Genomic DNA, 115,343 nt, shown 5'->3' on the forward strand with positions numbered 1-115,343 from the left:
CAGCGCCGAAGAACACCAACGCCGCGTTCCTGTACTACCGCAAGGACCTCGTCGAGAAGGCTCCCACCACGTGGGCCGAGCTCAAGGAAAACTGCCCGAAGGCTGTCGAAGCCGGCATCTCCTGCTACATCGGTCAGTTCAAGAACTACGAGGGCCTGACGGTCAACACCACCGAGATCACCAACGCCTTCGACGGCCCGTGGGTCGGCCCGGACGGACTCACCCCGGCCATCGACGACAAGACGAAGGCAGGCGTTCAGTCGATCGTCGACAACTTCGCCGACAACACCATCCCGCAGGAAGCACTGACCTACTCCGAGGGCGAGTCGCAGACCGCATTCGGCGACGGCAAGGCACTCTTCATGCGCACGTGGTCCGGCTTCTCGGTCGACGGTGAGAAGACCTCGGTTGCCGGCAAGTACGGCTACACCGTTCTTCCGGGTGTCGACGGACCGGGTGCTTCGACGGTCGGCGGCTACAACGTCGGCATCAGCGCGTACTCGGACGCACCGGCAACGGCTCGTGACTTCCTCGAGTTCATGCAGACCAAGAAGTCGCAGACGTACTTCACCGAGGTCGGCGGCGCACCCGTCCTCTCGGCTGTCTACGACGACCCGGCAGTGCTCGCTCAGTTCCCGTACTTCGCGACCCTGAAGGAAGCACTCGCTACCGCTCAGCCGCGTCCCGTCACGCCGTACTACACGCAGGTGTCGAAGTCGATCTCCGACAACACCTACGCTGCTATTCGCGGCGAGAAGACCGTCGAGCAGGCTTTGGCGGACACCAAGGCCGGCATCGAAACCGCCGGTAACTGATCTACCAGGAGCAATAAGCAATGGCAGAACCGCAGGATCCTTCCGCGGCTGTGCCTACCAACCCCACGGTCGGGGCCGGTTCAACCGGTCCCGACCGTTCGGGCGTTGGTGGGAGACACCGTGCACCGGAACCGCTAGAAGAGCCGTCGGCATCCGAGGCAGCAGGGATTTCCCTGACCAAGGTTCTGCCTGACCTTGCAGCTACTCCACCCCCGCCGACCTCGCCCCCGCCTGCGTCGGCCGACAAGCCGAAGAAGCGTCGACGAGTTCCCGTGTGGGCGTTCGTCGCACCGTCGCTGATCGTTCTCGCAGTCATCATTCTGTATCCGCTCGGACGAGCGATCTGGATGTCGATGCACAGCGACGGCAAGAAGCTCGATCCCGAGACCGGCATGTTCGTCACCGGTCAGTTCACGTGGTTCGACAACTACAAGAACTGGATCACCCAGTCCTGCAACACCGCCAACGGCTCGATTCCCTGCCCGCCCGGCACACTCGGATCGCAGTTCTGGCAGTCGATCGGAAATACGTTCGGCTTCACCGTCGTCACCGTCCTGCTCGAGACGGTGATCGGTCTGTCGATGGCGCTGATCATGGCCAAGACGTTCCGCGGACGCGGTTTGCTCCGCGCCTCCGTGCTGATTCCCTGGGCCATCCCCACCGCCGTCACCGCGAAGCTCTGGTTCTTCATCTTCGCCAACGACGGCATCGCCAACAAGATTCTCGGCACCAACATCCTGTGGACGGCTGATCCCTGGCCGGCACGATTCGCGATCGTCGTCGCTGACGTCTGGAAGACGGCGCCGTTCATGGCGTTGCTGATCCTCGCGGGTCTGCAGATGATTCCCGCCGACGTCTACGAGGCCGCCAAGGTCGACGGCGCGACGGCGTGGCAGCGTTTCCGCATGATCACGCTCCCGCTGGTCAAGCCAGCACTCATGGTGGCGGTGCTCTTCCGCACGATGGACGCTCTGCGGATGTACGACCTGCCCGCGATCATGATGGGATCCAACCCGGCCACCTCCACCATCTCGGTGCTGGTGGTCGATCAGATGCGCGTCGGCGCCAATTCAGCGTCGGCACTGTCCACCATCACGTTCCTCATCATCTTCGCTGTGGCCTTCATCCTGGTCCGATTCCTCGGAGCCAATGCGGTCAGCACGCAGGAAAAGCAGCGGAAGGGGGAGCCGGTATGAACAAGGCACTACGCGGCAAGATCGGCACCTACATCGGCGTCGTACTGATCATCGTGTGGGGACTCGCTCCCTGCTACTGGATGATCGTGACGGCGTTGCGCGATCCGGCTGACACGTTCTCGACGTCGCTGTGGCCCACCAATCTCACGCTCTCAAACTTCACCGCGGCGCTCGATCCCGACGCCAAGGTGAACTTCACCCGTGCACTGATGAACAGCCTCGTCATCGCGGGTGCGACCACGCTGATCGCCTTGGTCATCGGCGTGTTCACGGCGTACGCGCTCTCGCGTTTCGATTTCCGTGGCAAATACTTCGTCACCGGAATCATCCTCGGCGCGTCCATGTTTCCGGTCGTCGCCCTCGTGACCCCGCTGTTCCAGTTGTTCACCGACATCGGCTGGATCGGCAGCTACAAAGCGTTGATCATCCCGAACATCTCGTTCGTGCTGCCGCTGACGGTCTACACGCTGACGTCGTTCTTCTCCGAACTTCCGTGGGAACTCGAAGAGGCGGCGCGTATCGACGGCGCAACCCGTGGCCAGGCCTTCCGCCTGATCATGCTGCCGCTCGCCGCGCCGGCGCTGTTCACCACCGCGATCCTGGCCTTCATCGCAACGGTCAACGAGTACCTGCTCTCGCTCCAACTCTCGAGTGACAAAACCGCACCTGTCACCGTGGCGATGGCCAAGTTCTCCGGAACGGACCCATTCGTCACGCCGTACACCTCGATCATGGCCGGCGGCACCCTCGTGATGGTCCCGCTGGTCATCATGGTTCTCATCTTCCAGCGACGCATCATCGCCGGTCTGACCGCAGGCGGCGTCAAGTCGTGATGCGCGCCTGCGCGCGGTTCACGTGAGGCGGGCTTCGCGCGCCCAGCGCATGGAGCTGATCGCCGGCTTCATCTCGGTCTTCGCCCTGATGGCGTTGATCGGAGCTGTGGTGGCGATAGTCAAGGGCGACCCCGGCGTGATGCCGTCTTTGGTGCTGCTCGGTTGCGTCGTCGCTCTCGGGCTGGCGTTCCGCGGATATCGGAACGCGGTCCGAGCAGAACGTCGCGAGTAGCCGGCCCGGTAGGGTGACATTTCGGTATCGCAGTTGCCGGGAGTTATCTGATCGAGATATCACCCTGGTGGAATGGTGCCGGTAAGTCCGGATCCACGACCGGGAGTGTTGAGTGAGTCCATCGAACAGATCGAGTGCGACGGGTGGCGATCAGTCGTCGGATCGGTCGGGCAAGTCGGCTAATTCGCCCCGGTCAAGCAAGTCGGCCCAGCCCGCGAAGAAGCAGCGCTCGAAGTGGCGGTACGTCCGGCGGACCATCTACGTTCTCGTGCTCTTGATGATCATCGTGCCTGCGTCGGTTTTTGCTGTCGCGTACAGCCGGACCGACGTCCCGCGCCCCTCTGACATGCAGACCAATCAGGTGTCCACCATTTACATGGCCGACGGCACGACCGTGCTGGGCAAAGTGGTGCCGGCGGAAGGAAACCGGACCGAGGTCGCGTTGTCGGCCATCCCGATTCACGTCCGCGATTCGGTGCTCTCGGCGGAGGATCGCAATTTCTACACCAACCCCGGGTTCTCGATCTCCGGATTTGCTCGCGCTGCCCGCGACAACGTGATGGGCAAGGAAAGCGCCGGCGGTGGCTCGACGATCACACAGCAATACGTGAAGAACGTGTTGGTGGGCGACAAGCGCAGTATCGACCGGAAGCTGCGTGAGCTCGTCATCTCCGCGAAGATGGCGCGCGAGTGGTCCAAGGACGACATCCTTGCCGCGTATCTCAACACCATCTACTTCGGCCGCGGTGCGTACGGCATCGCCGCCGCGTCAAACGCGTACTTCGACAAGCCGGTCAGTGAGCTGAGCGTCGAGGAAGGCGCTGTTCTTGCCTCCGTCATCCAGAGCCCGTCGTTCCTGGACCCCGAGACCAATCTGTCCGCGCTGCAAGCACGCTGGGACTACGTTCTCAACGGCATGGTCGAACTGGGCAGCCTGACCAAGACGGATCGCGACGCGATGCAGTTCCCGGTTGTCGCCCCTGCCAATCGGCCGACTGATCTGAACCAGGCGCCCGGACCCGAAGGTCACATCAAGACCCAGGTGCTCAAGGAACTGGCCGAGGCCGGTATCAGCGATCAGACGTTGAACACCGCTGGTCTGCAGATCACGACGACCATCGACCCCGTTGCGCAGGAAGCTGCGCTGAACGCGGTCAAGCGGAATCTCGAAGGCGAGCCGGAGGACCTGCGGACCGCTGTTGTGTCGATCGACCCCAAGACCGGTGGCGTCGACGCCTATTACGGCGGTGACGACGGAGCTGGATTCGACTACGCCCAGGCGCCGTTGCAGACCGGTTCAGCGTTCAAGGTCTTCGGCCTGGTCGCGGCGTTGATGGAAGATATTCCGCTGTCCGCACGGTTCGACAGTTCACCGCTCACGATCAACGGTGTGACGATCGGAAACGTCGGCGGCGAATCCTGCGGTCGATGCACCATTGCCGAGGCACTCAAGCGCTCGCTGAACACCAGCTTCTACCGGTTGATGCTCTCGATGGAGAACGGTCCCCAGAAGATCGCCGACGCCGCTCACCTGGCCGGACTACCCGAACACATTCCCGGACTCGACTACCCGACGCTCACGCAAGAGGGTGGTCCGCCGGAGAACGGAATCGTGCTCGGCCAGTATCAGTCTCGCGTCATCGACATGGCGTCCGCGTATGCGACGCTCGCCAACTCAGGCGTGTACCAGCAGCCGCACTTCATCCAGAAGGTCGTGACGGCTGAAGGTGAAGTCCTGCTCGATCGCCCGGTGTCTCCCGGTGAGCGTCGTCTCGATGCGGCCGTCGCGGACAACGTCACGCAGGCGATGATGCCGATTGCGTCGTACTCGAACGGTCACGCGCTTGCCGGTGGACGCCCGTCTGCCGCCAAGACCGGTACCGCGCAGCTCGGTGACACGGGCCAGAACAAGGATGCGTGGATGGTCGGGTACACGCCGTCGCTGTCCACCGCGGTGTGGATCGGAACTTCCGACGCGCAGGCCATCACCAACTCCTACGGTGGTTTGATCTACGGCTCCGGAGTGCCTGCCGATATTTGGAAGAGCACGATGGACGGCGCGCTGAAGGGTTCCGACTGGGAGAGCTTCCCGTGGCCGGACCCCATCGGTGGTCAGGCTGGTGTTCCCGCCAACTCCGGCGTGACCTCGGGTGACGGGACGGGCACGCCCACGACGGGCGCGGCCGCTCCCCCAGCGCCCATCGAGGTGCCCGGCCTACCGCCGATCGAGGTGCCGCAGCTTCCCCAGTTGCCGCGTCAGATCGAGATCCTGCCGGGCATCGTCATCCCGCTACCGGGCTGACAAGCAGCGCCCGATTTCCGGTTCTCAGGCCTGATCGTCGAAGAGACCGAGTTGGGTGGGCGCTGCATCCTTGGCGGGCAGTACGACGACGCGCAGTCCGCGCCTGAGATTGCGGATCGCGTGCGTCCACGCGCGCTTCTCGCCCGCACACAGGTCGGTGTCGTCGTCCTTGCGTCGGATGGACTCGGTCAACGCCTCGTGCCACGCCGTCTCCTGCTCCTGACTGATCCGCAGGTAGTCGAGAATGGTGTCGCGGTCGTGTTCACAGATCACGGCAACTTCTTCGGCGCTGAGCTCGCCCGTTCCGTCCGCGTCGAGTTCGAGGAGCGCCATGAGGGCCGGGGGAAATTCGTGGCACTCGTGTGACTCGTATTCGGCACCGGGATCTTCGTGCTCGGAGGCCATACCGTCGTTGAAGGCGGTGTCTCCGGTAGCGCGGATAGGTTGCCCGCCCAGTTCTTCGGCGAGTTCGTCCGAAGCTTCGGCCAATTCGGCGAACGAGCGTAGAGCCCGCAGCAGATGCTCGGCGACGAAGGGTGCACCGTCCACGCGGACCACGCCGAGCACACTCTGCTCGACGAGAATGAGCTTGATGGTCGGCCACTGCCGATTGAGCTGTGCAAGAACAACAGCAGCGTTGTCGAGGTTCTCGACCGAATGCACGACCCGCGAGAACACCTCCACGTACTCGTCGTCTTCGAGGACGCGCACATAGGTGACCTGCTCACCCCGGACCAATGGGATGTCGCCGTCGTCGTCACGCTTGGGCGGATGACCGAGAAGGCGTTCGACGGCCCCGTCGACGAGGATCCGCAGCATGTCGCCCGAACCCGAGGGTGCGTGCGACGGCGTCGTGGCGAACGCCGGCGTCGACTCGCGTCCGCTGGTGCTGGCACGTAGGAACGACGGGTGCGCAATGCTCCACATCTCGCGGAAGACGCGCAGCACCTTCGTCACCAATTCCTCGGGATGAGCGCGGTCGACGTCGATGTAGAAGGACATGGAACCGTTGCCCTCGGGCTCGTGCTCGCACAGGTCGGGAGCGTTGAAACCCATGTCGAGCAGTGCTGAATGGTCTTCCGGTTCGAGCATCCGCAGGGGATGCAGAAACCTGTTGGACGGAACTTCGCAGCGCACGGAGGTCTGGTTCCATGCGAAGAACTGGATGCACGCGGGTGCGTCGGCCAGTTCGTCCATGCTGTCGTAATGCGACTCCACTACGAGGGTGTCATCGTCCTCCATCACGGAGATGTAGCGAGCGAGATGAGTCTCGAAAGTAGTCCAGGCACTCAGGATTTCCAGATCGAAAGTATTGTCCGACATCGTCGCTCCTCTGGTCCGGGGGCGCATGGGGCCCTACCGACGACTCGCCGAAACCCCTGCTTTTCAAACCCCGCCTGCGACGGTAGTCGTGGGGTCCGACAGTGACCATTGGACGAAGAAGAAGGAGGATCGCGATATCCCTGGCAGTGCAGCGATATCACCTATTGCGGCTCGTAGTGTCGGATTCGGTGGGTGCGTGCGATCGTCTGACGAATCTCCTCCAGCGACGACGGTGCTGCTCCGCGAGAACGAGCTTGTACCAGGATGTTTCCCAGCGCCGTTGCCTCGACGGGCCCAGCAGTGACTGGGAGACCTGATTCGTCGGCGGTGAGCTGGCAGAGCAGCGAATTCTGCGAGCCCCCGCCGACGATTGCAATCGTCTCGACTTTCGCTCCGGCGAGTTCTCCGGCAGTGTGCACGGTGCGTCGGTACGCGCTTGCCAGTGAGTCGAGAATGCAGCGGGTCACCTCGGCCGGCGTTACCGACGTCGACAGCCCCGCGGCGTCGCTGATCCGTGCAGGCATGTCGCCCGGCGCGATGAACTTCACGTCGTCGACGTCGATTCGTTTCGTTGACGGACCCACCCCTCTCGCTTCCTCGAGCAGTTGGTGCAGCTCCAACTGCCTACCCTCTCGAGCCCACGATCGTAGGGACTCCTGAAGCAGCCACAGCCCGCCGACGTTGCGCAGGAATCGCGTTCGCCCGTCCACGCCTCGTTCGTTCGTGAAATTAGCGCGGCGTGCGTCTTCGGTGACTACCGGGCGTGCGAGTTCGAGACCAGCCAACGACCAGGTGCCGCTCGAAATGTACGCGAAACGCGTGCCGGAGGTGGGAACCGCGACCACTGCGGATGCAGTGTCGTGCGAGCCGACGGTCGTCACGACAGTGGACGGTGAAAGTCCGGTGAACCGAGCAACTTCGGGTCGAATCGTGCCTCGTTGCGAACCTGGTTCGTCGAGTGTCGGGAAAAGCGTCTCTGAAATACCGAGGTTCTCGAACAACTCCGTTGCCCACCGGCCGGTGTGCACGTCGAGTAGACCTGTTGTCGATGCGTTCGTCGATTCGGTACGAAGTTCTCCGGTGAGCCAGTACGCCAACAAGTCGGGTATGAGCATGATGTGTGCTGTTCGCCCCCAGTCGGGCGATCGCTGTTCGGCGGCAAGTTGGTAGACGGTGTTGAACGGTAGGAACTGCAGCCCGTTGACGGTGTACATCTCCTGCGGATCGACGCGTGCGTGCACCTCATCGATCACGGCGTCAGTTCGGTTGTCGCGGTAAGAAATCGGTTCGGACAGCAAATTTCCGTCCGCGTCGAGTAGGCCGTAGTCGACAGCCCAGGTGTCGATTCCGATCGACTCGACGCTCGGAAAGGATGCAGCGAGATTACGCAGACCGGCGAGCACCTCACCGTAGAGATCGGTGAGGCTCCAACGTAGGTGCCCGTCGACCGCGCTCGCGCCGTTGGCGAAACGATGAACGACGTGCAGTGTAGTAGTGCCTGCGTCGATCACGCCGGCGATCACTCGACCACTCGAAGCCCCTATGTCGACCGCTGCGAAGATTCTGGCCGGCACCGGTCTACCGGAGAAACGCGGCAGCGACGCCGGCATCGACCGGGATGTGCAATCCGGTGGTGTGACTGAACTCGTCTGATGTGATCATCGCGGCGGCGTTGGCGACGTGTTCCGGAAGGACTTCACGCTTGAGAAGGGTTCGCTGCGCGTAGAACTCACCCAGCTTCTCCTCGTCGACTCCGTAGACAGCAGCTCGCTTGGCGCCCCAGCCGCCGGCGAAGATTCCGGATCCACGCACAACTCCGTCGGGATTGATGCCATTGACTTTGATGCCGTGCTCGCCGAGCTCGGCAGCGAGCAAGCGAACCTGGTGGGCCTGATCGGCTTTGACCGCGCTGTACGCGATGTTGTTCGGCCCGGCGAACACCGAGTTCTTCGACGAGATATAGACGATGTCGCCGCCGAGGCCCTGATCGATCATCGCCTTCGCCCCGGCCTGCGCCACGAGGAAGCTGCCTTTGGCCATCACGTCGTGCTGCAGATCCCAATCCTGCTCGGTGGTGTCGAGAAGTGGTTTCGAAATCGACAGTCCGGCATTGTTCACCAGTAGATCCAGGCCACCGAAGGCCAGGAGTGCAGCGTCCACGGCAGCGTGGACTTGGGCGCTGTCTGTGACGTCGGCCTGCACGCCGATCGCGACGTCCGTGTTGCCGATAGCCTCCGCAGCAGCTCTGGCCTTCTCGCCGTCGAGATCGGCGATCACCACGCACGCGCCTTGGGCTGCCAGACGAGTCGCAATCGCTCGTCCGATTCCACTCGCAGCACCTGTCACCAACGCGATGCGGGAGGCATGCGAACGTGGTGCCGGCATCCGTTGAAGCTTCGCCTCTTCCAACGCCCAGTATTCGATCCGGAACTTCTCGCTCTCGTCGATAGGCGCGTAGGTGGACACGGACTCGGCACCCCGCATGACGTTGACGGCGTTGGTGTAGAACTCACCGGCGACGCGTGCAGTTTGTTTGTCCTTGCCGTAGGAGAACATTCCGACGCCGGGAACGAGAATGATCGCCGGGTCGGCTCCGCGGACGGGAGGAGTATCCGCGGTCGCATGGCGGTTGTAGTAGGCCAGATAATCCTTGCGATATGCCTCGTGGAGCTCGGTCAGACGGGCGATGTACTGATCGATCGTCGCCGAAGTCGGGAGCTCGAGAACGAGCGGCTTGACCTTGGTCCGCAGGAAGTGATCAGGGCATGAGGTTCCCAATTCTGCAAGTGGTGCAAGCTTTTCGGAGGCAATGAATTCGAGTACGACGTCGGCATCACTGAAGTGCCCGACCATGGGCCGGTCGCGGGACGCGATCCTTCTCAGATGCGGGGCGAGAGCTGCGGCCCGCGCGCGCCTTTCGTCGACGGGCAGCGGTGTGAAACCATCGACCGTTTCGCCGAACGGTGTGGCTGATCCGTTCTCGTCCAGATACCGCTGAGCGGTCTCGATGATCCACCGAGAATTGGCTTCGGCTTCATCGCTGGATGCACCCCACGCGGTGATTCCGTGACCGCCGAGGATGGTGCCTACCGCCTCCGGATGCGTCTTGTGTACCTCGGCGATGTCGAGGCCCAATTGAAAGCCCGGTCGGCGCCACGGAATCCACACGACTTTCTCTCCGAAGACGTTCTTGGTCAGTTGTTCCCCGTCGGCGGCGGTGGCAATGGCGATTCCGGAATCCGGATGTAGATGATCGACGTGGGCGGCACCGACGAGACCGTGCATCGCGGTGTCGATCGACGGAGCGGCGCCGCCCTTCCCGTGCAAGCAGTAGTCGAAGGCGGCGACCATCTCGTCTTCGTGGTCGACGCCGCGATATACGTCGACAAGAGACCGCATCCGGTCCAACCGGAGTGTTGCCAAACCGTTTTCGGTCAGTGTACCGAGATCTCCACCGGACCCTTTTACCCACAGGAGTTCGACAGTATCGCCGGTGACGGGATCCGTGACGTGGCCCTTGGCCGAGGTGTTTCCACCTGCGTAGTTCGTGTTCCTCGGATCCGATCCGAGCCTGTTCGAACGGGCAAGCAGTTGCGCGACAGTGGTGTTCGTCGATTCAGTCATAGCGAGATTCAGGCTCCCCAACCGGCTTGGATTCCACCCGTCCGGGTGGAGTTGATGTGGTCTGCATATCCGCTTTCGCGGTATGCCTGCATGGGTTCGGCGGGAAGACCGCGAGATACGCGCCAATCTGCCAGGTCCGAACGGACGTCGGTGTAGAAGGCATCCATGAAGATCTCGTGTGCGCCGAGCACGTCACCGAGTTTCTCCGCCTCGGTGAGGGCGGCACGGTCGACGAGTAAGGCCCGGGTGGTCATCTCCTGGACGTTGAGGACCGAGCGTATCTGTCCGGGGATCTTTTCCTCGACGTTGTGGCACTGATCTAGCATGAATGCGACTTCGCTGTCGGGCCCGTATCCACCACCACGAGTGACCTCGAACATGATGCGGAACAACTGAAATGGATCTGCAGCGCCGACGATCAGGTCGTCGTCCGCATAGAATCGCGAATTGAAATCGAAGGAGCCGAGACGGCCGAGGCGCAGTAACTGAGCAACAATGAATTCGATGTTGGTACCAGGTGCATGGTGTCCGGTGTCGAGGCAGACGAAAGCGCGCTCGCCGAGGGCGACGCTGTGAGCGTACGAGGTGCCCCAGTCCGGGACGTCGGTGGCGTAGAAGGCGGGTTCGAAGAACTTGTATTCGAGCACAAGTCGCTGATGCTCGGACAAACGGTCGTAGACCTGGCGTAGCGAATCGGCAAGTCGGTCCTGTCGATCACGCAGGTCGCCCTGGCCGGGATAGTTGGTGCCGTCCGGTAGCCAGATCTTCAGGTCGCGACTGCCGATGACATCCATGATGTCGATGCACTGATGCATGTGTGCGATTGCCTTCGCACGTACTCGTTCGTCGACATGTGTGAGGCTGCCGAACTTGTAGTCGTCATCCTGAAATGTGTTGGTATTGACGGTTCCCAGTCGCACTCCGAGGTTGGCAGCGTGGGTGCCCAACTTGTCGAAGTCGTCGACGAGATCCCACGGAATGTGCAGAGCGACCGACGGTGCCAGTCCGGTCAGTTCGTGAACCTTGGCCGCGTCGGCGAGTTTTTCGTAGGGATCCCGAGGCGCGCCGGCGGAACCGAACACTTTGAATCGAGTTCCGGAGTTACCGAACGCCCACGAAGGCAATTCGATGGACTGGTCCGCGAGCGCTTCCGAGATTTCACTGAATGTAGGCATGCCGCTCCACTGAATCGAGAATGTTTGAATCGATTCAAATTATGTGATGGGCTCCACAACTGTCAACCCCAGTGCGTCTGAGTAGGGAGTAGTCGCTCGGAGGTGCGGCTGTAGTGAGCCCGTGTCAGTTCGTGGATCGTGACGAGCGACGGACGACTAGTTCGGGAGAGAAAAGTACCTGCTCATGGGTGTGTTCGGGGTCCTCGACCTCACGAAAGAGGAGATTGGCCGCGGTCTCGCCCAAGAGTTTGCGTGGCTGGCGTACCGAGGTGAGTGGCACCGCTGCGGCTGCCGCGAACTCGATGTCGTCGTAGCCGACGATGGCCAGATCGTCCGGCACTCGAACTCCGAGGGCGACACATTGCTGAAGCAATCCGAGCGCCAGCAGGTCGTTGGCGCAGAACACCGCAGTCGGGCGGTTCTTTGCGCTGAGGCCGAGAATGCGCTCGCCTGCCCCGATTCCCTCTGAGACTGTCAGCCCGGCGGTGTCGATTTCGATCAGGTGATCGGGTGAGAGCCCGGCTTCCGCAACGGCATTGAGTGCGCCCTCCCGCCGATCGCGGATCTGTCCGATCGAAGGCGGTCCGCCGACGAATGCGATGCTGGTATGGCCCATTTCGAGCAAATGCTCGACGGCCAGGCCGCCGCCCTCGACGTCGTCGACCGTCACCGAGCAGTGAGTCGGGCGTGCCCGACGTCGATCGACGATGACAACACGCGTTCCGCGCTTGGGTAACTCGTCGAGAATCGCGGCCTCCGGGTCCATCGGCGTGATGAGTACCCCTTGAACTCGTTGTTGTTCCAACCTGTTCAGGTAAGTCAGTTCTCGTTCGGCTCGGTTGTTGCTGTTGCAGAGGAATACCGACAAGTCATGGGCCTCGGCAGCTTCCTCGATGCCTTTGGCGACGTCGGTGAAGAAGGGGTTGGCGCCGTCGAGCATGACGTACGCAAGCGTATTGCTGTGTCCCGCGCGTAGCTGACGTGCAGATTCGTTACGGACGAAGCCGAGTTCGGACATGGCTGCCTGCACCCGGGACCTAGTTTTGGCGCTGACCATTTCCGGACGGTTGAGGACATTGGAGACCGTGCCCATGGAGACGCCTGCCGCCGCAGCGACATCGCGCATGCCGATGACCTGGTTCGAAGACGACCGACCGTCGTGCACTGTCACCAAGACTCCTATTGAAACGATTGCGTTCGGTCCGCTGGACTGAGCCAGCCTACAAGGCCCTTGCGGCTGCATGATTCAGCAACGCCGAACCGCTGCGTGGTCGTGTATCGGGAAATCCTACGTGCACCTGCTGCGCATCGGAAGTAATTGTGGGGCTGGGACCTGCTTCGACTCTGCGACACGGCCTGCGCACGTTCGCGCGAGTCAGGACTCGCCGGCGATCGGGGCTGCCAAGCCTTGACTTCGACCGGTGCCGCTGCCTAGTGTCACGAAGAAACGAATGAAACGATTAAACATCGCGATTCACCTAGCTCGGAACTGACCACACTTGCGAAATAATGCAACCGTCGAAAGCGCGAGGCATGAGCACCGACGAACCGACATCACTTCCTGCTCGACTGCAGACATTGGCACTCGAGGCACCGGACCGACTGGCTGTGACGGATGATCACGAGAGCGTCACTCGCAGTGAACTGGAGCGCCGCACGAATCAATTGGCACGCCGCTTCGCAGCGCTGGGGGTCACTGCCGGTTCGATGGTATCCATTGCGCTGCCCAACGGTGTGCGTCACATCGAATCATCCATCGCAGCATGGAAACTCGGAGCTGTTCCGCAACCACTCTCGGCCCGGCTGCCGGCCGACGAGCTGAGCCGGCTACTGGAAGTCGCGAATCCGTCGCTGGTGGTAGGACTCGAGCCAGGTGATGGACGGGCTTGGATGAGCGCAAGCGCAGACGTGTCGTGCGAATCAGCTGAGCCGTTGCCGGACATGATCTCTCCGGCGTGGAAAGCTCCGACCTCAGGCGGAAGTACGGGAAGCCCGAAATTGATCGTGTCGGGGCAGGAAGCGAGCGCTGAAGCGGTGCTCGGTCGTGCCGATGCTCTGCGACTCAGGGTAGGCGGGGTCATGCTCAACACGGCGCCGATGTTCCACAATGCGCCCAACATGTTCTCGCTGATGGCTTTGTTGCAAGGGCAGCACGTGGTGCTGATGGATCGATTCGACGCTGAACGTACCCTTCACGCGATCGACCGATTCGGCGTCACCTGGCTCTACGTGGTCCCGACGATGATGGGCCGTATGCTGCGGCTTCCCGACGAGATCCGCAGCGCGGCCGATGTTTCGACGCTCGAAACCGTGTTGCATGTCGGGGCACCCTGCCCTCCTGTGGTCAAACGTGGGTGGCTCGACTGGATAGGCCCGGAGAAGGTCGTCGAGTTGTATTCGGGCACAGAAGCCCAGGCGAACTGCATGATCGACGGCGTCAACTGGTTGACTCACCCGGGTTCGGTCGGGCCGGTACTGTCTGGCGAAATGACCATTCGGGACGAAGAGTTTCGCGAGTTGCCGAGTGGAACGGTCGGCGAGGTGTGGATGCGTCGGGCGCCCGGCACGCCTGAAACCTATCGATACGTAGGTGCGAAATCGCGTACTCACGGCGATTGGGAATCCCTAGGCGACCTGGGATATTTCGACGATGACAAGTTCCTCTATCTCACCGATCGCACGAGCGACATGATCTTGGTGGGTGGAGCCAACGTCTACCCGGCCGAGATCGAAGCTGCGCTCGCCGAACACCCGGCGGTGCTGACGTGCGCTGCGATCGGACTGCCCGACGAGGACCTCGGCAACGTCGTCCACGCGATCGTTCAGGTTGCAGACGAAACTGGCGCGGACGACCTTCTCGCACATCTGAAAGACCGCCTGGCGCCTTACAAGTTGCCTCGCTCGGTGGAGTTCAGTGAGACTCCGTTGCGAGACGACGCAGGCAAGGTGCGACGCGGCGCTCTACGCGATGCTCGTGTGCAGAAAAGGAATTCGCTCGACGGGTAGTCGGCCGAAAGAAGCGGGGTGCTGCTTGCCCTCATCGGCCAGCAGCACCCCGCAGTAGTCGCCGAACCTACGGCGCCAGCTCGTGGGATCCGGCCGCGAGTCTTTCGACGTCACCGCCAGGCCGTCGGAAGGAGACGGGGACCGGGCTGTGCACGGTAATCGTCGACTCGGTGCACTTCAAACGGATTGCACCGAACGGGGTGGGGCAGCTTCCCGAGAGTGCGGGCAGTAGATCGTAGCGAGGGGCGACGACTGCCGATCGGTATCCGGGTTCGGCTGGGCGAATCCCCAGGATATTGGTTATCAGTGCGGAAGTCGGCGAGGAACTCCAACCGTGGCAGGGTGTTCCGAATCCCCAGCACTCTGCGAAGGTCGAATTTCCCTCCCACAGCAATTCACTCCAATGGCGCACGCTTGTGAGAAGCGGCTCCATGGCGTTCATCCTTCCTAACGCCTCGTGCACCATCGCCTGGCCGAACGGTTCTGCTCGCGTGATTTGTGTCCTTGTGTCCCAGTCGATTTCCTGCCTGCCTTGCAGATGCATGAGACGTCGCTCCTTGGAGTAACCGCTGGCCCCACCGATCCAGTTGCGGTATACCGTCGCATCCTCGTCTGAAAGTGCTTTCGTCAGTGCGGAATAGCGTTCGGCCGGCGCAAATTCCGAGACGACAGCGGCAGCCTGACCCATTTGTGAACACGCATCCGGTGCGTTCTTTCCGTCGACATGGTCGATGTAGACGCCGCGCTCCTCATCCCAGAACGTTTCGAAACCGATACGCAGCGAGTCGTATTCGTCGCGGGCCCATCGTGCATCGCCGTTGTTGCCGATTGCCTCGCTCAATTCGGCGAACTCGAGCAGCGCGCGGCCGAGTAAGCCGTTCACGATGGAACTGCATCCGTCGAGGAACACTGCCGACCAGTCGGTGAGTACCCACTCGGGCAGGTGACCGATCAGGTTTCGGTCCTCGATCTTGTAGGCGAGGAACCAGCGAAGAATGCGTTGAACGCTCGGTATTCGAGCATGAACGAAGGCGGTGTCGCCGGAGTAGCGGTAGTACAGGGACAAGCCGTGGATCCAATAGAGCGACCAGTCCGGAATCGTGATGTTGTCGATGAATTCGACATCGCCGGATGCGGCCATCGGTAGTAGACCGTCGGATCGGGGTGAGTCGCCGAGTTCGAGGCTTCGTCGTACCAGCCGCCAGTCGTCCGAACACGTCAAATGCGTGATCGCATGTACGTATGCGTCGCCCGCCCATGCCCGCTGCTCGCGCGTCGGACAGTCGATGAAGGCGTCATGAGAGTTCAACTCGACGGTGCGACGTCCGGCCCGATACAACTCGTTGATCTGTGCGTCCGCGCTGGTGAAGAAGTGGTCACCGGTGAGTGCGTACAGAAATTCGTCGACGTCGAACTGCTCGAGTGAGAATCGTGTCGACTCTGTCGATTCCACGAGCAGTAGCGCGTATCGAAATCCGTTCACCTCGATCGCCTCGAACTTCGATTTGCCCGGTTCGGACCGCATTAAACTGCCGGCCACGTGCGCTTCGCCCGAGTCGCTTTCGTAGCCGAATGCCTTCTCGAGAAGTGCTACCCGCACGGTCACCGAATGTTCCGAGTCGACCAGGTAGTTGACCCGACCGGCGACTATTTCGCCCATGTCGACTTCGATGATCACCGGACTATGCGGTTTCACTGTCAGTACATCGCGAGGGGTGTAGTTCTGTGTTCGGTATTGCTGGTGGCGCTCGAATATCTCACCGATCCGCCGAATCGGGGCCCCGGCCGTGAGCACGTCGATTTCGAGCTGATCGACCGACGACATGGACTTCGCGTGGACGTTCTTCTCGCTGAGGGCGCCGATCGGTCTGGGGAGCATGCGTCCGTACGGCATCGTCGGTGGCTGCGAGCGGGCGAGCCCGCCCATGTGCTTGACTGTCTGAACGAGTGCGGGTACGGCCTCACGTGGCGCCGCGGTGGCGTCGAATGCTTCTAGGGGCAGTCGTGCGTCTGCGCCGAGATCGGTCGGCGCACTCCATTCGCCGAGTTCGCGTGCCGTCCAGGACTCGTCGGTCGCCAGCCAAAAGTCACCGATCCGGGCTTCGAAGACCGCTACTGCTTGATTGCCGAAGCCGGCCCCGCTACGCGCGGGTGCCCAGAAGGGATTGGGCTGTCCGTAGTAAGTGACCAGGAGTTCGATGCGGTTCGGTCCGGGCACCAGGAATTCAGCGAGGTCGTATTCGTCGTAGTGCAGGCGGTCTGCCTGTGATCTGACAGGGCCACGTCCGACGACTTCACCGCCCACTGTCAGTACGTATCGTGAATCTGCACTGACCCGGCACGGGGCATGGGTGACTGGAGTCGGCAGTTCGACTGTGGTGGCGAATTCCACGCGATGAAACGGATGCGGTGGTAGTGGCGGCTGGATTGGACCGACGACGATGTCTGTCTGTGCGCCGTTCGGGTGCGAGATCCAGTGGCCACGCCACTGCAGTGGAAAGCGTGGTGGAACGGTTATGGGGTTCAACGGAAGTCCTGTCCTGCGCAGTGCCGGCGGCAGATCGTGCCGAAGAGATGTGTGAGCGAGTGACTTTTCCGGATAATTGAAACGCTCCATAGTGCCTTATGTCAAGAAATTTCCGCCCTTTTGGAGTCCATATATGCAGCTTGAACGGCGAATATGGAATTTCGTTCAAGATCTTGCCAAATGTGTCTCAGAACACGTATTGTTCGGCAACATTGATCGTTTCAAAAGTTCCGGTTCGCGCCGGGCAATCGGAGGTGGACATTGTTGTCGAGAACCCGTGCGGATGATTCCGGACCACGGCGGCCTGCGCCGAGGCGCAGGCTGAAGCGGCTCGTTCAAGGGGTTGCGGTGCTTGCCGCAACGTCGATGTTGGTCGCAGCCTGCGGTGGTGGACGCAGCGAAAAGGACTCGACTGGAGGAACACTGACACTGGGTGTGGATGTGGCACCTCGATCCTGGGATCCGGTACAGCAAGTCAGCGCCGGAACGGGCGTGGTCCTGTGGCAGCCGGTTTACGACACTCTCCTCAAATACGCACCAGACGGCTCTATCGAGCCGAACGCCGCTGAATCGTTCTCATACAACGAGGATCGCACCGCTCTCACCCTGAAGTTGCGGGACGGGATGACGTTTACCGACGGCGCTGCAGTCGATGCCGCAGCTGCCAAGGCTTCACTCGAACACATGCGGGACAGCGCTGGACCGGACTCGGTACGCCTGGCCGGGGTCCAGGTGGTAGCCCTCGACGATCGAACTGTCGAACTGTCGACAGAACGCCCTAACGCGTTGCTTGCACAGTTCCTGACGTGGGCGCCCGGCATCCTGGCGAGCCCGGCGTCACTGGCATCGCCTGATCTCGCCACCAATCCCGTCGGAAGTGGCCCGTACACGTTCGTGAGCCAGGAGAGCACCAGCGGAACCTCGCTTGTCTACCAACGCAACCCGAACTATTGGAATGCAGATGCTTACCCGTACGACCGCGTCGTCATCCGCGTGATGGAAGACGAGACCGCGCGTCTCAATGCTCTGCGATCCGGGCAGATCGATGCCGGCCCGGTTTCGGCGGCGAATGCCGACCAAGCTGAATCGGCAGGGTTGACGCTGCTGGGAAATGCCGTCAACTGGAACGGCATGTTCATCATGGACCGCGACGGCAAGCAAGTTCCGGCGCTCCGGGATGTCCGGGTGCGCCAGGCCATGAACAAGGTCTTCGACCGTGACGCGATCGTCAAGGCTATCTACCAAGGACACGGCGTCGTCAACAACCAGATCTTCAACACGAACAGCGACGCGTACAAAGCGGACCTGCTTGCAGCATCGGCCTATGACGTTGAGGCCGCCAAGAAGCTCATGAACGAGGCGGGATACTCAGGCGGCTTCGATCTGACGATCCCGGAGATCCCCGGACGTACCGACATGCTCTCCCCGATCATCAAGCAGCAGCTGGGTCTGATCGGTATCGATGTGAATATCGAAAGCGTCCCGGCGACACAGTATCTCGACAAGTTCCTCAAGGGGGTTTACCCGGTGATCCCCTTCGGACTGCCCTCGGGCACTTCCGTAGCCGACGTTGATGCTTCACTGGCTCCGAACGCGATCTGGAACGTCTTCAAGACTCAGGATCCGAAGCTCACGCAACTCATCGCCGACCTGCAGGTTGCCCCCGAGGACAAGCAGAAAGAGATCGTGCAGTCGATCAACGAGTTCGTAACGGATCAGGCCTGGTTCAGCGTCCTGGCCTTCCCGGAAAGCTTCTGGGCGTTCAAGGGTGGCGTCTCCGCAGAGAAGATGACCGGAAACTCTGCACCCTATCTGTACACCTTCAAGTGAGTCGGCCCGTGCGTGGTCGCCGCAGAGTGGCGGCCACGCACGGGATACACCCGTACAAGCATCACGCTGGGCAGACCGCACTCCGAAATCACGAATTCCGAGGCACCATATGTTGAACTTCCTTGGGCGGAAACTGTTTTTCGCTCTCGTACTCTTCTTGGCAGTAACAGCTTTGACCTTCATGATGGTGTTCTCCAACGGAGCTGCCAGTGTGCGTCAGTCTCTGGGCGAGACCGCAACCGATGAACAAGTTGCCGCACGCGTGGCTCAACTCGGTCTCGATCGTCCGGTGGTACTTCAATATCTGGAATGGCTCAAAGGTTTGCTGTCCGGGGACCTCGGTGCCAGCTTCGCCACCGGCGAGAGCGTCAGCAGCATGTTGACGACGCGTATACCGGTGACGATCTCGCTGGTCGTGCTCGCTATCTTGCTGACTGCGGTCCTGAGCGTTGTCGTCGGCGTTTGTGCGGCGGTGTTCGGCGGGTGGGTCGACAAAGGCCTGCAGTTCCTTTCGATCGGCGGTCTCGCGCTCCCGAACTTCCTCGTTGCGATCGCTCTTGTCTTTGCTTTCGCCATTGCGATCCCGCTCTTCCCTGCGACCGGTTACGTGCCGATCGAGGAGAATGCAGGCGAATGGGCTGCATCACTGGTGCTCCCCGTGACCGCGATACTCGTCGGCCTGGTGGCAGGTTCGGCGCAACAGTTTCGCGGCGCCCTCATCGACACTCTCTCGCAGGATTACATCCGCACGCTTCGCTCGCGCGGCGTATCCGAGCGGGCGATCGTTCTTCGCCATGCACTGCGAAATGCGGCCAGTCCGGGACTGACAGTTCTCTCTCTCCAGACCATCGGACTTGTTGGTGGAGCGGTCCTAATCGAAAGAATCTTTGTTTTGCCCGGCGTGGGGCAGTTGACGCAGACTGCGGCGATCACCGGCGATCTTCCTGCCGTCATGGGTTGTGTCGTTTTCAGCGTGCTGGTGGTCATCGTCGTCAATGTCTGCGCCGATCTGCTCAACGGCTGGATCAACCCGAAGGTGAGGATTTCGTGAGCACTGACTCGATCATGTCGGCCGGTCCGGCATCGACGGCGCCGACAAACAAGTCGGTTTGGCGACGGCTTCTGAAGAACCCGATGGCGGCGGGCTCGCTTGTTGTCTTCATCGCCATCGTGATCTTCGGGGTTGCCGCACCCTTGCTTGCCCCGTTCGACCCCAATCTCGCCAAACTCGAACTGACGAATGCGGCACCGTTCGACACGGAATTCCTGCTCGGTGGTGACCGCTCGGGTCGAGACATTCTCTCCCGCTTGATGTACGCAACGACCGGCACTTTGATGGCATGCCTTGTGGTTCTCGCCGTCTCGGCTGGCATCGGCATCGTGGCGGGCCTGGTGGCAGGCTACTGGGGTGGTCGGATCGACGATGTTCTCGACTGGGTTTCGAACATCGTGCTGGCATTTCCGGGACTCATTCTTCTCATCTCGCTCTACACCGTCGTGGGGCCGAACATCACTGTCTCCATGGCGATTCTGGGCGTGCTCATTGCCCCCAACTTCTTCCGACTGGTCCGCTCCCTTGTCCTGAGTATCCGAAGTGAGTTGTACGTCGACGCCGCCAGAGTCGCGGGCTTGTCCGACGGGAGGATAATTTCGCGGCATGTCCTGCGTTCGATCCGTGGGCCACTGATCGTGCAGAGCTCATTCGTTCTGGCGACAGGTATCTCGGTTCAGGCGGGGCTGGAGTTCCTCGGATTGGGAGACAGCAACACACCGTCTTGGGGTGGAATGCTCAACGAAGCGTTCGCGAACATCTACAACAACGGCACCGCCGTCGTCTGGCCGGCCCTGCTCATCGGTGCAACCACACTCTCGTTGGTGATCCTCGGAAATACACTGCGCGACACACTCGAAACGTCGGGCACCCGCCATCCAGCTCTGTCGGCGTCGAAGGTGAAAGCGATCCGGGCCGAGCGCGAGGGCACCCGTGAGCGGTCAACCGCGCTCCCTACCGACACGAAGCCGAAGTCCGACGTCCTGCTGCGGATCCAGGGACTCGAACTGGGGTACCCCTCGTCGAGTGAGACGGTCGGTGTTGTGGTTCACGGAGTCGATCTCGAGGTGAGGAGCGGCGAAATACACGGTCTGGTAGGTGAATCGGGCTCGGGAAAGTCTCAGATCGCCTACTCGATTCTGGGTATCCTTCCTCCGGAAGCCGCAGTGGTCGGTGGATCCGTGTTCTTCCGTGGGCAGGACATTCTCAATGATTCGAATGCGATGAAGAAGGCGCGTGGCCGGCGTATCGCGTACATCCCGCAAGAGCCCATGACCAACCTGGACCCCACCTTCACGGTTGGGCAACAACTCACCTACGGCCTGCGTGCTGTCGCCGACATCAGCAAACACGATGCGCACGCACGGTTGCTCGATCTCCTTGCACGCGTGGGAATCAACGATCCACGTCGGATGTTCGATCTGTATCCGCACCAGATCTCCGGTGGTATGGCTCAACGTGTGCTGATCGCCGGTGCCCTCGCCGGTGAACCCGAGCTCATCGTGGCGGACGAGCCGACAACGGCACTGGATGTCACCGTTCAAGCCGACGTCCTCGACCTTCTTCGTGATCTGCAGAACGAGCGCGATTTCGGAGTTCTTCTGGTGACGCACAATTTCGGGGTCGTGGCAGATATTTGTGATCGTGTGAGCGTGATGAAGGAGGGTCGCATAGTGGAAAGCAGTGACGTACGTACATTGTTCGCTGAACCGGAGCACGAATACACCCGAATGCTGTTGGACTCCATGCCTGACCGGTTCGCCAGTCGGATCCCGTTCGAGGCCACGTCAGTCGAGGTGGCGCCGTGAGCGACTCGACCGTAACTACCCCGTTGTTGTCGATCAGGGATCTCGATGTCCGCTACCCGGGTCGAACTTTCCGATCGCCGGAAGCTCACGTGATCAAGAACGTCTCACTCGACCTACATGCGGGCGAGACGGTCGGATTGGTCGGTGAATCCGGTTCAGGGAAGACAACTCTGGGCCGCGCGATCCTGGGACTGGCTCCGGTCAGTGGTGGAACCATCCACATGGGCAGCCGAGACATCAGCCGTTTGGGCCGCAAGGATCGACGATCCATCGCCAATTCCATCCAGGTGGTGTTCCAGAACCCCTATTCGTCGCTCAACCCGTCGATGACAATCGAGGACATCCTCGCTGAACCTTTGCTTGCGAGCGGGCAGAAGGCAGGCCGGGAAATGGTGCGGTCGTTGCTGGACCAGGTGCATCTTCCGGCAGACGCGGGCGCCCGTACCGCCCGCGAGTTCTCCGGTGGACAGCGGCAGCGAATCGCAATCGCACGTGCACTCGCCCTGTCTCCGAGCGTGCTGATCTGCGACGAACCCACCAGTGCGCTGGACTTGTCGACCCAGGCAAAGGTCTTGGATTTGCTCGTCGAGATTCAGGAAGAAAAGGGGATTGCCTACCTGTTCATCACTCACGATCTCGCTGTCGTTCGCGCAGTCAGTCACCGAATTGCGGTGATGCTCAACGGTGAGATAGTCGAAGTAGGTGACGCGGAGCAGGTCTCAGACCGGCCGGCGCACCCGTACACGCAGAAGCTGCAGATGTCAGCACCGGTGGCAGATCCCGTCGAGCAGAAGGTCCGACGCGAGCGTCGCCGTGAGTTCGCCCGCAGTGAGCGGGCAACGAGCCTCTGAGAATGCGTTGTCGAATGCAATAGCCGGCGCCCGAAACGATTGGTTCGAAGTCTTTTCGGCGCCAGAGACGGAAGGAACCTCCATGAGGGCCGAGGGCACCTCAGTCGAATAACGATGCTCGACGCGAGTTTCTGATCCCGACAAGAGTATCCGAAGTGACGATGTTCGTAGTCAGGGGATTATCTTCCGAGCCTGCAGATTGGCGAAGATGTCCAGGAACATCGCTTCGGTGTCGACGTGGCGATGGAATCCGAACCGCCGAGCTTTGGATCCGTCGGCGAAAAAGTCGTAGTCCCATCCGAATACGAAGTCACCGAACCCCCAGGACGAGACATCGGAATACGGGGTCCGAGCAAGCTGATGCTCCTCGACGAGTTCATCCCAGACCGACTCCTTGTCTGCCATGGCGACATCGAGGGACATCGGGAGCGGAGGCGCGACGTCCATGTCGAAGAATGCGGCGATCTTCGGCCACATCTCCTGCCAGCGAAACAGGTCGCCGTTGTTGATGTTGAATGCCTGATTTGCGCACTCGGGGTTGGTAGCGGCCCAGACCGTCGCTTCGGCGAGGAGTCCGGCGTCGGTCATCTCGATCAAGCTGGTGTACGCGCCGGGTTTGCCGGGGAATCGGAGTGGGACACCCAATCTCTTCGAGATGGTTGCGTAGACGGCGATGACCATCGCGAGGTTCATCGGGTTACCCAATGCGAATCCGGAGACGACGGAGGGTCTGATCGCCGACCACGTCCATGCCTTGCCGCGCTGCCTGCGTTCGAGGAACTGCTGTTGGTCGACGTTGAACTCGGGTGGCATGTGCGGGGGATCGCTCTCGCGGGCCGGAGTTTTGAACGGTCCGAGATGTGCCCCGTAAACCTTGTAGCCCTGCATCAGGCTGACGTGCTCGAGTCCGCCCGCAACGGGTTCGATGGCATCGAGAGTGTTGACCAGCATCGCCAAGTTGGGCGGAACCAGCTCGGCCCACGTCGGGCGGTCTTGATAAGCGGCGTAGAAGACGTGGGTGACGCCGTCCAGCCCGCTCAATGCTGTCGCGGTCTGTGAAGGATCGAGCAGGTCGACTGCGATGTGTTCGACCCGGTCGGTATCCGTACCGCCTCGCCGCGAGAGTCCGATGATCTTCTTCCATTCTCCGGTCGACTCGAGGTGATCGATCAAGTTCCCACCGATCACGCCTCGGGCTCCGACCACGAGTGCCACTTTGTCGTGCTGCACCATTTCAGCCTCCCATTGGTATATCGCGATGTTGCGATATAGGGAGTGAACCACACATATCGGCATTTCGCGATCTAGCGGTATGCTGACGAGCATGGAAGACACAGCAACCGAGTGGGAAACGGCCTTCAAGGCGCTGGCCAACCCGATGCGTGTGCAAATCCTGCAGTGGTTGAAAGACCCGGGAAGCTTTCCACCTCAGCTCGAGCCTGCCGAGGAGGTCGGAGTGTGCCTCAAGCACATTCAGGCGAGGGCGAAGGTGTCGCAATCGACGGCGTCGCAGTACATGGCCGCACTCCAGGCTGCGGATCTGGTGACCACCACACGAATCGGCCAGTGGAGGCACTACAAACGAAACGAGCAGCAGATCGAGAAGCTTGCTGCATTCATCAGGCAGGGTTTGTAGATACCGGCACCTGACCGATCCCTCGGGGCTGCAGACGTTGTGGCAAAACCTCACATCGCCGGAGCCGTCGGTATGTGCATTGTGGTCGTTTCTCGGCTTGCTCGTTGTCCTTACGCTCGGCAGAGGGTACTGGCAAGGAGAGGCGTGCGATGAGTCGTGAGAGTTGGGTGGGCCGCGATGCGCGATCCATCGCCGAAGCCGTGCGGTCGGGTCAGGCGTCGGCGCGGACCGTCGTCGAAGACCATCTCGCACGGGTCGACGAATGCAATGGCGAACTCAACGCACTGGTCACCGTGTGCGCCGAGGAGGCCCAGGCGGCCGCGGACGCCCTGGACGAACGACGCCTTCTCGGTGAGACACTCGGCCCCCTTGCCGGGGTTCCGTTCACGGTCAAGGACCTGATCGCCACTGCCGGCGTGCGCACCACTGCCGGTTCTCGCACTCTGGCGGACAACGTCCCGACCGTCGACGCCCCGGCCGTCGCGGCATTCAAGGCTGCCGGTGCGATTCTGATCGGTAAGACCAACACCCCGGAATTCGGCGCGTGCGGCCTGACTCGAAACGAACTGTTCGGAACCACGGCCAGTCCGGTGCGACCGGACGGCGTCGTCCGCTCGCCCGGCGGATCGAGTGGCGGCGAGTCCGCGTCGGTTGCTGCCGCAATGAGCGTGCTCGGACTCGGTACGGATTTTGGTGGTTCGGTGCGTTGGCCCGCCCACTGCACCGGCCTCACTTCCGTTCGTCCGACACTCGGACGTGTCGATCCGGAAGGTCAGTATCCAGGCGTGCTTTCGGATGGACGGGTACTCGCCAACCCTGCAACGATGCACGGCACGATCCAGACCGTCGGCCCACTGGCCCGCAACCTCGGTGATGCGGCGCTTGCGTTGCGCGTCCTGTCGATGCCGCATTTCTCGTGGAGCGAGCCTGATTCGGTCGACGTCGACGACCTCGACATCCGCTGGGCCCCCGGCGAGGGAACCATGCCTGTCGACGAAGAAATACTGACGGCGGTTCGCTCGGTGGCGAACAGTCTGAACGCGAGCGAGTACGACGGTCTGGCTCTGCCGCGGGCCAACGCGCTTTTCGGTGCGTTGCGATCGGTCGAGACTCACGCGGACATCCACGCTCTCACCGAAGGTTCAGCGCACTCTTTCGACGCGGACATCACCGCCATGCTTGCGGCAGGCCATGATCGGAGCTCCACCGAGGTGGAAGCGCTGTGGGCGGATCGCGCGGTGTTGATCAGCGAATTCCTCGGCGAAATGGGCGACGTTCTGCTTCTGCCGGTTGCGTCGGTGCTCGCTCCGCCGCTCGGTGTGGAGAGCTTCGAGGTGGGCGGTCGCGAACTCACATGGATGGACGCGCTCGCGAGTTGCCGGGCGATCAGTGTGCTCGGCCTCCCGTCGGTCGTGGTTCCGGTAGGGCTCTCCCCCAACGGGTTACCGATCGGGGTGCAGGTGGTGGCGAGACCGTTCCGCGAGCACGTTGCGCTGTCCGTGGCAGCGCGAATAACGTCGAACGTGCAGGCTCTAGTCTGATTCCCATCTTTCGGTTTCGGCCGCGAAACGTATTGCGTACGAGTCGGCCAGATCGTGAAGCGTGGTGACGCAGTCGCCGTAGTACGTCGGTGCGTGCATGGTGGCCAGAATTCGCGGCTCGAGGTCGGCCAGGGCACGGATCGTGGGTTCGAGATCCGGGGTGAGGCAGGTGGCGTGGCCCAAGTCCTCGGCTTCCAAAGCGGGACCGACGATTTCGTGCTCGGTGGTCGCAGGGTGGTGCCCGAACGCGGTGAAGAGATCTCCGCAGAACAGCGTGGACGTCGTCTCCTCGAACATCAGACCCGCGTCCCAACCGTGCGGGACGTGTGGGGTGTCGATGTGCCGAACTCGACGGCTCCCGGTTTCGAGTACATCGCCGTCCTGCAAGGGAAGTGGCGCCCGATCGGCGAGGTCGTTGACCTGAACGAAGCACCCCATCGCGCCGTGGGCCACTTGCGCTTCGGGGGCTGCCGCAAGCCAGGAGTTCATGGATCCGCACTCGTCGGCCTCGACGTGACCGAACGTGATCCATTTCAGGCGGTCGATGTCGATCAACGTCGAGAGTGCGTCGGAAGCCGAGGTGAACAACGCTCGCTGCCCGGTGTGGAAGAGCAGGGGTTCCTCGCCGTCGACGAGAAACTGGTTCATCGTGAGGTTCGCTTCGTCCACAAACGTCGACAGTCGGTAGATGTCCGGCGCGATTTCGGTGATCGTGGTGGTCATCGCTGTGCTCCGATCAGGGCTGTAGTACACGTCAAGCTGTCTTCTTCAGCTTTCTCGTCGCCCCGCGCCTGCACAAGGCTCTGGAATAGTGGAGGACGTGTTCGTACTACTGCTGACAGGCCCGCCGGGCGCGGGGAAGAGTTCCGTGCTGACCGCGATTCACGATCGACTCGGCGAGGCCGGGGTGAGTAACGCGATGATCGAGGTGGACGAACTCGAGCGGTGCTATCCGCCGCTGGGGACCGAACGGGCAATCGCACACGTCGGGATGCTGTGCGCGTCCTACCGGGAAGCGGGGTACGGACTCCTGTTCCTCACGGCGACCGTCGAAGACGACGACTACGGGCGCGCCCTGCTGGCCGCGACCGGCGCCGAGGGGCACCTGCTGGCGCGCCTCGAGGCCGATCCGGATACATTGCGTACCAGAATCATCGAGCGTGAACCGGCCGGCTGGGCCGGGTTGGACGAGTTGGTGGAGGCATCACAACTGCTGGCCGGTTCGATGCCGACGCTCAGTGGAGTCGACGTGGTTCTGAGCACCGAAGGCCGCGATCCCGAGAGTGTTGCCGACGATCTGGAAGCGGCTCTGCGAGAACACAGTCCGTCGCTTCTAGCCGTCGGTGTTCAGAGCGGTGACCACTGAAGCGAACATCGTCGACTTGATTGCCTCCAGTGTGCCCGCATTCTTCGGGCCGATCGGTGCAACCATTTCGATGGCCTTGGCGGTCAAAGCGTCGACGGATGCGGTGAAGTCCACCAAACCGGCTGCGAATGCGTCACTTCCGCCGTATCGCCGCCCCGTGGTCATGGCGACGATTGCCGACGCCGGGCTGAGTTTGGCCTGGATGAGAGCTGCCATTCCTTCGGTGAAGGGGATGTTGATGTCCACCTCCGGGAAGCAGTAGTAGCCGCGATCATCGCGCATGACGCGGTAATCGTGCGCGATACCGAGCATTGCGCCCGCTCCGAAGGCGTGACCGTTGATCGCAGCGACGGTCGGCATGGGGAACGTCAGCATCCGAGCGAACAGTGACTGCACTTGCTGCACATACCACTTCGCCTTGTCGCCGTTCGCGCCCAGCCAGTCGAGGTCGAGTCCGTTGGAGTAGAACTTGCCCGTCGCCGTGGTGACCAGGGCATGTGCGCCTTCGCTTAAAGCCTGGTCGAGTAGCTTGTCGACGGAATCGAGCCAATCCGGCGAGAATCGATTCTCGTCCTCACCGAGATCGAGAACGGCGATCTTGTCTTCGAAGCGCAGAGTTGCGGTCATGATTGGCCTTTCCTGTTGCGTGGCTTGGGCAGTGGTGGGTCGAGATGCAGAACCGCTCGAACGGCGGCATCCAACCGCGCGCGTGCTGCGGCGTCGGGGACTCGCCAACCGTCGGCGCGTTTGGCGGGATGAATGAGTAATCCGGTAGGCAGGCCGACAACACAGGCCTCGATTGCCTCGACGGCTCTGCCGTCCTTGCGGCCCCAGAGCGCGGTCGACAACCGGATGAACAACTCGACCAGAGACCGGTCGAGTTGTGTGAGTTGCTCGGCGATGTCGGCAGGGACGTCGGTGCCGAGCAGTTCGTCGCGCTGGATCGTCAACAGCAGCAACGCGGATTGTGGGTAGTCGAGCGCGAAGACGGCCGGAACTTCGGCGGCTGCGACGACGGCGGAAACCGCCGAAGTCGGCGACGGGTCCGCGAGAGCGTCGTCCACTCTCGATTGTTGAAGCGCGAGAAATCGTCGCGCAGCACGCAGCCACGCGCTACCGACCAGTCCACTGCGAGAGCCGAATGCGTGGTAGATCGCCCCGTTGGACACGCCGGTGGCGTCAGAGACAGCCCTGACCGTGACAGCACTCGGCCCGGCAGTGGCGGCAAGTTTTTCGGCAGCGTCGAGCAGCGTGTCGAGATCGTGGACGCGTGGCCGAGGCATGAACGCACAGTAACAGAGCGTCTGCTCTGTTACTAGTGTGCGGTCAGATCACCGAATGCGCGCGAAGGTCTTCGATCTCCTCCGGACGCAGCCCGAAGTCGGCGAGGACGGCGTCGGCGTCACCGCCGAGTGTCATGGGTGGTGCATTCCTGACGGGAAGCGTCTTGCCGTCCACCCAGAACGGCCCGCGGACAACGGGAATCGACGTCCCGTCGGCGCTGTGCGTCTGCGCGACCATCTGCAATGCCTCGACCTGTGGGTCGGAGAACACCTGATCGATCGAATGGATCGGGCCGCAGGGAATTCCGGCACCGCGTATCTCGGTGATCCACTGCGCCGCGCCCTTGGTGGTCAGTAGGTCCTCGAGTTCTTTGGTCAGTTGGTCTCGGTGCGCCAAACGTTCTTTACCCGTGGCATATTCGGCACGGAAGGCGAGGTCGGGGTCACCGAGTACCGAGCACAGCGCGATCCAGTGCTTGTCCGAGCCGGTGGCGATGTTGATCGGGAAGTCTGCGGTGTCGAAAGCGCCGTACGGCGTGATCGTCGGGTGCGTATTGCCGTTCGGCGTCGCAACGCGTCCGGTGCTCAGGTAGTCCTGCGCCTGGAAGGTCATGATCGAGATCGCGGATTCCAGCAGCGAGGTCTGCACGCGGTGCCCTCGACCGTCGCGACCGCGAGAGGCCAGCGCCGCCGTGATCCCCAACGCTGCATAGATGCCCGAGACAGTGTCGATGATGGGGATACCGACTCTCATCGGAGTCTGATCCCCGGCGCCGGTGACCGACATCAGCCCGGACATCCCCTGGGCCACCTGATCGAGTCCGGGCGCGAACTGGTCCGGGCCCACCGGGCCGAAACCACTGATGCTCATCACGACGAGCCCCGGATTCTCCTGCTCGAGCGAGTCGGGATCGAGCCCCATGTCGGCCAGCACTCCCGGACGGAAGTTCTCGACCAGCACGTCTGCGTCGAGTGCCAGGCTGCGAAGCAGTTTCCGCCCGCGGTCACTGCGCATGTCGATGGCGATCGACCGTTTGCCGCGGTTCACGGAAGCGAAGTAGAGGCTCCGATCGCCGTCGAACGGCGGCCACTGACGCGAACTGTCGCCGGAGCCACGGGTTTCGACCTTGACCACGTCGGCGCCGAAGTCCGAGAGCAGCGACGTGCACAGAGGGCCCGCGAGAGCGCGGGTGAGGTCGAGAACTTTGATACCGCTGAGCAATTGGTCCATGGGAGAAACCTCGGTTCTGTGGTGTGCAACGTCGCCCACTCGATCCGTCGCACCATCTGCGTGAATTACCGCTGCAGTGATCGTCGGAGAGGGGAAGAATGAAGGTCAGGCCTGCTTTCGGCTGGGCTCGGTGACAACACTGGTCGAGAGCGCAAGGTGATGCGACGGCGACATTGCACAACTGCAGGGCCCGGATTTAGGCGCATTGTGTGACAGGCAGGATTGCGGTGGGCCGATACCGTGAACTCTCTACGGACGGCGATCTCTACTGACGGCAATGCAAGCGGGAGGCGAGGCGATGCGCGACATTTCCACTCAGCTGGCGCAGTGGCACGCCCGCGGCGAGGATTTTGCACTGGCGACGGTTGTCCGTACCTGGCGATCCTCACCGCGCATGCCCGGTGCTTCGATGGCCGTCTCACGCTCCGGCGAGGTGGTCGGCAGCGTCTCGGGCGGGTGTATCGAGAGTGCACTGTACGAGATCGCCCAGGAGGTTCTCGCCGACGGCACCAGCCGCGTCGAGGTCTTCAGCGTCTCCGACGACGACGCCATCGGAGTAGGTCTGACCTGCGGTGGAACCATCGAAGTGTTCGTCCAGGCCGTCGGAGCCGGTTTCGCCGACTTCGGTCACGTCTGTGAACGGATCGAGGCGGATGCGCCCGTCGTCGTGGTCACCGAAGTGCGTCCGGGTGCACCCGCGCGGCACCTGGTCGTCGAGCAGGGCCGACGCAGCGGGGATCTGGATGCGACGGAGGAAGAAGTCTCCGTCCTGCTGCGCACGATGGACACCGGTGAGTCCGTCGCTTTTGTCGCGCCGGCGGGAACTCTCATCGATTCGCAGCACGACCTGCTGGTCGAGATCTTCGCGCCACTACCGCGGATGTACGTGTTCGGGGCCATCGACTTCGCGGCATCGATGTGTACGTTGGGCGCCTTTGCGGGTTACCGCGTGACCGTCGTGGACGCACGGCCCGTCTTCGCGACACGGGCGCGCTTCCCCGACGCCCACGATCTGGTCGTCATGTGGCCACACAAGTTCCTCGAAACCGCACCGATCGACAACAAAACCGTCCTGGCCGTGCTCACGCACGACGAGAAGTTCGACATCCCCCTGCTCGAGATCGCGCTGCGTTCGCCGGCTGCGTACGTCGGCGCGATGGGAAGTCGTGCGACGCATGAGCGTCGGGTGGCGCTGTTGAAGGAGCGAGGCGTCACCGACGTCGAGTTGGGGCGTCTGCACTCACCGATCGGGTTGGATCTCGGCGCGAGGACACCGGAGGAGACTGCAGTGTCGATCCTGGCCGAGATGACCAAGACCCTGCGCAATGCCTCCGGTTTGGAACTGCGGGATCTGCAGGGGCCGATCCACCCGCCACCTCAGGAGAATCCGACCGCCCTGCATCGAACGGCCTGAGTCGACTGCGCTGAATTCGGACATCTTGTGTTCGGTGGGGATAGGATCGTTTCTTTCGTGAACCATCTTCCGTGATCCGAATGAAATCGAGGTGCCTGCCAAGTGGCAAACCCGGCCGTACCGGCATCCGAGGTGAATGCTGTTCTCTCCGAACTTCTTCGAACCCCGCTCCTTCCTGGTGCTCGAAAGGTTTCCGGCGGTTCCGAAGACCCGACGGTTGCGCGGGTGGGATTCATGGCGGTTCCGGACATCGGGCCGTGGCTACGACGCGGGCAGTTGCTGATCACCACCCCGGAAACCCTCGCCCGGGTCACCGAACCCTTCAAAGCATTCGTCGGACGTTTGTCGACGCGCGGAGTTGCAGCCCTTGCCGTCCAATTCAGTGCCGACGGGGACACTCTCGCACCGGAACTGGTCGACGCAGCCGACAGTGCCGACTTTCCGCTTCTGGTTTTTCACGGCCCATGCGATCACCCCGCGGCGCGGGACCGTGAGCAGACGGAGTCGGCGCAGATCGACGCCATGTTCGGGGCCGAGCGGTTGCGGCGGCTCCTGGTCGACGTCGTGATGGGCGGCGGCGGACTCCCGCAGTTGACCGAAGTCATCGCGCGCGAGATGAAGGGCGCGGCTCTGGTCACCACCTCGGACGGACGCGAGATCTGCCGCGCCGGGGACGCCGCGGAGCGCAAGCATCTATCAGCCTGCCCGGCCGTCGATTCCACCGGTCGTCTGCGGACCGACACCGTCGAGGGCGGGTTGGGTCTGCACGAGTTCGACGGCCAATTCATCGCGGTGTCCGCGATTTCCGCCAATCACATCGACCACGGGCGTCTCGCGTTGTTCACCGGTGAGCGTGTGATGACCAGTTACGACCAGTACCTGGTCGAGCGTGCCGCGTCGGTGTGCGCCTTGGTCATCACCCGCGAACAGGCCGTGGCGTCGGTGGAGGAACGCCATCGCGCCAACTTCGTTCACGACCTTCTCCTCGGCCGGGCCGGGGACCACGATCACGTTGTCTCCCACGCCAAGACGTTCGGGTGGGACTTCGATCGCCCGCTGGTGATCGTCTCGATCGAGCCGGACCCGGTCGACGAACCGACCTCCGCGGCGCCCGCTCGGCTGCCCGTCGTCGATCGTCAGGCGATGGCGTTCTCCGGCGCGATCGCTCACCGTGATCCCGGCGCGGCGGTGACCGCGCTGACGGGCGAGACGGTGATCGTCATGGGCGTCGGCACCGACACGATGGCATTGGTGCGGGACCTCGTCACGGTCGTTCGCGGCGAAGGTGGCGGCGGGAGAAGGCCGTTCAGTGTCGGGGTGTCCCGCCCGACGGCTGCGATCGAAGCCGTCCCTGCGCTCTACAGCCAGGCGCGCACCGCACTGACCGTCGGCCGGCGGATTTCCGGTCCGTGGACGGTGACTCAGTTCGACGATCTGGGCGTGTACAGACTGCTCAGTCTGGTCGAGGACGAAAACGAGCTCGAGACGTTCGCCCGCGAGACGCTGCGGGAACTGACGGAGGAAACTGCCGAAGCGCAGGACATGCGCAAGACATTGGAAGTCTTGCTCGCGACCAACATCAACATCGCCGAGACGGCGCGCAAGCTCCACTTCCATTACAACACACTGCGTTACAGGGTCGTTAAGCTGGAGAAAATGCTGGGACCCTTCACGGCGCAACCCGAACTCCGGCTGGATCTGTCTCTAGCACTGAAGATAACCGCGATGCGCGGCATCAATCACTAATATTGCCAATCCGGGTCGGTGGGTTCTGGCAGATTGTCATCACGTCGATACCCCCGCGCTGTAATAGCGTTTCACTCCAGTCACGGTGTTTTGTGAGCTGGAGCACACTCAGCGTTCGGACACCTTCCTCTGCACGAAAGGTCCCATCATGCCGATTTGGACGTTGCACGGAGATGGAAAGAACATCAAACCGGGTGAAGTGGTTGCTCCCGGCGAGCGGCTCAGCTGGGGAAGAACCATCGGGCTGGGCAGCCAGCACGTGGTGTCGATGTTCGGCGCGACGTTCGTGTTCCCGATCATCATGGGCCTCAATCCTCAACTTGCCGTGATGATGTCGGGTTTCTGTACGCTCTTCTTCCTGCTGGTGGTCAAGGGACGCATTCCCAGCTACCTCGGAACGTCGGCGGCCTTTGTCGGTGGTATCGCCGCCATTCGAGCCCAGGGCGGAACGTCCGCAGAGGTGACCGGCGCGATCCTGGTGTCCGGACTCGTCCTGGCGGCCATCGGTATCGCGATCCACTTCCTCGGCGGCCGGGTCGTGTTCAAGGTTCTTCCGCCAGTGGTGACCGGCGCGGTGGTGATGCTGATCGGATTCAACTTGGCACCCGTCGTCGCGGGGCTGTACTGGCCGCAGGACCAGTGGGTGGCCCTGATCGTCATGGTGGCCCTGATCGTCATGAGTATCGCGCTACGAGGCTTCATGGCGCGCATCGCCATCTTCCTGGCGCTGATCTTCGGCTACGTCCTCTCCTGGATCCTCGACCGCGTCTCGGGGACGATCACCTCCTACGACGCAGGCACCGGTCAGATCACCGAGCACTTCCGCGTCAACTGGGATTCGGTGCAGTCGGCGTCGTGGTTCGGGCTGCCCCCGTTCTCGGACGAAGCCAACGGAATCGTCGGGATCCACGCTCCGTCGTTCAGCCTGACGTTCATCATCCTGGTCCTTCCGGGTGTCATCGCGTTGATCGCGGAGAACGCGGGCCACGTCAAGGCCGTGGCCGAGATGACCGGGGACGACCTCGACCCGTACATGGGACGTGCGCTCGCCGGTGACGGTTTCGCCACCGCTATCGCCAGCAGCGTCGGCGGCTCGCCCACGACGACGTACGCCGAGAACATCGGCGTCATGGCAGCGACCCGTGTGTACTCCACCGCCGCCTACGCGGTTGCCGGCATCGTTGCCATGATGCTCGGCTTCTCCCCCAAGTTCGGTGCCGTCATCTCGGCGACGCCTGGCGGTGTTCTCGGCGGAATCACCGTGGTGCTCTACGGCATGATCGGTCTGCTCGGCGCCAAGATATGGAAGGAGAACGGCGTCGACTTCGGGAATCCGCTCAACCTCATGCCGATCGCGGCCGGCCTCATCATCGGTATCGGCGACACGGCTCTGAAGTTCAGTGACACGTTCTCGCTCAGCGGCATCGCGCTCGGCACCATCGTTGTGATCGGGATGTACCACCTGTGCCAGTTCATCGGTTCGAAGAATCCGGAACTGAATGCGAAGAATCCGGAACCGAACAAGCCGGATTCGAAGGCTCCCGGCGGCGATCGGGAGGAACCCGCCAAGCAGCTCACGTGACGTCTGGCTGAGTGTGCTCGATTGACGAAGGCCGGACATCCTCCACGGAGGATGTCCGGCCTTTCCGGTGTTCTGGGTGATCGATCAGACGGAGGTACTGGCTTCGACCAGGCCGATACGGTCGATGCGTCCGGTGCGGGTGGTGAGCCGTTCGGTCGCATCGGTAGCAGTGAGCACGCTCAGCTCGTAGTGCAGCACCGCTCCGACACGAGTACAGAATGCTGCGGGTTCGTCCGCTGCATCGGGAAATTCGGGGATGACCCGATCGACGATGCCGCCCGCGAGCAGATCGAAGGACCGTATCCCTTGACTGGCAGCCATGTCCGGCGCGTGCGTGATGTCGTGGAACATGATTGCGCTCGCACCTTCGGGAGGTAGGGGCGAGAGCCAACCGTGGCGGGCCGCCAGCACTCGATCGGCCGGAATCAGCGCCAGTGCACCGCCACCGGTGCCCTGCCCGAGCAGGAGGGAAATGGTGGGGACCTCGAGTGAAATCATGTCGGCTATGCACCGAGCGATCTCGCCGGCCAGGCCGCCTTCTTCGGCTTCCTTCGACAGTGCCGCGCCCGCCGTGTCGATGATCGTCACCAACGGCAGGTCGAGTTCTGCGGCCAGCCGCATTCCTCGCCGAGCTTCCCGCAGAGCGCCGGGGCCGAGTGGGGAGTGAGGAGTCTGCCCGCGACGGTCCTGTCCGAGAAGGACGCAGGGCATGTCGCCGAAGCGGACGAGTGCGAGCATGATGCCGGGATCGTTCTCGCCTTGGCCGGTTCCGTTGAGCGGGAGCATGTCCGAAGCGGAATTGAGCAGCACTTCACGAATCCCAGGTCGGTCTTCGCGCCGGGATGCGACGACGGATTCCCACGCCGACGTATCGGGTGGGCAGTCGTACGAGCACGGGTCACTGGGCAGTGAGTAACCACGACGCGCCCCGGTGATGATGCGCAATGCGCGTTCGACGATTTCGGCGAGCTGGTCTGGCGGCCTCACTGCATCGATGAGTCCGTGCTCGTGAAGGTTTTCGGCTGTCTGGACACCGGCGGGGAAAGGTGAGTTGTACAAGGCCTCGAACACTCGGGGACCGAGGAATCCGACGAGGGCTCCCGGTTCCGCGATCGTCACGTGACCGAGTGAACCCCAGGATGCGAATACGCCTCCGGTGGTGGGGTTTCGGAGATAGACGATGTAGGGCAGGTGCGCTTCTTTGTGCTTGATGAGCGCCGCGGTGATCTTGACCATCTGCAAAAACGCCGTCGTCCCCTCTTGCATGCGCGTTCCCCCGGACGTGGGAAGCGCAAGAAGGGGCAGACGCTCTTGCGTGGCGCGTCGGATGGCGACGACGAGGCGTTCACCGGCTGCCACGCCGATCGATCCGCCGAGAAAACCGAACTCGCAGACGATGATTGCCACGCGGCGCCCTCTGACGGAGGCGCTGCCCGTCAGGACGGACTCGTCGAGCCCGGTCTTCTCCTGGGCCCGCAGAAGTGCTTCCGCGTAATCGGAGTCGGTCGCGACGGGGATCGGAGGGGTGTCCCACGACTCCCAGGTGCCGGCATCGATCACCAGGTCGAGCAAGTCGCGAGCCGTCAGGCGGTTCATCGGGTGAATCCTTGTAGCCACGAAATGACTTCGTCAGTGTCTTCACCGAGAACCGGCGGTGCCGTGTGGCGAGTCTCCGTCACTTCGGTTCCGTCCGGTTCGAAGAATCGCAGCGGCGGACCGGGCAGAGTGATGTTGCCGAGCGTGCTGTGGTCGACATCGACGAGCAATCCCTGTGATCGGGTCTGCTCCCATTCGTACACCTCGGAGATCGTCCGAACCCGTCCTGCCGGTATTCCGATGCGGTCGAGTTCGGTCAGAAGCTCGTCACGTGAGTACGGTTTGAAGGTACGTTCGATCAATTCGACTACCTGGAAATGATTTTCGACGCGTTCGGCGTTTGTTGCCATACCCGGGGCGTCAGGATCTAGGTCGAACCCTTCGCAGAATCTTCTCCACAGACTCTCGCTGCCGACCGAGATCTGCACTGCGCCATCGCCGGTCCGAAAGAGTCCGTACGGTGCGATGGAGGGATGGTGGTTGCCTTGTGCTGTGCCTACCTCGCCGGCGACGGTCCACTTCGTTCCTTGAAACGCGTGAACACCGACCACGCTGGCCAAGAGCGACGTTCGGACAACGCGGCCTCTCCCCGTCTGCTCGCGTTCCCTCAAGGCTGCGACGACGCCGAAGGCCCCGTACATCCCGGCGAGAAGATCGGCGATCGGAACTCCGACCCTTTGGACGTCGTCCGGATTCGATCCGGTCAGCGACATGAGTCCGGCTTCCCCCTGGGCGATCTGGTCGTACCCGGCGCGACCGCCTTCCGGACCGTCGTGGCCGAAACCGCTGATGGACAGAACGATCAGTCGAGGATTGAGTTCGGCCAGCCGCTCGGTGGAGAATCCGAGTCGATCGAGCACTCCGGTGCGGAAGTTCTCCATGAGAACATCGGCGCGGCAGACGAGATCTTCGAGGGTCGCTCGCCCACTGTCAGATTTGAGATCGAGCGTGATCGACTTCTTGTTCCGGTTCGTGGACAGAAAATACGTCGATTCGCGTTGTGTGTTCGGTGGTTCCAACGTGGGTTCCAACGGGGGCTCCACAAAAGGCGGCCCCCACCCACGGGTGTCGTCGCCGCCATGAGGTGATTCGACCTTGATCACGTCGGCACCCAGATCGCCGAGCATCATTGCCGCGTGAGGACCCGCGAGTGCGCGCGTGAGGTCGACGACTATCACGTCGTGTAACGGACCACTACGAGCACTTGTGTTGTGAGGCTTCGAAGTCGAGTTCATGTCGCACCGCCGTGTTCTGGTGTAATTGGCTGAGCCAGTTGGTGGTTGAGGCCTCCGTAGTTCGGTCGACTCCGGTCCGCTGGACCGAGAAACCGGCCAGGGCCACTGAAGGAGGTATGTGCGGCCCGTCTTTCGAACCGTAGGCGGGCACCGGTGAACGGCACATGGGTAACCTTGCCGACGACGGGTGTCAGTGGTGGGTAAGAAGTGACGAACGCTCACCGCATGGCGCGATTACGGTTGTGTCGAACCGTGATCGGGGCGCTCTGTCAGCCTATTTGGTGCATTTTCATGACATTTCGTGCATCTTCATGACCTGCAGGGCGAGTGAGACGTTCAACCGGAGAACGGGGTCGTCGGTAAACGATCCGACGACGCTCTCCAGCTTTCCGATTCTGTATCGCAAAGTGTTGTAATGCATATGCAGTGCCCGGGACGCTTCGGCGACATTGCAATTGCAGTCGAGCAGGGTCTGGAGTGTCAGACGCAGGTCAGCGGCTTCGGCGTTGTCCGCCGACAAGGACTTCAGAACGTCATCGGTGAACGAACGCAGTTCGCTCTTGTCCGTCTGGAGCGAGAGGAGTCGGTGTACGCCGAGTTCGTCGAAGTGCGCTATCCGTCCCGGCCCGTTGATGCGTCGGCCGACTACTACCGCTGTGCAGGCTTGGTCGTAGGCAGCAGGAAGGTCGGCCAGGGAGTAGATCACCCGGCTCACTCCCGTGCTGAAGGAGCGGCGGCCGCTGGTGCGATCTCCGGCAACCTTGCGAACCAACCCTTCGATGTCCCGAACCGCGCGGTCGGTGCTGGTCGGGAAAAGCGTGACCACCTCGTGTCGGAACCCGACGGACGGTGCCGTCCGCTCGTGGGTACGCACCACTTGTTGCCAGCCGTCACTGAGTCGATCCTGGTCCGTGCGAGTGGAATTCGCGTGCTGGGATTCCGGGTGATCGACGTCGAGTTCTGCAACCACAACGGCAAGGGGACGAGTGACATCCCACCCCAACTGGGTGAAGTGCGCGCTCACTTCCGCAGGCGAGCCGGCTTCGCCTATCAGTGCGTCGCGGAGGAAGTCGCCGCGGAACTTGGATTCCACTGCCGCAACTGCCAGCTGTTTGGTGACGGCCAGCGCGGCAACGGTGGCCGCTCGCTCCAGCGCTTGAACGACAACGGCGCCGAGTTCGTGGGTGCCGGCGTACGCCACCATTCGGCCGTGGTCGGTGCCGCCGGCCACCACTCGGGTGAGCGCCAACTGGCCGGGAAATCCCTTGGGTGCGTTCTGTAAACCGACGGCGACCCGTTCGGTCAGGAACCGACCGGTGCTTTCGAACAACGGAAGCGCGTTCAGCGCGGCTGAATCCCCGGCCTCGGTCAATACCCTTCCGTCCGGCGAGCAGATCAGAACGCTGACGTCGAAAAGCGCGGCGAATTCTGCGGCAATCTGAGGTAGATCGCCACCTTCCAAGACGATCGACGTCAACGAGCGGTGAAGTCGATCGGCAATGTCGAGTGCCGCGGACTGCTTCGCCACCAACTTGGTGAAGACCTCCGAGATCACCTCATCGAATCCTGCGGTGACGGGAAGAACCAACAGCGGCAGGCCTCGCTGCTCTGCCATGTGCAGCATCGCCTCGGGCAGTTCGTCGAGATAGCGGCCCGTTTTCACGGCAAGTGCCGCGACTCCTCGGCGTGCAAGACCGTCGACGAGGTCACTGAGATCTGTGTCGTCGAGAAGCTCGCCGGTTCGCCCGTAGCGCAGCGGGAACCCGGTTGTCACCAACAACTCGTTCGGCTTCACCCAAGCGAGGATGTCCGGTACTTCCATCACGTTCACCGATTGAACGAGGTGGCGCAAGCCCCCATGCCCGGCAAGGACTTCGGCTCCACGCAGACTGGGCAGCTCGAGGACATCCCGAACCGTCAGTCTGTAGTCGCCACCTTCTGGCAAATGTTGAAGCTCTTCGCTCGAATATTTGGCAGATCTATCCATGTCGCGAGACTACGCTCGATCGCACAGTGAACATTGTCAACAGTTGACGAAAATACTCTCTCGGAATGAGTGGTCTCCGTATATCTGCCGACTATCTTGGTCCGAATTGGCGATCGCCGGCGTCTCCGAGTCCAGGTACCAGGAAAGCATTTTCGTTCAGGCCGTCGTCGATGCTCGCGGTGAGGAGCCGGACCGGATGTCCGGAGTTCTTCAACGCTTCGATCCCTTCCGGAGCCACGACGACGCAAATTGCAGTCACGTCGGTTGCTCCGCGCGCAACGAGCAGATCGATTGTGCGGACGATGGATCCACCAGTTGCCAACATCGGATCGAGGACGTAGACGGGGGTGCCCGACAAATCAGCGGGCAGGGACTCCAGATACGGAACCGGCTGGTGTGTCTTCTCGTCTCGCGCCATTCCCACGAAACCGACTCCTGCCTGCGGAATGAGGGCGCTCGCTTGTTCGACCATGCCGAGGCCGGCACGCAAGACCGGTACCAGGAGAGGCGGATTCGCCAGTCGCACTCCCTGCGTCGGAGCAACTGGCGTCTCGATGTCGAATCGTTCCACTTCTGCGCCGCGCGTGGCCTCGTAGACCAACATATGGGTCAGTCTGCGCAAGGCGGACCGGAACGTTGCGTTGTCGCTGCGAGCGTCGCGCATGGTCGTGAGCAGAGATGCCGCCAGCGGATGGTCGACAACAGTGGTGTCCATGGTCGAATCGTAAGTGAGAACCGATGGGGCGGCGCACAACCGGTGAATCGGAGTCGAAATAACCAATCACGGTTTTCGTTTGGGCAAGTATTGACGATGCCGAAGGGTTCGAGTCGTCATAGCGTGGTCGGCATGGCAGTTCCGAACCGCTCGGCTGGACTGGGCGCCGGGAACTGTCAAGGCCCAATTTTGCCTCCACGATTCCCTATACAAGGAGATGCCAATGCCCGAAGCAATCGAGGTCCGTAAGGTTCCGCTCCACAGCGTCTCCGACGCCAGTGAGCTCGCCAAGCTGATCGACGACGGTGTCCTCGAGGCCGACCGCGTCATTGCAGTCATCGGCAAAACCGAGGGTAACGGCGGCGTCAACGACTACACGCGCATCATCGCGGACCGAGCGTTTCGAGAGGTTCTCTCCGCCAAGGGCAATCGCAGCCTCGAAGAGGTGGCGCAGGTGCCGATCGTCTGGTCCGGCGGCACGGACGGCGTGATCAGCCCGCACGCGACGATCTTCGCGACGGTACCGGCAGACAAGGTCACCAAGACCGACGAGCCGCGACTGACCGTGGGTGTCGCCATGAGTGAGCAACTGCTGCCCGAAGACATCGGACGTACGGCCATGATCACCAAAGTTGCTGCGGCAGTGAAAGACGCGATGGCCAATGCCGGCATCACCGATCCCGCCGACGTGCACTACGTACAGACCAAGACTCCGTTGCTGACCATCCACACCATCCGTGACGCCAAAAGCCGGGGCAAGACTGTGTGGACCGAACAGACTCATGAGTCGATGGACCTGTCCAACGGCGGAACGGCTCTGGGGATCGCGGTCGCGCTCGGCGAAATCGACATGCCGACCGACGAGGATGTCATGCACAGCCGCGAACTCTTCTCCTCAGTTGCATCCTGCTCGTCCGGCGTCGAGTTGGACCGCGCGCAGATCGTCGTCGTCGGCAACGCACGTGGCGTCGGCGGACGCTACCGCATCGGGCACAGCGTGATGAAGGATCCGCTCGACCAGGACGGCATCTGGGCGGCGATCCGTGACGCCGGACTCGAACTTCCGGAGCGGCCGCACTCGAGCGACCTGGACGGTCAACTCGTCAACGTGTTCTTGAAGTGCGAGGCCAGTCAGGACGGAACGGTCCGTGGCCGTCGTAATGCGATGCTCGACGACTCCGACGTGCACTGGCACCGCCAGATCAAGTCGTGTGTCGGCGGAGTCACGGCAGCTGTCACCGGTGATCCGGCAGTGTTCGTCTCGGTATCGGCAGCGCACCAGGGTCCCGAGGGCGGCGGCCCAGTCGCTGCCATCGTCGACCTCGGTCAGTAGTAGGCAAGAACCTCGCTGGAAACCTCGACAGTCGCGCCGCCACCGGAAATTCGTCCTCGAATCAGTTGCCGGTGGCGGCGAGTCCGTCCGGTGTATCTCCCGGCGCACCCCACTTCACTGCTTGAAAGGATTCACGATGGTTCATGCTGCTGACCCTGTCGACGAGAGCGATTCCGGTGTGGCTGAGAGTGGCGATCTCGTCATGGCCGATGCCGTGACGCTCAGTGGTCTGATACGCCGGCGTGAAGTGTCATGTGTCGAGGTGATGGACAGCTTCCTCGATCAGATCGAAGTGCATAACCCGGCAGTGAACGCGATTGTTGCACTGCGGGATCGGGAAGCGTTGACGGCAGAGGCGCGCGAGCGCGATTCTCAGTTGGCGGATGGGCACTATTTTGGTTGGATGCACGGGTTTCCGCATGCAGTGAAGGACCTGTCGGCAGCAAAGGGTCTGCCGTTCACGTCAGGGTCGCCGATGTTCGCGGATCGAATTGCCGAAGAAGATGAACTGTTCGTCAGGCGGATCAAATCTGCCGGCGCCATCGTGATCGGCAAGACCAATACGCCGGAGTTCGGGCTCGGCTCCCAGACGTACAACCCGGTGTGGGGTACGACGGTGTCGCCGTACGACACTTCGCGCACTGCCGGCGGTAGCAGCGGAGGCGCCGCAGCGTCGTTGGCGCTCCGAATGCTTCCGTTGGCGGACGGAAGCGATTACATGGGCTCGCTCCGAAACCCGTCGGCGTTCAACAACGTTGTGGGATTTCGACCTTCCTGGGGCCGCGTACCGGAGACGGGATTCATTGCGCAGGGCGCTGTTGTGGGCCCGATGGGCCGAACCGTCACCGACGTGGCTCACCTCCTCTCCACAATGGCAGGGCCGGATGCATATGCGCCGTTGGGGATTCGCGAGGATCCCGCTGTATTCATCGAGAGCCTCGCCCGTGATCTGAAGGGCTCTCGGATTGCATGGGTCGGTGACTGGAACGGTTACCTGGCAACCGAACCTGGAGTCCTCGAGTTGTGCGAATCCTCGTTCGAGGTCTTCGAACAGTTGGGGTGCCACGTCGAGGCAGCACTTCCCGATTTCAAACCCGAAGACATCTGGCAACTGTTCTTGCGATGGCGTTGGTGGGCGCAGCTCGGCTTGATCGATCAGTACAACGATCCGAGCATGCGCGAGTTGATGAAGCCCGAACTGTTGTGGGAGCTCGAGCACGCGGTCACACTCTCGGCTCTCGACGTGACCAAGGCCGCGGAGGCTCGCAACGGCTGGCTGTCGGCCATTACCAAGATGTTCGAAACCTACGATTACATTCTCGCTCCCAGTGCCCAGGTGTTTGCTTTCGACAAGAACACTCACTGGCCCGAGTTCGTCGACGGCCGGTCGATGGACACGTATCACCGGTGGATGGAGACGGTTGTTCCCTGGACGATGGCCGGGGTTCCGGTTGCGGGGATGCCGGTCGGCTTCGATGATCGTTCGCTTCCCATGGGTATCCAGATCATCGGTCGGCACGGCGCCGACTTGGACGTTCTCCAACTCGCCTACGCGTTCGAGCAGGCAACCAAGTGGGTCGAGCGGGTACTTCCGCCTGCACTCCGCGTGAACTGACTTATCTATTTCGGACGTATCCAGTTGGGAGAGAACGACGATGGTTTCGGCATTGTGGCACGGGTTCGCGGACATGGGCGCTGTGGAGAAGAACGGCGCGTTTGTCGTCTCACGCGGTGAGGGCGCGTACATCTGGGATTCCGAGGGCACTCGGTATCTGGATGCGACGGCGGGCCTGTGGTTCACCAATGTCGGGCACGGGCGCACCGAGATTGCGGATGCGGTGGCGGCTCAGTTGTCGAAGATCGCTCATTTCTCGAATTTCGGTGATTTTGTTCCCGAGACCACGCAGGTGTTGGCCGAGCGTCTGGCGGCCATCGCGCCGGTTGCCGGGAGCAAGATCTTCTTCACCTCGGGTGGTTCGGATTCGGTGGACACTGCGGCGAAGCTGGCTCGCCGGTACTGGCACGAGGTGGGGCAGCCGGAGAAGACGATCATCGTCGGACGTCAGAAGGCGTATCACGGAATGCATGTTGCGGGAACGGCTTTGGCTGGTATTCCGGTGAACCGTGAGGGTTACGGCGAGCTGATGGCGGATGCGGCGACCGTCGGCTGGGACGATGCGAAGAGCCTGCTCGAGTTGATCGAGAAGATCGGTGCGAACAAGATCGCGGCGTTCTTCGCGGAGCCGATCATCGGTGCGGGTGGGGTGTATCTTCCGCCGGAGGGGTATCTGGCGGAGGTGCGTGACATCTGCCGTGAGCACGACATTCTGTTTGTCGTCGACGAGGTCGTGACCGGTTTCGGCCGGATCGGTGGTGAGTGGTTCGCGTCCACTCGTTTCGATTTGCAGCCCGACATGATGACCACGGCAAAGGGTTTGACGTCGGGTTACGTTCCGATGGGTGCGGTGTTCATCGCGCCGCGGGTGGCGGAGCCGTTCTATGCCGGTTCGTGGTGGCGCCATGGGTACACGTACGGCGGGCATGCCGGTGCTGCTGCGGCGGCGATGGCGAACCTCGACATTCTCGAGCGTGAGAATTTGCTTGGGGAGTCGAAGCGTTTGGAGGCGTCGTTGCATACGCATCTGCAGCCGTTGGCGGAGCATTCGCGGGTGGCGGAGGTTCGTAGTGGGCTCGGTGCGGTCGCGGCTGTGCAGTTGGCTGATCCGGCGGAGGCGTTGCCGTTCGTGAAGACGCTTCGCGAGCATGGTATTTCGGGTCGCGCTGCGGGTCAGGGTGCGATGCAGATTTCGCCGACGTTTGTGATGACCGACGATCAGGTCGCGGAGATGGCCGCGGGGATCCTCGCAGCCCTCGGCTAGGAGAATCGTTTTCCGTTGACAGACATCGTGTTACGGAACCGTTAAGCCGAAGAAAATGTTGGGGCCCTTCGTGACGGCGCCCCCATTTCGGTCGAAACTGTCTCCAGCACTGACGATGATCCCTGTCCGCATCATCTGTCACCATTGTTGCCAATCTCGGCGAGCGGGTTCTGGCAGATTGTCATCACGTCCAAAACTTGGTGCTGTATTAGCGTTTCACTCCAGACACGGTGTTTGTGAGCTGGGGCACAAAGCATTTCGAACACCTTCCTCCTTCGCGAAAGGTCTCGTCATGCCGATCTGGACGTTGCACGGAGATGGCAAGAACATCGGACCCGGTGAAGTGGTAGCGCCGGGCGAGCGACTCAGTTGGATGAGGACCATCGGGTTGGGCGGTCAACATGTCGTGTCGATGTTCGGGGCGACGTTCGTCTTCCCGATCATCATGGGTCTCAATCCTCAACTTGCCGTGATGATGTCGGGTTTCTGTACCCTCTTCTTCCTGCTGGTGGTCAAAGGACGCGTCCCCAGTTACCTCGGTACGTCGGCGGCGTTTGTCGGTGGTGTCGCAGCCATTCGCGCCCAGGGCGGAACGACGGCGGAAGTGACCGGCGCGATTCTGGTGTCAGGGCTGGTTCTGGGATTTGTCGGCGTCGCCATCCACTTCCTCGGCGGTGGCGTCATCAGTAAAGCGCTACCACCGGTGGTCACCGGCGCAGTGGTGATGTTGATCGGATTCAACCTGGCTCCCGTTGTCGCGGGGTTGTACTGGCCGCAGGACCAGTGGGTGGCACTGATCGTGATGGTTGCGTTGATCGTGATGAGTGTTGCGCTACGCGGTTTCTTGGGACGTATCGCCATTCTCGTCGCGCTGGTTTTCGGCTACATCTTCTCGTGGGTCCTCGACCGAGTCTCCGGGCCGATCACGTCCGCCGGCGGTAGCGGAGCACCTACCGAGCACTTTCGTGTCAACTGGGATTCGGTGCACTCGGCGTCGTGGTTCGGGTTGCCGCCGTTCTCGGACGAAGCCAACGGAATCGTCGGTATTCACGCTCCCTCGTTCAGCCTCACGTTCATCGTTCTCGTCCTTCCGGGTGTCATCGCACTGGTCGCGGAAAATGCCGGACACGTCAAGGCGGTCGCCGAGATCACGGGCGACGATCTCGACCCCTACATCGGACGCGCAATTGCCGGTGACGGTTTTGCCACCGCCATCGCCAGCGCGGTAGGCGGCTCCCCCACGACGACGCACGCCGAGAACATCGGTGTCATGGCAGCCACTCGGGTGTACTCGACCGCGGCGTACGTGATCGCGGGTTTCATCGCGATCCTGCTCGGCTTCTCGCCCAAGTTCGGAGCAGTCATGGCGGCGACTCCCGGGGGCGTTCTCGGCGGAATTCTGGTGGTTCTGTTCGGCATGATCGGTCTGCTCGGCGCCAAGATCTGGAAAGAAAACGGTGTCGACTTCGGGAATCCGCTGAATCTGATGCCGATCGCCGCCGGCCTGATCATCGGTATCGGTGACACGGCTCTGAAGTTCAGTGACACGTTCTCGCTCGGAGGTATCGCGCTCGGCACCATCGTCGTGATCGTGATGTACCACCTCTGCCAGTTCGTCGGGTCCCGGAACCCCGAGCTGAACAGGCCGAAGTCCGGGCGGCGACCGGGCGCAACGCCGGGGGCGAATGCGTCAGATGACGAAAGGGAAGAGCCCGTGGTGCAGCTCACGTGATGCCAAGTTGAATGTATGCCAGGTATGACCCGTGACCGTTGTCACATCTGCACAAAACGTGAAGTGACTCATAGAGGCAGGATTGAGTAATGAAACCGTCGCCGCTGACTTATCACCGACCGTCCTCGGTCGAGGACGCGTGCCGAATCCTCTCCGAGGTATCTCACGAGGGGAAGGTGCTCGCCGGTGGGCAATCGCTTGTGCCGCTGCTGTCCATGCGCCTCGCCGCCCCCGCCCACATCGTCGACATCGGATCGATCACTGACCTCGCTTCGGTGACCTCGTCCGAGGACGAAGGAGTGCGGTTCCAGGCCCTGGCCACGCACTCGGTGCTGGCGGCCGACGAAGGTGCTCGCCGAGTTCAGCCTCTGCTGAACCGCGCTCTGCAGTTGGTAGCGCACCCCACGATCCGTAACCGCGGGACGAGCGTCGGCTCCATCGTCCATGCCGACCCGTCGGCGGAGATGCCGGCAGTCCTGACACTGCTCGGGGGCAGCGTGAGCGTGCAGTCGGTGCGTGGCACCCGCGAGATCGCGTCGACGGATCTCTTTGTCGGTCCCCTCGAATCGAGCCTGGAATCTGACGAGATCGCGGTGTCGGTGTCGGTGCCGGCCGCCGAGCCCGGTGTGGGAACCGCCATCGACGAGATTGCTCGTCGTCACGGTGACTACGCACTGGTCGGTGTCGTTGCGCGTATTCGCGTGGTCGACGGTCTGGTGGCCGAAGCACACATGACGTACGTGTCCGCCGGCGAGCTGGGGCAGGTCGTGGACTACACGGACGTGCTGGCGGGGGCATCCGCGACGGATCAGCGAGATCCGCGCTGGCGCACCCTCGGGGAATGTGCCCGCGCGCAGATAGATACCGAGGCAGACATTCACGGGACGGCGGCGTACCGCTCGCAACTGGTGTCTGCGCTCACGGCGCGGGTCGGGTTTGCAGCGGCAACAGATGCTCTCAGTGAGAACGCAGTACTGGCAGGAAAGTGGTGACCATGTCCAAAAACGATCGCTCCATCGATGATCAACTTGCCGAGCTGGCAGCAGATACCGGTGAACACCATGTGGCCGTGACGTTCACGCTCAACGAGGTGACGAGCACCGTCGTTCTCCCCTCCCGCACTCTGGCCTCGGACGCCATTCGTCACCACCTCCGTAAGACGGGCACGCACGTCGGTTGTGAACACGGCGTGTGTGGTGCGTGCACCGTGCTGCTCGACGGAAAGCCGGTGCGATCCTGCCTCGTCCTCGCCGCCAGTCTCGAAGGTCGATCGATCACCACCGTCGAAGGACTCGTCGAGCCGGACGGCACCTTGCATCCGGTTCAGCAGGCGTTCAAGGATTGTCACGGCCTGCAGTGCGGATTCTGCACTCCGGGATTCGTGACGACCATCGCGGCATTTCTCGAGGAGAACCCCAATCCCACGCGTGAGGAAGCAACGGACGCTATAGCGGGAAACCTCTGCCGTTGTACGGGATACCAGAACATCAGAGCGTCGGTTCTGCGCGCAGCGGAGATCAAGCGTGAACGAGCCGGGCAGTTCCCGCTCGGAATCGACGACGCATCCACTCGGGAGGCGTTGGATCGCAAGGTGCGGGGCACAACGAATCCCGTCGGAGGACGGGCGGGTAAGGCATGAGTACTCCGGTCAAACCAGCAAAGCGCAACGGGGCGAAGCACCCCGCCTCCGATCATTCGACGGCCGATCATTCGGTTGCCGACGACGGCAAGTTCTTCGGCAAACCGATTCCGCGCGAGGAAGATACGCGTCTGCTCAGCGGTCAGGGGCGGTATCTCGACGATCTGGGCCACAACGCGCTGATCGCGGCATTCGTCAGGTCGCCGCATGCACATGCGCGAATCGTCGACATCGACATCGATCAGGCACTGGAAGTGCCTGGCGTACATGCCATCTACACCTACGAAGATCTCTTGGCCGACACCCCGGAAATGGCGGAGAACCTGCCACTGCTCATTCCGCATCCGGGAATCATCGCTCCGCGCAACGGGTATCCCCTTGCGAAGGACGAGGTGAACCACGTCGGAGAAGCCATCGCCATGGTGGTCGCCGACAATCGGTACATCGCCGAGGATGCGTGCGCGAAGATCGATGTCACGTACGAGACACTGAAGCCGGTAGTGGGAATCGACGTCGCCCGCACCGCCGACAACGCCGTCCATGCCGATGTCCCGGACAACATCGCCGCTCATCTGCAGCACGGGTTCGGCGATCCGGACGCCGAACTTGCGTCCGCGCCGCACCGACTGACGCTGGATCTCGAAATCGAGCGTTCGGCATCCATGCCGATGGAGGGCAAGGGTGTCTACGCACGCTGGGACGGCGACGAGAACACCCTCACGTTCTGGACCTCCACCCAGACGTCTACCTCCGCCCGCGCCGCCGTTGCCGCGCGATTGGGTATGGCACTGAACAAGGTTCACTGCATCGCTCCCGACGTCGGCGGTGGATTCGGTGTCAAGATCGTCCATCCGTGGCCCGAAGAAGTGATGATCACGTGGGCCGCGCGACGCCTCGGCCAGGCCGGCATCTCCTGTGAGGTGAAATGGGTCGAGGATCGCCGTGAGCACTTCATCTCGAGCGCACACGAGCGCGGACAGATCCAGAAGATCGACGTCGGGTTCGACGACGAGGGTCGTCTGTTGGCTTTCGACTTCACGTTCTGGCACGACAACGGCGCGTACCTGCCGTACGGGATCATCGTCATGATCAACACCGCGACACAGGTTCTCGGGCCGTACAAGCCGAAGTCGTTCCGGGTCAACGCCTATTCGCTGTACACCAACACGGTCATCGTGACCCCGTACCGCGGTGCCGGACGTCCGCAGGCCGTGTTCGCGATGGAGCGATCCATGGACGCCATCGCCAAGTACCTGAACAAGGACAAGATCGCGGTCCGGGAGGCGAACTTCATTCGCCCCGAGGACATGCCGTACGACTTCGGCCTCATGTTCCAGGACGGACGCCCGTTGATCTACGACACGGGTGACTACCAGGCCGGTATCGACAAGCTCAAGAAGCTCATCGACTGGGACGGATTTCCCGAGTACCAGAGGAAGGCTCGCGCCGAGGGGCGGAGTGTCGGCATCGGTATCGGCGCGTACGTCGAGGGAACCGGTCCTGGACCCTACGAAGGCGCACACGTAGTGGTCGAGACGTCCGGAAAAGTCAAGGCGGCAACGGGCTTGACGACGCAGGGGCAGGGCCACCAGACCGCGTTCGCCCAGATCGTTGCAGACGATCTCGGAGTCAAGGTCTCCGACGTCGAGATCGTCACCGGTGACACACGCCGGTTCGGTTATGCCGTCGGCACTTTCGCCTCACGTGGCGCGGTCATGTCGGGTTCGGCTTTCCATGTAGCGGCGCAGATGGTCGCGGAGAAAGCGAAGAAGATCGCGTCCGGAATCTTGAATCTGCCGGAAGCCGAACTGGAACTCCAGGGTGGCCACGTATGCAAACTCGGCACCGAGCCTGGGGTGGAAGGTACTTCTGTACCGCTGAGTGTTGTTGCCGTGCTGTCGAACCCGCTGCGATATGCATTCGACCGTGAGTCGAAGTTGGCTACCGGTTTTGCCACGACCGACACGGACATGTCGAAGCCGCCGATTCCCGAGGGCGAGCAGCCCGGTCTGGAAGCCACCGGCTACTACTCGCCGCCCAGTTCGACTTTCGCTTCGGGAGTGCACGCGGCGATCGTCGAAACCGATCCCGTCACAGCCGAGATCACGGTCCGTCGTTACGTCGTCATCCACGACTGCGGCAACGTGATCAATCCGCGCATCGTCGAAGGCCAGGTCATGGGCGCCGTTGCGCAAGGTATCGGCGGCGCACTCTACGAGCGGATCGTCTACGACGAGCACGGACAGATGCTCAACGCGTCGTACATGGACTTCTTGATGCCGTTTGTCACCGAGATGCCGGATTCACTCGAGATGGATCACACCGTCACGCCGTCGGGGCTCAACCCACTCGGTATGAAGGGCGCCGGTGAGGCCGGTGTGATCCCGACCAGCGCCGTCATCGCGGCCGCCATCGAGGATGCCGAAGGAATCTCGATCACGTCCATGCCTATTTCACCGTCCGAACTGTTCGAACTTCGACTCGCACATGCGAGTTCGTCATCAGAGGAGAATGCATGAGAATCGCCGGCACCGCGCAGCTGACGGCACCTCGAGAAGAGGTCTACGACAAGCTCCAGGACGGTCGTGTACTGGCCGCGACCATTCCCGGTGTGCAGTCGCTCGAGCAGCTCACGGACAATCACTACAAGCTCTCCATCATGGCGGGAGTCGCGTCGATCAAGGGTGTCTACGACGGCGAAGTTGTTCTTTCGCAACAGAATCGGCCCAATTCGTTTGTCATGACGGCTTCGGGCGCTGGTGCTCCCGGCACCGTGAAGGCGGACGTCACGGTCACGTTGACGGAGAACGAGGGTGGCACGCTGCTTTCGTACGACGCCGACGCGGTAGTCGGCGGGATGGTCGGCGGCGTCGGACAGCGGATGATCACCGGTGTCGCCAAGAAGATGGCCGGGGTGTTCTTCAAGAGCATCGACGGCGTCATCGCCAACGGCATTCCCGAGAAGGTCACTGCCGCCGTGGCGGCGGCAATACCGGCAGCGTCGGTCGAGGCGGGTCCGGTAGTTTCCGGAGCTGTCGCGGCGCCGGCGATTCTTCCGGCTGCTGCACCGACCGCGGGTGGCGCCGATGCTCGCACCGTGATGGTCAGCGCCGTAGTCGGAGCGGCCATTGCTTTGTCAGGTGTTGCTATAGGCGGATTCCTGGCGCGTTCTGGTTGTCGCGAGTAGTTCAGCAGCGTATCGACAGGGCTTCCACAGCTGTTTTGCGATGAGGGAAACGCCCCGAACCGACCAGGTTCGGGGCGTTTTTCACGTCCGCGTAACCCGCTGGGGCGCGGGCGAAGATCCGCTCGTGATCGTGCGCCGAACCTTGGTCCCCCGATTCGGCGAATTGTGACAAAGAATCCGCTCTTCCGAACCTGTGGAATAGCACTACACGTCAGGTACGAGCCACTCACCGGCTAGGCCACACCGTCGATCGGTACCAGACGAGACGAGCCAAAGATCTCAGGAGGAAGCGTGGAACCCAGGAAGATTCGGGTCGGTATCGATACCGGCGGAACGTTCACCGACATCGTGGCAGTGGACGACGAAACCGGCGCCATCGTCACCACCAAGACCCCGTCCACCCCGGCGGACCCCGCCGAGGGCTTTCTCGCCGGTATCGAGAAAGTGCTCGCCAAGCTCGGCGAGAGCGGCGACTCCATCGGTGCGGTCAGCCACGGCACGACCGTCGCGACCAACAAACTGCTCGAAGGCAAGGTGGAGAACCTCGGCTTCATCACCACCGAGGGTTACGAGCACGTTCTCGAAATCGCTCGTCAGTCGGTGCCGGACGGTTATGGCAACTCGTACTTCTGGGTCAAGCCCGAACGCATCGTTCCCGCCGATCGGGTACGCACCGTCGGCGGACGGCTTTCCTTCGACGGCAGCGAGATTCGCCCACTAGACGAAGAGAGCGTCCGCAGCGCAGCGCAGTTCTTCAAGGACCGCGGCATTCGCACCATCGGTGTCTGCCTCATGCACTCGTACGCCGATCCGACGCACGAGGAGCGCGTACGCGACATCCTCTTCGAAGTTTTCCCCGACGCGACGGTGAGCATCTCGAGCCAGGTGCTGCGTGAGTATCGCGAGTACGAGCGGTCCATCACCACACTCGTGGACGCCGCGGTCAAGCCGAACATCCGCAACTACGTGAACAACATCGCGAATCGTCTGCGTGAGTTCTCGACCACCGACGGCGAACCTCGCGACATCCCGTTCTACGTCATGAAGTCCAACGGCGGTGTCCTCTCGGCTAAAGAGGTTGTTCACCAGCCTATTACGACGGTGCTTTCCGGACCGGCTGCCGGCGCCCTCGGCGCCGCGCTGATCGCCGACGCAGCCGGCGTCGAGCAGGTGTTGACCTGTGACGGCGGCGGAACGTCGACGGACGTCACCGTCGTGGTTCGCGGCGAGCCCGCGCTGACAACCGAAGGGCGAGTGGGCAACTACCCGTCGAAGATCCCGATGATCGACGTCGTGACCGTCGGCGCCGGTGGCGGGTCGATCGCGTGGATGACACCGGAACACACTCTCCGGGTCGGACCTCAGTCGGCCGGCGCCGATCCCGGACCGTTGTGCTACGGCAAGGGCGGTAGCGAACCGACCATCACCGATGCGCATGTCTTGCTGGGGCGCATCCCACCCCATCTGCTCGGTGGCGAGATCCCCCTCGACACCGAACTGGCACGCAAGGGACTCGAAGAACTTGCAGCACAGCTGAGTCTGGGTTACGAGGAGTGCGCGGTCGGCGTCCTCGAGGTCTCGGCATGGAACCAGGCCAACGCCCTGCGCCAGATCACCGTCAAGCGCGGTCTCGACGTTCGCGACTTCACCCTCGTGACGTTCGGCGGTTCCGGCTCCCTGCTCGCCTGCCGCCTCGTTGACATCCTCGGCCTGAAAGATGTTCTCGTCCCGCTCAATCCGGGTAACGTCTCTGCGTTCGGTCTACTGACGGTCGATGTCCGCAACGACTACGTTCAGACTCATGTCAGCCGCCACGACCGGTTGAAGGCTGAAGACCTGCAGAGCCAGTTCGACGCGTTGGCCGGCGAGGCCGAGATCGCGCTCGCCGAAGAAGGTTTCGACGAGACGCAGCGCAAGTACTCCCGCACTGCGGACCTTCGCTACCTCGGTCAGGCCTTCGAAGTACGCGTCCCCGTGGCGGAAGGCGCCGTCACGGCGCAGATCATGGACGACGCGGCCGAGGCGTTCCACCAGGCGCACCGCGAGCTGTACGGCTACGACTTCCGGGGAGACCCGTCGCAGCACGTGGAATGGGTCAACCTGCGCGTGAGCGGCATCGGCCCGATCAAGCGTCCGACACTCAAGGAAATCCCCGCCGGAAACGGTGCCGAGACCGCCCGAACCGGTTCGCGCCAATCCTATTTCGACAGCTGGGTCGAGACGGCCACCTACGATCGCACACTGCTCGGTGCGGGTGACGTCATCGAAGGACCCGCCGTGATCGAGGAGTTCAGCTCGACTGTCCCGATCCATCCCGGATTCTCGGCACGTATCGACACCTTCGGGAACATTCGTATCTCGAAGTCTTCCGACTCGAACGGAGTGAAGTGATGACCGCCATTCTCGATGCTGCTGCCACCGCGGCCAAGCCGTACCGACTCACCGCTACCGACGGCGCGTCACCTGACCCGATTCTGGTCGAGATCGTCGCCGGTTACCTCGCCAGCGTGGAAATGGAGGTGGAGACCTCCATTTCGCGCACCTCGCGCTCACCGATGATCCGTGACGCTCACGACTTCCGCGCCGGTATTCACGACCGGAACCTTCGCAAGCTCACGGGCCGTTCGTATTCCGCCCTGGTTCATCCGATCGCTCGGGACTTCCCGCTCGAGACGATGAAGCCGGGAGACGTGTACTTCCACAACGACGTCTACCTGTCCGAAGGTGGCATCGGCCATCTCCCCGACCTCTGCGTCACCGTGCCTGTCTTCGCCCGCGTCACTCCTGATGCGGAGCCGAAAGTTGTTGCGTTCGTTCAGGCGTTCGGTCACCACGACGACATCGGCGGTTGCTGCCCCGGCTCCATGCCGTCCGGTGCGACCACGGTGTACGAAGAGGGACTGATGGTTCCGCCGATCAAACTGTGGGACCAGGGCGTTCCCAACGAGGCGGCGCTGCGCATCATGACGCGCAACTCCCGCATGCCCGACGCTCTCGCAGCCGATCTCGACGCCGAGTGCTCGGCGTGCCTGATGGGTGCGCGCCGACTCACCGAACTGTTCGAGCGCTACGGCGTCGACACCGTCGAGTCGTGCTTCGACGCGATGATGGACGCGACCACCGAGACGTACCGCCGCGAGATCCTCAGCAAGATCCCGGTCGGTGAGTACACCTGGGAGGACTACGCAGAGCACGACGGCGTGGACGAGCCGATGCTCCACATCCAGCGAATCACGCTCACGAAGACGCGGCCGGAAGACGAGGGCGGCGAGCGACTCATCCTGGACTTCAACGGAACCGGACCGCAGGCAAAGGGCCCGATCAACCACTGCGGCGACTACGCGGACGGAAACTTCCTCATCAAGTGGTTGGCGCCGATTCTGCGTAACCTCGCGGACACCCCGGAGCGCATGGCAGAACTGGATGTCAACGAGGGCGTCGTACCGCTGATCGAGATGAAGTTCCCCGAGAAGGGAACACTGATCACCCCGATCTTCCCCGCCCCCACCAACGCTCGCACGTTTGTCATCCTCCGTCTGCTCGGAGTGCTGGCCGGCGTCGTAGCCAAGGCTGTGGACGGCAACATGCCCGCCGATCAGGAGACCATCAGGTACACCGGTGTTTACGGTGAGGACTTCGAGGGTCACTCGTACCTCATGCGTGAGGTGCTCGGCGGAGGTTCCGGCGGACGCTACTACGCCGACGGCGAGGACACGATTCACGTCGTTCCCGATTCACGGAACCTGCCGACCGAGTTCACCGAGAGCCGTTTCCCCTTCATCGTCGAAAAGCTCGGTCTGGCCATGGATTCGGGCGGAGCCGGACGTTACCGCGGCGGCCTGGGATACGAGAAGCACATCCGCATGCTCAAGGATGCTCACTTCATGTCCATCGCGGACCGTTCGATTCTCGCCTGCTGGGGAGTCAAGGGTGGCAAGGCCGGTCGGCCGTTCTCCGTCGTTCTGGATCCGGGTGGACCGAACGAGCGTGAGTTCGACGCGCTGACCGATGCCGAGCCGATCAAGGCCGGCGAGGTCGTACGGATTCGTACCACCGGTGGCGGCGGTTGGGGAGATCCACTGGAGCGTCCCACCGAGGAAGTTTTGCGAGATATTCAGTGGCGCAAGGTTTCGGTCGAAGGCGCACGCGACGACTACGGAGTTGTCGTGATCGACGGTGACGAGCCGTCTGTCGACGAGGCTGCTACCACGGAGCTCCGGGATCAGTTGCGCTCGGAGCGCGGTGAGAACGAACCCTTCTTCGATCGGGGTCCGGGCTACGCGCAGCTTTCGGGTGGCGCCACCTCAGCGGTCTACGACTACGTCTAGGACGGAAAACTCTCATGGAGAACGGAATTGCTCGCGGCGCCGACATTGCGGTGATCGGCGCCGCGGGTAAGACCGGTGAGGCAGTTGTCGCAGCACTTCCGCCGAGCGTGACAGTTCGGCGACTGGTGCGGAAGGCGCGTGTCGACGGCGACTTCGAGGTAGAACTGGAAACCGGAAGCGGACTGCGCAAGGCGCTCGCCGGATGCCGGGGCGTGTATTTCATCGCCCCCAACGTCCATCCCGACGAGCCGGCACTTCTTCGCAATGCGCTGACGGCAGCGGCTTCGGCGGGAGTGGAGCACTTTGTCTATCACTCCGTCGCGTGGCCGTTCAGCCCGTCCATGCCGCATCACCTGGACAAAGCCAAGTGTGAGGACGAACTGCATCGCTCCCCGCTGAAGTGGACTGTGTTGCAGCCGTGTGCGTATGCCGAGAACTTCGAGGCGGTACTCACTGGTCGATCCGAGACCATCGTCTTGCCGTACAGCGCGGACACGAAATTCTCGTTCGTGAGTTTGGCGGACGTGGCGGCCGTTGCCGCTGTCGTACTGAGCGAGGGCCCGGGTGAGCATCACGGAGCGACGTACGAAGTGGGCGGCCCTGAAGCTCTGAGCGTCATGGAGGTGGCACAGATGGTGGAGAAGCAGACCTCACGGACCGTCGCGATAGATCAGATCAGCGTGGATCAATGGCGCGAACGGATCGGCAACGACCTCGACGTCAACGCCAGCTCGCGTCTGGCCGCGATGTTCGACTTCTACAACCATCATGACTTCCTCGCCGGCAGTGCGGCCGTCGAACTGCTGTTGGGTCGCCGACCGACGGGAATCGAGAGCCTGATTCGGTGAACCTTGCTACGAAATGCCTCCTGCCGCCCAGACCACCAGCGGAGGTAGGGCGGCCAGGATCAGGCAGACCGTTCCGTTGAGCCACTTGTGCTCCACCGTGACGGCGGCGAACTCGCGCAGAATGGCGCTCGGTAGGTAGTAACGGGCGGTGTGGGAACCGATGACTTCCGCATCCAACCCGAGGCTTCGGGCAAACGTCGCGGTTCGAAGGATGTGGAAGTTGCTGGTGACCAGAACCATTCGAGGGTCCGTGGTGTCGGCGCGGAGGAGGTCCCGCGTGTACTCGAGGTTCTCGAGCGTGGTGGTCGAGCGGTCCTCGAGCATCACGTTCTCGCGCGGGATTCCGTGATCGACGAGGTAGGCGCACATTGCCTCCGCCTCGCTGACGATCTCGTCCGAACCCTTCCCACCGCTGACGACCAACAGCGGTGAACGTCCTTCGCGGACCTCGGCACGAAAGACGTCCGCAGCCTTGTCCAGACGACTGGCAAGCAGGGGCGTCACGTCGGTGCCCGAAAGCCCGGCGCCGTGCACCACTATCGCGTCCATCCCGGGCTGGTACTTCTGGCGTCCGTAGACGTAGGAGTAGAGCAGAAAACTCGTGAACAAGAACCCCAGGTACGACGCGACAAGACTGAATGATCCGAGAACGACTGCGAGCCAATACCTCTGCGTCAGCAACGCGGATGCGAGCAGCACATAGGGAACGAGCAGTCCGAGGCCGGCGACGAGGGAGAGCAGATTTGCGACGCTGAATCCCTCGCGCCGCAGCATCGTGACCCCGTTGACGATCAGGAACCCGGCGAGCAGGAGCACCAGCAACGGCGAGAGCAGAGCGATCGTCGCGATCACGAACGACGGGACCTCGGTTCCCGGCGCACCCGACTGCAACATCCAGAGGCCGGTGAAGATCAGTCCCAGAAGTAGATAGACACCGTTGCTCAGCCTCCGCCTGTCCTGTCTGAACCGGTAGCCGCAGAAGCCGAGCAGCGCGAGGCCGATGAGGAGAAGGATCACGGAGCCAGCCTAGGCGAGGCGCCTACTACACGGGCGCCACCACCTTCGACTGCTGGATCGACGTCAGCACTCTGGTGCGGGCCTCGATGAACAGTGGGTCCGCTTTGGTGGTCAGTTGATCTCGCGCACCGGTCAACGGAACGTCGACGATGTCCTGCATCAACGCCGGGGTTCCGCCGAGGACGACCACCCGGTCCGACAGGTACACCGATTCGTCGACGTCGTGGGTGACCAGGAGGACAGTGATGCCAAGATCACGTTGAAGGGTGAGCAGCAGGTCCTCGAGTTCCGCGCGGGTCTGCGCATCGACCGACGCAAAGGGTTCGTCCATGAGAAGTACCTGCGGTCGATAGGCGAGAGCGCGAGCTATCGCCACTCTCTGCTGCATTCCGCCGGACAACTGCCAAGGGTACGAACGCGCAGCACCTTCCAGACCGACGACGGTGAGTGCCTCGGTTACCCTCTCGTCCTGAACCTTGCGTGCCAGGCCGTTGCCCCGCAGCGGCAGGCGAACGTTCTCGCCCACTCGAAGCCAGGGCATCAGTGTGCGTCCGTAATCTTGCGACACGAGCGCAAGAGTGGCGGGCGGAGCGTCGATTGCGATCCCGGCGATGCGGACCTCACCCGTAGTCGGCTTCTGCAGACCGGCGATGCAACGAATCAACGTGCTCTTGCCGATTCCGGAATGTCCGACGATGCAGACGATTTCTCCCGGTGCAACCGAAAGATCGATCCCGCGAAGCACTTCGCGACCGGTAGGTCCGCCGTAGGTCACTCCGAGGCCGTTCAGTTCGACTGCGGGGGTGGATGCCGCAGATTCTGTGGATGACATCAGTTTCCTTTCACTGCGAGTGCGCCGTGGGTCCGAGGCTGCCATCTGAGCAACCATCGTTCGATCACGCCGTAGCCGACGTTGAGCACGTATCCGATGATTCCGAGCAGGAGGATTCCGGACCACATGTCTGCGATGGCAAAGGTCTGTTGCGCGACGATCACGAAGTGGCCGATTCCCGCAGTGGAGACATACATTTCGCTGCCGACCATGATGACGACACCGATCGCGAGACTGGTACGGATACCGACCGTTATCTGAGGCATCGCTCCGGGGAGGAGTACCTGCGTGACCAGCAGGGGTGTTCGGATGCGATAGCTGCGCGCTACCAATCGAATACTCGGGTCGATGGAGCGAATGCCGTCGAGGGTGTTGAGGAGTATCGGCCAGACCGCGCCGAAAGCGATGGCGGCGACGTTGCCCGAAGAACCTGTGCCGAAGACGATGAACAGGGCCGGCAGTACGGCCAGTGCGGGTATGGCACGGAAGAATTGGAGAAACGGATCGGCGATGTCTGCAGCCAGTGGAAACAGTGCAAGAAGAAGGCCGGCCCCGATGCCGAGCACCAGTGCTACGGCGAGACCGAAGCCGAGATTGGTCAGGCTGGGCACTACATCGCGTGCAAATCCTGCCCCGAACCAGTTGTCCACAAATGCTTTCCAGATTCGTGACAGCGGCGGAAAGTACGGAGACTTACTCGACGCGGATCCGAAGTACCACACGACGACGATCAAGATCGGCAACCACAGCTCCCACGCGAGGAGTCGAATCCCGGACATCATTCTCACGTCGTCATCCTCCTCGGGATGTAATGCCAAGCAAGTAAACGATTCTCGATTGCCATCACAGCGAAGGCGAGCAGCATGCCGAGTACTCCGGCGACGATGATCAGTGCGAACATTCGATCGGGAACGGATTGGCTCAGCAGGATTTCCTTACCGAGTCCGGGAACGCCGGCAATCAGTTCGGCGCCGATGGTCAGTAGCAAACTCAGTGTTGCCGAGATACGAATTCCCGTGAAGATGTACGGCATCGACGCGGGTGCAACTACGAGAGCAAGTCTGCGCCACAGGGGAAGCCGGAAGGATCGTGCGGTGGCAAGTAGTTCCGGATCGACGTTGCGGACACCGTGGATTGTCTGGAGCAGGATCGGCCACACGCTCACCGCCACGATCAGCGCCACCGCCATACGTTGTGTCGGGCCCATGATCAAAAGAAAGAGCGGGATGATCGCGAGCGGAGGCACGGTCCGGCAGAAGTCGATGACGAAGCGGGAAGAGACTGTCAGAAACGGGTGCGCGGCAAGCAGCAGTCCTGCCGGGATACCGATCACCAGACACAGGGCCAATCCGATGGCGGTTGTGGTCAAGGTCTGTCCCAATGACGTCCACAGCGAGGACGTGCTGAGCTCGTCCACGAACGCCACTGCCACGGCACTGAACTTCGGAACACCCTTGACGTTCTCGTCGCCCAGCATTCCGAAGACCTGCCAGGCGGCTGCCAACGCGAAGAGCGTCAGCAGCCGTCCGAGCAGTACCTGCCTGCGGCGTGTTTTCGGGGTTGTCAAGGCAGACAACTCAGTTGGCCGGAGTCAGCAAGGAATCGCTGTCAACCGACTCCGTCAGGACCCCGTACTTGACCAGCAGTTCGATCTCCGTGCCGAGTGCGCCCGGTTCTACTACTGCGACGAACTGAGGATTCTTGCTGTTGGCCAGCATTTCGAGCGGAATCTTGGCTTGTGTCGAGAGTGCAGCCTTGACCGCGCCCGGGTTCTGATTGGCGTAGTCAACTGATTTGGCAAGCGCCGTACGGAATTTCGCGAGTGAGTCCGGGTTCGCATTGACAAACGATTCCGAAGCGACCAGCGAGGTCCCCGGAACACCGGGTGCGGCCAAGGGGAAGGGGTGGCCGAGGATCTTCAGCCCCGAGTCGGTTGCTTTACTCAGGAACGGATCGATGAGGAATGCCGCGTCGGCCCCGCCGGTGGAAACCAGGTCGCCGAGGTTGGGCATGGGCGCCTGAATGAACGAGACCTTGTTCGCTGCTCCGCCGGATTTCTCCACCGCGGCAGAGATGACTGCTTCGCTGACGGACTTCAAACCGCTGATCGCGACGGTCTTGCCTTCGAGGTCACGGAAGCCGCTGATGGAACTGTCCTTGGCGACCACGAGACCGGACTGGTCGACGCTGTCATTCGCGGCAAAATTCGTGAGCCCGCCGACAATGGTGACGGGCATGTTCTGGCTGCGTGCCTGAATTGCGGCAGCGGCAGTCGTGGCTGCCATATCTGCATTTCCGCTGAGCAGCAACGGAATCTGAGCCGAGGAGCTCGCCCCACCCTCGACCAGTTGAATGTCGAGTCCCTCGTCGGTGAAGAATCCCTGCTCCATACCCAGCCAGATCGGTGCGAAGTCCGCGATCGGTTGAGGCGCGATACGAATCGTGGTCGTCTGGGTGCCCCCGTCGTCGGAGGCCGTGGCGTCGCTCGAACAGCCTGTCAGTGCCAAAGCAGCCGTCGCGACCGCCGCCAGGGCAACAACTCTGAACCGTGGTGTCGACCGAAGGGTATGTCCAACCGTCATGTCCGAAAGCCTCTCGCTGGGAAAGATAGGACTTCCTTGCCGGGAGTCCGGTGGGAAGGTGAAGACGCTCAAAGAATTCCGTACGCCGGAACGATTGTTGTGACTATAGTAATTTCCTAGGCGAATGCCAAGGGTTTTCCAAGAACACGAGATTTCGGATCGCCGGGTACTCACACGGCACCGGGAGGGGATCGGATGACGAAGGGTTCTGCGTCCGCCGTCGACAAAGCGCTGGATCTGCTCGAGGCCATCGCGCGCTCGACCACGCCGATGAAGCTCAGTGAACTGGCAGAAGAAGTCGGGATGCTCCGCCCGACTGCGCACCGAGTGCTCGGAGAACTCGCGAACCGTGGTTGGGTCTTCCGCTACGACGGTCGCTATCTCCCCGGCCCGGCTGCACTGCAGGTTTCCCACGAAGCGGCAGCGCATTCGTTGGCGGCCTTGTGCGATCCGACCATGCGGGTGCTGTCCGAGAGCACGGACATGATGGTGAATCTGCAGGTTCTCGAGAGCGGCGGCACGCGGATCATCGCGGCGCTGCGTCCCGAGCGACTCAAGATGATCACTCGGATGCTCGGGGATCTGCTTCCGCCGCACCGGTTCGCGGGTCCGCTCGCATTGGTGGCGGCACTCGAGGACAACACCCGGGCGCCCTACCTGGCGATGGTGGAGAAGAGTGGCTATCCACTCGAAGGCCCCACCGGGTTCCTCGCCGACATCGCCGAGACGCAGAAAACCGGATTCGCCGTTGTCCACAAACGATCTCAGGACATCATCGGTTCGGTCTCGCGTGCAGTGTCTTCCCGCAAGGGGTCTCCGCTCTGTGCGTTGACGGTGATCGGTTTCGATACCGACTTCGATGCGAAAACGACGCGCATGGTCGAAGAACACCTGCTGCGGGCCACCGATGAAGTGCAGCAACTCCTCACTGACCACACTTCGGGCAAGCGCCCGTCCGACACAGGAGAAGAAGGATGATTTCACGGACCGAGGGCTTCATCACCGTCGCAGACGGCGAACGGGTCTGGTACGAGACTGCCGGCGAGGGCCCGGATCTGATCCTCACGCACGGACTCGGCGGAAATGCGGCCGTCTGGTACCAGCAGGTGCCCTACTTCGCTCAGCACTATCGGGTGATCAGCTGGGATCAGCGAGGATTCGGCCGCTCTACCAACGAGAACGGCAACCACGGCCCGGTAGCGGCAGTCTCGGATCTGATCGAAATCATGGACCTGTTGGCGGTTGATCGAGCGCACGTGGTCGGCCAGTCGATGGGCGGTTGGGCCGCATTGGGGACCGCGATCGCTGTTCCGGACCGGGTGGAGTCGGTAGTGCTGGCCTGCACGACCGGCGGCATTCCCGTCGGATTCGGTCCGGACAGCGCACCTCCCCTCACCGCAGCACCCGTCACCGCGCGGCCCCTGGGGGAGCATCCCGCTGTGGGCGGACGGTTGCCGAGCTTGGACATGGCGAGGGCATACCTGTACCAAGCTCTCGGCACCTTCGGCCATCGCCCACCTGACACCGAGTTCTTCCGAATTCTCAAGGCCCACAACTATTCGGTGGCCGAACTCGCGGCGGTGGCTGCGCCGGTTCTCCTGATCGCAGGTGAGCTGGACGATTTGATGACACCCGAGCGGATTCGCGGCGCCGCCGAGTTCCTGCCTCACGCAGAAGTGGTCGAGCTTGCCGACCGCGGCCACTCCCCCTACTTCGAGGACCCACAGGCGTGGAACGAGTTGGTGGCGCACTTCCTGGCCGACGTTCGTGCCCGTCCAGTGCGCTGAAATCGCCCACTCGCCAAGCATATTCCACTTCCGAGGAGACCTAATGGATTCATCTCAGACCGTCGAGTTCATCCCACCCGCTTTCGACACACCGTTCTCCACCGGAGTGCGCGTCGGAGACGTTCTGTATCTGTCGGGTCAGATCGGCATGCTCCCAGACGGGACCTTGGCCGACGGCTTCGAAGCGCAGGCCCGCCAGACCATGGAGAACATCGTCGCTTCGTTGATCGCCTACGGATCCGGTGTCGAAGCGATCTTCAAATGCACTGTCATGCTTGACGACATGTCTCGTTGGCAGGAGTTCAACAAGGTCTACCTCGAGTATTTCCCGGCGTCGAGACTGCCGGCCCGCAGTGCGTTCGGAACAGACGGACTGGCGCTGGGTGCGCACATGGAAGTCGAATGCATGGCGTACACCCCGCGGGTCTGACTGCTCGCGCGCACTAGTCGTCCCAATCCACACGTTCAGCCAGGCGCAGCAATGTGCGTCGGCGTGTAGTGCTGGTTTCGCCGATGTGCGCGATCCGGCCGTAGACGTGAGCCCGAAAGTTCTCGATTCCGTCCCGATTCTGTTCCTGCGCAGACGTACTAGCGGCATTGTGAAGCAGGGCGCGCAGACGATCGTAATCGTCACGCGGATACGACGGTTGGTCGTTGATCACCAGTCCGGTGAGGTGTTGGCGTCGATGAGGGCGCATCACCTTGGTCTTTCGCGGATGGACGGCAAACCCTTCGTCCCTGGCGATCTGCTTAACCGTCCACAGGAGGGTGCCGACGTCTGCCACTTCGATACCGGAGAAGGCGAGGTCGTCGGCATATCGGGTGTAGGTGAGCCAGTTCGCTTGTGCGAGCCCGCTCAACCGGATGTCGAGTTTGCGCGCGACGAGATTCGCCAGTGCAGGCGAAGTGGGCGCACCCTGAGGCAGATGCGCGGTTCGTAGCTGCGACGCCTGTGCGTACGGCAGACCGCGCAGGGTAACGGCAGGTGTTGCGACGGTGCATAATCCGGTGAGAGCTCCTGCCACTGCGGGTGGATACCCGAGGGCGGCGAAGATCGCGTGGACTCGCTCACCGGTGATCGACGGGAAGAACTGTGCGAGGTCCACACCGATCACGATTTCCGACTGTGCGTGCGGCGCTGCAAAAGTCAGCGGACTTCGACCACGGACAAACCCGTGGGCCGCGTCGTGTGCGGGCACCTGATCGAGTATGCGGCGCAATATCTTCCGTTGGATTTCGCGCAACCGGGGTTTCGGTACCTCGAGGAGGCGAGCGCCTGCCTTCTTGCTGATCTGCATCGGCCGGTAGTGGCGTAGCGGTAGGGGTTTCGTACGCAGCCACTCCCCGCGGTCGGCAAACCACTCGAGTTCGGAGATCGTCAGATCGAGTGAACGCGCCAGATCCGCACTGGTGTTGTAGCGGGGGACGTCGAACCGCCACACCGAGGATTCGTTGGTGTCGAGTGAGACCGGGACTGGTCGAAGCCGCGGCAGTTCGCGTAGCAATTGGTACAGGGTCTGTGGTTCGAACGGTGGGGCCGGCATGAGGTCGAGCACTCGGACGGCGAGCGAAGTCGCTGAGACACCGTGGACCGTTCCGAATGCATCTTCGAGCCCACCGAGAGTCCATGGAGCGTCAGCGGCTGCAACTGCCAGGAGTCGCGCCAACTCGGGATCGAGTTCGAAGTCACGCATGATTCGAGCCCGGGATGCGGCGGCATGAGGTGACCAAATCCTTTGTCCGGAGCGGCGGCAAGCACGCGGAGCGTGCCGAGCGCCGGTGGACGCAGTATCCAATTCTTCTGGCCGACCCAGGGGTTACCCCTGAGACTGGTCGCGTGGACCAACTCTCACCCACACGCCGCCGCATCACTTCACAATGGCAGACCGTTCGGTATCTGTCACCTGCCAGGTGCAGGCTCTCAGATCGACGAACGGTCCGAACCGACGAACTCGCTGATCCACGGCACTACTGCTTCCCGAACGGTGACCGCCTGCGGCAGTAGTCCGTTGTTCAGCAGGAGATCGGCCGCGCGCTGCTGCTCGTCGAGGAATTCTTCGGTGACGGCGTTTACACCGAATGGACGTCCGCGCAGTGCGGCTTCCCAGGCGTCGAGGCTTGCGGACCCGCCACGCTTCTCGACGTCGTCGACAAAGATCTGTGCGGCTTCACGGGGGTTGGCTTCGATCCAGGCGTCGGATTCCTGCAGAGCCTCGATGACCGCCTGAAGCGCCTCCGGGTTGGTGTCGGCGAAGTCGCGCCGGGTGAACCACAGTGACGGGTGGCTGAAGAGTCCGTCGGTGGCGATCAGCGTGCGCAGTTCGTGGTTCGCTTCGATGTCCGTCAACCCCGGGTAAGCACCCACCCAGGCGTCGATGGTGCCGTCGACGAGGTCCGCTCCACCGCCGCGGACGTCGGTGTCGACGGGGACGATGTCGGACCACGTCAGTCCCGCCTGATCCAGGGCGAACAACAGAAGTGTGGTCTGCCACGATCCGTGCGCGATGCCGACTCGCTTGCCGCGCAGGTCATCTACCGACTTGATCTCGGAATCGGCCTTGACCACCAGGCGCCCGTTCTCCACGCGGGGACCGGAGATTCCGATGTAGACGAGGTCGCGGCCCTGGGCCAGTCCGGTGACGGGCGGCGTGAAGCCGGTTCCGATGACGTCGTATCCGCCCTCCTCGAACAGCCAGTCCGAGTGCAGGGTCGGCAACGCGTTCTCCGGGTTCACCGCGGGCTTGGCGGGAAGCTCACGCAGGTCCACCCACTCGACGTCGGGGAGACGGCGTTCGAGGATTCCGGTGTGGCGCAGAACGAACAGCGAATTGTTGTGTGGGAAGTATCCGACGCGAACGGTCATGGGATCTACGGTTTCCTGTTCTGAATCTGTGATGGGGGTGGTTAGATGAGGCCGCGTCGACGCGCCTCGTCGGCGAGTCCGCTACGCCCCCACTGGACGGTGAGGTTGGACGGATCGAATTCGACCGAGCCGCCGAGGGATTCGGCGATCGCCTGGAATTGTGCACCTTCCTCGAGGAGGACGACGAACTTCGCGAGGTCGAGCAACCCACTGCGGCCGATGACGTTGACCCCGCCGTTGGCTTCGAAGATCGCGACGAGATCGGGGTCGTGTTCGAGGCGCTCGAGGATGAACTCGCCGGCAGATCGTGACCGATCGATGTGCGGCGGAATCTCTCGGGAGAGAGTCAACCTCTGCGAAGCCGCGTAGCGAATCGGCAGTGTCCGATGTGTCTGTGCCCAACCGCCGAGCCACGGGGTGTGGATGTGGACGACGCTGGTGATCTCCGGATGCTGACGGAACACGGACGCATACCCGGTGACAAAACCGGCCGATCCCGTACCGGACAGCACCTCACCGTCGAAGGTGGCGACCACTGGTGACACCGATGGGTCATCCGCCCATGGTCCCGGATCGTTCAAGGCGACTGCAATTTCGGTGTCCGGCACGCGTTCGACGAAGTTGACGGTCCCGTTGGCCGCAACCGTTCCGGTCTTGCGGAAGACGTCGAAAGCCTTGTCGGCTGCTCTACGTGCTTCCTCGACAAATGCTGCGGTGTCGGCATCGAGACGGGTTTCGGTGGTGGTCATCGGGTCTCCAGTCCAGAAGGTGTGATCGGGGTGCGCTGCAGAAGAGGTAGAACTTCTTCGCCGACGCGGTAGGCCTCTTCGAGGTGCGGGTTACCGGCGAGAATGAAGGCGTCGACGCCCAGTTCGCGCAACTCGTCAAGTCTTTCGGCGACCTGCTCGTAGCTACCGACCAGACCGAACGCCGGTCCGCCGCGGATCAGGCTGAAACCGCACCACACGTTGGGCTGCACTTCCAGATCCCGGTAGCCGGTGATGTGTTCGGGCACCCAGCCTTTGATGCGGGCAGCGCCAACCGAATCACCCTGCGCTGCACGATCGGCAGCGCCCTTGTCGACGAAGGCCCAACCCTTCTCGATCTCGGCCCATGCAGCTTCCTCGGTGTGCCGGGCGACGACGTCGATGCGCACGGCGAACTTCGGGGTGCGTCCGAGTTTGGCCGAGTTCTCCCGCACACCGTCGATCTTGGATCTCAAGTCGGCGTACGGCTCCAGCCAGGAAAGGTAGTAGTCGGAGTGCAGTCCGGCGGCGGCGACGGCTGCAGCCGACGATCCGGAGAAGTACACCTCGGGAAACGGCTGGCCGGCAAGTCCGGGTGGCAGTGCGGCGCCCTGGGTTTGGAAGAAGCGACCGTCGAAGTCGAAAGGTTCGCCGTCCCAGACACCTTTGAGGACATCGAGGAACTCGGACGTCCTGGTGTAGCGGTCGTCGTGGTCGACCTTGTCGCCCCACCACAGCTGAGGCGCTCCGCCTCCGCCACTGATGATGTTGTAGACCAGACGTCCGCCGGTTGCGCGCTGCAGACTGGCCGACATTCGCGCGGCCTGCACCGGGTGAAGGAACCCCGGTTGGAACGCGACCATGAATCGGTACGTGGTGGTCTCGGCGGCCAGCGCTGCTGCGGTCGCCCACGGATCCTCGGTCATCGGGAAGGACGGCAGCAGTCCACCGAGAAAGCCGGCGGACTCGGAAGCCTTTGCCACCGCGGCCATGTGGTCGATGTAGCTGTAGCCGTCCAACTCGCCGCCGCGGATCGCGGGAGCGATGTTGCCCGGCCCGTAGCCACCGGCGTCGCCGCGGTTGTAGCGGCGCGGGGTGCGCAGCGACGCATGATCGCCCTCCATCCCGATCCGCCAATAGAAATCGATGCTCATGCGGTGGCCTTCTCTTCTTTACGGATCCGACCCTCGGGATCGACCAGGTGCAGGAGATGCTCGCCCGCCCGGTGCAGCTCTTCGATGTGTGGCCGACCTGTCAAGACGAAGCCGTCCACGCCGAGATCGCGATACGACGACAGTCGCTGTGCCACTTCCTCGTAGCTTCCGACGAGTCCGATGCTGTGCTCGTAGCCGATGCGGTCGAATCCGGACCAGAGGATGCCGCCACGCTCGACTGCGGTTGTGTCGGAATGAGCTTCTCTCAGTTGTCGTTCGACGCGAGCCCAGGCTTCGTCGGCTGTCTCCCGCGCGATGATCGGGATGCGCAGGACCTTGTCGACTGTCCTGCCGAGTTCGGACGCTCGGTCGTCGAGGGCGGTGATCCGCGTCGACAACTCGTCACCGGCGAGGGTGAACTGATGGACGTCGCCATGGTGGGCGGACAGTTCCAGAGCTTCCGGAGAGTCGCCGGTCAGATGCACTCGGGGAAAAGGGAGTCCGGACAAGATGCCTCGGAATCCGCCGCCGAGTACGTCGTAGTACTCGCCGTCGAAGTCGTAGCCGGTGCCGCCGAATCCACCTGGCAGAATCTGTTCCTCGTTCCACACACCGCGTGCGACGGTCAGAAACTCCGCGGCGCGCGCGTAGCGGTTGGCTCCTCGAACCGCATCACCGCGAGCGGTGGCATCGTCGGCGTCTGTGTCGACCTTCACGCGCCACTCGAGACGACCTGCCGACAGACGCTGAAGTGTCGCAGACATTTTGGCGGCATAGACTGGAGTGCCGAAAGTAGAGTGAAACTCCACGACCACTCGCGAATGACGCGTCTGACGCAGTGCTGCGGCAGCAACGATCCAGGATTCTTCTCCGCTCGGATCGTACGGTGCGACTACCCCGTCGACGCCCGACAGTTCGGCTGCGAGAACGATCTGCGCCAGTTCGTCGAAGGGCCCGAAGTTTCCGGGGCGAACATCGGTCGCGATGGTGGCGGGGCGTTGCGCGCCGAAGCCGCCGCGACTGTTGAGCGCGGCCACCGCCCGGCGTCCGTCACCGCGCGAGGGCAGCTCCCAGTAGACGTCCGTCATTCTGCTGCGCCCTTCTGAGCAGCGACAAGTGCGCGTGCGTGTTCCAGGGGTTCGTGCGCCACCCACGACTGCAGGTCGAAGTCGGCGGCGAGGAAGCCGTGCGCGTACAGGAATTGCTTCTGCACGCCGAGCAGGTCCACACGCTCGTCCGACAGGCTCAAGTGCAGTCCGGTGTGGAAGTTCTCGCCGTACGCTGCCACCACACCTTCGGGCCCCGACTGTGTTTCGGTCTGCAGCACAGCCCGGACCTCGTCGATGTTGGCTGCCGCCCAGTCCGCCGCCCTCAGGCTCTCGGCGAGGAAACCGACAACGATGTCCGGACGCTGTTCGAGTAGATCGGCGTGAACCGTGATCGGGCGTGGAGTGCCGTTGTTGACGCGATCACGCAGGGAAGCAGTGGAATCGAGATCGACGGCCACCGCGAGGCCGTGTTCGCGGGCAACTTCCTGGGCGCGGGCTCCCTTGACGTAGATGGCGTCGACGTCGCCGCGTAGCAGGGATTCGACGCCCCACGTCGTGTTGCGACTGGAGGAGGCAGTACGGACCTCCGGGGCTGCCGTCGTTGCTACCTCGACGAGCGTGACGTCGGCAAAACTCAACCCGCCCAGCCGAAGTGCCGAGGCGAAGCCGTGCAGAGCCATGGCGCGAGGAAAGCTCCTGGCCTGGTCCGCTGCCCAGGCCGGGATTCCGATCCGAGCGCCGGCCAGCAGTCCTGCTTCTCGGATTTCGGAGTCTCCGCGCACCAGGATCGCCTGGGCCTCGTCGATCCAGGTGAGTCCGATCAGCCTGGTCGGTGAACCACCGGCACGCGCGGCCAGCGCGGGGACGTTGCCGCCTTCGCGAATGAGTCCGGAGAGTTGGTGGTCGAAATGGCGCACTGCCAACTCCGGTCCCGCATCTTGCAGGACGCCGAAACGCACTCCGGCTTCGTTTGCCGTCCGGTCGAGCCAACCGAGGCTGTTGGCGAGACCGCTTGCGGTGGGAACGGGGCAGCGGGTGTACCAGAGTGTGTCGATTGCGGAATCAGCGATCAATGTCATGACTGTCCTGTCCGTCGGGGAAGGTGCGGCCGACGCCGAGTTCCTTCAGGAAACTCGCTCGGTAGCGCAAAGATTCGGGATCGTTCCGATCGCGGGGACGTGGCAGGTCGATGTCGACGTCCACGGCAAACCCACCCTTGTCGAGAATGAGCACGCGGTCGGCAAGTCGTACGGCTTCGTCGACGTCGTGAGTGACGAGCAATACCGCGGGACGGTGACGCGCGACCAGATCGCCTACCAGGTCTTGCATTTGGAGCCGCGTCAGAGCGTCGAGCGCGGCAAAGGGTTCGTCGAGTAACAGCAGTTCAGGTTCGCGGACGAGGGCACGAGCCAATGCGACGCGTTGGGCCTCGCCGCCGGAGAGGGTGGCAGGCCAGGCGCGGTGCTTGTCCGCGAGGTTGACCTCGGAGAGTGCGTTGCGGGCGTTGTCGGTCACCTGACGTGACCGCTTCTGTCCCACTGTGACATTGGCCAGAACTCGCTTCGACGGTATCAATCGCGGTTCTTGGTAGACGACCGTGCGGTCGCGCGGGACCAGCACCTCACCGCTGTCCGGTGCTTCCAATCCGGAGAGCACTCGCAGCAGTGTCGTCTTGCCGGTGCCGCTGGGACCGAGGAGGACGACGAACTCACCGCGCGTGATCTCGAGGTCGATACCACCCAGAACAGTCTTGTCGCCGAACGACTTACGCACTCCGGTGAGCGAGACCGCTACCGGTGATCCGGCCCGTCGCTCGGCCGCGGTGGTGCCGGTCCGCTCACGGGTTGCCAACGGCGGCAGAGGTGCTTCGGCGGATGGAAGCGAGCCGATGGTTGTATTCGTCATCGTGCCACCGACAATCTCCGCCACGGCATGGAGTACCGCTCGATCAGTCTGACGATTGCATCGAATATCAGACCCAGTGCCGCGTACATGACGATGCACAGAACCATGTAGTCGGTGCGGTTGTATTCCTGCGCCAGGGTGACCAGATATCCGATGCCCTCACGGGTGCCGACCTGCTCTGCTGCGATCAATCCGGTGATGCTGAGCGACAGGCAGATTCGAAGCCCCATCAGAACGCCGGGGAGGGCGGTCGGAAGAATTGCCCCGAAGACCAGTCGCCAACCGGTCAGGCCGAAACCCTGTGCCGCTTCCACCATCTTGCGATCGACTCCGCGAACTCCCAGGTAGGTGTACGCGTACATCGGGGCGACGGTCGCGACGGCGATCAGTACCACCTTGAAAGTTTCGTCGATACCGAACCAGGCGATGAACAACGGAACGAGCGCGAGGAACGGCACCGCGCGGTTGATCTGCATGGTGGAGTCGATCAGCTCTTCACCGAGCGAGGAGAGACCGGACAGAACCCCGAGCACCAATCCCACGATCACACCGACCGAAACACCGAGCGCAGCACGTTGAAGCGACGCGAGACCGAAGTCGACCAACTGGCCCGACTCGTACAGCTCGGCGAAAGCCGTCCACACCGCCGGAGGTCCGGCCAGGATCTCTTCGCGGATCAGCCCGGTAGCCGACCCGATCCACCATCCGGCAACCAGCAGCGCGGGCACGAGGAAGCGGAGGGGGATCGAGACCCACTTGGGCCTGCTGCGATTGCGCCGGTAGCGCGGCGTCTCGAGTTGCGGATGCTCCACTGACGGCGACGCAGTTCGTGCGGGCCGGGTCAGCGTCACCATCGGGTCACTTCCCCTCGGTGGTGGGCGCTGCCGCTGCCGAACCTGCCACAGCACCCTGGAGGTCGAAGATCACGTCACTGCCCTTGATCGGCTGCTGGATCACCTTGTTCTCGGCGAACAGCGTGGAGATGGATTCGAGGTCGGTGGCATCCGCTGCGGTCGGGTAGCGGAAGTTGGTGATCTGGCCGCCCAGGGTGATCGCGTCGTCGAGTCGCTGTCCGGAGAGAGCACGCGGACCGGTCTGTTCGAAGACGTTCTCGAATGCTGCCGGGTCGGCCTGCTGCTTCGCGGTGAGTTCCTGCGTGACCTCGAGGAACTTCTGGACCACCTCGGGATGTTCTTCGAGAATCGCGGTGCGGCCGGCGATGATGGTGCTGTCCACGGAGTCGATGCTGGCTTCGGTTGCGATCTCGACCGCGCCCTTGGCCTTGGCCTCCTGGTAAGGAATCAGGAACGAAGCCCAGGCGTCGACCTGCCCGGTGGAGAATGCCGACGCGGCGTCTGCTTGTTGCAGCGGAACACGTTCGACGGAATCGATCGGCACTCCGGCCTGTGTCAGGGCCTTGAGCGTGATGTACTCGCCCTTGCCTGCCGGGTTGACGGCAATGCGCTTGCCGGCCAGATCGGCCACGGTCTTGATGCCGGATTCCGGAGTGGCGATGATGCCGGCCTGGTCCTTGTTGTACGGGTCCGACGTCGCAAAGATGCGGACACCCACGTCCTTGGACAGTGCGCCGACGACGGGACTGTACGCACCGGTTTGGATATCGAGTTCGCCGCTGTTGAAAAGTTTGAGGTTGGAGCTGAATCCCGGCGTGGTCTTGACCCATTCGATCTTTGCGCCCAGCGGTGCAAGCGCCTCGTCGTAGGTTCCGTCGCGCTTGCCGACGGCGATGGCACCGGAGTTTCCGGGATCGAAGACCTTGAGTGTGAAGTCTGCGCTGGAATTGCCTGCGGCGCTGTCGGAATCGGAAGACCCACACGCCACCGCCAACCCGGCCAGCGGGATCATGGCGAGCGCAGCGGCAGCTCGTGGCAGTCGGCGGAAGCGGGACATGTATGTGGCTCCTTCAGGCGTTGAATCGTCAGAACTGACGACGATGACGCTATTGGGTGCCAGTCCGTTTTACCCCCGTTTGTTTTCTGGAGATTGGAAATCTTGACAACATCGGAAGTCTGTTTATCTGGGCTTTTGCAGGTCTCCATCTGCATCCTTTCCACCTGATGGAAAGGATGGCCGGACTGCTGGGTCCGTGTTAGCGTCCGATTCTCAGGTCGATCAGGCCACAGCGAAAGGATCGTTCGTGACGGACGCACGCGGCGCGGGAGTTCAGACGGTAACCCGTGCCCTGACCATGCTCACATGTTTTCGCAGTGGCGAAGAACTGGGAGTCTCGGAAGTTGCGCGGCGACAAGAGCTTGCGGTCAGCACCACGCATCGATTACTGCAGTCGCTCGTCGACGCGGGGTTCCTCGAGAAAGACGATGCAACCAGTCGGTATCGCATCGGCGCGGCGCTGGCGGCCTACGGGCAGGTCTCCTACCGGCAGCATCGAATCTATCTGTCCGAGCCTTACTTGGAGCAATTGGCCGCGACGACAGGAGCATCAGCCTCGCTGGCAGTGCGAAGCGGAAGTGAGGTGGTGTTACTCGGTTTCAGCCGGTGGCGTGAGGCCGACGGACACGTGCTGCAGGGTGTTCGCCTTCCCTTGCATGCGAGCGCACTGGGGAAAGCCTTTCTGGCCTGGTCCGATGTCGACGACTCGGAACTCGCTGCCCTGCCACGTGAAGCGACCACCCAGCGTGCGATCACCGATGTTGCCGGTATCCGCCGGGAGTTGGAATTGACCCGCGAGCGCGGTTACGGATTCAACGACGAAGAGTTGACCCCGGATTTCCGGACGATCGGAATTCCGATCGTCGATGGATCAGGCACTGTGCGTTACGCTCTCGGGCTCCGAGGCCCTGTGGAGTTGATGATCGACGAGCGGATTCCGTTCCTCGCGGATCTTGCCAAGGTGACCGCGAGACAGATCGGTGAGGTCCTTCTCTGAATTGATGTGAAAGCGCTTGTGGCAGATCCGGCCGAACGTGATTACCGTTGGAGTCGAGGGCGCGATCGCACAATGGCTACGCGACGTGACCGCGTCCTCGCGAGCATGGAGACGAGTGATGACGACGATCGGTGTCGTTGCCCTGCTGGTGGGTGTCCTGTTGATCGTGGTCGAGGCGCATGCCCCAACCGCGGGGGTGCTCGGTGCGCTGGGGGCTCTTCTGATCGGTGCGGGCGTCTGGATGCTCTTCACGTCCGACGGTATCGGCCAATTGATCGCGATTCCGGTGACGGCGGGGGTTGCGGTGGTCGGCCTGGGCGTAGTGGCGGTAGCGAGCCGAAAAGTGCTTACCGCGCGCCGCGCGCCCGTGCGTACCGGGACCGAGTCGCTTGTCGGCTCCGATGCGACGGTCCGCAGTTGGACCGGTGTGCAGGGTCAGGTCGAGCTGGACGGCGGATTATGGAGTGCTCGAATGGAATTCGGGTACGACGATTCTGCACCTGCCGTAGGCGAATCCGTCGTCGTAGAGCGGGTTCGAGGCCTGACTCTGAAAGTGCGCCGTCGTGAACCGTGGGAGCTGCCGCTATGACCACCGTCCTTGTTGTGTTGTCCGTACTTGTCGTGTTGGCCGCAGTGCTCGCAGGCATGTCGGTGAGGGTCCTGCGTGAGTACGAGCGCGCGGTGGTGTTCCGCCTCGGTCGACTGATCACTTTGAAAGGCCCGGGCCTGGTGATTCTGGTTCCGGCCATTGATCGCATGGAGCGGGTCAGCCTGAGAACCGTGACGCTGAAGATCCCGGTCCAAGAGGTGATCACCCGCGACAACGTTCCGGTGAAGGTCACCGCCGTCACGTACTTCCGGGTTGTCGACGCGGACCGTTCGATAGTCGAGGTCGAGGATTTTCTGGCCGCCACCTCGCAGATCGCCCAGACCACACTGCGCTCGATTCTCGGCAAGGCAGAGCTGGACTCGCTGCTCTCCGAACGTGAACGCCTCAACGAGGACTTGCAGAAGGTCATCGACCAGCAAACCGAACCGTGGGGAGTCAAAGTCACCACCGTGGAAATCAAGGACGTCGAGATTCCAGCCAACATGCAGCGCGCCATCGCCCGGCAAGCTGAGGCTGAACGAGAGCGGCGAGCCAAGATCATCAACGCCGACGCGGAGTTTCAGGCTTCGGCCAAGCTGGCCGAAGCGGCAGAAGTGATCAGCCGCAATCCGACCACCCTGCAACTGCGTTATCTGCAGACGCTTCACGAGATCGGTAGTGAGAACAACTCCACCGTTGTCTTCCCCTTGCCGCTGGATCTTGTCCGACCCTTCATGGGCGGCCGAGTCGAGGCTACTCCCGCGACCCAAGAACCTGCCCGTTTCGCCTGGAATGCGAAAGTTGTTGATTAGCAGCTAGTTTCGTTTCTTCATCTCTTGTGTTCGAAACTGTGTTCGAATACGATTGCTGCATGGACAGTCGGGAAGCATGGCAGCTGGATGGTGAGGACCTCAAGGGTGAGGTTCTGGATCTGGTGGGTGTCCGGCACGAGTTGCAGTCGCGGATGGTGTTGTTGATCGTGGAGATGTTTTCCCGGGAGACTGTGTTCGGGAAGGGTTTTCGGGCGATCGCGCAGTGGTTGCATGGTTCGACAAATTTGGAGATCGGTGAGTGCAGCCTGCTGGTCAGCTTGGCGCGGTTGCTTCTGCTCGAACCTGTTGTCGCCGATGCATTCCACCGAGGTGACGTTGATGCGTTGAAGGCCCGTCAGGTGGCGTCCTTTTGTCAGCATCCACCCAAGAACATGACCCCGGCCGATGTCGACAAGGCCCGCGGGATCCTGCTCGACCTGGCGTCGAAGAACATCGCTGATTGTGATGCGGTGCGGGCGGCGATCCGGCGGATCGAGAAGCAGTACGGCAAACGTGAAGACGGCGTCCCGGTGGGTGAGGATTCGGAGCGTAACGAGTTCTATGCCTCGAAAGGCTTGTACGGGCGCGTGTCGGTGAAGGGCGATCTGGATGCCGTGAACGGGGCACGTCTGATCACGTTGCTGTCGAGTCTGTCGGCTCCGACGCCGGAGAAAGACGGCGTCAAGGACACCCGCACTCCGGCGCTACGGCGCGCGGATGGGTTTTGCGAGTTGTTGCGCCGGTACGAGCGGGCGGGGTTGGGTCCGGTCGAGGGTGGGGTGAAACCGCACATCACGGTGACTGCGTCGGCGAAAGACATGACCGATATGCAGGCTTTGAAGGATCTACTGCCGTCGACGGAGGAACTCGGGTTCGCGTGGACGGATTGGGTGGGCCCGATCAGCATCGATACCGCACGGATGTTGGCGTGCGACTGCACCGTGACCCGAATTCTGTTGGATGAGAACGGTGTTCCGCTCGACTGCGGTAAGGAAGCGAGAACGGCGACGGTACCCCAGCGGCGGGCGTTGGCCGTCCGGGATGGTGGGTGTGCGTTTCCGGGGTGCGGGACTCCATCGGGGTGGTGCGATGCTCACCATATTGTTCACTGGAACGATGGTGGCCCAACAGATCTCGACAATCTGATCTTGTTGTGCGGTCATCACCATCGGACACTGCACCACACCGAATGGAGGGTCGAGATCGGCCCCGATCGAAAAACGGTGTTCTATCCGCCGATGTCGATCGATCCGTTCCAGCATCCGATCGGCGGGAACAGTCCACCCACAGCCGCCTGAACGGGCACAAACTGAAGACGCGAGCACCGGGGCATCACCATGCCCCGGTGCTCGACGTGTGTTGTCGGACTCGCGAGTGGGATCAGACCATCGTCGAGATATGTTCCGGTAGTTCGACGTTGGAGTCGAGATCCTCGGACGGAATTGGTTCACCGAAGCGCGTGGATGCAGGAACTACTCCAGCCCAAACGGTTTCGACACCGATGTCGGCGGCATCGTCACCGGGCCCGCCGGCGCGGGCCTTGACGGAAGCCTCGTACAACGGCAGTGCAAGAACCACGGTAGCCGCCATTTCCTTGCGCGTGTGATCCCGAAGATGCTGGGAACGACCGGGAACCACCTGGTCGACGATCAGATTCAGCGCCTTCACGCGTTCGTCGCCGTCGGTCACGACTCGAGGTGATCCGATGATGACGCCGCTGCGGTAGTTCATCGAGTGGTGGAATCCCGACCGAGCCAACACCAGCCCGTCGAGGATCGTGATGGTGATGCAGATTTCGCTGTCGGGAGCCAAGCTCCGTGAAGCGACTGAACCGTGAACATAGATAGATCCACCGCGGTCGGGGCCGTCGAGGTCGAACCCGTACGCGGTGGGAAACACCATGGGAACTCCGCCGACGGTCACGCCCATATGGCACAGCTTCGCGGACTGCAATACGTCGACGAGGGCTGCTCGTTCCGCGACACCGTGGTGGCGGGCCCGCTTGTGCGTCGTACGGGCTGTCGGGGACAGCGGTGCAATAACTGCTGGGACGGTGAGGACAACGGAATCTGTCATGCAGACAATGTTGCTGGCAAAGTGGCTTCAAGTCATGATCCAATCAGTGGAGACTTCGATAGGCCACTTTGGAAAGGTTCTGATGTTTCTTCCTTCGGCGGTAGCCGTAGTCCTCGACCGGACGGATCGGCGGGCGCTTCCGGTCCAGGTCGCCGACCACCTCAGAGCTGACATCCGCAGTGGTCAGGCGGCGGTCGGTCTGCGGTTACCCAGCTCCCGGAAGCTGGCGTCAGAGCTCGCGGTGGCGCGGGGCGTCGTGGAACGGGCGTATGAGCAGTTGATCGCAGAGGGTTGGCTGGTCGCTGTGCACGGTTCGGGAACCTTCGTTGCCGAGGCACCCTCCCCCGTGGTCACTCCCACGACTACGACCGCGAAGCCCGCCGAGAAGGTGTTGCCCAGGGTGCGGCTTCGGCCCGGTGTGCCGTGGACGCCGCCGCGCGCGTCGGCAGCGTGGCGTCGAGCGTGGCGAGACGTCGGGGCCAAGCCGCCACCATTCGAGGATCCCGATCCCGCGGGTGACTACGAATTACGCTCGGCACTATCGCAATTGCTGGCGAGGGCCCGAGGTATGTCGGTCGAACCCGAGCGAATCCTGATCACCTCGGGTGCCACCCACGGCCTCGGCCTGGCCCTGTCGGCGTTACGCACCAGTGGTGCAGTCCTGGCGATGGAAGATCCTGGATATCGTTACGCATCCTCGGCCGCAACGGCATGCGGATGGTCGTTACTGGACGTGCCGGTTGATGCGCACGGTCTCTGTGTGGACCAACTCGAATCGGCACCGGAGGACGTTCGTGGCGTGTATGTGACACCGTCCCACCAGTATCCGACCGGAGGACTGCTTCCCGTCCGTCGTCGCAATCAGTTGATCGACTTCGCTCGAACCCGCGATGTTGTCCTGTTCGAAGACGACTACGACTCCGAATTCCGCTACGACGTAGCACCTTTGCCTGCGCTTGCGCAGTTGGCTCCGGACCGGGTGGTGTATCTCGGCACGGTTGCCAAGACGCTCGGCGCGGGAATTCGACTGGGCTGGTTGGTAGCTCCTCTCGAATTGGTCGACCGCATAGCAGTACACCGCAAGCGAATCGGCGACTTCCCCTCGGCGCCGCTGCAGCAAGCACTCCTGTCCCTACTCCGTGACGGCGAATGGGATCGGGCGGTGCGCACGGCACGTCGTCGGTACCGCGAACGAGATCGTGCAGTGGAGGAGGCGCTGTCACCGTTCGGCGAACTGCGCGGACTCGGCGCCGGCATGCATACGACGCTCATACTCGACGCGGATCTGGCAGAGGTCGTTGCCCGCGAGGCACTCGAACACGGCGTCGAAGTGCCAACTCTGGTCGAGTCCACCCGAACGCACGGAGACCCCGGCGGATTGGTCATCGGCTACGGGCGGGTGGAATCCGCGGACCTCGAATATGCGCTCGCGGTGATAGCCGAGTGCCTCGCACGTCACAGCGCGTGAAGTCTCGATCATCGGGAGTGCGGCAACGGACGGGCGTCGTCGAGTTCTAGCGTCCACTCGTGACGATCCGAAGCCAGACCTTTCCGCACCTGCTCGCACCAGGCACTATCGGCCCGATGACGGTGCCCAATCGCGTCGTTCTCCCTGCCATGGACATGAATCTGTGTGAAGACGGGGAAATCGAAAAGGGCGACATCGACCACTTCGTGGCGCGCGCGGCCGGTGGAACGGGTCTGATCATCACCGGTTGCTGCGCTGTTGCGTATCCGCTGGGTTGCACCAGTCGCAAGGAACCGGGGCTATCGGAAGACCGGTTCATCCCCGGACTCAAAGCATTGGCCGACGCGGTGCACGACGCGGGCAGCAAGCTCTGCGTGCAGATGACACACCACGGCAAGGTGGCGCGCATCGATACCCTCGACGGCCGACCGCAGTTGGTCCCGTCCACGCCGAAGCCGCCGGGTGACATGAGCGCGATGGCCGATTGCACGCCCGAAGAACTGGGCAAGATGGCTGCCATCAACGAGGGCAAGAGGGCGACCTACCACGAGGCCACCAAGGAAGATCTTGATTGGCTGGTCCGCATGTTCGCCGAGGCTGCCGGACGGGTGAAGGCCGCGGGCGGCGACGCCGTCGAGATTCACTGTGCCCACAACTACGTCCTCGGAGCGTTCCTGAGTCGGTACACGAATCAGCGCAGCGACGAGTACGGAGGTTCCATGGAGAACCGTGCTCGCCTGGCTTGCGAGGTCATTCGGGCGGTCAAGGAGGAGGTCGGCGGTTCGCTGGCCGTCATCGTGCGTCTGGCCGGTCAAGAGTATGGGGAAACCGACGGGCTGACGGTCGGCGAGGCCGCTGCGGCCGCGAAGATGTTCGAACAGGCCGGCGCCGACGCCATCCATGTCACCGGTACCGCGCTGAATGCTTTTGCCAACTTCACCGACGGCCCCCTGCCCGACAAGGTCGGCTACTACACCGACAATGCAACGCGAATCAAGCAGGCGATATCGATCCCCGTGATCACGGTCGGACGTATGCTCCCCGAGGTCGGCGAGAAGATGATCGCGGAAGGTCGCACGGACTTCGCCGCAATGGGCCGTCAGCTTTTGGCCGATCCACAGTTGGTGAACAAACTCAAAGACGGTGCACCCGAGCGGGTTCGGCCTTGCATCAATTGCTACGTCTGCGTGCAGGAGAACTTCTGGGACGAGACGCCGCTGTGCGCTGTCAATCCCGCGCTCGGCAACGAAGCGCTTCTCCCCTTCGTCCGGACCAGCACTCCGAAGCACGTTGTTGTGGTCGGAGCGGGCCCCGGTGGTCTCGAAACGGCTCGCGTGGCCGCTGAACGTGGGCACCGAGTCACGGTGTTGGACAAGTCCGATCGTCTCGGCGGCACCCTGTGGTTTTCGAGCCTCACTACCCCGGACAACGGGCGTCTGCTCAGCTGGTTGAAAGTGGAAATCGAGCGTCTCGGTGTCGATGTTCGACTGAAGACCGAAGCCTCGGTCGCCTCGATCCGGGCACTGAACCCCGACGCCGTAGTCGTGGCCACCGGTGCAGTCCGTGAGCGGCCGAGTGTTCCGGGCGGCGATCTCCCGCACGTACATACCGGTGACTCGTTGCGCGCCTTGATGACCGGCGCCGGCGACGTCTCACAGGTACCGGCGTTCCTGCGGACGATGGCCAAGTTGGGCAAGCTGTCCGGTATCACCAAGAGTCCCGCGGCGATCCGAGCTGTGACTCGTAAATTCCTGCCCATGGGCAAGGACGTCGTGGTGATCGGTGGTTCGCTTGTCGGACTCGAGCTTGCGGAGTTCCTGGCCGAGCGCGGTCGCAATGTGACGCTGATCGAAGAAGGCCAGCAGTTGGGCATTCCGATGGCGATGCCGCGCCGCTGGACGGCTGTGCGTCACGCCAAGCATGTCGGTGTGAACATTCACCGCAATTCAACGGTGCAGCGAATCACCAAGGAGCACGTCGAATTCCGTTCCGGTGACGCGACACTGACAGCTTCGGCCGACATGGTTGTCGTCGCGTCGGGTGTGTCGGCGCAGGCGCCACTGGCCGACGCTCTGATCGGCGTCGTCTCCGACGTGCATGTCGTTGGTGACGCGGTGAACGTCGACTACATCGAAGGTGCGATGCACACGGCGTGGAAAGTTGCGATGGACCTGTAGTTCAGCTTCAGGTAGCGCTTTGTGCCGCAACGATATCCGGCCACCATCGGGCCGCGACATCAGGATGCGCGCGTAGTCGACTCTTGAGGGCGTTCGCCCCGTAGGAATCGTGGATCGGGTTGTTCGCGTCCACGGTGACGCCGGTGGCGCGCGCCGCCAACTCGGGCGGTAGGTCGAACTCCGGGATCTGTGCTGCGTAGTTCGGGTTGAAGAAGAACGGCACCGAGATGCGTTCGCCGTCGCCTTCGGGTGAAATTACCCGGTGCACAGTCGCTTTCAAGTATCCGCCGGTTGCCACCTCGAGCAGTTCACCGATGTTGACCACTAGTGCCCCGTCGATCGGCGGTGCGTCGATCCAGTCGCCGTCGTGCTCGACCTGCAGACCACCCTTGCCTGGTTCGACATAGAGCAGTGTCAGCACGCCCGCGTCCTTGTGCCCGCCGACGCCCTGGGAGCCGGCACCTTCCGGGCGTCCGGGGTAACGAACCACTTTGATGAGGATCGACGGATCGTGAGCGAACGCGTCGTCGAAGATGTTTGCGTCCTGCCCCAGCGCTACCGCCCATTCGCGCAAGAGGCTCAACGCGATCGAGGTGAGCGTGTCGTTCCACTCGGTGATGACGTCGCGAAGTTCGGGAAGGGCGTCGGGCCACTGGTTCGGCCCCTGCAGGATCTCCCAGGCCGGTGAGGTGTCGGTGCGCTCGGCGGCGGGCTGTTCGGCGCCGATGTCGATCTGCTCGCGCCAGTCCTGCTTGCCTTCGGTCAGTTCGCCGCCGAGCCTGGTGTACCCACGGAAGTGCGGGCTGCGGACGTTCTCGATCGCGAGCTTCTCGGCAGTCGGAAGCGCGAAGAACTCGCGGGCGACGTCGAGGAGGCGTCGCTGCAGGTCGTCGGGAATTCCGTGGCCGACAAGATAGAAGAATCCGACCTCGTGGGTGGCCTCGCGGAGTTGCGTGCGGAACTGCTCGGCGGTGTCGGGATTCTGCGCCAGCGACAGATCGAGCACTGGTAGCGACGTAATCGACATGGGGTCCTCGATCCGTGTGATGGTTCTGATGTCCATCATTCCACGCTGATCGGCACACGGACCCGCGCGGCGATTCAGCAGCCGCAGGCGTGATTACCCGCGCGGATGCGGAAACACCCTGCGGATAACAGAATCGGGGCCTTGCGCCGTTGGCGCAAGACCCCGAATCAGCGTGAGCCTAAATAAGCTTCGTCGGCCCGGCGTAGACCTACGCTTCGTCAGCGCCGATGATGAAAGCCTCGAGCTCGATGCGAGCTTTGTCGTCAGCCATCTGGACCGGCGGGGACTTCATCAGGTAAGCGGAAGCCGGGTAGACCGGTCCACCGATGCCGCGGTCCTTGGCGATCTTGGCTGCGCGGACGGCGTCGATGATGATGCCGGCAGAGTTGGGCGAATCCCAGACCTCGAGCTTGTACTCCAGGTTCAGGGGAGCGTCACCGAAGGCACGGCCTTCGAGGCGGACGTATGCCCACTTGCGGTCGTCGAGCCACTCCACGTAGTCCGAGGGACCGATGTGGACGTTGCGGTCGTGAACCTTGCCGGCGAGCGCACCGGTCAGGTTGGACGTCACGGCCTGCGTCTTGGAAACCTTCTTGGACTCCAGGCGATCACGCTCGAGCATGTTCTTGAAGTCCATGTTTCCACCGACGTTGAGCTGGTAGGTGCGGTCCAGCACGACGCCGCGGTCTTCGAACAGCTTCGCCATCACGCGGTGGGTGATGGTGGCGCCGACCTGGCTCTTGATGTCGTCACCGACGATCGGAACGCCGGCGTCCTTGAACTTGGCAGCCCACTCCGGGTCGGAAGCGATGAAGACGGGCAGGGCGTTGACGAATGCAACGCCTGCGTCGATTGCGCACTGTGCGTAGAACTTGTCAGCGTCGTCGGAACCGACGGGCAGGTAGGAGACGAGGACGTCGACCTTGGCGTCCTTGAGTGCCTTGACGACGTCGACAGGCTCGGCGTCGGACAGTTCGATGGTCTCGGCGTAGTACTTGCCGATGCCGTCGAGGGTCGGGCCACGCTGAACGGGAACGTCCAGCGGCGGGACGTCGGCGATCTTGATGGTGTTGTTCTCGCTCGCGAGGATCGCCTCGGAGAGGTCGAAGCCGACCTTCTTGGCGTCGACGTCGAACGCAGCGACGAACTGCACGTCGCGGACGTGGTACTTACCGAACTTGACGTGCATGAGGCCGGGGACCGTCTGGGTCTCGTCGGCATCCTTGTAGTAGTGGACGCCCTGAACCAGGGACGAGGCGCAGTTACCCACGCCCACAATGGCTACGCGCACCGCGGTGCTGTTCTCACCCATGGTCGGGTTCTCCTTCTTTCCGGGATGTTCCTGTTGTCGATTGCTCGGCTGCGATCAATTCGTTGAGCCAACGCACTTCGCGTTCACTCGATTCGAGTCCGAGCTGATGGAGCTGACGGGTATAGCGGTCCAGCGATCCGCTGGCCCGACCGACGGCCTCGCGGAGCCCCTCGCGGCGCTCCTCGACCTGACGTCGCCTGCCTTCGAGAATCCGCATCCGCGCTTCTGCGGGGGTGCGGCTGAAGAAGGCGAGGTGAACGCCGAAACCGTCGTCGGTGTAGTTCTGCGGCCCGGTGTCGGCGACCAGTTCGGTGAACCGTTGCCGACCTTCCGGAGTGAGCTGGTAGACGCGACGCGCCCGACGCTTGAGAGTGCCGGTGGCAGTGTCGACGTCTTCCGAGATCAATCCGTCGGCTTGCATGCGCCGCAGTGCCGGGTACAGCGATCCGTACGAGAACGCGCGGAATGCGCCGAGCAGACCAGTGAGCCGCTTACGCAGCTCGTATCCGTGCATCGGTGACTCGAGGAGCAGCCCGAGGATTGCGAGTTCGAGCAACTGACAAACCTCCCGAGTCGTTGAACCTAACCGCTTGATGCGATAACCAACTATATCGCGCCGATATATAAAACCACACTGCGGCCCGATACGTGTACCAAGGTGTCACGGCTAGATCAGGGCTTGAACGGGTAAATCGACATGATTTCGCCGTCGAGGGCAGCGGTCAGGTACCCGCTCTCGTCGAGGTCGTTGCCGACGTGAATCTGGATGGTCGGAACATTTTCGGTGCTGTCGACCGAGACGTATCGAGTGGTCGGATTTTGCACCGACGTCGTTGTTCCGGCGCCGTCGAGCAGGGCGATCACGATGCGAGGATCGAGCTGTGTGACGTCGATCTGTGCCACGTCGGGTTCGCGCGATCCTCCTGAAGTCGTGTCCTCGAGATCGCCTCGGTAGTAGCTGTCCAGGCTCTTGCGCGGCGCGGCAGGATCGGCGCGTGTTACGCGTGCATAAGTGGGATAGATGGTCATCTCGTCGACCAGTCCGCTGCCGTACTCCGTTTCGATGGCACGGAACATCGCACCCAGGCCGTCGACGGTGTGCAACTGTGGCTCGGGGCTGGAGAAGATCGTGACGTCGGACGCGGCGTATTTGATTCCGAAACCGATAGCCGAGACCAGTGACAGAGCGATGATCACAACGGCGATCCAACGCGTGTCCAGCGAAGGTTCTTTCCGAAGAACGGGTAGCGACGCCTCGGTCTGCAGATCGAACGTCAATTCTTCGAGATCGCCGAGAGTGACTGCAACCGCGGCGAGTTCGGTCAATTCGTCGTGCTCGGCCGCGGTGAGTTGCCCGTCGGCGAAGGCGGAGTCCAGCACTGCGCAGGTGGCCTCGCGGTCGGCGTCGCGAGCACGGGTGGTCCGGGTCAGATCGTTCGGCATGTCCGAGGCCTATCGAGGAGTGAAGGGAGACAAGCGGATCGGGCGGCCATCCGGGGTCAGCTCCATCGAGCCGCTCGCGCCGAGTTCGTTGTCCACGTAGATGGAAATACGTGGATCTTGGCCCGACGAACTCATGCTGATGTGTGAGACCTTGGCGTCGGGGACGTTGAGATTGGCGGACGCTCCGGCCAGGTATCCGGCGAGTTTGTCGATGTCGACCGAGGCGAGGTCGAAGGTAGTCGTGCTGGCCGCCCGGGTCGACGTGCTGTCGCCTGGTGTGAAACCGCCTCGAAAGTCGATGTCCTCCTCCAGATTCGGCGAGACAGCGGCGGCGCGAGTGACGCTTGCATGGCCGTCGTAGAAGTTGGCGGAATCGATCAGCGTCGTGCCGTACTTGGCGCTGTATCTGGTGATGAATTCCCCGATCCCGCTTGCAGTGACCGTGTTCAGCGTCGAACTCACAATGGGGGCAAGCGGTCCGACCGGTTCGGCTGCAGCCGGTGGAGGCGGTGGGGGTGAATCGTCGGCGGACAAGGTGAGGAACCCGATCATGCCCGCGAAGACAACCGAAGCGGCCGCGAGGTACCAGATCTTGTCGATACGACGAACTTTGGCGACGGCGTTACGCAGCGTCGCTTTCTGCAGATCGCGGACCAGCAGATCGAGCTGGCCGAGAGTGGTCGCGGTCATGGCCGATGCCGTTCGGTTCGCATGCTCGTCCGCCGTGATCTGTCCGTCGGACAGGGCGGAGTCGAGAACGGCGCAGGTGTCGGAACGGTCGACGTCGCGCGCGCGGGTGCGCGTAGAGGTAGTAGTCGGGGACCCACTCACCGGCTCACCCTAGCTCCCGTACGGGTAGGAACGAGAGATCTCGCCCCATGGCGTGACTTCGATGCGTCCTTGGTGACCGAGTCCGTTCTCCGCATAGATCGCGATCTCCGGGACGCCGTAGTTCGCATCCATGATCAAGTGCGTGATCGCGGCGTTCGAAACGTTGACATAGCCGCCGATGTTCGCCATGTACGGCGCGAGTTTGTCGATCTGGATGGAACCGAGGTCGAAGGTCGGCTGGCCAGTTCGCCGCGGAGTGGATGTCACATCCCGCTCGAAGCCGTCGCGAAAACTGATGGACTCGGTGAGAGCGGGAGCGTCGGGGGCCGCCCGGCTCACCGAGGAGTAGTCACCGTGGAAGCTGGCGCCGTCGACGAACATGTCGCCGAACTCTTCTCGATACCTCTCGATGAATGCGCCGATTCCTTCCGGCGTCAACGTGTCGATGTGTGCGATCAGGATCGGTTCGACGGTCGGCTCCGGCGCCGGAGTGGTGGTCGGCAACGGCGGCGCGAGCGAAGTAGTGCTGGCATAACTGGCAGTGATGTCTTCCGAGGGCGTCAATGGTGAGCGACTCCACGCCACTGCGGCGATCGCGCCGACGACGATCAGAGCGGCAGCGCCGAGGTACCCGGCCTTTCGTGTCGTCGACGTGCGAGGCGCCGTTCTGGTCTCGATCTTCGGCACCTGCAGATCGTTGACCAGGCGTGCGAGCGCGAGCAGGGTCTTCGCGGACTTCGCCTTCTCGGTCCGTTCGAAGTAGTCCTCCGCGCTCAACTGCCCTTCGGCGTATGCAGCTTCCAACACATTGCACGTTTCGACGCGATCGAGATCACGAGCACGCGTCATCGGAGAACGGGAAGACTTCACAGGAAGTGATCGTAATGGCTGGTCGCCGTACCCCCAGGCCCCGAAATGTGTTCATCGTGACCCTCCCGAACCGTCCGTCGCGGCGCGGACGCACGTACGCTGGTCAGGTGCGGATACAGCGGCAAGTTGTGGACTACGCGCTCGCGCGTCGGTCTGTGCTGGCCGAAGTGTCTGCGGGTAGGACCGACGTCAAGCAAGTGTGTGACGCCGATCCGTACCTACTCAGAGCCGCGAAGTTCCACGGCCGGGGCAGCGACGTCGTCTGCCCCATCTGCCGCAAGGAACAGTTGACGCTCGTGTCCTGGGTGTTCGGCGACAAGCTCGGCCAAGTTTCGGGATCCGCTCGAACCTCGGACGAGCTCGCTCGGCTTGCGGAAACAGCAGAGGAGTTCACGGTGCACGTTGTAGAGGTGTGCCGTACCTGCAGTTGGAACCACTTGGTGCAGTCCTATGTGCTCGGCGCAGTACCTGCGCCGCCGCGACCGCGGCGAGCACGCCCACCAAGCCGGCGCACCGCCAGCGAGTAACGCCACACCCGAAGAAGGGCCCGATCGAAGTCTGCACGTGATCGGTCCGTGACCACTGGAGATTTGATTCGTGAGTTCCCCCAGCAACAACAACCCGGGAGGCAACAACCCGGGTGGCCGTCCCGTCGGTCCCAACCGCCCCGCCGGACCTCCTCAGGGTCGTCCGCCGCAGGGACGTCCCATGGGTCCACCACCGCAGGGTCCGCCGCCCCAGGGTCGGCCTCCGATGGGCCCACCCCCTCAGGGTCGTCCGCCGCAAGGTCGCCCGATGGGACCCCCGCCGCAGGGTCGTCCGCCGCAAGGCCGACCTTCCGGCCCGCCTCCTCAGGGCCGTCCCGCCGGACCCCCGCCGCAGGGTCGTCCGTCGCAGGGGCGACCTTCCGGCCCGCCGCCACAGGATCGCGCGGGACGGGATCGCGCCGCTGGCGCTCAGGGAAACGAACCGACCCAGCGCGTCGCAGCAGCAGCAGCGACCACTCGTACCAACGCGGGCACCCGCCCGCCGGTCGGACCTCCTCCGACGAAGCCGCCGACAGGTGGCTCCGGTGGCGGTGGCAATGACGGACAACCCCCGAAGGGAAGAAAGAGCACCGTGAAGAAGAAGTCCAAGTGGCGCACAGTTCGCCGCTCGGCCTACGTCTTGGTGGCGCTCGGTCTTGTTCTGCCCGTTCTTGCCTTCATGGCCGCGTACATCGTGCAGGACGTCCCCAAGCCCGGTGACCTCAAGACCAACCAGGTGGCGACGGTCTTTGCCGCCGACGGGACCACGGTGATCAGCACCGTCGTCCCGCCCGACGGTAACCGCGTCGAGGTCTCGCTCGATCAGGTGCCGATGCACGTTCGTAACGCCGTTCTGGCCGCGGAAGACCGCGACTTCTACTCGAACCCCGGCTTCTCGATCTCCGGTTTCGCACGCGCAGCCCGAGACAACGTTCTCGGTCGCGACAGCGCGGGTGGTGGCTCGACCATCACGCAGCAGTACGTGAAGAAGGCGCTGGTCGGCTCGGAGCGTTCGCTGACGCGAAAGATGAAGGAACTCGTTCTCTCCTCGAAGATGGCCAACGAGTGGTCCAAGGACGACATTCTCGCCGCATACCTGAACACCATCTACTTCGGTCGTGGTGCGTACGGAATCGAAGCCGCCTCCAAGGCCTACTTCGGTAAGCCCGTCGACCAGCTGTCCATCGAGGAAGGCGCCGTCCTGGCGTCGTCGATTCAGCTTCCGTCGCTCCTCGATCCCGAAACCAACCCGACCGGTGCCAAGTCTCGTTGGAACTACGTGCTCGACGGCATGGTGTCCGCCGGCACGCTGGATCAGGCTGCGCGCACGCCGATGCAGTACCCCGGTTACATCCCGCTCGCCCAGGTCGACAACAGCAGCCAGGGCTCGACCGGCCCCGAGGGCCTGATCAAGCGACAGGTGCTCAAGGAGATCGGCGACGCCGGAATCAGCGAGCAGTTGCTCAACACCGAGGGTCTGCAGATCACCACGACCATCGACCCGCAGGCGCAAGCCGCAGCGGTCGAGGCAGCGCGTTCCAACATGAAGGGTGAGCCGGAGAATCTGCGCACCGCAGTGGTCTCGGTCGACCCGAAGACCGGAGCGGTCAAGGCGTACTACGGCGGTGAGGACGGCGCGGGATACGACTTCGCGAATGCCGGACTTCAGACCGGTTCCTCGTTCAAGGTGTTCGGTCTCGCAGCCGCCCTGGATCAGGGAATTCCGCTCTCGCAGATGTACGACAGCTCGCCGCTGACCGTCAACGGCATCTCCATCGGCAACGTCGAAGGTGAAAGCTGCGGCACCTGCACCATCGCCGAAGCACTCAAGCGTTCGCTGAACACCAGCTTCTACCGTCAGATGCTCAGCCTCGACGGCAACGGCCCGCAGGCAATCGCGGACATCGCTCACAAGGCAGGTATCCCGAAGGACATCCCGGGCGTCGGCCCGTCGCTCACCGAGGGTGACGGTTCCGGTCCCAATAACGGCATCGTGCTCGGCCAGTACCAGGCCCGCGTGCTCGACATGGCGTCGTCGTACGCGACGCTCGCCGCGTCCGGTACTTATCACGCACCGCACTTCGTACAGAAGGTCGTCGCGGCCGACGGCACCGTGCTGCTGGACCGCGGCGCACCCGCGGGTGAGGACCGCATCGACGCTGCCGTGGCGGACAACGTGACGGCTGCGATGCAGCCGATCGCGGCGTACTCACGCGGTCACAACCTGGCCGGCGGACGTCTGTCGGCGTCGAAGACAGGCACCGCGCAGCTCGGTGACACCGGAGCCAACAAGGACGCGTGGATGGTCGGCTACACGCCGTCACTCTCGACCGCGGTCTGGGTCGGAACGCCCGACGGTGAAGCGATCACCAATTCCGGTGGCGCGATGATCTACGGCTCGGGTCTGCCTTCGGACATCTGGAAGGACACGATGGACGGCGCCCTCGACGGCACCGACAACGAGAAGTTCCCGACGCCGGGCAAGATCAACGGCCAAGCCGGTGGTGTTCCGGAGTACACGGCTCCCGCACCGCCCAAGACGTCGGCGCCGCCGACCACCACACCGACGACGACGGAAACCACTCCGCCGCCTGTGGTGACGACGACGCAGGTCGAGGTTCTGCCGGGCATCACCATCCCGATTCCTGGCATCTCCCGGCCGACGACAACCACGCCGCAGGTACCAGGGGCAGGCGAGACCACCGAGGAAGAACCGGCAGGTGTGAGCCCCGGCCAGTAGTTGGAGGGTGGTCGGTTCGAAAGACGGTAACCTCGCGGAGTGGCCGCGAATGCTGATGATGCCGAACCGACCTCCCCCGCTCCGCTGGCCGAAGATCTTCGTTCGGCGGATTGGCGGGACGTTCCCAGTCGCAACGATGCGTTGGTGTCTGCGCTGTCGGGAACCGTCGGAGGTCCGGTAGGTCGTCACGCACTGATCGGACGCACCCGCTTCTTCACACCGATGCGAGTGATCCTCCTGCTCGCCGTGGTGTTCTTGGCTTTCGGCTGGTTCGCGAAGGCCGGTTGTATTCAGCAGTCGCCGGTCGGCGAGAGCGGGCAGGTCGGCCTCGACTGGAGCGGCAGCCGTCAGTACGTGGCGATGTGTTACTCCGACACCGTTCCGCTGTACGGAGCCGAACGCCTCGATCAGGGCGCCTTCCCGTACAAGACGTCGTGGGAAGAAGTGCGCGGCGACGGTTCGATCCAGATGCGGTACATGGAGTATCCGGTCATCTCGGGGCTCTATCAGTACGGTGCGATGAAGGTCGCCAAGGCGTGGGATTCGATCACCTGGCTGCCGGGCGCGATTCAGGTGGCGCTCTATTTCAACGTCGTCGCCTTCGGGTTGGCGTTGGCGTGGCTGGTGACCGTGTGGGCGAGCACCCTGCTGGCCGGACGACGAGTGTGGGACGGCGCGCTGATCGCCTGTTCCCCCTTGGTGATCGTGCACGTGTTCACGAACTTCGATCCGCTGGCGACGGCGTTCGCGGCCGGCGGGTTGTTGGCGTGGGCACGCAAGCGTCCGGTACTCGCGGGAATTCTGCTCGGCCTCGGCGGCGCCGCGAAGCTCTACCCGCTGCTCCTACTCGGACCGCTTTTCGTCTTGTGTCTGCGTGCGGGCAAGACGCGGGACTGGCTGGTGACCGCTCTCAGCGCCGTCGCGGCCTGGCTTGCGGTGAACCTGCCGATCGCCGCGCTGTACCCCCACGGTTGGTACGAGTTCTTCCGTCTCAACTCCGAGCGCGGGGCTGATCCGGATTCCCTCTACAACGTGATCGCGTCGTTCACGTCGTGGAAGGGCCTCGACGGTCCCCTCGCGCAAGGTGAGTCGCCGTCGAATCTCAACGCCGTCTCTCTGCTGCTGTTTGTCGCGGTCTGCATCGGTGTCGGCTACGTCGCCCTGACGGCGCAGCGTCGTCCGCGCGTAGCGCAATTGTGCTTCTTGCTCGTCGCGGGCTTCCTGCTGACGAACAAGGTGTGGAGCCCGCAGTATTCGCTGTGGCTGGTGCCGCTGGCCGTGTTGGCGTTGCCGCACCGCAGGCTGTTGCTTGCGTGGATGACCATCGACGCCCTGGTCTGGGTTCCACGAATGATGTATTACCTCGGGGTGTCCAACAAGGGTCTGCCGGAGCAGTGGTTCACCGGAACCGTCGTGATCCGGGACATCGCGGTGCTGGTTCTGTGCGCGCTGGTGCTGCGGCAGATCTACCGGCCGTCGGAAGACCTCGTGCGATACGGGTTCATCGACGATCCGGCGGGCGGTGTTCTCGACCAGGCGCCGGACAAACAGCCGGCCTGGCTACCCGGTTGGTTGAAGCCGTCCAAGGCGAAGGAACCGGAACCCGTCACAGTCTGAGGTCACCACTCGTCGAGGGTGGTGTACCCGTCCTGAACCGCGCGGGCGAACAACGCTGCCTTCGTGGGAGCCGGCCGCCCGACGTCGCTGTACTTCGTGCGGATCCGAGTGATGTGTGTGTTCACGGTGCTGACGCGAAGGCCGAGTGTCTCGGCGACCTCGGACTTGGAATCCGAACGAAGCCAGGCGAGAAGGACTTCGATCTCGCGGACGCTCAGCTTCGGCTTGTGCTTGCCGTGCTTGGGGTTGCCGACTCGGGACACGTTTGCCTCGATCTTCGAAGAAATGCCGATTGCAGACATGCGAGTAGCGCCTTTCGACGGAGGGGATAGGCGTCGACTGCCGTATTTGCAGAAGGGCTGCTGACTTCGGGCGCGACTGAGATCGAGTATTTCGATGGCGGCGTCTCAGTGGAACCGTCGCAACTCTCTCGATACAGAGTCCATACACCAGACAAATCCCCTACCTGCTCCGATAGAGTGCCTCGCTATGAACTCGAAGGCGGAAGCCGGTACGCACAATCAGGTTGATCCCGCCCAAATCGAGTCGCGTGGTCAGTTTGCTGAGGCGCTCACCGCTCTGCGGAATGCGGCCGGGCTGACGGTTCGCGAAGCCGTCGAGCGGTCGGGAGGTTTGCACGGAACTGTCAGCGGATGGTTTGCCGGCCAACACCTGCCGACGCCGGCGAGTACCCCGATGTTTTTTGCGCTCCTCGAGGCCTGCGGCGTCGATTCCGACGACGAACGGCAGAGCTGGATCAGTGCGGTGCAACGAGTGAGACAGTTGACGGCCAGACGACGCGGCGACGCCACCGTTCCGTATCGAGGACTCGAATCGTTCCGGCAGGAGGACGCCGAGTGGTTCTTCGGTCGAGACGAATTCACTGCCAATTTGGCGGAGCGGGTGGCGTCGGCGATACAGGGTGAACGTCGCCGTCAGTTCATGGTGATCGGTGCTTCCGGCTCGGGTAAGTCGTCGTTGCTGCGGGCCGGGCTCGCCCCCAAGATCGCCGGAGACGATCCACGGTTCGACGGCTGGCGGGTGGAAATCTTGCAGCCGGGCGCCGGCACAATCCCGTCGTCGATTTCAGACGAACCAACGGTCTTGATCCTCGACCAGTTCGAGGAACTGTGGACGCAGTGCGACGGTGATCGTCGCGAGGAAATACTGCAGACTCTCGCGGAACTCGGTGAGAACACCATTGTCGTCATCGGCATGCGCGCCGACTTCTACGGGCTCGCGGCGAAGGAACCGCTTTTGGTGCCACTGCTCGACGACTCGCCGATGGTGGTCGGGCCGCTGACCGAAGAGCAGTTGCGCGAAGTGATCGTCGAGCCGGCGGTCAAGGCCGGGATGACCGTGCAGAGCGAATTGGTCCAGGTTCTGGTCGGCGAGCTGACACCACGCGGCTCGCGCACGGCCAGCGACCCCGGCGCTTTGCCATTGTTGTCGCACGCACTGCTGGGGACCTGGCAACGGTCGACGCGTAAGACGCTGACCGTCTCGGACTATTACGCCACCGACGGGATCGCCGGAGCTGTCCAGCAGAGCGCCGAGGAAGTGTACGGCGAACTGACGGAGCGGCAGCAACAGTTGGCGCGCAGGATCTTCCTGCGCTTGGTCAACGTCGACGAAGTGACGCAGACGCGTCGGCGCGCACCGCGCACCGAACTCTTCCTCGGTGACGACGTCGACGACGTGAACACCGTCATCGACCGGTTCGCCTTGCGGCGACTTCTCACCGTCGACGAGGAGACCGTCGAGGTTTCGCACGAGGTGTTGCTGTCGGCGTGGAGTCGGCTTCGCGATTGGATCGACTCGGACCGCGCCGGCCTGGCAGTGCATCGCCGGTTCACCTACGCGGCGCAGGTGTGGGAGGACAGTGGACGCGACCCCGGCGCACTGCTCGGACCCGCCCGTCTACATCTGACGGAAGAATGGCTGCGTTCGGGCGAGCTCGGTCTCCCACTTGAACCGAGCCAGACTCGCTCCGCCGACCTCAACGCCACCGAGCGGGAGTACCTCGCCGCGAGCATCGAGCATCGTGATCAGCAGGAATTTGCCGATCGCCGACGCACACGCGTGCTGAGACGACTCGTGACTGCGCTGGCGGCTGCGTCGGTGATCGCTCTGGTGTTGGCGGTGGTCGCCACCGTCGCCGGTATCGGTGCGAATCGCCAACGTGTCCAAGCAGATACCGCGCGCGACGAGGCGATGTCGCGTCAGGTGGCCACCGAGTCGATCAGGATGCGTGAGCGAGATCCGTCGCTGGCGTCGCAGCTTGCTCTGGCGGCATTTGCGGTCAACGAGACGACCGAAGCCCGCTCGGCATTGCTGGATGCGTCCGGCGTTCATTCGGCTACCCGCATCATCGGACCACCCGGCGCGATGAAGGCCCGGATCAACCCAGCCGGAACTGTTGTGGCGGTTGGTGGTTCGGACGGAAAGGTCAGGTTGTATCCGATGGTGGATGGTGTGGCCTCAGCCGTTCCGCAGGCGGAGTTCCTCGGAGTCGCGGAGGGCACGGCTCTCTTTGCTGTCGCCTACAGCCCGGACGGCCGACTGCTTGCCGCCGGTGGTGCCGGCGGCGCTGCACTCTGGGACGTGTCGGATCCGAAGAATCCGGTACGTGGAACACTTCCCGTCGACGGTGAACGCGTAGTGCAGGACATGGAGTTCAGTCCAGATGGGACCAAACTGGTCGCCGGTACCTCGACGCCCGACGTCCTGCGATGGAACATCGACACCTCCACGAATGCCGTTGCTTTGCCTGCTCTTCCGCACCCAGCTGACGGCATCGTCACCGCGACGTTCAGCCCCGACGGACGTTTCCTCGTGGCGGGCGGGCGTCAAGCCACACTGCGCGTGTGGGACGTCGCGAAGTGGGGTGAGGAATCGGCGCCGATCTTCGCAACCGAGCCGAACGGCACCACCGTCCACTACCTCGGCGTCGCCTTCAGTCCGGACGGACGTGAGCTTGCGGCGGGAACCACTGGCCGAGAGGTGGTTCGGTGGGACATGAGCGATCCGGCGCACCCTGCTCCCCTCCCTGCGCTGACGGGTTTCTCCAGTTACGTCAACGAACTGAACTACGGCAAAGATGGAACACGCCTTGCTGCAGGGAGTTCCGACAACTCCGTGCGCGTATGGGACCCCCGAACCGGGGCGTTAATCGAAACACTTCCGGACAGTGGGGCGGTGACCACCGTCGACTTCAGCGACGACGGCCGCAACCTGGTCACCGGGGGACTCAACGGTGTGACTCGCGTGTGGGCTCTACCGGGTCCGGTCTGGGCGGGAGCTCGGGACACGATATTCACCAGTCCCTTTGCTGCGGACGGCTCGCGTCTGGTGGCCGGCGTCGGCGCCAGGGGTGGCGCGATGTTGGCGTGGAACACCGAGGATCTCGATCGCCCCGCGATAATGCCCGAGTTGAAACCGCAAGGGGCCGACTCTTTCAGCGGAGCATCGGCGGTGTCGACAGACGGGAACCTGGCCGTGAGCGGCACCGGCGGCGGCGGTGCCTATCTCTGGGACCTGAGGGATCCGGCGTCGCCACGGATCTACAGCGAACCTGCGGTATATGTGAAGGGCATCGTGGCGGTTGTCGCGCTGAATCCCGGCGGAGATCTGCTGGCAGTGTCCTCGCAGGACGACAACAGTGTGGCCTTGGTCGATGTCTCCGATCCGTCGGCCCCGAAACTGTTGTCGTTGACCGATGTCGGCTCTTACCCGCAGATGATGGCATTTCAACCGGGTGCCGACATTCTGGCGATCGCGAACGCCAAGAATGACGTTGATCTGTGGGACGTGTCGAACCCAGCGTCGCCCAGGGTGGCGGCAACGGTGGGCGGGTTCCAAAGTTACGCACTAGCAGTGTCTTTCAGTGCCGACGGAACTCTGTTGGCCGCTGGAAGCGCGGATCACGGTGTCGCCGTCTGGGACGTACGCACACCGTCGGCGCCCGAGGAACTCGCTCGTCTTCTCGGCCCAGAGGGCGCAATCTATTCGATCTCGTTCAACCGCGCCGGTGATCGGCTCGCTGCCGGCGTCGGAGACGGAACCGTGTGGCTGTGGGACATCGAAACGCCTCCACGGCCAACACGGTTTGCGACGCTGTCCGCCTACCCGGGTCGCGTCAACGACGCTCAGTTCGCCGGTGAGAGTGACATGATCGCGGGCAGCGGGTCGGACAAGACGGTTCGCTTGTGGGGGATCGATCCAGGCAGCGTCGTCGATCGATTGTGCCGCACCGCAGGATCTCCCATCACGGAAGCCGAATGGGAGCGTTATCTGCCCGGTGTTCCCTACCAGGATCCGTGCGCCGGCTGAAGCGGGTCAGTTCATCCAGAACTCGAGCGCCGCTTCCCGACCCAGCTCGCCTCCGCTGCCGGCGATCACCAGTCCGGCGGAGGTGAGCTTGTACGTCACGTCCTTGTTGGTGACGGTGAATCCGTTGCCGGTGGGGGTTGGATCGTCGAGTTCGATGGTGGCGCCGTCGCTCAGCCGCTGACCCTTGTAGTAGTAACGGCCGACTCCGGTTTCGCAGATGACGATTCGTGATCCGGTCGTGACGGCAATGGCGACGGCAGGATTGGTGGAGTTGCAACTGGGACCGCCGGAGATGAAGCCCTGACGGTCGGTGCCGGAGACGGTAGGCGCAGGACCGATCGAGGTCGTGACGCGTGGGGGTGTTGTCGTTCTCGGCGCTGTGGTGGGTGCACTCGGCGCCCGAGTCGTGGTCGTGGAGTACGAGTACGGCGTCGTGTAGGTGAAACTCCGCGAACTCGCCTCGTTCGCGGCGTTGCCGAAAGCGGCCGCGAGCAACCCGAAGAACGCAATCCACACCACCACGGCCAGGATGCCCAGTGCGGTGAAGATATAGCCGATGATCAGTCCGGCAAGAGCGAGTCCGTCACCTTCTTCGCCGGTTCTTTTGATCTGGCCGCGTGCGATGTGCCCGAAGACGATCCCCAACGGCGCGATGAGGAACGCGAAGACGAGAGCGAGTACCGCGAGCGTGTTCGTCGGCCGCCTGCCGTACGGATCAGGCTGCCCGTACGGAGCCGGTTGCCAATTCTGATTGCCCTGGTACCCGTACCCACCCTGATCGCTCATGAGGTGAATCTTGGCATGGACTTCCCCGAGAAGTGCAGGTGATGGCTAGTTTCGGGTGCGTGTCTCGAGTTGAGGTGCGATGGTCGGCCAGTCGTCGTCGGTCATCGCGAACAGTGCTGTTGTACGCCAACTGCCGTCGACGCGGCGTCGGTGCTTGCGCAGCAGGCCCTCGAACTGAGCGCCGAGCTTGGCGATCGCCGCCCTGGACTGTTCGTTGAACTCGTCCGTGTGCCATTCGACGCGTACGGCTTCGAGCTGGTCGAAGGCATGGCGAAGCAGGAGCAGTTTCGATTCGGGATTGATCCCGGTTCCCTGAACCGAGCGCGACAACCACGTGTATCCGATTGCAAGACTGCGGTTTACCGGGTCGATCTGGTACATGGACGTGGTGCCGACCACGGCGTTCGTCGCGATGTTCACCTGCGCGAAGGCGATCCGATTCGGGTCGTCGGTGGCTGCAGCGATGTACTTCTGTGCCTGTTCCCGATCGGTGATCGGCGCCGCGGTCCAGCGAAAGATCGCCGGGTCGTCGGCGGCCGCGAGCAGTGCGTCGGTGTGCGCGACGCTCAGGGGTTCGAGTCGTACTCGATCACCGGTCAGCGTCGGTGAATCGAACCATGATGCAGCCATCAGGCGTGCTCCCGTGAGTGAGTCGGAAGGTTGTTGTCGGAGTTGGCAATCTGATCGGTCCCGCCGGCAAGTGGATAGCGCAGTGGGACTCGCAGGAACAGGAAGAAGAACACGGCGAGCAGGATGACGTGGCCCCAGACGCTCGCCTGGACGACGGCCTCGTACTTGCTCGGATCGAGATTCATGTCCAGTTGGTAGAAGTACCGGAAGATGCCGATGCCCAACGCCGCATCGACGATCAGATAGGCGACGATCCAGAACCACCGGATCTTGAACAGAACGAGGAACGGCAGGATCCACAGCGTGTACTGAGGTGAATTGACCTTGTGCAGCAACACGAATCCGCACAGCATCGCGGCACTGACGGCAATCCACGGAAAGTAGCCTTCGCGGACGTAGCGACGCCAACCCAGATACATCGCGAGCGCGAACGACGCCAGGATCATGACCGGGGACAGGATGCTCACCAGTGCGTCGTAATCGGCGTTGAGTTCGCGAACTCCGAAACCGTAGAACGGTCGCAACCCCCAGAACCACAGCGAGTTGGTGGTGATGTCGGCGCTTCGCTTCTCCTGGAAGCTGAACGACGCGCGCCAGCCTTCGTACGAGATGAGGGCGAACGGCAGGTTGACGAGGACGACGGTGGCGATCGCCGCACCCGCCGTCATCAGCGCCCCACGAACGTCGTAACGCTTGCTTTCGGTGCCGCGTAGGAGCACGTAGGCCATGAGCGGCAGTACGAACATTCCCGGGTACAGCTTCAAGCAGAAGCCGATCGCCAGGATGACCGCCGCCAGAATCGCGCGAGTTCGTAGCGGGATCCGCTCGAACGTCATCAGGAAGATCGCGCCGACGCTGGTGGCTACTACCGGGAGCTCCCAGTTGTGGAATGCGTACAGGACCAGCGGCGGTGTTGCCGACCACACCAGCGCGTACGCGCCGCTCATCTTGCCGAGCATCCACGCCGTGAGCAGTCCGAAAGGAGCCAGGATCAGGGCCGAGTGCAGAAGGAAATCGGTGTCGGTGTGTGAGCCGATACCGCCCAGCCACATCAGAATTCCGCTGAGTACCGGGTATTCGACGGTTCCGCCGGTCAGGAATCCTTCGGGCGTTATCCCTCCGGTGACGAAGGGGAACAGATGCTGATCGATACCTCGTCCGAGCCAGAGCAACTGAATGTCGGAGTAGCAGACGTCGATGTTCTTGTTGACGTCGAAGTTCAGGCTTCGGCCGTCGGGAGCGAACGGTGCGCCGCCGCATCTGGCCTTGTTGAAATAGCCCAGCGCCATCGTCAGGCCGCACAATCCGACGACCAACGCCAGGATCGACGCCGGGGTCTTGCGGTCTGTTCGCATGATTCTCACCCTAGGGGGCGGAGTGGCTCGCGGGGCGACTCGTCTGCACCACGCGTCGCGTATCGACCTGGTGATCTTCCTCGAGGGGCGGGACGATTTCCCTGGTCAAGGCCCCTCGTGTAACCTACGAGGGTTGCTGACGCAACGACCCTCCTGCCACGGATAGTCCGTGGCCGTTTTCACTTAGTCCACAGGAGGTGATGAGGTCTTATGCGTCATTACGAATTGATGGTCATCCTTGACCCCAGCCTGGACGAGCGCACTGTCGCTCCTTCACTGGATACGTTCCTCAATGTTGTGCGCCAGCACGGCGGCACGATCGACAAGGTCGATGTCTGGGGTAAGCGTCGTCTCGCCTACGAGATCCTGAAGCATGCTGAAGGTATCTACGCGGTGATCGACATCAACGCCACTCCCGCCACCGTCGCTGAGCTCGATCGTCAGCTCGGTCTGAACGAGTCGGTTCTGCGCACGAAGGTTCTGCGCCACAACAAGTAATTACTGTCGGTAGCGAGCTCTACTCTCGCGCCCAACGGTCTTACATCAATGCAGGAGGAACCACATGGCTGGCGACACCATCATCACCGTCATCGGAAACCTGACGGCTGATCCTGAACTTCGTTTCACCCCGGCGGGTGCCGCGGTTGCAAACTTCACGGTTGCTTCCACGCCCCGCACCTTCGACCGTAATTCCAATGAATGGAAAGACGGCGATGCACTGTTCATGCGTTGCAACATCTGGCGCGAAGCAGCCGAGAACGTCGCGGAGAGCTTGACCCGTGGCTCACGAGTAATCGTGAGCGGCCGGCTCAAGCAGCGTTCGTACGAAACTCGCGAGGGCGAAAAGCGAACTGTCGTCGAGCTCGAAGTCGATGAAATCGGTCCTTCACTGAAGTACGCCACGGCAAAGGTCAACAAGGCCAACCGTGGTGGCGGCGGTGGAGGCGGCAACTTCGGCGGTTCCTCCGGCGGATCGGGTGGCGGACGTCCGAGCGCTGCACCTTCGGGTGGAGACGATCCTTGGGGCAGTGCGCCTCAGGCTTCGGGCTCCTTCGGTGGTGCGGGCAGCGACGAACCGCCCTTCTGATCCGTACCTGATCAGGAACATCCAGAAAAGAGCAAAGACATGCCGAAGCCGCCCTTGCGCGACAAGGTTATGAAGAAGAAGGTCTGCACCTTCTGTAAAGAGAAGAACACGCAGATCAACTACAAGGACACGACGTTGCTTCGTAAGTACGTCAGCGATCGCGGAAAGATCCGTGCTCGCCGTGTCACCGGCAATTGCGTCCAGCATCAGCGCGACGTTGCCATTGCCGTCAAGAACTCACGTGAGGTAGCACTGCTGCCTTACGCCACCGTGGCTCGCTAAGGAAAGGGAGGAAAGAACATGAAGCTCATCCTCACCGCTGACGTGGACAACCTCGGTGCGCCTGGCGACACCGTGGAGGTCAAGGACGGCTACGGCCGTAACTACCTGCTCCCCCGCGGACTGGCAATCGTCGCCACCCGTGGCGCCGAGAAGCAGGTCGAGGGCATCCGTCGTGCACAGGAAGCGCGCGCTGTGCGCGGCCTGGATCACGCCAAGGAGCTCAAGGCAGCTATCGAGGGCCTCGAGTCCGTAACGCTGACGGTCAAGACCGCCGGTGGCTCGGGCAAGCTCTTCGGTTCGGTTACCGTCGCTGACGTCGCTGCTGCGATCAAGGCTGCCGGTGGACCGGTTGTCGACAAGCGCTCCATCGTGTTGCCGAAGGCTCACATCAAGAACACGGGCAAGCACGCCGTGGTCGTGAACCTGCACCCCGATGTGGTTGCCAAGTTCAACCTGAACGTCGTCGGCGCATAGTCGACTGTTCGTCTCGTCGGGCCCCGCACACTTCGGTGTGCGGGGCCCGACGTTTTGTTTCGGGGTGCGGTGTGCCGCCTGTCAGCGTCCCGAATCGGACCTGGGGATAACTCTCACACTGTGATGTTCGACTTGGTGATCAGTGACGAATCGGGCGAGGCAACACGCCCGACACGCCGACGCGCCGACTGTGGAAAAACTATTTTCATCAACAGGCCTGTGAAATTGTGGATAGCCATCTACCTGCTCTTTTGTAGTTACTCAGCAAAGTAGTCCCCAAATGCTCCACAGGCGGTGCACACCGTGGGGCGGGAGTTTCCACAAAGCATCCACAGGTTTATCCACAGTCCGGTTTGTATGCGGACCTACTAGTCCCTAACGTCATCTCGGCGTCTATCTACAGCCCGGCCGAATGCGGCTAGGGGATGTCGGTGGGGGCAGGTACAAATGATGAGGGCGCTGCGGTTTCTGGCAGTGTCGTCGAGTGTTTTACGGGAAGGTCTCGCTTGTGGCTGTTGTAGATGATCGAGGACCTTCCGACTTCTCGGGGCCGGACTACCCGGGCCCTCCCGAGGCCGAGCCCGACCAGGAGTTCGGACGCCAGCCACCTCAGGACATGACTGCCGAGCAGTCGGTGCTCGGCGGCATGCTGCTGAGCAAGGACGCCATCGCTGACGTCCTCGAGGTACTGCGTCCGGGTGACTTCTACCGGCCCGCCCACCAGTCCGTCTACGACGTGATCCTGGACCTCTACAGCCGTGGCGAGCCCGCCGACCCGGTGACGGTCTCCGCCGAGCTCGACCGTCGAGGTGAGCTCCGCCGTATCGGTGGTGCTGCCTACCTGGTGACGCTGACCCAGACAGTGCCCACAGCCGCCAACGCCGCCTTCTATGCCGAGATCGTGGCCGAGAAGTCCGTGCTGCGTCGTCTGGTCGACGCCGGTACTCGCATCGTCCAGTACGGCTACGCCGGCACCGAGGGCCAGGACGTGGCCGAGGTTGTCGACCGCGCGCAGGCCGAGATCTTCGAGGTCACCGAGCGTCGAACCACCGAGGACTTCGTACCCCTCACCGAGCTCCTCCAGCCCACGATGGACGAGATCGACTCCATCGCCAGCCGCGGCGGAATTTCCCTCGGTGTGCCCACCGGATTCAAGGATCTCGACGAGATCACCAACGGCCTTCACGCTGGTCAGATGATTATCGTCGCGGCCCGTCCTGGTGTGGGCAAGGCGCTTGCCCTCGATACTCCCCTCGCGACGCCCAGTGGCTGGACCACGATGGGTGACGTTGCTGTCGGCGATCTGTTGATCGACAACCACGGCAAGCCGACGCGGGTTGTTGCCGCTACCGACGTGATGGTTGACCGTCCTTGCTACGAGGTCGAGTTTTCCGATGGAACAGTGTTGGTGGCCGACGAGCAGCATCAGTGGTTGACGGAGACGCGTGCTTCGCGCCGTTCAGCGCAGAACGCCAAGACAGGTTACAACCGCTATAAGAATCAAAAGACATTCGCAGAGGTCCGAACCACGGCGGAGATCGCATCGACGGTGCGATGCGCAACGGCGGATGGCCGCGTTAATCACTCTGTCGTGAATGCCAAGCCGCTCGACCTACCAACGCAGGATCTCCTTGTCCCGCCCTACACACTTGGCGCTTGGCTAGGTGACGGTTCTACTGCCTGCGCACAATTCACCACTGCTGATCCCGAGATCATCATGTTGATCGAGGCCGAAGGCCTGGTTGCAGTTCCGTCCAAGTCGGCGCATTTGCGCTACAGCCTTAAATTAGCCCCGGAAGATCCCGTCGCTCCGCGCGATTGCGTTGTGTGCGGAAAGAGCTTCGTGCCGTTCACCAGTCAGGTGCGAACGTGCGGTCAATCATGCGGCGGCAAAGCACGTTTCATGTCTGACCCTGTACCTGCGCCAACCTGTTCACACTGTGGTGGACCTTCGATCGGGCTGCGACTGTGCCAGAAGTGCCGCAATGAGTACGGCACGGTTCAAGGACGCCTACGTACGGTCGGTGTTCTGGGCAACAAGCACATCCCTGTCCAGTATCTCCGCGGGTCCGAGGCGCAGCGTCGTGCGGTTCTTGCCGGACTTCTCGATACTGATGGAACGGTGACTGCCGGAGGTTCCGTTCAGTTTTCGGTAACCAACGAGCGCCTCGTCCGCGACGCCCAGGAATTGGTAGTCAGTCTGGGCTACCGCTGCCACATGAGCACAAAACGAGTCAACGGTCGCACCGAGGCTTCGTCGACTGCATTCACCTTGACCTTCTCGACTGATGACGAAGTGTTCGGTCTTACGCGGAAAGCGATGCTGCACAAGGAGCGTCGAGCGAGTAAGAGCACTGCGCGCAGCGGATCGCGCTACATTGTCGATGTTCGGCCAATTGCGAGTGTTCCGGTTCGCTGCGTCGAGGTCGACAACGCCGACCACATGTACCTGGCCGGTCATTCGATGGTCCCGACGCACAATTCCACGCTCGGAATGGATTTCCTGCGTTCCTGCTCCATCACGCACGGCATGGCCAGCGTCATGTTCTCCCTGGAAATGAGCAAAACCGAGATCGTCATGCGTCTGCTGTCGGCGGAGGCAAAGATCAAGCTCGGTGACATGCGCTCCGGAAAGATGACCGACGACGACTGGACCAAGCTCGCGCGTCGTATGAGTGAGATCAGCGAGGCGCCGCTCTTCATCGACGACTCCCCCAACCTCACGATGATGGAAATCCGCGCAAAAGCGCGGCGGCTCAAGCAGAAACACGACATTCGCTTGATCGTCATCGACTACCTCCAGCTGATGAGCTCGGGTAAAAAGGTCGAGTCCCGTCAGCAGGAAGTCTCCGAATTCTCCCGTAGCCTAAAGCTTTTGGCGAAGGAGCTAGAAGTTCCGGTTGTCGCGATCTGTCAGCTCAACCGTGGTCCTGAGCAGCGAACCGACAAGCGTCCCCAGGTCGCCGACCTTCGTGAGTCCGGTTCCCTCGAGCAGGACGCCGACATGGTGATCCTGCTGTACCGCCCCGACGCGACCGAGCGAGACGATCCCCGTGGCGGTGAAGCGGACCTGATTCTGGGTAAGCACCGTAACGGCCCGACCGCGACAATCACTGTGGCGCACCAACTTCACCTGTCCAAGTTTGTGGATATGGCGCGAGGATAGAAGTGTGCCTGGAGAGTCCGGATTCAAATGACAGATTCCGGACCGACGCTCTGCGCACCGCCTTGTCGCCGCGACGCACAGCGGAGTTGCACTACGAGCGCTTCGCGCCGCCGACGAATTTCGATGGTCCTGTCTACGGCTCGAAGAGGTTCGAGGCGAAGGCGAGGCTTTCGGGGAGCGCTGCCCGCATCGTCTCGATATGACCGGTCGGATATGTGCGGAATGTGACTGGCTGGCGATTGGTGGCGAGTTCGGCCGCGAGTTTCAAAGCCAGCGGCGCCGGCACCATCTCGTCCGTCAGCCCCTGCCCGAGGAAGACGGGCCGGTCATACCCGGTCGTCGGGATCTCCAGCATGCCGCGAGCAGCAGCCAGCACCGCGGGATCGTCGAGGGGCCGGTTCACCAGATCGCCGATCGTGGTGTCGCCGAGACCCGATGCCATGTCCTGGTAGCAGTCGGTTTCGGCTCGGGCCAGGGCATCCGTGCCGCGTGGTGTCAGGTAGCGATCGATGTCGAGATCGGGTCGCGCCGCCCGGAGTCCGGCCAAGAGGTACGAGACGAACACGGTGCTGCCGGTCAGTGGCAAGCGGGGAAAGTCCGGCCCCACGATTGGTGCAAGGTTCTCCAGATTGGACGGCGCCCCGGTTGCGACCGCGCCCCGGTAGTCCAGTTCGGGTGCGTACCGTGTGGCGATCGCTGCCGTGACCATAGCGGCCTGCCCGCCCTGAGACTGTCCGAGTGCCACCCACCGCGGTGAGAGCGACGGTTCGACCGCATGCGCGGCACGCACCATGTCGATCACGCTGTGCGCCGCCGACGGTCCGTCCAGGTACGCGTGGGTTCCCGGCGTGCCGAGTCCCACGTAGTCGGTCGCGACGATCGCGTAGCCCTGCGAGAGCCAGTTCGTGAGGTATGGACTGCCGACGGTCCCGGTCACGGTGGGTGCGCACTGGTCGGAAATACCTACAGTGCCGTGAGCCCACGAGATGACCGGCCAGCCGCCTTCGGGTGGATCGCCGGGGGGCAGGAAGAGCGCGCCCGTACTCAACGCGGGCCGGTTCAGCGGTCCCGTAGACCAATAGGTGAGCTTTGATGCGTTGGCGGCGCCGGGAATCCAGAAGGAGTGCGGCAGGGAAGTTGCCGCGGTCACTGTGCCCGGCGTCGTGATTGGCGACGGTTCCTGCGCGCGGACGGGCGCGGTCGAGACGGCCGCGGAGGCGAGTGCGATCACCATCAATGCTTGGCTGAGTCGTCGTCGGATCATTGCATCGCTCCCCGGGTTCATCCGCGTGTACGCCGACTACCATTCTGCGCGAACCGGAGGTGCAGGTATATCGGTTCGACCATCTTCGGTTGCCGTTCCTCGTTCGAGGGGGCAGTTGATTATTCGAGACGCACACGGGCGCAGCGGAGTTCGTGCTTCATTGCCATGGTAGTGGGGGTGGATCCGTGGGCTTGAGAGAGTAGTCGGGGGAGTTGGTCGCAGCGCCGACGTGGCTGGTGGTTGTCGCGATGATCCCGATCCTACTGGCCCTGCTGACGATGCTGGCACTACCGAGACAGCTCATTCAGTCGTTCATCGACGGCGCTTTTGAAAATGTTGAACTTTCTGATCGCTGAGCAGTTTGGCGGGTCGCCGATCACACGCTGTTGCCGCGAGCAGGCACGGAGCCTGCGCGAACGTGCTAGAAGAGGCGGTCAATGTTTCGTTGCTTCAACGACGGCTGAAGTAGGGCGTGACATAAGCGATGTCAGGCTGGTGAAATGTGAGGCCGGGTGGCCCGCCCTTCGGGCGCTCGGCATATTTGCCGCCTTCGCGACTACATCCGTTGTCGCCGAACCGAGACGATAGTCACCCACTTGGTAGGTGCGAGGTACCGGGAGCGGCGCGATTCTGCGGCTTCGGCAGACATTTTCCCGTGGATCGACCGCCGGATAATCCTGACACTGCGTACCGCTTTGATCGCGCCGCACATAACGAAGCCGTCACTCCCAGAGCTGACCGAATGGACGGCGGTGACTTATCTGCTGCTGGGGTTCTTCGCAGTTGTAGATAAACTCACATTTACCCGGAAGTTCAGCGACAAATGTCGCGTCAAGAGTCTTTCAGTCAGGAAGTGATCGGAATCGTTGTCGTACCAGCACTTCGGAGGGTGGGAATGGTTGCTGCGCTGATGACGGCGCCGACGAGGGCGATCGCTCCGAGCACGAGGTAGGCGTGGGCGTAGCTCCCGGTCCAGGTGGAGAGCACGGTGCCGGCCCACGGAGCCAGGGCCATGACGATGACGATCGGTGCGGACATGAGCCCGTTGAGGCGCCCGTAGTGTTCGAAGCCCCAGCGGTCGGCGACGGCGGTGGCTTGAATCAGGGTGAAGATGCCGCGGACCAATCCGGCGCCGATGGCGATGCTGACCAACGCCGCCGCCGAGTTCGCCAGACCTAACCACGCGGTGCTCAGGGCAGCAATGACGATGACCGATACCGTGCGCACGCGGACACTGGTTTTCGCTGCGAGTGGTAGGTAGAAGACGCGACCGATGACCTGGCCGGCGCCGCCCAATCCGAGAGTGAGTGCGGCGAGGCTGGGACTGAAACCGCGTTCGATCAACAAGGGTACGAGGTTGAAGACGCCGGCGGATGCGGCGAAGGCGGCTGCAGCGAGGGCGACGATCAGAGCAAGAAATGCAAGGCTGCGGGAGGTGCGGTGGTAGTCGCCGGGCTGCGCGTGGGGTAGCCGGATCGGGTCGGGCCACCCGCCACGCAAACCCCAGAGGTGTCCGGGGATTGTGATCACGGCCAGTATGACCGCGAGGACCAGGTAGGTTGTGCGCCAATCGAAACGATCGGCCAGAGCGACAGACAGTGGTGCGAAGACGGTACTGGCCAGCCCCGCGGCAAGAGTGAGAATCATCAACGCTTTGACGTAGTTGTCGCCGTACCAGCGGGTCAGGGCCGCGAATGCCGGCGGATACAGCACCGCGCCCATCGCGATACCGGCAATCATCCACCCTGCGAAGAAGATCGGGAGGGTATGAGCTGTTGCGATAACCACCAGTGCGGGTACCGCGAGCACGGAACCTGCGGTCATCACCCATCTCGGGCCGCGGCGATCGAGGATCCGCCCGACCGGAATGCCGACCACCGCGGCGACGAGCTGACTGACGGAGAACGCCGCCACGATCACAGCGCTCGACCACCCGGTGTCGCGGGAAATAGCCACCGACAGAACGGGAAACGCGTAGTACAGGATTCCCCAGCTGGTGATTTCGGTCAGACACAGCGCCACCAGGACCCGCCGCAGCCCCGAAGGATCGAGGCTGACTGGGCGCTGCGGCGGATCCTCGATGGTCGTCATCAGCTCAGCGCTTTATCCGCAGGAGTTGGAGCTGGCGGCACCGGACAGAGAGATCAGCTGCGGAGCGGGAGCGGCGCAGCAACCGCCTTCGGCTTCCGCGGTGTCGGGTTCGTCGAAAACGCCTGCACCACCGCAGACTCCGGTCTCGGGGAGGATCAACTCCACCCGCGCAGCGGCTTCGTGGTCACCGGCCAATTCGGCGGCGATGCTGCGCACCTGCTCGTAGCCGGTCATGGCCAGGAACGTCGGTGCGCGGCCGTAGCTCTTCATCCCCACCAGGTACACGCCGGGCTCGGGGTGACGAAGTTCTTTTGCGCCGTGCGGATACACGGTGCCGCAGGAGTGGATGTTCGGGTCGATCAACGGAGCGAGTTGCGTCGGCGCCTGCAGTACCGGGTCGAGGCCGAGGCGGATTTCCGAGAGCCAGGACAGGTCGGGACGGAAGCCGGTGAGCGCGACGACGTTGTCGACGTTCTCGATCTGAGTGCCGGCGTCGGAGACAAGTGCAATCTGTCCGGTTGAGGCTGGCTCCACGGCTGCGGTGCGGAAACCGGTGACGACGGTGAGAAGCCCGTCGTCGACGGCCTTCTTCGCACGTAGTCCGAGGGCGCCGCGAGCGGGCAGTTCGTCGGATTCGCCGCCGCCGAACGCGGAACCGACATTTCCCCGGCGAACAGCCCACGTGATCCGGGTTCCCGGAGCTTCCGATTCGAGGCCCGCCAACGCGACGATCGCGGTCAATGCGGAATGGCCGCTGCCTGCGATGACAGTGTGCTTGCCGGCGAACTGGGCACGCACTGCCGCGTCGTCGAGATCAGGCACACGGTAGGTGATCGCGGTTGCGGCAGCCCTCTCGCCGAGGGCGGGGAGTCCTTCCCCGCCGAGCGGGTTCGGGGTGCCCCAGGTGCCGGACGCATCGACGACGGCCTGAGCGAAGACGCGGTCCTCGCTGCCGTCGCCGCCGCGCAGGTGAATGGAGAGAGGTTCGGTATCGCGGCCGGCATCGACGACCAGGTCGCGGCCTCGTCGGGCAACGCCGATCACCTCGGTGTCGAACTGCACGGCATCACCGAGGGCCGCGGCGAGGGGTTCGAGGTAGAGCTGTCGCCACTGCTGTCCGGTCGGGTACGCGTCTCCGTCGGGAGCGCTCCACCCGTTCTGCTCGAGGAGGAGGCGGGCAGCCGGGTCGACCAGCTCTGACCAGCGGGAGAAGAGCCGGACATGATTCCATTCGGCGATCGCCGCACCGGCGACTGCGCCTCGCTCGAACACCAGCGGCGTGAGTCCTCGTTCGCGCAGTTGCGCGGCGGCGGCGAGGCCGATCGGTCCGGCTCCGATCACGACAACGGGTAGTTCGGTCATCACAATTTCCTTTCATCGACAACAATCGATCTTTAATTAACTGTATCGACAACGATCGATGAAGGCAACCATCGACGAAGGTCGATATAGTGGGTGCATGACATCGCTGCAGACCCCGACAGTGCGCGTCGGCGATTCGGATCAAGGCTGGATCGACTCGAACGTGCTCGAGCAGGCTGACGCCGACACTTACGCACAGTGGTTCGCGTGCCTGGCCGAACCGATGCGGGTGCGGCTGCTGCACCGCGTCGCGAGCGCTGCCGGCGGGATCACGATCGGGGCTCTCGCCGAGGCGTTGGGGATCGGGCAGCCCACGGTCTCCCACCATGTGCGCAAGCTCGCCGACGTGGGATTCGTCAGCCTGCGCAAAGAGGGGACCAGCACCGTTGTCGCGATGAATCCGACGTGCTGCGTCGCTTTGCCGCAAGCTGCCGACATCGTGATGGGAGTTCTCGCGCCGCGGCCGTGCTGCCCGAGCGATCTTCCCGGCGACGTCGCCGTCCGGGTCATGTCCGATGACGACTGGGACGCCGTTCTGCGGATCTACGGCGAAGGAATCGCCACGCGCAACGCCACTTTCACGACCGAAGTCCCCAGCCGGGAGTACCTCGATGCGCTATGGCTGCCGAACCATCGCTGGGTCGCCACCATCGACGATGTCGTCGTCGGCTGGGCGGCCCTGAGTCCGGTGTCCGGGCGGGACTGCTACCGCGGAGTCGCCGAAAACTCCGTCTACGTCGCCGACGGGATGCGCGGGCGAGGGATCGGAAAAGCGTTGCTACGCAAGCAAGTCATGGCAGCCGACGCAGACGGACTCTGGACGCTGCAGACATCGATCTTCCCCGAAAATCGTGCCTCGGTCTCACTGCATCACTCGGCAGGTTTCCGCACCATCGGGATCCGGGAAAAGATCGCCCAACTCGACGGGATCTGGCGCGACACGGTCCTGCTCGAACGGCGATCAGCGGCTGGCCCCACCTGAGGTTCCCTGACGTCGGTAGTGCTCACTACGGCATCCGAGTGCGGTCAACGTGTGCTGGAAGTACGCATCTTCCGGTTGCGGGTTGATTCGAAAACTGTCAATATCGAAGCATGTCGAATCAAGACTTGCCGGATTCCGGTGCCTGCTGCTCGCCGCTGGTTCGTGAACCGCTGACCGAGGACTGGGCCGGCGACCTGTCTCGGATGTTCAAAGCGCTCGGCGATCCGGTTCGCCTGCGGCTGCTCAGCTTGGTGGCAAGCCACGAGGGCGGTGAAGCCTGCGTCTGCGACATCTCGGATACGTTCGACCTGTCCCAGCCGACGATCTCGCATCATCTCAAAGTGCTGCGCCAGGCCGGACTTCTCGACTGTGAACGCCGCGGCACCTGGGTGTACTACTGGGTGATTCCCGCTGCACTGCAGCAACTCTCGGCCGTGCTCCTGGTCGAAGGCTCCACCGTGACCGCAGCGGACGCGTGCGCGGAGGTCACTGCATGAGCAACACCGCTGCCACCGCCGAACACCCCGCAGTCGTCGGAAAACTCTCCACCCTCGACCGCTATCTGGCGGTCTGGATCGGCGTGGCCATGGTCGTCGGCCTGCTGCTCGGACGCTGGGTCCCCGGCGTGAACACTGCCCTGGACAAGGTGCAGATCGACGGCATCTCGTTGCCGATCGCCCTCGGCCTGCTGATCATGATGTACCCCGTTCTGGCGAAGGTCCGCTACGACCGCCTCGACACGGTCACCGGAGACAAGAAACTCCTCGCGGGCTCGCTGTTCCTGAACTGGGTTCTCGGCCCGGCGCTGATGTTCGCCCTCGCTTGGCTGTTCTTGCCCGACCTGCCGGAATACCGAACCGGTTTGATCATCGTCGGTCTCGCTCGCTGCATCGCGATGGTGATCATCTGGAATGACCTGGCCTGCGGAGACCGCGAAGCCGCCGCCGTTCTGGTCGCCATCAACTCGGTGTTCCAGGTGATCATGTTCGCCGCGCTCGGTTGGTTTTACCTCTCGGTCCTGCCGGGGTGGCTCGGCCTCGAACAGACCACCATCGACACCTCGCCCTGGCAGATTGCGAAATCGGTCCTGATCTTCCTCGGTATCCCGCTGCTGGCAGGTTTCCTGTCCCGCTTCTTCGGCGAACGCGCAAAGGGCCGCGACTGGTACGACAACAAGTTCATCCCCAGGATCAGCCCGTGGGCGCTCTACGGTCTGCTGTTCACCATCGTCGTGCTCTTCTCGATGCAGGGCGAACAGATCACCTCCCAGCCCTGGGATGTCGTTCGGATCGCGTTGCCGCTGCTGGCGTACTTTGCACTCATGTGGGGTGGTGGCTACATCCTCGGCGCCACAATCGGATTGGGCTACGAACGCACCACGACCCTCGCATTCACGGCTGCGGGCAACAACTTCGAACTCGCGATCGCCGTCGCCATCGCCACCTACGGAGCCACCTCGGGGCAAGCGTTGGCGGGTGTTGTCGGCCCGTTGATCGAGGTACCGGTGCTCGTCGGCTTGGTGTACGTCTCCCTTGCTCTACGCAAACGCTTTGCAGTCAAAGAGATTTCACCCGCGCCCACCGCTACGTAAGTCCACGGCCACGATCGGCAAGCCCAGTCGGCGCACCCTGACTTCCCAGACTCGACGAAAGGAACCTCGATGAGCAAACCCTCCGTACTGTTCGTGTGTGTCAAGAACGGCGGGAAATCCCAGATGGCCGCCGGTCTCATGCGCAAAGCCGCCGGCGACAACGTGGACGTCTATTCCGCCGGCACCAAACCCGGCGACGCGGTCAACGCGCTGTCCGCCGAAACACTCCTCGAAGTCGGGGTGGACATCACCGGTGAGACTCCGACATTGGTTGACCCGCAACTCGTGCGCGATGTCGACCTCGTCGTCACACTGGGCAACGAAGCGAAGGTCGAACCCATCCCCGGCACCGACTTCGAGAACTGGGACACGGACGAGCCGTCCGAACGCGGCATCGACGGAATCGAACGAATGCGCCTGGTCCGCGACGACATTGCTGCCCGCGTCGACGCTCTCGCCGAGCGTCTGGCGACCCGCTGACGCCGGATCGACAGAACCGGCACCATAAGCATCGTCGAAGTATTCGAACCCGCATAGTGCTGCAACGCCGGCGTCTGCGGCGACGATGTCGACCAGGCATTGAACACCTTCAGAGCCGACTTCGACCGGCTAGCGAGCAACGGCGACGCGATCGCCCTGCACCGCGGATTGAAGACGCTCGGAGTTCAAGGGATCAAGGGCTGTGGTTTTCTGCAGCCACTTTGGTGGTTGGTTGCGAAAAGGCCATCTTCGTCGGGAGATTCGGTGACGAATGGTGCGGTGACCCGCAAAAACCGCAGGCCAATCGGACAAGCAAGTCCAGAACCTACAACCCTCTGCTGTCGGCGTAATGCTAAGTGAGGAAACATAACTCCAAGTTCGTGGGTCCTGATATCGTCCTCGTACGAATTCGGATCGCTGAGCTCCGGCGGTCGGGTACTAGTCCATGGTCGAAAATCGACGGCGGGTTGGTTTTTGAGCAGCTCGACTGAGTCGGTCAGATCTCACGACTCGCCTGTGAAGAGGCTACACCCCGCAGATAGGCGGTAAGGATGGATTCTGGGGATGTGTTGTCCTGGATGATCGTTCGCTGAAATACCAGGATGTCCGCGAGGGAGATCAATTCTTCGATCCGTTTGTTGGAATTGGGAAGACCTGCTCTGTCGAGAAGCGTCGCCGTCACTTCTCGGGTTATGGCGTGGACCTCGGATTGTGTCGTCAGCTTTCCTCGAAGAAGAGGTTCGTCCTCGAGTTCGAGAACGAGGGCGTAACGCGCTTTCATGTCATCGCGGCGGGCCGAGAGTGTCTCGACAAGTTCGGCGATTACGCCACCTAGATCGGCGACGCTCAGTTTGCGCTCACCGTGTACCGATGCATTTAGAAAGGCTGCAGCTTGCTTGGCATCGGCTATCGCGCGTTCTGCGAGCGTTTTGACGATGAGTTCGAGTAGGGCGAGCCGGGTTCTTGCATGGTGTGAGGTCGCACCTTGTGGGATTCCGGCTTCTTTGTCGACCACCCGGTGAGTGAGTGCGCGAACTCCGTCTCGGGCAATGACGCGAATGGCGCTGTTGGCGATCAGCTCTCGGCGTTCATGACTTCCGGTTGCTTGTGTAGACACAACTCGATGCTACAGGTGTAGCGTATCAAACACAGCTCTGCTACAGGTGTAGCGAAGATGGTGGGCGAGGAATTCGAACACGCGTTGGGTATATCGCGCGACGTGAAGATATAGGTCGGATAAGGAGGCACCGCATGATGGTCGATTTCGTTCCTGACAAGACTGTGTACCCGTTCGAGTCACGCTGGTTCGACTCGTCTGGCGGTCGAGTTCACTACATCGACGAGGGGGTGGGCCCGCCGATTCTGTTCTGCCACGGATCCCCCACGTGGAGTTTCCTCTACCGCAAGATCGTCGCTGGACTGCGAGTCCGGTACCGGTGCATTGCGGTGGACTACCTGGGTTTCGGGTTGTCCGAGCGGCCGGAGAATTTCGGATACAGAATTGCCGGGCACACGACGGTCCTAGGCGAACTGATCGACCATCTTCAGTTGGACGGCTTTGTCTTGATGGGGCAGGACTGGGGTGGACCTATCGGACTGGGCGCGGCAACCGAGCGAGCAGATCGAATCAGAGGACTCGTGTTGGGGAACACGGCGTTCTGGCCGATAGAGCCACTGGCAAATCGAGCATTCAGCCTGATCATGGGTAGCCGACACATGCAACGTCGCATACTCGAGCAGAATCTCCTTGTGGAGCGTTTTCTGCTCGGAGAGCTTGGCCGCACGCTCACCGAGACGGAGGCAAACCACTACCGCATGGTGCAACCTACAGTGGAAGCGCGGCGTGGACTCGCGGTCATGCCTAAGGAAATCCGTGCCGCACGAACACAGTTGGCCCAACTCGCCCAGGACGTGCCCGCGCTATTGGGGAAAAAACCGGCTCTTGCAGTGTGGGGGATGCGGGACATGGTGTTCCGTCCGAAAGCGTGCATCCCGCGGATACACGAGGCGTTCACCGACCTTGCCGTCGTCGAGTTACCTCATGCACGGCATTTCATCCAGGAACACGCACCCGGTGAAATCATCTCGGCCATCGCGAATCGATTCCCGTGAGTTGTGACGGTTGCAGGCTGCCGCTGAACTCAGAGTTCAGCTCTCGGCCACCGAACATATGACCACTACGTTGGCTACGATCGAGCTGCACAACGGCGAGGAACCGATTCGGCCGGTGGCATGAGCGGGCTGGGGTGAGTGTCATGTTCAGGCAGGGTGGACATCGCGCCGCACTGGAAGTCCGTTCCATTCGGTGAGCGGGGCGGACGGCCGCCACCAATCGAGATCGGAGTGAACGCGACCGCGCGGTCGGTCGAGGTGGCGGAAGATATTGGCGGAGAAAGCCATTGATGGTTTCGTTGCCGCCGCTATGCCCCTCGTCAGGCAGGCGTAGACGGCGCGTGATCGTCGAACTCATCGCTCTTGACGGCATGCTTGGCGCGAAGGGCCTCGAGTTTGGCAGACTTGGCCGCGGCCATGCGTTCGCGGGTGGCGGCGGTACGAGCAGGAGCCGGTGTCGGGGCGGGGTCGACGAGGTGGGCGTCGATGTCGGGAGAGGACGCCCCGGGAGGCGCGGGGACCTCGACGGTGCGCATCGCTTGGCCCAGCAAGATGAACGGGAGGATGAAGACCCAGAGGAAGATTCGGTACTCGCCACTGTGGAGGAACACAGCCAGGTAGATGCCGTAGCTCAGGAACGCGGTGCCGATGAGACCGTTGACAACGCGGCGGCCGGGGTGCAGTTCGGAGGTCACCAGCGCCAAGACGATCACGCCGATTCCGCTGACGAACAGCGCCGTCACATAGAAGCCGAACACGTATTTCTCCCGTCACGAGCAGATAGAAAACGATAATCAGCCTAGATCACGGGCGCCGGTACCCCTAACATTTCGATAATCTTCGCTGCATCTCGACAGTACAAATGCAGGGTGAGCCACCCTCAACTTCTGAAGGTTGGAGCTGCGTGCCAAAAGGCTGTCCTGCCCACGCTGATGTCTTGCGATCGAATACGACCACAAGACATCGGCATAGTTGAGGGGTCTGGTTCGGTCGGGGTGGTTCGTAGCTGGCGATCTTACGGAGGCGATCGATATTCGCCAGCACGTGGTGGTGCAGCGACGTGCCAGGAGGTGTGAGTTCGCGCGGCCCGCGGCTGATATCTCGTGTGAAGGCATCGGTTCAGAGCTCTTTGGCAAGGTAGGTGAATTCGGTTGGATCGGACCCGAACATCGCGGCAGTGTCGCGATCGAACTTGTAGTGGGCGCTGCCGGCGAATTCGCAGAGTCGTAGTGCTGCAATCTTTTCGCCGGCGAGTGGGAGATGGCGCCTGTTGCTTCCGTCAGTAGTGCGGTTTCGGGCTTTCGTCCACTGCCGGCAAAGTTGACTACGTTTGATTGTCAAAAAGTATACTAACGTGCCTGGTGTTCGCGTTTTTGAGCTGATTGAACGACTCCTTCCCGTGCTTTCCTCGTATTGGTGTCAATGATCGTCCGGATACACCCGAAACGAGCGAGCGGCGCTGACAAGCCGCGAGGCGATCCGGAAGAGCTCACCGTAATCGCACGACGCATCGAGGACGAGGTATCGGCGACATGCGGGTCGACGAGCGAAACGGCAGGGAGCATGCGCGAAGAACTGGCCGGCTGTCGCGCTCAGCGGGTTCGGACGTAGTCAGGCGCTGACAGGATCCAGGAGACTGCCAAGCCGATCTGCGATAAGAGCTTCGGACTCTGTGACAATACGGTCCACCAATACACCCACGGTGGGGATGTCGTGAATCAATCCTTGTACGGTCCCAGCCGTCCAGATGCCCACCTCCGGGTCGCCGCTGTCAAACACCGCTCGGCCTCGCGCCCCGGCCACAAGATGTCGAACATCTTCGAATTTGCCACCATTGGCGAGAATTTCGACAACTTCTCCGCTGATGCTGTTGCGTGCTACGCGAGCGGTATTTCGCAACGACCTGAAAATCAATTCGGTGTCGACCTCGGAGGCGGCGACTATCGCATCCTTGATGTTGCGGTGAATCGGAGACTCCTCGGTACACATGAACCGAGTGCCCATGTTGATGCCGTCGGCGCCGAGCGCGAGGGCAGCCACCAATCCACGCGCATCGGCAAATCCACCGGACGCGATCATGGGAATGCTGATGCGCTCGGCTGCTGCCGCGATGAGTACGAGACCCGGTACGTCGTCTTCTCCTGGATGTCCGGCGCATTCGAACCCGTCGATGCTGATGCCGTCGACGCCGAGGGCCTGGGCTTTGACCGCGTGACGGACGCTGGTGCACTTGTGGAGAACCTTGATGCCGGCGCCGTGAAAGTGCGGCATATGGGGCGCAGGAGACGAGCCGGCCGTTTCGACGACTTTGACTCCGCAGTCGATGATCACGTTCCGATACTCGTCGTAGGGCGGGGGCGTGATCGCGGGGAGGATTGTGAGATTGACTCCGAACGGTTGGTCGGTGAGCTCGCGGGTTCGGGATATTTCTCGGGCAAGATCGTCAGGTGTTGGCTGTGTCAGAGCAGTGAGCATGCCGAGCGCGCCGGCGTTTGCAACTGCCGCTACGAGTTCTGCTCTCCCCACCCATTGCATGCCGCCCTGCACGATGGGATGGCGAACTCCGAACGTCTCGGTAAATGCGGTGGTCAGCACAGGACATCTCCTTGATGGTGCATGGATATCGGTTTGTCAGTTTCGTTGGTGCCAAATCAATTTCGGCCCACACGCCGCATTCAAGGCGTCGACGATGCCCACTCGTTCAATGCAGGAACCTGCGAAAGCCCAGTTCGTGCCATCGGAGGTTCGGCGCGATAGGGCGTGGCAGGCGTCAAGTATTGCTCGCCACGTTCGTTGGTGCCGGGGATGAAGGTACGGTTCGCGATCACATCGTCGGCGCAGATCACCTGGTCGTAGTCACGCACAAGTGCGGCAACCACTCCGGCCGCAGTAAGATGCTCTACCGCTTCAGCGGCGCTACGGTGGCACAGCTGCTTCTCGATCGTGGCGACGAGGTCAACACGGTTTTCCACGCGCAGCGCGTTGGTGGTAAACCTCGGGTCGTCGGCCAACTCGGGTAGGTCGATCGCCTTGCACAGTTCGATCCATGCGCGCGGTTGGTATCCGCTGATCACCAGATCGCCGTCGACGGCACGAAAGACGTCTGCCGCGGGTGCGACGCTTGGTTGCCCGTTCCCTTTGCGAGTCATTGGCTTTCCTGACACCT

At 62.5% G+C, this 115,343-nt stretch carries 97 protein-coding genes (2 of these 97 cut by a window edge); 50 read left to right on the top strand and 47 right to left on the bottom strand.

Going from position 1 to position 115,343, the window contains the following annotated elements; all coding sequences use genetic code 11:
- The 5 genes from ACFWAD_RS03215 to ACFWAD_RS03235 form a co-directional block, all read left to right on the top strand.
- On the top strand, nucleotides 1-815 hold the 3' portion of the coding sequence (locus ACFWAD_RS03215; protein ID WP_003946022.1) for an ABC transporter substrate-binding protein. The gene continues 475 nt to the left of window position 1, outside the view; the window shows 815 of its 1,290 coding nt (coding positions 476-1,290); its start codon lies off the left edge, out of view; it ends in the stop codon at nucleotides 813-815.
- Nucleotides 816-835: 20 nt separating this feature from the next.
- A complete protein-coding gene (locus ACFWAD_RS03220; RefSeq protein WP_378449995.1) occupies nucleotides 836-2,011 on the top strand; it encodes a carbohydrate ABC transporter permease in 1,176 nt (391 codons plus the stop codon).
- Complete coding sequence (locus ACFWAD_RS03225) at nucleotides 2,008-2,844, top strand: carbohydrate ABC transporter permease (RefSeq protein WP_378374740.1); 837 nt, start codon at nucleotides 2,008-2,010, stop codon at nucleotides 2,842-2,844. The genes ACFWAD_RS03220 and ACFWAD_RS03225 overlap by 4 nt, the downstream gene beginning before the upstream one ends.
- A 22-nt stretch (nucleotides 2,845-2,866) precedes the next feature.
- Nucleotides 2,867-3,076 carry a hypothetical protein gene (locus ACFWAD_RS03230; RefSeq protein WP_019746112.1) on the top strand — a complete coding sequence of 70 codons (210 nt, stop codon included), beginning with the start codon at nucleotides 2,867-2,869 and terminating at the stop codon, nucleotides 3,074-3,076.
- A gap of 112 nt (nucleotides 3,077-3,188) precedes the next feature.
- Complete coding sequence (locus ACFWAD_RS03235) at nucleotides 3,189-5,378, top strand: transglycosylase domain-containing protein (protein WP_378541324.1); 2,190 nt, start codon at nucleotides 3,189-3,191, stop codon at nucleotides 5,376-5,378.
- A 24-nt stretch (nucleotides 5,379-5,402) separates the two neighbouring features.
- Here the strand turns inward: ACFWAD_RS03235 and ACFWAD_RS03240 are convergent, their stop codons facing one another.
- The 5 genes from ACFWAD_RS03240 to ACFWAD_RS03260 form a co-directional block, all read right to left on the bottom strand.
- Nucleotides 5,403-6,701, bottom strand: coding sequence for a hypothetical protein (locus ACFWAD_RS03240; protein WP_317553928.1), 1,299 nt, complete (start codon nucleotides 6,699-6,701; stop codon nucleotides 5,403-5,405).
- A 161-nt stretch (nucleotides 6,702-6,862) separates the two neighbouring features.
- Nucleotides 6,863-8,275 (bottom strand): rhamnulokinase family protein, encoded by a 1,413-nt coding sequence (locus ACFWAD_RS03245; protein ID WP_378541325.1) that lies wholly within the window; start codon nucleotides 8,273-8,275, stop codon nucleotides 6,863-6,865.
- A gap of 4 nt (nucleotides 8,276-8,279) precedes the next feature.
- Nucleotides 8,280-10,325, bottom strand: coding sequence for a bifunctional aldolase/short-chain dehydrogenase (locus ACFWAD_RS03250; RefSeq protein ID WP_378541327.1), 2,046 nt, complete (start codon nucleotides 10,323-10,325; stop codon nucleotides 8,280-8,282).
- 8 nt (nucleotides 10,326-10,333) lie between these two features.
- Entirely contained in the window at nucleotides 10,334-11,500 is a 1,167-nt protein-coding gene (gene rhaI, locus ACFWAD_RS03255; RefSeq protein ID WP_378541329.1) for an L-rhamnose isomerase, read from the bottom strand.
- 124 nt (nucleotides 11,501-11,624) lie between these two features.
- Complete coding sequence (locus ACFWAD_RS03260; protein ID WP_151531571.1) at nucleotides 11,625-12,626, bottom strand: LacI family DNA-binding transcriptional regulator; 1,002 nt, start codon at nucleotides 12,624-12,626, stop codon at nucleotides 11,625-11,627.
- A 407-nt stretch (nucleotides 12,627-13,033) separates the two neighbouring features.
- Here ACFWAD_RS03260 and ACFWAD_RS03265 point away from each other — a divergent pair, with 407 nt between their 5' ends.
- Complete coding sequence (locus tag ACFWAD_RS03265) at nucleotides 13,034-14,506, top strand: AMP-binding protein (RefSeq protein WP_378541331.1); 1,473 nt, start codon at nucleotides 13,034-13,036, stop codon at nucleotides 14,504-14,506.
- A gap of 67 nt (nucleotides 14,507-14,573) precedes the next feature.
- Here ACFWAD_RS03265 and ACFWAD_RS03270 read toward each other — a convergent pair whose 3' ends face one another.
- Nucleotides 14,574-16,898: a hypothetical protein gene (locus tag ACFWAD_RS03270; RefSeq protein WP_378541333.1), complete on the bottom strand. Its 2,325-nt coding sequence runs from the start codon at nucleotides 16,896-16,898 to the stop codon at nucleotides 14,574-14,576.
- A gap of 483 nt (nucleotides 16,899-17,381) precedes the next feature.
- Between ACFWAD_RS03270 and ACFWAD_RS03275 the strand changes: the two genes are divergently transcribed.
- The 4 genes from ACFWAD_RS03275 to ACFWAD_RS03290 all read left to right on the top strand — a co-directional run bounded on the left by ACFWAD_RS03275 (nucleotide 17,382) and on the right by ACFWAD_RS03290 (nucleotide 22,573).
- On the top strand, nucleotides 17,382-18,863 hold the full coding sequence (locus tag ACFWAD_RS03275) for an ABC transporter substrate-binding protein (protein WP_378541335.1): 1,482 nt from the start codon (nucleotides 17,382-17,384) through the stop codon (nucleotides 18,861-18,863).
- A gap of 109 nt (nucleotides 18,864-18,972) precedes the next feature.
- Complete coding sequence (locus ACFWAD_RS03280) at nucleotides 18,973-19,914, top strand: ABC transporter permease (RefSeq protein WP_166810063.1); 942 nt, start codon at nucleotides 18,973-18,975, stop codon at nucleotides 19,912-19,914.
- Nucleotides 19,911-21,722: a dipeptide/oligopeptide/nickel ABC transporter permease/ATP-binding protein gene (locus tag ACFWAD_RS03285; protein WP_378541338.1), complete on the top strand. Its 1,812-nt coding sequence runs from the start codon at nucleotides 19,911-19,913 to the stop codon at nucleotides 21,720-21,722. The genes ACFWAD_RS03280 and ACFWAD_RS03285 overlap by 4 nt, the downstream gene beginning before the upstream one ends.
- Nucleotides 21,719-22,573 (top strand): ATP-binding cassette domain-containing protein, encoded by an 855-nt coding sequence (locus tag ACFWAD_RS03290; RefSeq protein WP_378541340.1) that lies wholly within the window; start codon nucleotides 21,719-21,721, stop codon nucleotides 22,571-22,573. The genes ACFWAD_RS03285 and ACFWAD_RS03290 overlap by 4 nt, the downstream gene beginning before the upstream one ends.
- A gap of 171 nt (nucleotides 22,574-22,744) precedes the next feature.
- On the opposite strand, the gene ACFWAD_RS03295 is transcribed toward ACFWAD_RS03290, so the two are convergent.
- On the bottom strand, nucleotides 22,745-23,806 hold the full coding sequence (locus tag ACFWAD_RS03295; RefSeq protein ID WP_378541342.1) for an SDR family oxidoreductase: 1,062 nt from the start codon (nucleotides 23,804-23,806) through the stop codon (nucleotides 22,745-22,747).
- 91 nt (nucleotides 23,807-23,897) lie between these two features.
- Between ACFWAD_RS03295 and ACFWAD_RS03300 the strand changes: the two genes are divergently transcribed.
- On the top strand, nucleotides 23,898-24,209 hold the full coding sequence (locus tag ACFWAD_RS03300; protein WP_230817715.1) for a helix-turn-helix transcriptional regulator: 312 nt from the start codon (nucleotides 23,898-23,900) through the stop codon (nucleotides 24,207-24,209).
- A gap of 149 nt (nucleotides 24,210-24,358) precedes the next feature.
- On the top strand, nucleotides 24,359-25,750 hold the full coding sequence (locus tag ACFWAD_RS03305; RefSeq protein ID WP_378541344.1) for an amidase: 1,392 nt from the start codon (nucleotides 24,359-24,361) through the stop codon (nucleotides 25,748-25,750).
- Here the strand turns inward: ACFWAD_RS03305 and ACFWAD_RS03310 are convergent.
- Nucleotides 25,742-26,473: an MBL fold metallo-hydrolase gene (locus ACFWAD_RS03310; RefSeq protein ID WP_378541346.1), complete on the bottom strand. Its 732-nt coding sequence runs from the start codon at nucleotides 26,471-26,473 to the stop codon at nucleotides 25,742-25,744. The two genes, ACFWAD_RS03305 and ACFWAD_RS03310, sit on opposite strands and share 9 nt — an antisense overlap.
- 97 nt (nucleotides 26,474-26,570) lie before the next feature.
- Here ACFWAD_RS03310 and ACFWAD_RS03315 point away from each other — a divergent pair, with 97 nt between their 5' ends.
- Nucleotides 26,571-27,116, top strand: coding sequence for a hypothetical protein (locus ACFWAD_RS03315; RefSeq protein WP_378541348.1), 546 nt, complete (start codon nucleotides 26,571-26,573; stop codon nucleotides 27,114-27,116).
- On the opposite strand, the gene ACFWAD_RS03320 is transcribed toward ACFWAD_RS03315, so the two are convergent.
- The 3 genes from ACFWAD_RS03320 to ACFWAD_RS03330 are packed head-to-tail and all read right to left on the bottom strand — an operon-like array spanning nucleotide 27,084 to nucleotide 29,630.
- Nucleotides 27,084-27,743: an enoyl-CoA hydratase-related protein gene (locus ACFWAD_RS03320; protein WP_378541350.1), complete on the bottom strand. Its 660-nt coding sequence runs from the start codon at nucleotides 27,741-27,743 to the stop codon at nucleotides 27,084-27,086. The genes ACFWAD_RS03315 and ACFWAD_RS03320 overlap by 33 nt on opposite strands.
- Nucleotides 27,740-28,399: a TetR/AcrR family transcriptional regulator gene (locus tag ACFWAD_RS03325; RefSeq protein WP_003946066.1), complete on the bottom strand. Its 660-nt coding sequence runs from the start codon at nucleotides 28,397-28,399 to the stop codon at nucleotides 27,740-27,742. The genes ACFWAD_RS03320 and ACFWAD_RS03325 overlap by 4 nt, the downstream gene beginning before the upstream one ends.
- 43 nt (nucleotides 28,400-28,442) lie before the next feature.
- Complete coding sequence (locus tag ACFWAD_RS03330) at nucleotides 28,443-29,630, bottom strand: CaiB/BaiF CoA transferase family protein (protein ID WP_378541352.1); 1,188 nt, start codon at nucleotides 29,628-29,630, stop codon at nucleotides 28,443-28,445.
- A 298-nt stretch (nucleotides 29,631-29,928) separates the two neighbouring features.
- Between ACFWAD_RS03330 and ACFWAD_RS03335 the strand changes: the two genes are divergently transcribed.
- The 3 genes from ACFWAD_RS03335 to ACFWAD_RS03345 all read left to right on the top strand — a co-directional run bounded on the left by ACFWAD_RS03335 (nucleotide 29,929) and on the right by ACFWAD_RS03345 (nucleotide 34,372).
- The gene (locus tag ACFWAD_RS03335; RefSeq protein ID WP_378541354.1) at nucleotides 29,929-31,044 is read left to right on the top strand and encodes an XdhC family protein; all 1,116 of its coding nucleotides are present in this window, start codon (nucleotides 29,929-29,931) and stop codon (nucleotides 31,042-31,044) included.
- Between the two features lie 102 nt (nucleotides 31,045-31,146).
- A complete protein-coding gene (locus ACFWAD_RS03340; protein WP_378541356.1) occupies nucleotides 31,147-32,790 on the top strand; it encodes a PucR family transcriptional regulator in 1,644 nt (547 codons plus the stop codon).
- Between the two features lie 148 nt (nucleotides 32,791-32,938).
- Nucleotides 32,939-34,372 (top strand): uracil-xanthine permease family protein, encoded by a 1,434-nt coding sequence (locus tag ACFWAD_RS03345; RefSeq protein WP_378541358.1) that lies wholly within the window; start codon nucleotides 32,939-32,941, stop codon nucleotides 34,370-34,372.
- Nucleotides 34,373-34,456: 84 nt separating this feature from the next.
- On the opposite strand, the gene ACFWAD_RS03350 is transcribed toward ACFWAD_RS03345, so the two are convergent.
- The 4 genes from ACFWAD_RS03350 to upp all read right to left on the bottom strand — a co-directional run bounded on the left by ACFWAD_RS03350 (nucleotide 34,457) and on the right by upp (nucleotide 39,905).
- Nucleotides 34,457-35,968, bottom strand: coding sequence for a carboxyl transferase domain-containing protein (locus ACFWAD_RS03350; protein ID WP_378541360.1), 1,512 nt, complete (start codon nucleotides 35,966-35,968; stop codon nucleotides 34,457-34,459).
- Nucleotides 35,965-37,203, bottom strand: coding sequence for a CaiB/BaiF CoA transferase family protein (locus ACFWAD_RS03355; RefSeq protein ID WP_378541362.1), 1,239 nt, complete (start codon nucleotides 37,201-37,203; stop codon nucleotides 35,965-35,967). The genes ACFWAD_RS03350 and ACFWAD_RS03355 overlap by 4 nt, the downstream gene beginning before the upstream one ends.
- Before the next feature lie 289 nt (nucleotides 37,204-37,492).
- Nucleotides 37,493-39,190 (bottom strand): PucR family transcriptional regulator, encoded by a 1,698-nt coding sequence (locus ACFWAD_RS03360; RefSeq protein ID WP_378541364.1) that lies wholly within the window; start codon nucleotides 39,188-39,190, stop codon nucleotides 37,493-37,495.
- A 91-nt stretch (nucleotides 39,191-39,281) separates the two neighbouring features.
- Complete coding sequence (gene upp / locus ACFWAD_RS03365; protein WP_378448505.1) at nucleotides 39,282-39,905, bottom strand: uracil phosphoribosyltransferase; 624 nt, start codon at nucleotides 39,903-39,905, stop codon at nucleotides 39,282-39,284.
- 223 nt (nucleotides 39,906-40,128) lie between these two features.
- Here upp and ACFWAD_RS03370 point away from each other — a divergent pair, with 223 nt between their 5' ends.
- The 11 genes from ACFWAD_RS03370 to ACFWAD_RS03420 all read left to right on the top strand — a co-directional run bounded on the left by ACFWAD_RS03370 (nucleotide 40,129) and on the right by ACFWAD_RS03420 (nucleotide 55,851).
- Complete coding sequence (locus ACFWAD_RS03370) at nucleotides 40,129-41,238, top strand: ring-opening amidohydrolase (RefSeq protein ID WP_230817695.1); 1,110 nt, start codon at nucleotides 40,129-40,131, stop codon at nucleotides 41,236-41,238.
- Between the two features lie 136 nt (nucleotides 41,239-41,374).
- Entirely contained in the window at nucleotides 41,375-42,853 is a 1,479-nt protein-coding gene (locus ACFWAD_RS03375; RefSeq protein ID WP_378541367.1) for an amidase, read from the top strand.
- A gap of 40 nt (nucleotides 42,854-42,893) precedes the next feature.
- Nucleotides 42,894-44,117, top strand: a complete 1,224-nt coding sequence (locus ACFWAD_RS03380) for an aspartate aminotransferase family protein (RefSeq protein WP_378541369.1) — start codon at nucleotides 42,894-42,896, stop codon at nucleotides 44,115-44,117.
- A gap of 292 nt (nucleotides 44,118-44,409) precedes the next feature.
- Nucleotides 44,410-45,849 (top strand): uracil-xanthine permease family protein, encoded by a 1,440-nt coding sequence (locus ACFWAD_RS03385; RefSeq protein ID WP_378541371.1) that lies wholly within the window; start codon nucleotides 44,410-44,412, stop codon nucleotides 45,847-45,849.
- Nucleotides 45,850-45,938: 89 nt separating this feature from the next.
- Nucleotides 45,939-46,841: an FAD binding domain-containing protein gene (locus tag ACFWAD_RS03390; RefSeq protein ID WP_378530072.1), complete on the top strand. Its 903-nt coding sequence runs from the start codon at nucleotides 45,939-45,941 to the stop codon at nucleotides 46,839-46,841.
- Between the two features lie 2 nt (nucleotides 46,842-46,843).
- Nucleotides 46,844-47,488, top strand: coding sequence for a (2Fe-2S)-binding protein (locus tag ACFWAD_RS03395; protein WP_029256750.1), 645 nt, complete (start codon nucleotides 46,844-46,846; stop codon nucleotides 47,486-47,488).
- Nucleotides 47,485-50,007 carry an aerobic carbon-monoxide dehydrogenase large subunit gene (cutA, locus tag ACFWAD_RS03400; protein WP_378541373.1) on the top strand — a complete coding sequence of 841 codons (2,523 nt, stop codon included), beginning with the start codon at nucleotides 47,485-47,487 and terminating at the stop codon, nucleotides 50,005-50,007. The genes ACFWAD_RS03395 and cutA overlap by 4 nt, the downstream gene beginning before the upstream one ends.
- Complete coding sequence (locus ACFWAD_RS03405; protein ID WP_378541375.1) at nucleotides 50,004-50,675, top strand: carbon monoxide dehydrogenase subunit G; 672 nt, start codon at nucleotides 50,004-50,006, stop codon at nucleotides 50,673-50,675. Before cutA ends, ACFWAD_RS03405 begins: the two co-directional genes overlap by 4 nt.
- Before the next feature lie 291 nt (nucleotides 50,676-50,966).
- Nucleotides 50,967-53,066, top strand: a complete 2,100-nt coding sequence (locus tag ACFWAD_RS03410; protein WP_378541377.1) for a hydantoinase/oxoprolinase family protein — start codon at nucleotides 50,967-50,969, stop codon at nucleotides 53,064-53,066.
- Complete coding sequence (locus tag ACFWAD_RS03415) at nucleotides 53,066-55,003, top strand: hydantoinase B/oxoprolinase family protein (protein ID WP_378541379.1); 1,938 nt, start codon at nucleotides 53,066-53,068, stop codon at nucleotides 55,001-55,003. The genes ACFWAD_RS03410 and ACFWAD_RS03415 overlap by 1 nt, the downstream gene beginning before the upstream one ends.
- Before the next feature lie 14 nt (nucleotides 55,004-55,017).
- A complete protein-coding gene (locus ACFWAD_RS03420; RefSeq protein WP_378541381.1) occupies nucleotides 55,018-55,851 on the top strand; it encodes an NmrA family NAD(P)-binding protein in 834 nt (277 codons plus the stop codon).
- 6 nt (nucleotides 55,852-55,857) lie between these two features.
- Here the strand turns inward: ACFWAD_RS03420 and ACFWAD_RS03425 are convergent, their stop codons facing one another.
- The 5 genes from ACFWAD_RS03425 to ACFWAD_RS03445 are packed head-to-tail and all read right to left on the bottom strand — an operon-like array spanning nucleotide 55,858 to nucleotide 60,282.
- Nucleotides 55,858-56,868 carry a YdcF family protein gene (locus ACFWAD_RS03425; RefSeq protein WP_378530082.1) on the bottom strand — a complete coding sequence of 337 codons (1,011 nt, stop codon included), beginning with the start codon at nucleotides 56,866-56,868 and terminating at the stop codon, nucleotides 55,858-55,860.
- Nucleotides 56,869-56,893: 25 nt separating this feature from the next.
- Nucleotides 56,894-57,700, bottom strand: coding sequence for an ABC transporter ATP-binding protein (locus ACFWAD_RS03430; RefSeq protein ID WP_378541383.1), 807 nt, complete (start codon nucleotides 57,698-57,700; stop codon nucleotides 56,894-56,896).
- Entirely contained in the window at nucleotides 57,700-58,482 is a 783-nt protein-coding gene (locus tag ACFWAD_RS03435; RefSeq protein WP_378532687.1) for an ABC transporter permease, read from the bottom strand. The genes ACFWAD_RS03430 and ACFWAD_RS03435 overlap by 1 nt, the downstream gene beginning before the upstream one ends.
- Before the next feature lie 2 nt (nucleotides 58,483-58,484).
- The gene (locus ACFWAD_RS03440; RefSeq protein ID WP_378541385.1) at nucleotides 58,485-59,267 is read right to left on the bottom strand and encodes an ABC transporter permease; all 783 of its coding nucleotides are present in this window, start codon (nucleotides 59,265-59,267) and stop codon (nucleotides 58,485-58,487) included.
- Nucleotides 59,268-59,277: 10 nt separating this feature from the next.
- On the bottom strand, nucleotides 59,278-60,282 hold the full coding sequence (locus ACFWAD_RS03445) for an ABC transporter substrate-binding protein (RefSeq protein WP_378530088.1): 1,005 nt from the start codon (nucleotides 60,280-60,282) through the stop codon (nucleotides 59,278-59,280).
- Nucleotides 60,283-60,477: 195 nt separating this feature from the next.
- On the opposite strand from ACFWAD_RS03445, the gene ACFWAD_RS03450 reads away from it, so the two are divergent.
- From ACFWAD_RS03450 to ACFWAD_RS03460, 3 genes are read left to right on the top strand one after another with little or no spacing between them, the layout of a single operon-like run.
- On the top strand, nucleotides 60,478-61,260 hold the full coding sequence (locus ACFWAD_RS03450; RefSeq protein WP_019746079.1) for an IclR family transcriptional regulator: 783 nt from the start codon (nucleotides 60,478-60,480) through the stop codon (nucleotides 61,258-61,260).
- Nucleotides 61,257-62,069 carry an alpha/beta fold hydrolase gene (locus ACFWAD_RS03455; protein ID WP_378541388.1) on the top strand — a complete coding sequence of 271 codons (813 nt, stop codon included), beginning with the start codon at nucleotides 61,257-61,259 and terminating at the stop codon, nucleotides 62,067-62,069. The genes ACFWAD_RS03450 and ACFWAD_RS03455 overlap by 4 nt, the downstream gene beginning before the upstream one ends.
- Nucleotides 62,070-62,112: 43 nt before the next feature.
- Nucleotides 62,113-62,499, top strand: a complete 387-nt coding sequence (locus tag ACFWAD_RS03460; RefSeq protein ID WP_003946047.1) for a RidA family protein — start codon at nucleotides 62,113-62,115, stop codon at nucleotides 62,497-62,499.
- Nucleotides 62,500-62,512: 13 nt separating this feature from the next.
- Here the strand turns inward: ACFWAD_RS03460 and ACFWAD_RS03465 are convergent, their stop codons facing one another.
- The 9 genes from ACFWAD_RS03465 to ACFWAD_RS03505 form a co-directional block, all read right to left on the bottom strand.
- A complete protein-coding gene (locus ACFWAD_RS03465) occupies nucleotides 62,513-63,763 on the bottom strand; it encodes a reverse transcriptase family protein (protein ID WP_378541390.1) in 1,251 nt (416 codons plus the stop codon).
- A gap of 227 nt (nucleotides 63,764-63,990) precedes the next feature.
- On the bottom strand, nucleotides 63,991-64,932 hold the full coding sequence (locus tag ACFWAD_RS03470; RefSeq protein WP_378541392.1) for an ABC transporter substrate-binding protein: 942 nt from the start codon (nucleotides 64,930-64,932) through the stop codon (nucleotides 63,991-63,993).
- 41 nt (nucleotides 64,933-64,973) lie between these two features.
- Nucleotides 64,974-65,681: a class II aldolase/adducin family protein gene (locus ACFWAD_RS03475; protein WP_378541394.1), complete on the bottom strand. Its 708-nt coding sequence runs from the start codon at nucleotides 65,679-65,681 to the stop codon at nucleotides 64,974-64,976.
- Nucleotides 65,678-66,832 (bottom strand): LLM class flavin-dependent oxidoreductase, encoded by a 1,155-nt coding sequence (locus ACFWAD_RS03480; RefSeq protein ID WP_378541396.1) that lies wholly within the window; start codon nucleotides 66,830-66,832, stop codon nucleotides 65,678-65,680. The genes ACFWAD_RS03475 and ACFWAD_RS03480 overlap by 4 nt, the downstream gene beginning before the upstream one ends.
- Nucleotides 66,829-67,920: an LLM class flavin-dependent oxidoreductase gene (locus ACFWAD_RS03485; protein ID WP_378541398.1), complete on the bottom strand. Its 1,092-nt coding sequence runs from the start codon at nucleotides 67,918-67,920 to the stop codon at nucleotides 66,829-66,831. The genes ACFWAD_RS03480 and ACFWAD_RS03485 overlap by 4 nt, the downstream gene beginning before the upstream one ends.
- Nucleotides 67,917-68,960, bottom strand: a complete 1,044-nt coding sequence (locus ACFWAD_RS03490; protein WP_378541400.1) for an ABC transporter substrate-binding protein — start codon at nucleotides 68,958-68,960, stop codon at nucleotides 67,917-67,919. The genes ACFWAD_RS03485 and ACFWAD_RS03490 overlap by 4 nt, the downstream gene beginning before the upstream one ends.
- Nucleotides 68,944-69,786, bottom strand: coding sequence for an ABC transporter ATP-binding protein (locus ACFWAD_RS03495; protein WP_378541402.1), 843 nt, complete (start codon nucleotides 69,784-69,786; stop codon nucleotides 68,944-68,946). The genes ACFWAD_RS03490 and ACFWAD_RS03495 overlap by 17 nt, the downstream gene beginning before the upstream one ends.
- Nucleotides 69,783-70,640, bottom strand: a complete 858-nt coding sequence (locus tag ACFWAD_RS03500; protein ID WP_378448484.1) for an ABC transporter permease — start codon at nucleotides 70,638-70,640, stop codon at nucleotides 69,783-69,785. The genes ACFWAD_RS03495 and ACFWAD_RS03500 overlap by 4 nt, the downstream gene beginning before the upstream one ends.
- Nucleotides 70,641-70,644: 4 nt before the next feature.
- Nucleotides 70,645-71,697 carry an NrtA/SsuA/CpmA family ABC transporter substrate-binding protein gene (locus tag ACFWAD_RS03505; protein WP_378530108.1) on the bottom strand — a complete coding sequence of 351 codons (1,053 nt, stop codon included), beginning with the start codon at nucleotides 71,695-71,697 and terminating at the stop codon, nucleotides 70,645-70,647.
- A gap of 247 nt (nucleotides 71,698-71,944) precedes the next feature.
- On the opposite strand from ACFWAD_RS03505, the gene ACFWAD_RS03510 reads away from it, so the two are divergent.
- The 4 genes from ACFWAD_RS03510 (at nucleotide 71,945) to ACFWAD_RS03525 (ending at nucleotide 75,393) form a co-directional block, all read left to right on the top strand.
- A complete protein-coding gene (locus tag ACFWAD_RS03510; RefSeq protein ID WP_378448482.1) occupies nucleotides 71,945-72,694 on the top strand; it encodes an IclR family transcriptional regulator in 750 nt (249 codons plus the stop codon).
- A 118-nt stretch (nucleotides 72,695-72,812) separates the two neighbouring features.
- Nucleotides 72,813-73,283, top strand: coding sequence for an NfeD family protein (locus ACFWAD_RS03515; protein WP_378541404.1), 471 nt, complete (start codon nucleotides 72,813-72,815; stop codon nucleotides 73,281-73,283).
- A complete protein-coding gene (locus ACFWAD_RS03520) occupies nucleotides 73,280-74,095 on the top strand; it encodes a slipin family protein (protein ID WP_378530110.1) in 816 nt (271 codons plus the stop codon). Before ACFWAD_RS03515 ends, ACFWAD_RS03520 begins: the two co-directional genes overlap by 4 nt.
- A 59-nt stretch (nucleotides 74,096-74,154) precedes the next feature.
- A complete protein-coding gene (locus ACFWAD_RS03525; protein WP_378541406.1) occupies nucleotides 74,155-75,393 on the top strand; it encodes a DUF222 domain-containing protein in 1,239 nt (412 codons plus the stop codon).
- Between the two features lie 82 nt (nucleotides 75,394-75,475).
- Here the strand turns inward: ACFWAD_RS03525 and ACFWAD_RS03530 are convergent, their stop codons facing one another.
- Nucleotides 75,476-76,171, bottom strand: a complete 696-nt coding sequence (locus tag ACFWAD_RS03530) for a pyridoxamine 5'-phosphate oxidase family protein (protein WP_378541408.1) — start codon at nucleotides 76,169-76,171, stop codon at nucleotides 75,476-75,478.
- 82 nt (nucleotides 76,172-76,253) lie between these two features.
- Here ACFWAD_RS03530 and ACFWAD_RS03535 point away from each other — a divergent pair, with 82 nt between their 5' ends.
- Nucleotides 76,254-77,639, top strand: coding sequence for a PLP-dependent aminotransferase family protein (locus ACFWAD_RS03535; RefSeq protein ID WP_378448477.1), 1,386 nt, complete (start codon nucleotides 76,254-76,256; stop codon nucleotides 77,637-77,639).
- Between the two features lie 59 nt (nucleotides 77,640-77,698).
- On the top strand, nucleotides 77,699-79,816 hold the full coding sequence (locus ACFWAD_RS03540) for an FAD-dependent oxidoreductase (RefSeq protein ID WP_378541410.1): 2,118 nt from the start codon (nucleotides 77,699-77,701) through the stop codon (nucleotides 79,814-79,816).
- 7 nt (nucleotides 79,817-79,823) lie between these two features.
- Here ACFWAD_RS03540 and ACFWAD_RS03545 read toward each other — a convergent pair whose 3' ends face one another.
- From ACFWAD_RS03545 to ACFWAD_RS03570, 6 genes are all read right to left on the bottom strand, one after another.
- Nucleotides 79,824-80,882, bottom strand: coding sequence for an isopenicillin N synthase family dioxygenase (locus ACFWAD_RS03545; protein WP_378541412.1), 1,059 nt, complete (start codon nucleotides 80,880-80,882; stop codon nucleotides 79,824-79,826).
- 169 nt (nucleotides 80,883-81,051) lie between these two features.
- Nucleotides 81,052-82,155, bottom strand: a complete 1,104-nt coding sequence (locus ACFWAD_RS03550) for an inositol-3-phosphate synthase (RefSeq protein WP_378541414.1) — start codon at nucleotides 82,153-82,155, stop codon at nucleotides 81,052-81,054.
- The gene (locus tag ACFWAD_RS03555) at nucleotides 82,148-82,711 is read right to left on the bottom strand and encodes a PadR family transcriptional regulator (RefSeq protein ID WP_003946014.1); all 564 of its coding nucleotides are present in this window, start codon (nucleotides 82,709-82,711) and stop codon (nucleotides 82,148-82,150) included. Before ACFWAD_RS03555 ends, ACFWAD_RS03550 begins: the two co-directional genes overlap by 8 nt.
- A 116-nt stretch (nucleotides 82,712-82,827) precedes the next feature.
- The gene (locus ACFWAD_RS03560; protein ID WP_378541416.1) at nucleotides 82,828-83,598 is read right to left on the bottom strand and encodes a DUF1707 domain-containing protein; all 771 of its coding nucleotides are present in this window, start codon (nucleotides 83,596-83,598) and stop codon (nucleotides 82,828-82,830) included.
- Nucleotides 83,599-83,607: 9 nt separating this feature from the next.
- On the bottom strand, nucleotides 83,608-84,429 hold the full coding sequence (locus ACFWAD_RS03565) for a DUF1707 domain-containing protein (RefSeq protein ID WP_378541418.1): 822 nt from the start codon (nucleotides 84,427-84,429) through the stop codon (nucleotides 83,608-83,610).
- Between the two features lie 9 nt (nucleotides 84,430-84,438).
- Complete coding sequence (locus ACFWAD_RS03570) at nucleotides 84,439-85,278, bottom strand: DUF1707 domain-containing protein (RefSeq protein ID WP_378541420.1); 840 nt, start codon at nucleotides 85,276-85,278, stop codon at nucleotides 84,439-84,441.
- A 128-nt stretch (nucleotides 85,279-85,406) separates the two neighbouring features.
- Between ACFWAD_RS03570 and ACFWAD_RS03575 the strand changes: the two genes are divergently transcribed.
- The 3 genes from ACFWAD_RS03575 to ACFWAD_RS03585 all read left to right on the top strand — a co-directional run bounded on the left by ACFWAD_RS03575 (nucleotide 85,407) and on the right by ACFWAD_RS03585 (nucleotide 90,183).
- The gene (locus ACFWAD_RS03575) at nucleotides 85,407-85,826 is read left to right on the top strand and encodes a DUF5318 family protein (protein ID WP_042448217.1); all 420 of its coding nucleotides are present in this window, start codon (nucleotides 85,407-85,409) and stop codon (nucleotides 85,824-85,826) included.
- Between the two features lie 592 nt (nucleotides 85,827-86,418).
- Nucleotides 86,419-88,566, top strand: coding sequence for a transglycosylase domain-containing protein (locus tag ACFWAD_RS03580; RefSeq protein WP_378542900.1), 2,148 nt, complete (start codon nucleotides 86,419-86,421; stop codon nucleotides 88,564-88,566).
- 39 nt (nucleotides 88,567-88,605) lie between these two features.
- Nucleotides 88,606-90,183: a glycosyltransferase family 87 protein gene (locus ACFWAD_RS03585; protein ID WP_378541422.1), complete on the top strand. Its 1,578-nt coding sequence runs from the start codon at nucleotides 88,606-88,608 to the stop codon at nucleotides 90,181-90,183.
- Nucleotides 90,184-90,185: 2 nt separating this feature from the next.
- Here the strand turns inward: ACFWAD_RS03585 and ACFWAD_RS03590 are convergent, their stop codons facing one another.
- Nucleotides 90,186-90,485: a helix-turn-helix transcriptional regulator gene (locus ACFWAD_RS03590; RefSeq protein WP_378448469.1), complete on the bottom strand. Its 300-nt coding sequence runs from the start codon at nucleotides 90,483-90,485 to the stop codon at nucleotides 90,186-90,188.
- Nucleotides 90,486-90,672: 187 nt separating this feature from the next.
- On the opposite strand from ACFWAD_RS03590, the gene ACFWAD_RS03595 reads away from it, so the two are divergent.
- Nucleotides 90,673-94,515 carry a helix-turn-helix domain-containing protein gene (locus tag ACFWAD_RS03595; protein ID WP_378541424.1) on the top strand — a complete coding sequence of 1,281 codons (3,843 nt, stop codon included), beginning with the start codon at nucleotides 90,673-90,675 and terminating at the stop codon, nucleotides 94,513-94,515.
- A 6-nt stretch (nucleotides 94,516-94,521) separates the two neighbouring features.
- Here the strand turns inward: ACFWAD_RS03595 and ACFWAD_RS03600 are convergent, their stop codons facing one another.
- The 3 genes from ACFWAD_RS03600 to ACFWAD_RS03610 are packed head-to-tail and all read right to left on the bottom strand — an operon-like array spanning nucleotide 94,522 to nucleotide 97,286.
- Nucleotides 94,522-95,301, bottom strand: a complete 780-nt coding sequence (locus ACFWAD_RS03600) for a DUF4190 domain-containing protein (protein ID WP_378541426.1) — start codon at nucleotides 95,299-95,301, stop codon at nucleotides 94,522-94,524.
- A 45-nt stretch (nucleotides 95,302-95,346) separates the two neighbouring features.
- A complete protein-coding gene (locus tag ACFWAD_RS03605) occupies nucleotides 95,347-95,931 on the bottom strand; it encodes a GNAT family N-acetyltransferase (RefSeq protein WP_378541428.1) in 585 nt (194 codons plus the stop codon).
- Nucleotides 95,931-97,286 carry a glycosyltransferase family 87 protein gene (locus tag ACFWAD_RS03610; RefSeq protein ID WP_378541430.1) on the bottom strand — a complete coding sequence of 452 codons (1,356 nt, stop codon included), beginning with the start codon at nucleotides 97,284-97,286 and terminating at the stop codon, nucleotides 95,931-95,933. The genes ACFWAD_RS03605 and ACFWAD_RS03610 overlap by 1 nt, the downstream gene beginning before the upstream one ends.
- A gap of 210 nt (nucleotides 97,287-97,496) precedes the next feature.
- On the opposite strand from ACFWAD_RS03610, the gene rpsF reads away from it, so the two are divergent.
- The 5 genes from rpsF (at nucleotide 97,497) to dnaB (ending at nucleotide 102,295) form a co-directional block, all read left to right on the top strand.
- Entirely contained in the window at nucleotides 97,497-97,784 is a 288-nt protein-coding gene (rpsF, locus tag ACFWAD_RS03615) for a 30S ribosomal protein S6 (protein WP_003941237.1), read from the top strand.
- Nucleotides 97,785-97,848: 64 nt separating this feature from the next.
- The gene (locus ACFWAD_RS03620; RefSeq protein WP_003941248.1) at nucleotides 97,849-98,373 is read left to right on the top strand and encodes a single-stranded DNA-binding protein; all 525 of its coding nucleotides are present in this window, start codon (nucleotides 97,849-97,851) and stop codon (nucleotides 98,371-98,373) included.
- A 39-nt stretch (nucleotides 98,374-98,412) separates the two neighbouring features.
- Nucleotides 98,413-98,655, top strand: coding sequence for a 30S ribosomal protein S18 (gene rpsR, locus ACFWAD_RS03625; RefSeq protein ID WP_003941245.1), 243 nt, complete (start codon nucleotides 98,413-98,415; stop codon nucleotides 98,653-98,655).
- A gap of 18 nt (nucleotides 98,656-98,673) precedes the next feature.
- Nucleotides 98,674-99,129 carry a 50S ribosomal protein L9 gene (rplI, locus tag ACFWAD_RS03630; RefSeq protein WP_007735531.1) on the top strand — a complete coding sequence of 152 codons (456 nt, stop codon included), beginning with the start codon at nucleotides 98,674-98,676 and terminating at the stop codon, nucleotides 99,127-99,129.
- A gap of 508 nt (nucleotides 99,130-99,637) precedes the next feature.
- Nucleotides 99,638-102,295, top strand: coding sequence for a replicative DNA helicase (gene dnaB / locus ACFWAD_RS03635; RefSeq protein WP_378541433.1), 2,658 nt, complete (start codon nucleotides 99,638-99,640; stop codon nucleotides 102,293-102,295).
- A 133-nt stretch (nucleotides 102,296-102,428) separates the two neighbouring features.
- Here dnaB and ACFWAD_RS03640 read toward each other — a convergent pair whose 3' ends face one another.
- The 3 genes from ACFWAD_RS03640 to ACFWAD_RS03650 form a co-directional block, all read right to left on the bottom strand.
- Nucleotides 102,429-103,559, bottom strand: coding sequence for a lipase family protein (locus ACFWAD_RS03640; protein ID WP_378541435.1), 1,131 nt, complete (start codon nucleotides 103,557-103,559; stop codon nucleotides 102,429-102,431).
- An 846-nt stretch (nucleotides 103,560-104,405) separates the two neighbouring features.
- Complete coding sequence (locus tag ACFWAD_RS03645) at nucleotides 104,406-105,650, bottom strand: MFS transporter (RefSeq protein ID WP_378541437.1); 1,245 nt, start codon at nucleotides 105,648-105,650, stop codon at nucleotides 104,406-104,408.
- Nucleotides 105,651-105,662: 12 nt separating this feature from the next.
- The gene (locus ACFWAD_RS03650) at nucleotides 105,663-107,012 is read right to left on the bottom strand and encodes an NAD(P)-binding domain-containing protein (protein WP_378541439.1); all 1,350 of its coding nucleotides are present in this window, start codon (nucleotides 107,010-107,012) and stop codon (nucleotides 105,663-105,665) included.
- Nucleotides 107,013-107,109: 97 nt separating this feature from the next.
- Here ACFWAD_RS03650 and ACFWAD_RS03655 point away from each other — a divergent pair, with 97 nt between their 5' ends.
- From ACFWAD_RS03655 to ACFWAD_RS03670, 4 genes are all read left to right on the top strand, one after another.
- Nucleotides 107,110-107,994, top strand: coding sequence for a helix-turn-helix domain-containing GNAT family N-acetyltransferase (locus tag ACFWAD_RS03655; protein ID WP_378541441.1), 885 nt, complete (start codon nucleotides 107,110-107,112; stop codon nucleotides 107,992-107,994).
- Nucleotides 107,995-108,104: 110 nt separating this feature from the next.
- On the top strand, nucleotides 108,105-108,491 hold the full coding sequence (locus tag ACFWAD_RS03660; RefSeq protein WP_378541443.1) for an ArsR/SmtB family transcription factor: 387 nt from the start codon (nucleotides 108,105-108,107) through the stop codon (nucleotides 108,489-108,491).
- Nucleotides 108,488-109,585: an ACR3 family arsenite efflux transporter gene (gene arsB / locus ACFWAD_RS03665; protein WP_378541445.1), complete on the top strand. Its 1,098-nt coding sequence runs from the start codon at nucleotides 108,488-108,490 to the stop codon at nucleotides 109,583-109,585. Before ACFWAD_RS03660 ends, arsB begins: the two co-directional genes overlap by 4 nt.
- A gap of 69 nt (nucleotides 109,586-109,654) precedes the next feature.
- Nucleotides 109,655-110,065, top strand: a complete 411-nt coding sequence (locus tag ACFWAD_RS03670; protein ID WP_378541447.1) for a low molecular weight phosphatase family protein — start codon at nucleotides 109,655-109,657, stop codon at nucleotides 110,063-110,065.
- Between the two features lie 496 nt (nucleotides 110,066-110,561).
- On the opposite strand, the gene ACFWAD_RS03675 is transcribed toward ACFWAD_RS03670, so the two are convergent.
- On the bottom strand, nucleotides 110,562-111,182 hold the full coding sequence (locus tag ACFWAD_RS03675) for a TetR/AcrR family transcriptional regulator (protein WP_378530194.1): 621 nt from the start codon (nucleotides 111,180-111,182) through the stop codon (nucleotides 110,562-110,564).
- 134 nt (nucleotides 111,183-111,316) lie between these two features.
- Between ACFWAD_RS03675 and ACFWAD_RS03680 the strand changes: the two genes are divergently transcribed.
- Nucleotides 111,317-112,177: a haloalkane dehalogenase gene (locus ACFWAD_RS03680; RefSeq protein WP_378541449.1), complete on the top strand. Its 861-nt coding sequence runs from the start codon at nucleotides 111,317-111,319 to the stop codon at nucleotides 112,175-112,177.
- Between the two features lie 320 nt (nucleotides 112,178-112,497).
- Here ACFWAD_RS03680 and ACFWAD_RS03685 read toward each other — a convergent pair whose 3' ends face one another.
- From ACFWAD_RS03685 to ACFWAD_RS03695, 3 genes are all read right to left on the bottom strand, one after another.
- A complete protein-coding gene (locus ACFWAD_RS03685) occupies nucleotides 112,498-112,935 on the bottom strand; it encodes a hypothetical protein (RefSeq protein ID WP_378530198.1) in 438 nt (145 codons plus the stop codon).
- A gap of 853 nt (nucleotides 112,936-113,788) precedes the next feature.
- Entirely contained in the window at nucleotides 113,789-114,772 is a 984-nt protein-coding gene (locus ACFWAD_RS03690; RefSeq protein ID WP_378541451.1) for an NAD(P)H-dependent flavin oxidoreductase, read from the bottom strand.
- An 80-nt stretch (nucleotides 114,773-114,852) separates the two neighbouring features.
- Nucleotides 114,853-115,343, bottom strand: partial view of a CaiB/BaiF CoA transferase family protein gene (locus tag ACFWAD_RS03695; RefSeq protein ID WP_378541453.1) — the end only. The gene runs 646 nt beyond the window's last position; the window shows 491 of its 1,137 coding nt (coding positions 647-1,137); the start codon falls outside the window, past its right edge — the gene reads right to left on this strand; the stop codon is at nucleotides 114,853-114,855.

The organism is Rhodococcus sp. NPDC059969, assembly GCF_042738325.1.
Taxonomy (GTDB): domain Bacteria; phylum Actinomycetota; class Actinomycetes; order Mycobacteriales; family Mycobacteriaceae; genus Rhodococcus_F.

Bases quoted from the DNA above. Each gene is read 5' to 3' on its own strand.
- ACFWAD_RS03220 (WP_378449995.1), top strand. From the start codon at position 836: ATGGCAGAACCGCAGGATCCTTCCGCGGCTGTGCCTACCAACCCCACG.
- ACFWAD_RS03225 (WP_378374740.1), top strand. From the start codon at position 2,008: ATGAACAAGGCACTACGCGGCAAGATCGGCACCTACATCGGCGTCGTA.
- ACFWAD_RS03240 (WP_317553928.1), bottom strand. From the start codon at position 6,701: ATGTCGGACAATACTTTCGATCTGGAAATCCTGAGTGCCTGGACTACT.
- ACFWAD_RS03250 (WP_378541327.1), bottom strand. From the start codon at position 10,325: ATGACTGAATCGACGAACACCACTGTCGCGCAACTGCTTGCCCGTTCG.
- rhaI (WP_378541329.1), bottom strand. From the start codon at position 11,500: ATGCCTACATTCAGTGAAATCTCGGAAGCGCTCGCGGACCAGTCCATC.
- ACFWAD_RS03260 (WP_151531571.1), bottom strand. From the start codon at position 12,626: ATGCGCGATGTCGCTGCGGCGGCAGGCGTCTCCATGGGCACGGTCTCC.
- ACFWAD_RS03265 (WP_378541331.1), top strand. From the start codon at position 13,034: ATGAGCACCGACGAACCGACATCACTTCCTGCTCGACTGCAGACATTG.
- ACFWAD_RS03280 (WP_166810063.1), top strand. From the start codon at position 18,973: ATGTTGAACTTCCTTGGGCGGAAACTGTTTTTCGCTCTCGTACTCTTC.
- ACFWAD_RS03295 (WP_378541342.1), bottom strand. From the start codon at position 23,806: ATGGTGCAGCACGACAAAGTGGCACTCGTGGTCGGAGCCCGAGGCGTG.
- ACFWAD_RS03300 (WP_230817715.1), top strand. From the start codon at position 23,898: ATGGAAGACACAGCAACCGAGTGGGAAACGGCCTTCAAGGCGCTGGCC.
- ACFWAD_RS03305 (WP_378541344.1), top strand. From the start codon at position 24,359: ATGAGTCGTGAGAGTTGGGTGGGCCGCGATGCGCGATCCATCGCCGAA.
- ACFWAD_RS03310 (WP_378541346.1), bottom strand. From the start codon at position 26,473: ATGACCACCACGATCACCGAAATCGCGCCGGACATCTACCGACTGTCG.
- ACFWAD_RS03320 (WP_378541350.1), bottom strand. From the start codon at position 27,743: ATGACCGCAACTCTGCGCTTCGAAGACAAGATCGCCGTTCTCGATCTC.
- ACFWAD_RS03325 (WP_003946066.1), bottom strand. From the start codon at position 28,399: ATGCCTCGGCCACGCGTCCACGATCTCGACACGCTGCTCGACGCTGCC.
- ACFWAD_RS03330 (WP_378541352.1), bottom strand. From the start codon at position 29,630: ATGGACCAATTGCTCAGCGGTATCAAAGTTCTCGACCTCACCCGCGCT.
- ACFWAD_RS03335 (WP_378541354.1), top strand. From the start codon at position 29,929: ATGCGCGACATTTCCACTCAGCTGGCGCAGTGGCACGCCCGCGGCGAG.
- ACFWAD_RS03345 (WP_378541358.1), top strand. From the start codon at position 32,939: ATGCCGATTTGGACGTTGCACGGAGATGGAAAGAACATCAAACCGGGT.
- ACFWAD_RS03350 (WP_378541360.1), bottom strand. From the start codon at position 35,968: ATGAACCGCCTGACGGCTCGCGACTTGCTCGACCTGGTGATCGATGCC.
- ACFWAD_RS03355 (WP_378541362.1), bottom strand. From the start codon at position 37,203: ATGAACTCGACTTCGAAGCCTCACAACACAAGTGCTCGTAGTGGTCCG.
- ACFWAD_RS03360 (WP_378541364.1), bottom strand. From the start codon at position 39,190: ATGGATAGATCTGCCAAATATTCGAGCGAAGAGCTTCAACATTTGCCA.
- upp (WP_378448505.1), bottom strand. From the start codon at position 39,905: ATGGACACCACTGTTGTCGACCATCCGCTGGCGGCATCTCTGCTCACG.
- ACFWAD_RS03370 (WP_230817695.1), top strand. From the start codon at position 40,129: ATGCCCGAAGCAATCGAGGTCCGTAAGGTTCCGCTCCACAGCGTCTCC.
- ACFWAD_RS03375 (WP_378541367.1), top strand. From the start codon at position 41,375: ATGGTTCATGCTGCTGACCCTGTCGACGAGAGCGATTCCGGTGTGGCT.
- ACFWAD_RS03380 (WP_378541369.1), top strand. From the start codon at position 42,894: ATGGTTTCGGCATTGTGGCACGGGTTCGCGGACATGGGCGCTGTGGAG.
- ACFWAD_RS03385 (WP_378541371.1), top strand. From the start codon at position 44,410: ATGCCGATCTGGACGTTGCACGGAGATGGCAAGAACATCGGACCCGGT.
- ACFWAD_RS03390 (WP_378530072.1), top strand. From the start codon at position 45,939: ATGAAACCGTCGCCGCTGACTTATCACCGACCGTCCTCGGTCGAGGAC.
- ACFWAD_RS03395 (WP_029256750.1), top strand. From the start codon at position 46,844: ATGTCCAAAAACGATCGCTCCATCGATGATCAACTTGCCGAGCTGGCA.
- cutA (WP_378541373.1), top strand. From the start codon at position 47,485: ATGAGTACTCCGGTCAAACCAGCAAAGCGCAACGGGGCGAAGCACCCC.
- ACFWAD_RS03405 (WP_378541375.1), top strand. From the start codon at position 50,004: ATGAGAATCGCCGGCACCGCGCAGCTGACGGCACCTCGAGAAGAGGTC.
- ACFWAD_RS03415 (WP_378541379.1), top strand. From the start codon at position 53,066: ATGACCGCCATTCTCGATGCTGCTGCCACCGCGGCCAAGCCGTACCGA.
- ACFWAD_RS03420 (WP_378541381.1), top strand. From the start codon at position 55,018: ATGGAGAACGGAATTGCTCGCGGCGCCGACATTGCGGTGATCGGCGCC.
- ACFWAD_RS03430 (WP_378541383.1), bottom strand. From the start codon at position 57,700: ATGTCATCCACAGAATCTGCGGCATCCACCCCCGCAGTCGAACTGAAC.
- ACFWAD_RS03435 (WP_378532687.1), bottom strand. From the start codon at position 58,482: ATGATGTCCGGGATTCGACTCCTCGCGTGGGAGCTGTGGTTGCCGATC.
- ACFWAD_RS03445 (WP_378530088.1), bottom strand. From the start codon at position 60,282: ATGACGGTTGGACATACCCTTCGGTCGACACCACGGTTCAGAGTTGTT.
- ACFWAD_RS03450 (WP_019746079.1), top strand. From the start codon at position 60,478: ATGACGAAGGGTTCTGCGTCCGCCGTCGACAAAGCGCTGGATCTGCTC.
- ACFWAD_RS03455 (WP_378541388.1), top strand. From the start codon at position 61,257: ATGATTTCACGGACCGAGGGCTTCATCACCGTCGCAGACGGCGAACGG.
- ACFWAD_RS03460 (WP_003946047.1), top strand. From the start codon at position 62,113: ATGGATTCATCTCAGACCGTCGAGTTCATCCCACCCGCTTTCGACACA.
- ACFWAD_RS03465 (WP_378541390.1), bottom strand. From the start codon at position 63,763: ATGCGTGACTTCGAACTCGATCCCGAGTTGGCGCGACTCCTGGCAGTT.
- ACFWAD_RS03470 (WP_378541392.1), bottom strand. From the start codon at position 64,932: ATGACCGTTCGCGTCGGATACTTCCCACACAACAATTCGCTGTTCGTT.
- ACFWAD_RS03475 (WP_378541394.1), bottom strand. From the start codon at position 65,681: ATGACCACCACCGAAACCCGTCTCGATGCCGACACCGCAGCATTTGTC.
- ACFWAD_RS03480 (WP_378541396.1), bottom strand. From the start codon at position 66,832: ATGAGCATCGATTTCTATTGGCGGATCGGGATGGAGGGCGATCATGCG.
- ACFWAD_RS03485 (WP_378541398.1), bottom strand. From the start codon at position 67,920: ATGACGGACGTCTACTGGGAGCTGCCCTCGCGCGGTGACGGACGCCGG.
- ACFWAD_RS03490 (WP_378541400.1), bottom strand. From the start codon at position 68,960: ATGACATTGATCGCTGATTCCGCAATCGACACACTCTGGTACACCCGC.
- ACFWAD_RS03495 (WP_378541402.1), bottom strand. From the start codon at position 69,786: ATGACGAATACAACCATCGGCTCGCTTCCATCCGCCGAAGCACCTCTG.
- ACFWAD_RS03500 (WP_378448484.1), bottom strand. From the start codon at position 70,640: ATGGTGACGCTGACCCGGCCCGCACGAACTGCGTCGCCGTCAGTGGAG.
- ACFWAD_RS03505 (WP_378530108.1), bottom strand. From the start codon at position 71,697: ATGTCCCGCTTCCGCCGACTGCCACGAGCTGCCGCTGCGCTCGCCATG.
- ACFWAD_RS03515 (WP_378541404.1), top strand. From the start codon at position 72,813: ATGACGACGATCGGTGTCGTTGCCCTGCTGGTGGGTGTCCTGTTGATC.
- ACFWAD_RS03520 (WP_378530110.1), top strand. From the start codon at position 73,280: ATGACCACCGTCCTTGTTGTGTTGTCCGTACTTGTCGTGTTGGCCGCA.
- ACFWAD_RS03525 (WP_378541406.1), top strand. From the start codon at position 74,155: ATGGACAGTCGGGAAGCATGGCAGCTGGATGGTGAGGACCTCAAGGGT.
- ACFWAD_RS03530 (WP_378541408.1), bottom strand. From the start codon at position 76,171: ATGACAGATTCCGTTGTCCTCACCGTCCCAGCAGTTATTGCACCGCTG.
- ACFWAD_RS03535 (WP_378448477.1), top strand. From the start codon at position 76,254: ATGTTTCTTCCTTCGGCGGTAGCCGTAGTCCTCGACCGGACGGATCGG.
- ACFWAD_RS03545 (WP_378541412.1), bottom strand. From the start codon at position 80,882: ATGATGGACATCAGAACCATCACACGGATCGAGGACCCCATGTCGATT.
- ACFWAD_RS03550 (WP_378541414.1), bottom strand. From the start codon at position 82,155: ATGGGTGAGAACAGCACCGCGGTGCGCGTAGCCATTGTGGGCGTGGGT.
- ACFWAD_RS03560 (WP_378541416.1), bottom strand. From the start codon at position 83,598: ATGCCGAACGATCTGACCCGGACCACCCGTGCTCGCGACGCCGACCGC.
- ACFWAD_RS03570 (WP_378541420.1), bottom strand. From the start codon at position 85,278: ATGACGCGTGCTCGTGATCTCGATCGCGTCGAAACGTGCAATGTGTTG.
- ACFWAD_RS03590 (WP_378448469.1), bottom strand. From the start codon at position 90,485: ATGTCTGCAATCGGCATTTCTTCGAAGATCGAGGCAAACGTGTCCCGA.
- ACFWAD_RS03595 (WP_378541424.1), top strand. From the start codon at position 90,673: ATGAACTCGAAGGCGGAAGCCGGTACGCACAATCAGGTTGATCCCGCC.
- ACFWAD_RS03600 (WP_378541426.1), bottom strand. From the start codon at position 95,301: ATGAGCGATCAGGGTGGGTACGGGTACCAGGGCAATCAGAATTGGCAA.
- ACFWAD_RS03605 (WP_378541428.1), bottom strand. From the start codon at position 95,931: ATGGCTGCATCATGGTTCGATTCACCGACGCTGACCGGTGATCGAGTA.
- ACFWAD_RS03610 (WP_378541430.1), bottom strand. From the start codon at position 97,286: ATGCGAACAGACCGCAAGACCCCGGCGTCGATCCTGGCGTTGGTCGTC.
- rpsF (WP_003941237.1), top strand. From the start codon at position 97,497: ATGCGTCATTACGAATTGATGGTCATCCTTGACCCCAGCCTGGACGAG.
- ACFWAD_RS03620 (WP_003941248.1), top strand. From the start codon at position 97,849: ATGGCTGGCGACACCATCATCACCGTCATCGGAAACCTGACGGCTGAT.
- rpsR (WP_003941245.1), top strand. From the start codon at position 98,413: ATGCCGAAGCCGCCCTTGCGCGACAAGGTTATGAAGAAGAAGGTCTGC.
- rplI (WP_007735531.1), top strand. From the start codon at position 98,674: ATGAAGCTCATCCTCACCGCTGACGTGGACAACCTCGGTGCGCCTGGC.
- ACFWAD_RS03640 (WP_378541435.1), bottom strand. From the start codon at position 103,559: ATGATCCGACGACGACTCAGCCAAGCATTGATGGTGATCGCACTCGCC.
- ACFWAD_RS03645 (WP_378541437.1), bottom strand. From the start codon at position 105,650: ATGACGACCATCGAGGATCCGCCGCAGCGCCCAGTCAGCCTCGATCCT.
- ACFWAD_RS03650 (WP_378541439.1), bottom strand. From the start codon at position 107,012: ATGACCGAACTACCCGTTGTCGTGATCGGAGCCGGACCGATCGGCCTC.
- ACFWAD_RS03655 (WP_378541441.1), top strand. From the start codon at position 107,110: ATGACATCGCTGCAGACCCCGACAGTGCGCGTCGGCGATTCGGATCAA.
- ACFWAD_RS03660 (WP_378541443.1), top strand. From the start codon at position 108,105: ATGTCGAATCAAGACTTGCCGGATTCCGGTGCCTGCTGCTCGCCGCTG.
- arsB (WP_378541445.1), top strand. From the start codon at position 108,488: ATGAGCAACACCGCTGCCACCGCCGAACACCCCGCAGTCGTCGGAAAA.
- ACFWAD_RS03670 (WP_378541447.1), top strand. From the start codon at position 109,655: ATGAGCAAACCCTCCGTACTGTTCGTGTGTGTCAAGAACGGCGGGAAA.
- ACFWAD_RS03680 (WP_378541449.1), top strand. From the start codon at position 111,317: ATGATGGTCGATTTCGTTCCTGACAAGACTGTGTACCCGTTCGAGTCA.